The following is a 114,859-nucleotide window of genomic DNA, read 5'->3' as shown; positions in this document are numbered from 1 at the left end:
GCACGGTCGACCAGACCCTTGGGCAGTTGCGGGAGGGGCGCGGCAGTTTGCGTCATGTGAAGGCTCCGATTGCTGTTGTCGTGCCGGTATGACAACGGCAAACGGGATTTGCTGCTTGCACGGCCCAGGGAATTTATTCGGCCCTCATGCGTACTAACAACTGTTACAGGAAATTTCAGAGCGGTCTGCGGAGGCTCTAGCGCAGGCTGTCCAATAACATCGGGCCAACGGGATGACCCATGACGACCTATAACAACGTCGCAACTGAAGTAAAACGCCGCCCAGGGCTGGTGATCGGCATTGCCGTCATCGCCGCCCTGGGCGGTCTGCTGTTCGGCTATGACACCGGCATCATCGGTGTCGCCCTGCTGGGCCTGGGTCGAGAGTTCGCGCTCGATGACACGCTCAAGCAGCTGGTCACGGGCGGGATCATTTTCGGCGCCTTGTTCGGCTGCCTGGGCAGCGGGCCGATTTCCGACCACTTCGGACGGCGTCGCTCGATCATTCTGGTGGGCATCGTCTTCGCCGTCGGTTCGTTGCTGTCGGCGGTCTCGCCGAGTGTGCCGATCCTCATCCTGTCGCGCTTTCTGCTGGGCCTCAGCGCCGGCAGTGCGACGCAGATCATCCCCGTGTACATCGCCGAGGTCGCGCCCCCGGAGCACCGCGGCAAGCTGGTGGTGCTGTTCCAGTTCATGGTGGTGTTCGGCATCACCGTGGCCTACTTCACCGGTTTTGGCCTGGGCGATCACTGGCGCTGGATGTTCGGTCTGGGCGTGGTGCCGGCGATCATTCTGCTGCTGGGCATGACCGTGCTGCCGGAGAGTCCGCGCTGGTTGCTGGTCAAGGCTCGTGAATCCGAAGCGCTGGCGGTATTGCGCAGCGTGCGCAGCAGCGACCAGCAGGCCAGCGACGAGCTGGAAGAAATCAAGACCATCAGCCTCAAACAGCCCGAAGGCGAATGGCGCGATCTGGCCAAGCCGTGGATTCGCCCGGCCTTGCTGGTGGGGGCGTGCATCTCGATGTTCTCGCAGATCACCGGCAACAACGCGCTGATCTACTACGCGCCGACCATTCTTACCCAGGCCGGTTTTTCCGATCAGGTGGCGGTGTTGGCCACCGGCAGCAGCACTTTGCTGATCGTGCTGATGACGGTGGTGGGCAGCTGGCTGGTGGACAAATATGGCCGGCGTCGCTACCTGCTGTGGATGATCCCCGGCTCGATCGTTGCCCTGGCGCTGATGGGCTATCTGTTCATGGGCGCCGGCCCGACCACCGATACCCAACGCTGGGTGGTGGTGGCGTGTCTGGCCGCTTATCTGATGCTCAATTGCGGTGGCTTTGGCGTGTGTATCTGGCTGATCAACGCCGAGGTCTACCCGCTGTTCGTGCGCGGCAAGGGCGCGAGCGTAGGGGCGTTCAGTCACTGGTTCTTCGACCTGGTCGTGACCTTGACCACGCTCAGCCTGGTGACCTGGCTCGGCGTCGCGTACACCCTGTGGCTGTACACCGGCATCTCGCTGCTGTCGCTGATTTTCATCTATCGCTACGTGCCTGAAACCATGGGCAGGAGCCTGGAAGAGATCGAGCATGCACTGCGGGACGAGCGGTTTTACCCATATCAGCAGAAATCGGTGGGCTGAACGACTGCCAAACATGTGGCGAGGGGGCTTGCCCCCGATAGGGTGTGTCAGTCGCTGATAGGTGTCTGATCTGTCGTATCGGGGGCAAGCCCCCTCGCCACAGGGTTATCTGGGCTACCGCATCGAGTGTGCGCTGCGGGACAAGCGGGTCATCCGTATGAGCAGAAATCGGTGGGCTGAACGACTGCCGAACATGTGGCGAGGGGGCTTGCTCCCGATAGGGTGTGTCAGTCACTGATAGGTGTCTGATCTATCGTATCGGGGGCAAGCCCCCTCGCTACAGGGTTGCATCGAGCCTGCGGGAGAGCAGGTTCAGCCGTGGGTGGTCAGCTGATTGGCGAACTGGCCGATCGCATCCACCACTTTGCGTGCGCCATCTTGAATCTCGACGATGACGCCACCGGCCTGGTCGGCGAGTTCCTTGCCTTCGCCTGCCTGGCGCTTGCCGGTGTCGATCAGGCCCACAGCGGTCGCTGCCAGCGCCTGGTTCTGCTGGACCACTGCAGTGATCTCTTCGGTCGCCTTGCTGGTGCGCGATGCCAACTGGCGCACCTCATCGGCCACCACCGCAAAGCCCCGGCCTTGCTCACCGGCACGAGCGGCCTCGATGGCGGCGTTGAGGGCCAGCAGGTTGGTCTGCTCGGCAATGCTGCTGATGGTCTTGATGATGGTGCCGATCAGCTGGGACTGGTTATCCAGCGCGGCGATACCTTCCACCGCCTGATCCATGCACGCCGCCAGCTGACTCATGACCGCAACCGTCTGCTTGACCACGGCAGCGCCATCCTGCGCGGTGGCATCGGTGTGCTTGGAGGTACTGAAGGCGATATTGGCCGCTTCGGCGACGGCGATGTCGCGATTGACCTGGTCGGTGATCACCGTGGCGAACTTGACCACCTTGTAGAGCTTGTCATGGGCATCGAACACCGGGTTGTACGAGGCTTCAAGCCAGACCACTTGCCCATTGCGATCGATGCGCTTGAAGCGATTGGCGACGAATTCACCACGGCGCAGTTTGTCCCAGAACGCCTTGTAGCCTGGGGAGTTGTATTCCTCGGGCTCGCAGAACAGGCGGTGGTGCTTGCCCTTGATCTGATCGAGGGAATAACCCATGCCCTGCAGGAAGCGATCGTTGGCGGTGAGCACTTCGCCGTCGAGGTTGAACTCGATCACGGCGGTGGAGCGCAGCAGCGCCTTGATCAGGCTTTCGTCCTCGCGTGAGCGTTCGATGGTGCGGGTCAGATCGTTGCAATACATCGAGTAGTGACGGACCACGCCGTTGCTGGTCTTGATCGGCTGCACCACGGCCCGTAGCCAGGCTTCCTTGCCGTTGCCGCGCAACAGACGCACCGCGCCGCAGTGATGTTCGCCACGGCTCAGGGCGTTTTTCACCTTCTTGTAGGTGTCATCGTTCTTCAGGTAGGCGGGGACGAGTTCTTCGACATGCTTGCCCACCAGGCTGCCAGCGGGGTAGAGCATTTCCTTCTCGAAATTGGCGTTGGCGGACTCGATCCGGCCTTGCGGATCCAGATACAACGCCAGCATCTCGCTGTCGAGGCTGTCGCGAACCTGCTCGACGGAGGACAACTCCTCGCGCAGCGCCGCCAGTTCCTGTTTCAAATGCTTGTTGAACATCGCCCATGCCCAGCCTGTGATTTTTAGGATTATCACTGCATCGGCATGCATGGCCGGGACTTGAGCGGTTGGCGCAGTGGATACGCGCCACGCAAGCGAGTTCAGCGCGACCGCACCTGCGACAACGGCCTGGCCACCTGCTCCAGCGACTTGCCCTCGGCCGCCACGCCCCAGATGCCCTGCACGACCCCGGCGAAGATCATCAAGGCGGCGCCGATGAGGTAGCCGATGAACACGTTCATGCGCTCGTGACTCTCGATCAGTGCGCCGAACAAGGACGGACCGACGATGCCGCCCAGCCCGGTGCCGAAGGCATAGAACACGGCAATGGCCAGGGCGCGGATCTCCAGCGGGAAGGTTTCGGCCACGGTCAGGTACGCGGAGCTGGCGGCCGCCGAGGCGAAGAAGAAAATCACCATCCAGGCGATGGTCTGCTGGGTGACGTTGAGGATGTCCTGCTGAAACAGGTAGCCGCTGATCGCCAGCAGCACCCCGGACAGCGCATAGGTGCCGCTGATCATCACCCGTCGGCCGATCACATCGAACAGCCGGCCCAGCAGCAACGGCCCACAGAAATTGCCCAGCGCGAAGGGCAATACATACCAGCCGATATGCTCGGAGGGGACGTTATAGAAGTCGGTGAGCACCAAGGCGTAGGTAAAGAAGATCGCGTTGTAGAAGAACGCCTGGGCGGTCAACAGCGCCAGGCCTACCAGGGCGCGTTGGCGATGGACCACGAACAGGCTGGTGAACACCTCCTTGAGCGGCGTGTGGTCGCGGGCATGCAGGCGCAGGGGCTGTTCGGTCATGGGCGGGATGTCGATCCCGCGATCACGATAGTGTTGCTCGATGTTCTCGACGATACGCGTGGCTTCTTCAGGCTGGTTGTGGATGATCAGCCACCGCGGGCTTTCCGGCACCCACAGGCGCATCAGCATGATCACCAGGCCCAGCGCCGCGCCGATACCGAAACACAGACGCCAGCCCAGATCGCCGCCGACGTTGGCTGGATCGAGCAGGATGATCGAGCCAAAGGCGCCCAGCGCAGCGCCGACCCAGAAGGTGCCGTTGATGGTCAGGTCGACCCAGCCCCGGTAGCGTGCCGGCGTGAATTCCTGGATGGTCGAATTGATCGCCGTGTATTCACCGCCAATGCCGGCGCCGGTCAGAAAGCGGAACAGCAAAAAGCTCCACAGGCTCCACGAAAACGCCGTCAGCGCAGTGGCGCCGATGTACAGGAACAGGGTGATGAAGAACAGCTTGCGCCGCCCCAGACGGTCGGTGAGCCAGCCGAAGAACAATGCGCCAAGCACCGCGCCGGCGATGTAGATGGCGCCGGCCAGGCCAATATCGGCGTTGCTCATGTGCAGTGCGGGGCTGCTTTTCAGTGCGCCGGATACCGAGCCGGCAAGGGTCACCTCGAGGCCGTCGAGCAGCCAGGTGATGCCCAGGGCGAACACCAGAAGGGTATGAAAGCGCGTCCAGGGCAGACGATCCAGGCGCGCGGGCAGGTCTGTTTCGTAGATACGGTCTGCAGCGCTATCCGTAGTATCAGCGGCTGGCGACAGTGATTGGGTGCTCATGGCAACTCCTGTTGTTATGCGGCCAGTCGTCAAGACTGTGAGTGGCCGCATTTACGAGGAGTTCAATTGCCCAAAGGGGATCAAGTGGGCTCGTCAGCCGCTGCTTTACTTGCGCTGCAGGCCGCCGACGGGCGCCAGCCAGTTTTGCGCCTTGTCATCCAGCCACTGCTGCGCGGTGGCGGACTGTTTGACCCGCGCATCGAGGAACGCAATGCTCACCGCCGCCACACTGCCAGCCTGGCGGGCATCGAAGCCGGGATTGGCCGCACGCCCCGGACGGCGGCCGGAGCCGGAGGCCTCGTCTTCACCGGCGCGCGGCTTTTTCGCGCTCTTGTCGGCCTTGGCAATGGTCCCCGACAGAACCGTATGGGTCGCATCGTTGAGCATAAGCTGGTATCCGTCACGGCTCAGGCCGCGGAACAGGCCGGCGCGCTGTTGGGCGCTGGCGATCCAGCTGAACGGGTCCTCATCCATGGGACCGGTGATCGCCAGCAACGGAGTGTCGATCTGGCTATAACGACGAACGTCGACGCCCCCAGGCACGTAGGGGCTGAGCAACAGGGTGGCGAGAGGTTTCCAGTCCACTGGCCGTGGCTGGCCGGGCTGACGCTCACCGGACAGCGCGGCGGCGGTCTGCGCGCCTAGGTCAAAGCCGGCGACGGCGACTTTGCTGGTGTCCAGCGCGGCAAATCCGGCTTCCCCTGCCTGGCCGCGGCGCCGCGCTTCGCCGAGGATGCGATCGACTTCCATGACCCGGTTGGCGGCCGGCCCATCGGCGAAGGCGTTGGCGGCGATAGTGCGGAAGGCGCCGTCCCGGGCATTGCTGGTGTTGTAGATCGAGGCGTTGTCCCGGGTGGCCTGGATCGACAGCACGGCGTAGCCGGCATCGGCCCAGGTCTGGCGCCACAGTTCGCCGCCATTGGCGCTTTCGCCCAGGCCGGGCAGATAGAGGATTACCGGCACGTTGCTGGCGCCTTCCGGCACCAGCAGGGAGATATCGACTTCGTGCTTGCCCGTTGCCTCGTTACCCCAGGCCCAGCGGGTCTGGTAACTGGTGAACTTGAAGTGCTGCGGCGCCGTGTAGGCCGATTTGAGGTAAGTCTGGGTGGAAATGAACGGCGGCTCATCCTTGTCGGGCTGGCTGGAGCAGGCACCGAGTGCCAGGGTGAGGCCAAGAAGGACGGGCATAGCGAAGCGGGCAGTGGGAGCGGGCATGGGGAGCTGGACCGGGCCTGGGAGAGTGATGCCGCACAGGGCGGCGGTGGCGCATTATGACCGCAGCGGCGCGTTGGTGCCGTACGAACGAGTATCAATCAGGTAAAAAGTTGGTAAATGTTTTCTTTGGCGTACAGGGGTATGGCGAAAGGCTTACACACCGTAGTGGCGTTTGGCTCTATGCCGATAGGCGCCGGCGCAGTAATCTACACCCATCCACAGCGGCGCAGGCAGCGCCACTGGATCAAGGACGATCGACCATGGCCCGGAGGGCCGCCGACAGGAGTTGGAATGGTCTTGGGAAACCCGCTTCGGCGGGTTTTTTTTGGTCTGCGAGGCCTGCATGGCAAAACATCCTCTGCTCTACGCCCTTTGCTTGCTAGGTCTGATCGGCACCGCTTCGGCCGCTGAAGAATGGACCCGCGTCGGCCCTCTGGGCGACACCCCGGCCCATGTTCGCGCCGACCTGCCGTTGTCGGATCAGCAAGATCGCGGCAACTGGAAGCTCGACCCGCAGTTTTCCGACGAATTCGTCGGCAGCACGCTGGACGCCAGCCGCTGGCATCTGGTCGCGCCGGGCAAACCGGAAGAGGGGATAGGTCCGGCGCCTTCGGTGTTCGTGCACGAAAACGCCAGCGTCAGCGATGGCCTGTTGAAGATCGTGTTTCGCAAGCAGCAAGTGCCCTTCATGCAGGGCAATCCGGATTTCGCCTACACCACCGCCCTGGTGCGCAGTCAGCAGCGTACGCGCTATGGCTATTACGAGACGCGGGCCAAGGCCATGGATTCCGGCGCCTCTAGCGGCTTCTTCCTGCATTGGACAGGGTTGCCGGACAACGCCACCGAGATCGATATCTTCGAGATCGGCGGCCGCACCACCCACCCCGACTTCGACCGTGCCTACCACATGCACGCCCACGTCTGGCGCACACCCACCAGTGATCAGCATCAGGACATCGGCACGGCCTGGATGGCGCCCTGGCGACTGGCCGAGGACTACCACGTCTACGGCTTCGACTGGAGCGCGGAAAAGCTGATCTGGTACGTGGACGGCGTCAAGGTGCGCGAAGCCGCCAACACCCATTGGTTCTTCCCCATGCAACTGGTGTTCGACAGCGAAGCGATGTGGGCCTGGTTCGGTCCGGTGGACGATGCGTATCTGCCGTCCACCTTCGATATCGATTACGTGCGGGTGTGGCGGCAGGCCGACTAGTCGATGTGCAAGCGCTCGATCTTGCCCAGGATCACGGTGTAGGAGAACACCCCGATCATCGCGACGATCGCGCAAAAGCCTAATGCCCACTGGAACGAGCCGGTGCTCTGGACGATATAACCGATGGTGATCGGGGTAATGATCCCGGCCAGGTTGCTGGCGAAACTGATGACGCTGCCGGTCATGCCCACCAAGTTGCGCGGGGCGATTTCCGAGACCACCACCCAGTTGGTCGACGACATGCCCTGGGCGAAGAAGGCGAACGACAGGATGCCCACCACCAGGGTGTTGGAGCTGGTGAAGTTGGCCAGCACTATGGTGCCGGTCAGCAGCAGGCCGATGACCATGGGTGCCTTGCGGGCAAAGTTCACGCTCATGCCGCGCTTGATCATCCAGTCGCCCCAGGCGCCACCGAACATCACGCCCATGGCCGCCGCCAGGTACGGACCGATGGAGGCGAAGCCGGCGTGGAGCATGGTCATGCCGCGCTCCTGGATCAGATAGGTCGGAAACCAGGTCAGGAAGAAGTACAGCGTGCAGGTTGCCGCCAGCTTGCCAATGCACACGCCCCAGATCTGCCGGTAGGTCAGCAGCTTGCGCAGATGGTCCCAGCGAAACTGCTGGCCCTTGCCGGTATCGGTGGTGATGGCGCCGCCGTCGCGGATATAGGTCAGTTCCGCCGCGTTGGCCTTGGTCGCTTCATCAGGGTCGCGATAGACCTTGAACCACACCAGCGTCCACACCAGCCCCAGCCCCCCGGAGACGAAAAACACTTCGCGCCAGCCGTAAGTCTGCGCCACCCAGAACACTGGTGGCGTCAGCAGTGCGGTGCCGACGTAGACGCCCATGGAGCAGACGCTGCCGGCCACGCCGCGCTCCTTTTGCGGAAACCAGTTGGTCACCAGCTTGTTGTTGGCCGGAAACGCCGGGGCCTCGGCCGCGCCGACGCCCAGGCGCATGCCGAACAGTGACAGGAAGCTGCCGGAAAAACCCTGCAGCACGGTCAGCAGCGACCAGCCACCCAGGCAGGCGCCATAGGTCTTGCGGGTACCGAAGCGGTCGAGGAAGTAGCCGCCGGGCAGGGTCGCCGCAGCATAGGCCCAGGAAAACGCCGAAAACATGAAGCCCATGGCCACCGGGCTGACGCTGAACTCCTTGGAGATCAGCGGCGCGACGATGGACATGTTCGAGCGATCGAGGTAGTTGATGATGGTGCCGATAAACACCATGCTCAGCATCAACCAGCGCGTGCGGGTGCGATAGGGCGTATCGGTGGCGGTATACGACTTGGCGCGTTGGGTAGTTTCCAACATGACGGACTCCGTAGTTATTGTTATCGAGAGCGTTGTACGTATCGCGGCTGCAGCGAGTGTGCGGGCTGCTGGTCAATCCAGCAGGCTGACATCCACCCCCAGTCTGGCCGCCCATTCGCGCAGGCTTGCCTGTACCACGGGGTTGACCTTGACCCCCTCGCGGCGCGCGCGGGCGATGTTGGCGGTGGCCTGTTCGCCCGGCAGGCGCACCGGCCGTTGCGGATCGATCGGCGCGCAGGCGTGGCAGGCATCCACCAGGTAATCCATCTGTTCGAGCGATTCGTCGGCGCCGGCGAAGGCCTGCGGGTCGATCAGTTGCAGGTAGACGTTGGCGCCCCAGCGCTTGGGCGCGTCGCGGCGGCCGAAGCCGGCCAGGCCCTGAGTCAGAGCCTCGACCATCAAGGCCAGGCCAAAACCCTTGTGGCCCGATTCACTGCCGCCCAGCAGCATCAGGCTGCCGCGCGGATCCGAGGCTTCTACTACACGCGGGTCGCGGGTGGGCTGGCCGTTGCTATCGAGTAGCCAGGCCTGCTCGAACTGCGTGCCCGCCGCGACTTTTTCGCGGGTCATGGAGATAGTCGTCAGCGACGCGCAGGTATCCACCAGCACCGGCGCCGTCGAGGTCGGGAAGGCGAAGGCGAACGGGTTCGGGCTGAACAGCGCCTGCTTGCTGCCGAACGGCGCCACCGCCTTGGTGTGCGGGCCGGAGGAGGCGATCATGGCGTAGAAACCGCGGTCAGTGGCCTGTTTGGCCAGGGCCGCGAGGCAGCCGATATGGTGGCTGCGACGCATGGCGAAGGTGAACACGCCATGTTCCGCCACGCGCTCGAAACCCAGGGTGAGGGCGCGCTGCATCAACCACAGGCCGGGCAGGTAATCACCATCCCAGACCACTGTGGCACCGGTGTCGCGCACGGCCTCCGGCACGCCGGTGGCGGTCATGCCCCCGCTTTGCAACTCCTTCAGATAAGCGCCGCATTGTGCCAGGCCATGGGTTTCGCGGCCGAGCATGTCAGTCAGCAACAGCAGTTCGGCGACGCATTGGGCTTTTTCGGTGTCCATGCCGGCGGCGCTGAACAGCGCAGCGGCCAGACTCGCAAGGGCTTGAGGGGGACGGTAGAGCGCAACTGCGGACATGCACACCTCTTCTTTTTATGGGTAAGGCTGACGCGCAACATCCAGGCGTCGTTTAGCTGCTCACGCTAAATGAGCAGTTAGATACCGTCTACGCTTGTGTTTGTATCAGATGATACCTATTGTGCATCGATGATCACTCTGGCTCAGCTGCGTTGCTTTCTCGCCGTCGTCGATGAAATGAATTTTCGTCGCGCTGCGGCGCGCCTGAACATGACTCAACCACCGCTGACGCGGCAGATCCAGGCGCTGGAGCATCAGGTCGGCGCGCCATTGTTCGAGCGCAGTTCGCGCAACATCCGCCTGACCGCCGCTGGCGAGCATTTCGTGCGCTCCGCGCGGCGTATCATGGCCCAGTCCCTGGAGGCGGTGCGTGATGCTCGGCGTATCGCCGGCGGCGACAGCGGCGCCCTGACCATCGCTTTCACGGCGGCGTCCAGTTATGTCTTTCTGCCACGGATGGTGGCGTTGTTGAGAGCGCAGATGCCCGACGTGTCCCTGACCCTGCGGGAAATGACCTCGCCCCAGCAGTTGGCGGCGTTGCGTGACGAGCAGATTGACATCGGCCTGTCGCGCCCGCCGATGGTCCAGGCCGGCATCGATTCCCAGCGGGTCTACCGCGAGCGGCTGTGCGCGGTGCTTCCCGCAGGCCATCGCTTGGCCGAGGTCGAGTCGATCGCGCTGGAGGCCCTGGCCGGCGAAACGCTGATCACCTATCCGCCCGTCGAGGCGCTGTATCTGCATGACCTGATCAATGGCTGGTTGCACGTGCGCGGGGTGACCTTTGCCGATGTCCAGCATGTCACCCAGACCCACTCCATCCTGGCGCTGGTGGCCGCCGGGCTGGGCGTCGGTATCGTGCCGCAGTCGGTGGAGCGCTTCATGCCGGCCGACGTAGTGCTCAAGCCAATCGTGGGGGCCGAGGAGGTAAGCGTGGACCTGATCCTGGCGTGGCGGCGCAATACCGACAACGCTGCGTGCCTGCCTGCTGCGCGATTGATCATCGATACCCTGCTGTAGCAATGGGGCAGCGCAGCCCACCATATCACTCGGCATGCGAACCCCATCCTCGGCAGCGATGTTCACTATCGTCAGCAGTGATTTCTGCCCGCGCGGGCGGCTCCCTAGAATGGCCACACAGACCAGGGAGCAACTACCATGCCAGCCACTCAATCCTTTCTTCGCCGTTTTACCTTTGTTTTCGCCGCCGTTGCCATCGTCGTCCTCAGCGGTTGCGCCACTTCCCAGCAAGCCTACCTGGCCGACTCCAGCCCGGCGCAGAGCATCCAGTGTGCTGGCGTGTTCGGCAGTTGGGATGCTTGCCGCACGCAAGCGGCGGTGGCCTGTGGTGATACCGGTTATCAGGTAATCGCTCGCAACCATGTCGATGGCTTGTCGGAAACCGAGGCCGAGCAACAGGTCGCCAGTCAGGCTTTCCACGAACGCAACATGCTGATTCAGTGCGGTGTTGGCGCAACGCGCCTGGCCGGTCTGAGCACTCATTCGGATGCCAGCGCCGAACTCTGATGCACACCTTGGCGCCGAGGCGGGTCTGTATCGGCGCTCTGATGCAAGTTGCTACTAGCTGTTACCACCGTTGAACGACTATTCTGAACCCTGCGCAGTGGTTTCCGTCCACATGCTATAGAAGCGTCTGGGCCGGTATTGCTCCATCCTCTAAAGCATCCTTTGAAGCCTTCTTCAAAGTGATATCCGGGCAGACCAGGGAGGACAGTCGGTGATACCCATCCGTGAATTGCGACAGATCATAGAATCGAGCTTCGGGCCAATGACCTGCACCTGCGCAGTCAATCCCGGCGGCACGCTGACCATCGAAGTGACCGATCCGCACACGGGCCAGGTCGACCTGCTGGTCGTCGGGGTGCCCACGCAAAAGCTGGTCTCGGTGCGCGCCATCAACGACCTGATCGCTGAGCTGCGGGCCGAACTTCGGGCCAACCAGGAATGGTTCAGCCGTAATGGCCAGCCATCGGGGGGCAGCAAGACGCACAATAACTAGTCCAGGACCGATCCCGATGGCGAGCGCAAGCTACCAGCGGCAGTTGCCTGAACGGGGCATATGCCCTATGTTCAGCGTTTCGCTCCCTCGGACACATCCTGCATCATGCCCAACGATCAAGCCGGCCTGTGCTGTGCAACAGCCATGCGCAAGGCCTCCCGACGCATCACCCAGTTCTACGACGACGCGTTGGCGCCCTCGGGCCTGCGCTCGACGCAGTACGCCATCCTCGCCGAACTGGCCGCGCGGGCGCAGTGCCCGCCGACCCTGCAGGAGCTCGCCGATGCGCTGGTGCTGGACCGTTCGGCGCTAGGCCACAACCTCAAACCGCTGGAGCGCGATGGCTTGATCGGGCAACAGCAAAGCATCGAGGACCGCCGTCGCCGGCTCATCACCCTGAGCACCGAAGGGCGTACGACCTTCGAGTACGCCAGGGGCCTGTGGAAACACGCCCAGGACCACTTTCTCGACGTGTTCGGCGAAGACAAGGCCTGCGCCTTGCGCCAGACCCTGCTGGCAATCGCCTACGACGATCGTTTGGTGTCGGCCAGGGGTTGAGGCGTGACTGAGGTAATGGCAACAGGGCAAGGATTCATCCTGACCCGGCATTGGCACGACAGCCCCCAAGGCACCTGGGTCGAGTTCTGGCTGGCCACCGATCAGGGCCCACGCCATCTGCGCCTGGCGCCGCAGCCCTCGGTGGCGTTTTTTCCTACGGCCCAGCGCGAGCAGGTACAGGCGTTGCTCACGGACGAGGCGGGGGTCGATATCCGCCCCCTGCAGCTGCGTGACTTTCAGCATCGCCCGGTGTCGGGTCTGTATTGCCAGCAGCATCGCCAGTTGATGGCGTTGGAAACCCTGCTGCGGCGCCACTCGATCGACGTCTATGAAGCCGATATTCGTCCGCCCGAGCGCTTCCTGATGGAGCGCTTCATTACGGCACCGGTGAGCTTCAGTGGCCAGCCGGACGCCCAAGGTGTGTTGACCAACGCCCAGCTCAAACCCAGCGCCGCCTACCGACCCCAGCTGCGCCTGGTATCGCTGGATATCGAGACCACCGAGCGGGGCGAGCTGTACTGCATCGGCCTCGAAGGCTGCGGGCAGCGCCAGGTGTACATGCTCGGGCCAGCCAATGGCGACGCCTCGCGGATCGATTTCGATCTGCAATACTGCGCCACCCGCGTGCAGCTGCTCGAAGCCTTGAACGCCTGGATGGCACGCCATGATCCGGATGCGATCATCGGCTGGAACCTGGTGCAGTTCGACCTGCGCGTCCTGCATCAGCATGCCCGGCAGCTGGCGGTGCCGCTGCGCTTGGGGCGTGGTGGCGAGGAGATGCAGTGGCGCGAGCACGGCAGCCAGCAGCATTACTTCGCCTCGGCGGCGGGGCGCTTGATCGTCGATGGCATAGAAGGCCTGCGCTCGGCCTTCTGGAGTTTCAGCTCGTTCAGCCTCGAGAACGTCGCCCAGACCCTGCTCGGTGAGGGCAAGGACATCGACAATCCCTACCAGCGCATGGCCTCGATCAACCGCATGTTCGCCGAGGACAAGCCCGCGCTGGCACGCTACAACCTCAAGGACTGCGAACTGGTCACGCGGATATTCGCCAAGACCGAGCTGCTGACCTTCCTGCTGGAGCGAGCCACGGTCACCGGCCTGCCGGCGGACCGCAGCGGCGGCTCGGTGGCGGCCTTCGGGCACCTGTACATTCCGCTGATGCATCGCCAGGGTTTCGTGGCGCCCAACCTGGGGGACATCCCCGCTCAGGCAAGCCCTGGCGGCTTCGTCATGGAATCCTCGCCGGGCTTGTACGAATCGGTGCTGGTGCTGGATTACAAAAGCCTTTACCCCTCGATCATCCGCACCTTTCTGATCGACCCGGTCGGGCTGATCGAAGGCTTGCGGCAATCCCCCGAGGATGACCCGGTACCGGGCTTTCGCGGGGCCAGATTCTCCCGCGAGCGGCACTGCCTGCCGGCGATCATCGAAAGCGTCTGGCAAGGCCGCGAAGCCGCCAAGCGCGACGGTAACGCGCCGTTGTCGCAGGCGTTGAAGATCATCATGAACTCGTTCTATGGCGTGCTGGGCTCCAGTGGCTGCCGGTTTTTCGATACGCGCCTGGCGTCGTCGATCACCTTGCGCGGCCACGAGATCATGCAACGCACCCGGCAGTTGATCGAGGCGCAGGGCTACAGCGTGATCTACGGCGATACCGATTCCACCTTCGTGTGGCTCAAGGGCAGCCACGACGAAGCCCAAGCGACGGCGATCGGCCAGGGGCTGGTCGCTGGAGTCAATCAGTGGTGGCGCGAGCATCTGCAGGCGCAGTACGGCTTGGACAGTGCGCTGGAGCTGCAGTACGAGACGCATTACCAGCGCTTCCTGATGCCGACCATCCGTGGTGCCGAGGAGGGCAGCAAGAAGCGCTACGCCGGCCTGATCGCCGAGGCCGACGGCAGCACGCGGATGGTCTACAAAGGCCTTGAAACGGTGCGCAGCGACTGGTCGCCTTTGGCGCGGGAATTCCAGCAGGCGCTGTACCGGCGGATCTTTCTACGCCAGGAGTATCGCCAGTTCGTGCGCGATTACGTGGCGCGCACCCAGGCCGGCGAGTTCGATGAACTGCTGATCTACCGCAAGCGCGTGCGCCGCCCGCTCGACCAGTACCAGGTCAACGTGCCGCCGCCGGTACGGGCCGCGCGCATCGCCGACCAATACAACGCCCGGCACGGCCGGCCACTGCAGTACCAGCGCGGCGGCTGGATCAGCTACGTGATCACCGTCGCCGGGCCGGAACCCCTGGAAACCCGGGCTTCGGCAATCGATTACGATCATTACCTGAGCAAGCAGCTGCAGCCGGTGGCCGATGCCATCCTGCCGTTTGTGGGCGACGATTTCGCCACCTTGATTGGCGGGCAGATGGGCTTGTTTTAAAGTGCACGCCACTTGACCCTATGGATGATGCCGCTTGAACAAAAAATTCGTTTCCGGGCTGTTGCTGGCGTTGCTGATCGCCACCGCGCCCTTGGCCGAAGCCCGCAATGACCGGCGCAACAATGATTCAGTGGCGGGGGTATTCGACTACTACTTGCTGGCCCTGAGCTGGTCGCCGACTTTTTGCCTGACCCATGCCGATAACGAGCAATGCACCGGCAAGGGCTATGGCTTCGTCTTGCACGGGTTGTGGCCGCAGTACGATCGCGGCGGCTGGCCGCAGTTCTGCAAGGGCGGGGCAGCGTTGACGGCAGCAGAGCGGAACCAGGGGCGCAGCTTGTTCGTGAGCGGCCAATTGATGGACCATGAATGGAAAAAGCACGGTACTTGCACGGGTTTGGGCGGCGCTGGCTATTTCACCCAGGCGGACAAGGCACTGGCGGTGGTGAAGATCCCCGCGCAGCTGGAGCCCTCTACCACCTCCCAGAGCCTGGCCCCCAAGGCCATCGTCGATCTGTTCCAGCGCGCCAACCCCGGGTTGCCGAGCAATGCCATTGCGGTGCGTTGCAACGGCCCGGAGCTGTCCGAGGTGTGGGTATGCATGACCAAGGACCTGACGTTCAGGGCTTGTGACGCCGGGGTTCGCAATCAATGCCGCAGCGGTGAGGTGCGGATCCCCGCCGTACGCTAGCCCGGCGCGGCCACGTGGCCTGTGCAATCTTCAGGGCTGAGGCGGGGCAGGCAACGCCATCCCCTTGGGCCACAGCAGCCAGATCTGCCCCTGTTGCTTCATGTTGCCCGCCAGTTCGCCAGCCTGGTCGCCGGTCCCCCAGAACAGGTCGGCACGCACCTCGCCGGCAATCGCACCACCGGTATCCTGTGCCGCTACCGGGCGCACCACCGGGCTACCGTCCGGGCGGGTAGTGTTGAGCCACAACAGGCTGCCCAGGGGAATCACCTTGCGGTCGATGGCCACGCTGTAACCCGTGGTCAGCGGCACGTTCAGCGAGCCGCGTGGCCCCTCGTTGCTGTCCGGGCGGGTGGTGAAGAACACATAGCTGGGGTTGCTGGCGAGCATTTCCGGCAGGCGCTGCGGGTTGGCCAGCGCCCAGTCACGGATCTTGCCCATGCTCACTTCTTCTTTTTTCAACTGCCCTTGCTCCACCAGCCAGCGGCCCACCGGCTTGTACGGGTAGCCGTTCTGATCGGCATAGGCGATGCGCAGCTGCCGGCCGTTGTCCAGGCGGATCCGGCCCGAACCCTGGATCTGCAGAAATTGCAGGTCGATCGAGTTGTTCAGCCAGGCCAGCACGGGTGCGTTGGCGCCCTTGCCTTGAATGGTGGCGGCGTCGTCATAGGGCTTGAGCACACGGCCTTCAAGGCGGCCGCGCAGGCGCTTGCCCTTGAGCTCGGGGTAGATGCTGTCCAGATTGACGATGATCAGGTCGTCGGGCACGCCATATACCGGCACCGTATCGCGATCGGTGCGCTGCAGGCTGCCGGGATAGACCGGCTCGTAGTAACCGGTGATCAAGCCCTTGTCATCGCCGCCCGAACGCAGACTGTAGACCTGCAAATTCTGTTGCAGAAAGGCGCGTACCGCCGGGGCGTTGTTCTGTACCTGACTGGCGGCGCTGCAGGTGGCGCCCCAGTTCGGATCCTTGGCCAGCCGCGTGCAGGCCGACGACCAGGCCGCAAAGCCGGCCAGCAGATCGGCGTCGCTGACCGCGGGCAGCGCGGACCAGTCGACGCTGACATAGGTTGGTGACTTGGGCACGGGTGCGGGGGGCGGAGCACTTTTGTTGCAACTGGCCAGCAACACGAGCAAGGGCAGGGTGCACAGACGCAAAGCGCGCCACGAAAAGCGGAGATCAAGCACGCGAAGCAACCTTAGCTGATGAATTCGAGGCCGCTAGCTTGGGCAAAGCCGGGCGGTGAGTCAAATGACTACGTCGGTCTATATTCCTCCAAGGAATCCACAGCATAAAAAACATGAATTTTATTTATGCGTACCTAACCGGTAGCGTAGCGCCATTCCCGTCAAGGAGCAGTCCATGAGCACCGCAGCCGCCAACCCTGCCGAGCGTCACTGGCAACGCAACCTCAGCGTCTGCGTGTTCGGCGCCTTCACTACCATTGTCGCCATGACGCTGCTGTTGCCGTTCTTGCCGCTGTACGTCGAACATCTGGGCGTCAGCGATCCGGCGGCCGTAGTGCAGTGGTCGGGTATCGCCTTTGGCGCTACCTTCCTCTCGGCGGCACTGACCGCGCCGCTCTGGGGCCGCCTGGGTGATCGCTACGGGCGCAAGCTGATGCTCATTCGTGCCAGCCTCGGCATGGCTGTGGCCATGTCGCTGATCGGCCTGGCAGAGAATATCTGGCAACTAGTGCTGTTGCGCCTGCTCGCGGGGCTGCTCGGCGGCTATGCCTCGGGCGCCACCATCCTGGTTGCCACGCAGACGCCCAAGGCGCGCTCCGGCTGGGCGCTGGGGGTGTTGTCCTCGGGCATCATGGCGGGCAGCCTGGCCGGGCCGCTGATCGGCGGGCTGTTGCCACCCTTGATGGGCATTCGCAACACCTTCTTCCTCGCCGGCGGGGTGATTTTCATCACTTTTCTGGCCACCTTGTTCTTGCTCAAGGAAGTGCCCCGGCCACCCCGTACTCAAGGCCAGCAGCAGGCGGACAAGGCCTCGGTGTGGGGGCAGCTGGGCGACCCCCGGCCGGTGGTCACCATGTTCGTGATCGCCGGGGTGTTGATGTTCTCGACCATGTCGATCGAGCCGATCATCACCGTGTACCTGATGCAGCTGCATGCCGATCATCTGACGCTCATGGCCGGGCTGGTGATGTCGGCCACGGCGCTGGGCAGCATCCTCTCGGCGTCGCGTCTGGGCAAGGTGGCCGATCGCGTCGGTCATTGGCGGATCGTGACCCTCTGCCTGGCGGCCGCGGCGGTACTGCTGATTCCCCAGGCACTGGTGAGCAATCCCTGGCAACTGGTGGTGCTGCGGTTTTTGATGGGGCTGGCGCTGGGTGGCCTGCTGCCGTGCATCGCCAGCATCATTCGTCATAACGTGCCGGAGGGTATCGCCGGGCGCATGCTGGGCTACTCCACCTCCAGCCAGTACATCGGCCAGGTCCTCGGTCCGGTGGCCGGCGGCTTCGTCGGCGGGCATCTGGGGATGCGCTGGGTGTTCCTCGCAACCTTCGTGCTGATGGGCGGATGCGCGGTGGTGACCTGGGTGCAGCGTCCGCGGCCCGCCCTGTAGCGCAGTCGATGACGGGTGACCGGGCGCCGGCGATGACGGCTGCCCAGTCATTGGGCATAATGCGGGTATTTCCCCCGTGATCTTTCCCCTATGGCGTTTTCCCCGATGAAGCAGATTACCCGCCTCGAGCTGGTCGAGCTCGCAGCCCAGGCCAGCGAGGCCCCGCGCCTGCGCGCCAACCGCAATCTGCATCCCGAGCTGCAGGACCCGGTCCAGCGCCTGGCGATTGCCATGGAGCCCGGCACCTATGTGCGCGTGCACCGTCACCCGCACACGTTCGAACTGCTCACGCCCTTGAACGGGCGCTTTATCGTGCTGAACTTCGATGATCAGGGGCAGGTGACCGCGCGCACTGTCCTGGGCGAAGACAGCGCCGTGCTGGAAACCCCGGCCAATACCTGGCATGCGGTGCTGTCGCTGGATGTCAGCGGCGTTATTTTCGAGGTCAAGCAGGGCGCCTATCAGCCGGTGGCGCCCGAGGATTTCTGGCCTGGGTCGCCGGCTGAAGGCGAAGCCGGCACTGAGCAGGTGATGGCCTGGTACGAGGTCGCGCAGGTGGGCGACAGCCTGGCATTCCTGAACTGAAAAAAAGCCGTCGCCGGCGTGCTTTGATGTGCAAACGCCCGGCGCCAAGCTACTGTTGCACATACACTTGCGGCAATTGACCGGGGCGCGTGCCTGAACCTTCTGCCGTTCGGTCCGGTCGATAGCTGCGGCGCCGCTGATTCGGCGCCATGCAAGGCCCGTTTATTTTTGGAGAGCCCTTCGTGATAACACTCAGATCCACAGCCAGGCTCAAGGCCTGGGGTGCCCACGGTTTTACCGCCACCGGCGTGGTCCTGGCCTTCATGGCCACCATCGCGTTGTTCGAGGGTCACCCCAAGACCTGCCTGCTCTGGCTCGGCGTGGCGCTGGTGGTCGACGGCCTGGACGGCGCGCTGGCCCGCAAGGTCAACGTGCAGACGGTACTGGCGCATTTCGACGGGTCGATACTGGACCTGGTCATCGACTATCTGACGTACGTGTTCATCCCCGCGCTGTTCATCTACTTCTATATCCCGTTGCCGCATTTCACCCTGCTGCTGTGCGTGTCGATCATCCTGGTGTCGTCACTGTTCTGCTTCTGCAACGTCAACATGAAGAGCAAGGACAACTACTTCGTCGGCTTCCCGGCGGCCTGGAACGTCGTGGCGCTGTGCATGTACATCCTCGACTCGTCGGCCTGGGTCAATCTGGTGACCATCATCGGTCTGGGCCTGCTGACCCTGACCCGGATGAAGTTCCTGCACCCATTCCGCGTGCGCAAGTTCATGCCGATCAACATTGCGGTCACCGCCATATGGCTGCTGTGCAGCCTGTCGATGGTGGTCAATCAGCCCAACAATGGCACGGCGATCCTGGTGGTCTGGTCGTTGATGTCGGCGTACTTTTTGCTGGTGTGTTTCTGGCGCACGGCGTTGGAGTGGGTGGGCCGGGTTCGTAACTGAGCCGGCCCCCAGGCCGAGGCTTCAGAGGTTGCGCGGATCGCGCAGCCAGTCCTGCAGCTCGGCCTCGGCCTGTTCCATGGCGGTGCGGTTGAGCACCTTGCGCAGCATCGCCACATTTACCGCCCGCGAGCGCAGATTGAACGCAGCGCTGCGCTCGCCAGTGACGTCCGGCTGATACACCCCGAGCTTTTCGTACAGCTGCTGCAGGCGATTCTGCACACTGCGCAACGACAGGTTGCGGCGGCCGGCGATGGCTCGATCGGTCAAGCCCAGGGCGATGTCCTGCAGCACTTCGTATTCCGAATCGTTAAGGCCCTGGAGGTGATCCTGGGCCTTTTGCTGTACGCCACGGATCTCCCGGTCGATCACGCATTGCTGCTCGATGAACAGGCTGCGCAGCGCCAGACGCAGGCGCTCCTCGGAGGCGGTCTTGAGGATGTAGCCGTACGCAGCGCCCTGCGGCACGATGCGCGAGATGCCTCGTACGTAAGCCTCGTCGGCATAGTTGGACCAGAACAGAATCGAGGTGTCCGGGCGCTCGCGCCAGATGGTCTTGGCCGCCTCGACCCCGGTATGTCGCGGCATCTGCAAATCCATGACCACGGCGCCGACCTGGTGCTCGTGGGCCAGGCGCTCGCCGGCGCGGCCGTCCTCGGCCTCCCACAGGCGCGAGCATTCCGGCATGGCGCCTTCGATGATTTCCTTGAGGAACGCCCGGTGCACGGGGTCATCCTCCACCAGCAAGATATCCATCACGCGTTCTCCACCGATTGGATCACAGGCAGCGGCAGGCTCACGCACACCTGGGTGCCCTTGTTCGCCGGGCCCTTGTCGATCTGTACCTGCGCGCCCAGCAATTGCGCGCGGGTCTGCATGTTCTTGATGCCGCCGGTGTCCATGCGGTTGTTGCCCGCCAGGCCTTGGCCGTCATCGACGATGGTCAGCAGCAGGCGGTTGGCGATGCGGCTGATCTGCACGGTGATGGACGCCGGCGAGGCGTGCTTGATGGCGTTGTTGACGGCTTCCTGGACGATCCGGAACAGGGCGATCTGCTGCGCTTCACTGAGCTGTGCGGCCACCCCGTCGCTGTGATCGAACAGATGGGTGTCGATGCTCAGGCCGCTGTTGCGCACACTGCGCAGCAGCAAGTCTTCGAGCCCTTCGGCAAAGCCGAACAGGTGCAGCACCGTGGGCTTTACCGCGTCGATGATGCGCCGCAGCTCTTGCATGCTCTCTTGCAGCGCGGTGCTGACCGGCTGCAGCGCCTCGGCCGGGATGGGCGCCTGCAATTGCAGGCGGGCGATGCGTCGGTGCAGGCGGGTCATGTCGGCGAGCGTCTGATCGTGCAGGTCCATGCCGATCCGCTGGCGTTCGCTTTCCAGCTCCTCGGTCAACCGCAGGGCGCCCAGGCGCAGACCTTCTTCGCGGGCACGGGTCTGCGCCTGGGCGATCTCCAGGTGCTTGGCCTGGTCGGCCTGGCGCAGGGCGTACAGGTAGGAGGCCAGCAGGTCGGCGACATGCTGGGTATGATCGACATCCGCCTGGGTATAGAAGTTGGAGCTGTGCTTGGAGCAGCTCAAGGCGCCGATGACTTCGCCACGGGCGCGCAACGGTACATGAAGGCGGCTGCGCAACTGCGCGTCGAAGATCGGGCGGTCGAAGGCGCCGAGAAAATGAAAGCGCGGATCGAGCATGGCGTCGTCGCTTAGGATGAACGGCACCTGGCCGCGCAGCAGGGTGCGCAGCGGGCTGTCGGCGATCGGCAAGGGATGATCGACGAAATCGCTCCAGGCGGTCTTTACCCCGGTTTCATAGGCGTGCAGATGGTTTTCCCCGTCGATGAGCAGGCTCACGTCGATATGGTCGTGGGGCAGAATGAAGCGAATCTCCTCGGACACCGCGTTGACCATCGACTGCAGGTCAAGTTGCCCGGCCAGGGCGCGGGAAATGCCGAGAAAATGCTGGAGGACGTGTTGCGCCGAAATCAAAGGTCTTTGCACAGTGCTTCCCAGGGTTGTTTTTGTAGTGGGAATAAGGTTGCCGCCATCATAGCGCCTGCCTGCCTCTGTAGTGAGGGGGCTTGCCCCCGAGAGGCCAAGCCTGCGATGCGCGGAGTGTCAGTGCCGACTTATCGGGGGCAAGCCCCCTCGCTACAGAGTATTGCGCTGATTGTTATTGAAAAACTGCACATTTGCGCCTTTGAGCTGCGGGTTCCCGCAAGCGATCTGCGCCAATGCCCACTGACGCGGCGATGTCGGCGGTGCAGACTGGCCCTGAATCTGCACCAAGGCCCAGCCTGCTGCCTGCGGCCATTCACGATGCCCCACAACAATAACAAGGGTCACGACATGAAATTCGACACGCTTCGTTGCGCGCTGCTGTCCAGCGCCCTGGTAATGGCCCCACTCACGCTGGCCCAGGCCGCCACGGCCGACAAGACCATCGCCCTTTCCAACAACTATGCCGGCAACGCCTGGCGCCAGAACATGCTCAACAGCTGGCAACAGACCACTGACCAGGCCGTCAAGACCGGCATCATCGCCTCGGCCGACTCCTTCACCACCGGTGAAAACCAGGCCACGGAACAAGCCGCGCAAATCCAGAACCTGATCCTGCAGGGTTACAACGCTATCGTCATCGATGCGGCATCGCCCACGGCGCTCAACGGCGCAGTCAAGCAAGCCTGCGACGCCGGTATTGTCGTCGTGTCGTTCGATGGCGTGGTCACCGAGCCGTGCGCTTATCGCATCTCGATGGACTTCAAGCAAAGCGGCATCGACCAGATGGACTACCTGGCCAGCCGCTACCCCAACGGTGCCAATGTCCTGGAAGTACGCGGCCTGGCCGGAGTCTCGGTGGACGAGTTGATTCATTCCGGCATCGCCGCCGGCGCCGCCAAGCATCCGAACCTGAAGATCGTCGGCGCGGTCAACGGCAACTGGTCGCAGACCGCCGCGCAAAAAGCCGTGGCTGGCGTACTGCCGAGCCTGCCGAAGATCGATGCGGTGGTGACCCAGGGCGATGACGGCTACGGCACGGCTCAGGCCTTTACCGCAGCCGGTCGGCCGACGCCGACCATCGTCTTCGGCAACCGCGAAGAGGAGCTGTCGTGGTGGAAGAAGCAAAAGGACCTCAACGGCTATCAGAGCTTCTCCATTTCCAGCGCCCCGAGTATCTCCAGCCTGGCCTTCTGGGTGGCGCAACAACTGCTCGATGGCAAGCAGTTGCCCCATGACCTGGTGTCGCCCGCAGTGAGCGTGACCCAGGACACCCTCGAGCAACAACTCAAGGGCCTGGCCAAGGGCGACCTGGTCAGCCAGGTGTACAGCGTGGACGACGTCGCCAAGCTGCAAGCACCTGCCACTCACTGAGCCTGGAGGCTGTCATGTCTAGTGCGCAACGAGTGACCTTCACGGGTATCGGCAAGTCGTTTGGCGCCGTGCGCGCATTGGACGGCGTCGACCTCAGCGTCCAGGCCGGCGAGTGCCTGGGCCTGATCGGCCACAATGGCGCCGGCAAGTCGACCCTGATGCAGGTGCTCGCCGGCACCCTGGCCGCCGATTGCGGCAGCCTGCTGATCGAGGGCCGGGATCGGCGCAGCGACTACAGCGTGCAGATCGCCCGGCAGTGCGCGATCCGCTGCGTGTTCCAGGAGCTGTCGCTGTGCCCCAATCTGAGCGTGGCCGAGAACACCCGCTTGATGTGCCCGGCCATCCGTGGCTTCGGCTGGCGGCGGCAGGCCCGGGCGCTGATCGAGGCGAGCCTGAGCGAGATCTTCCCCGAGCATGGCATCGGTGCCGACGACATCGTCGCCGACCTGCCGATCGGCAAGCGCCAGATGGTCGAGATCGCCCGTGCTTTCGTCTGCGTCGATGAGCGCCTGGAGGTGGTGATTCTCGATGAGCCGACGTCGTCGCTGGATTCGCGGGTGTCGGCGCAACTGCTGGCGTTCGTGCGCCGTTTTGTGGGGCAGGGCGGCAGTATCGTGTTGATCAGCCACATCCTCGGCGAGATGCTCGGCACCTGCGACCGCATTGCGGTGATGCGCGACGGCAAGGTGGTAGACACCCGCGCCGCCAGTGCCTTCACTCATGCCACCTTGGTCGAGGCCATGGGCAGTGCCGCCAGCCACGCCAAGGCGGCTCAGGTCTATGGCAGCAAACGCCTGCAAGGCGCGGCCATGGTCGAGCAACGCCCGGCGGCGCAGGCCGATGCGCGTTGCGTAAGTGCCTGGCGTGGCGAAATCATCGGCCTGGCGGGGTTGGCCGGACATGGCCAGAGCCAGTTGCTGACGCAGATTCTGCGCCAGCGCATCGCCAGTGGTGAGGGCGCTGCCCTGGTCGCCGGCGATCGGCAGAGCGATGGCGTCTTCCCGCTGTGGTCGATCGCGCAGAACCTCGACCTCAGCGCCCTCAAGCAACTCAAGCGCGGCGGCCTGATCGATCCCCGGGCTTGTGCATCGCTCGCCGCGCAATGGCAACAGCGCATGGCGATACGCACGCCGGACATGAATGCGCCGATTCTGTCGCTGTCCGGCGGCAATCAGCAAAAAGCCCTGTTCGCCAGGGCGCTGGCGACCACTGCGCAGGTGATTCTGATGGACGACCCCATGCGCGGCGTCGATGTCGGCACCAAGCGCGAGGTGTACTCGATCATCCTCGAGGAAGCGGCCCGCGGCCGGACCTTCATCTGGTACACCACCGAGCTGGAAGAGCTCGACTACTGCGACCATATCTATGTCTTTCGCGATGGCCAGGCGGTGCTCGACCTGCCCCGTGACGAACTGAGCGAGGAGCGCATTCTGCGCGGCTCGTTCGCCGAGGAGGTGGCATGAACATGCCGACGCGTTTGCGGGTCAGTGACAGCTTATCGGGGGCAAGCCCCCTCGCTACAGGGGCGGTGGATACGGCGGCGCGCGCGGTCAATCGAGCGCGCTGGCTGCGCAGTGCCTTGCCGGCGTTGTCGCTGGTGGTGCTGCTGGGCACCATCTTCATCCTGCAGCCGCGGGCCATGAGCTACATGGGCATGAACCTGATGCTCAATCTGGCGGTGCCGATCGCCTTGGCGACCATCGCTCAGATGCTGATCATCACCGTCAACGACCTTGACCTGTCTTTGGGCAGCTATATCAGCTTCGTCGCCTGCGTCGCGGCCACCTTGCTCAACGACCACCCGCTGCTCGGGGTGCTGGCGCTGCTGGGCTGCGTGCTGGTGTATGCGCTGCTCGGCGCCTTGATTCACGCGCGACGGCTGCCATCGATCGTGGTGACCCTGGGTATGTCGTTCATCTGGACCGGCGGCGCGGTGCTGTTGCTGCCGGCGCCAGGGGGCACGGCCCCGCAATGGCTGCAGGCACTGGTACGGATCAAGCCGCCGCTGCTGCCGTTCGCCATCATCGTCTGCATCGCCCTGGCGCTGCTGGTGCATCTGTTTTTGATGCGTTCGACCCTGGGCGTGGTGTTGCGCGGCGCGGGCGGCAACCCACTGGCGATCGCCAAGGCCGGCTGGTCGCTGTTGCGCATCAAGGTGACGCTGTATGCCCTGGCCGGTGGCTTTGGCGTGTTGTCCGGGCTGTTCCTGGTGGGGCTGACGACCTCGGCCGATGCCAGTGTGGCGCTGCGCTACACGCTGTTGTCGATCGCCGGGGTGATTCTGGGTGGGGGCGAGTTCGTCGGTGGCCGGGTGTCGCCGATCGGCGCGGTGCTGGGAGCCTTGACCCTGGTGCTGGCGGGTTCGCTGCTGTCGTTTATCCGCATCTCCCCGGACTGGCAGATCGGCGCCCAGGGCGCGATCCTGATTCTGGTGCTGGCCCTGCGGGCCGCCGTCAACCGTATGGAGGCGCGTCAGCCATGAACCCCCAGACTGCTTTGCTCAAACGGGTGCTCGACAAACCTTGGCTGTGGTCGTTTCTGGCGGCGCTGCTGATCTGGCTGGCCACCCTGGTGTTCAACCGCGGCGTCGGCAGCGGTGCGTTGCTGTCCGGGGCGCTGGGGTTCTCGGCGTTCTTCGTGATCGTCGGCATTGGCCAAATGTTCGTGATCAGTACCGGGCCCGGCAACATCGACCTGTCGATCCCGGCCAACGTGGCGCTCAGCGGCGCGGTGGCGATGAAGCTCATGGACAGCCACAACGAGCTGATCTGGCTGGGCGTGCTTGGCGTGCTGGCCACCGGCGTACTGGTAGGCTGCGCCAACTATGCGCTGATTCGTCTGCTGCGCATTCCGCCGATCATCGCCACCTTGTCGGCCAGTTTCCTCCTGCAATCGCTGGCCATCGCCTACGGGCGCAGCGTGCGCATTCAGCCGCCGGACGATTTCTACGCCTTCGCCACCGGCAAGCTGCTGGGGGTGCCTTATGTCGCCCTGGCGGTAATGCTGCTGGCGGCACTGATGGGCGTGGTGCTGACCCGCACCCTGTATGGTCGTTGGGTCTTGGCCATCGGCCAGAACCCGCGGGCGGCGGAGCTGGCGGGGATACGGGTGGCCAGGGTGCGTTTTGCCACCTACGTACTGAGCGCCTTGTTCGCCAGCCTCTGCGGCTTGCTGCTGGCCGGTTTCTCCGGAGGCGCCTCGTTGAGCATGGGCGACGAGTACTTGCTGGCGTCAATCGCCGTGGTGGTGATCGGCGGTACTTCGGTGGCCGGCGGCTTCGCCAATGTGCCGGGCATCTGGGGCGCCGCGCTGTTTCTCTATCTGCTGGTGAGCATGCTCAACAGTTTCGGGGCCAGCGCCGGGGTGCGGCTGATCCTCACCGGGGTGATCATCATCGCCGTGATCACCGCCATGAGCGGCCGGCAAACGGCCCGTGGCTGAGTCTTTCCATTCCGAGCATGCCTATTTGAAAAGGATCGCCGTTGTGTCCGACGAACTGTATGAACACCTCGACCCGCGCTTTCGCGCCCTGACCATTCCCAACACCCAGCTCGAGCGGCTGTACGACAAATGCCGTTGGGCCGAGGGCCCGGTGTGGTTCAACGATGGCGGTTACCTGTTGTGGAGCGACATCCCCAACGAACGCATCCTGCGCTGGATCCCGGATCATGGCGTATCGGTGTTCAGGGCCAACTCCAATTTCGCCAACGGCAATACCCGTGATCTGCAAGGGCGCTTGGTGACCTGTGAGCACGGCACCCGGCGGGTGACCCGCACCGAGGCGGACGGCAGCATCACCGTGCTGGCCGATCAGTTTCAGGGCAAGCGCCTCAATTCGCCCAACGATGTGGTGGTGCACCGCGACGGCGCCGTGTGGTTCACCGATCCCACCTACGGCATCCTCAGTGACTATGAGGGCTTCAAGGCGGAGCCGGAACAGGAGGGCAGTTACGTCTACCGGATCGACCCGCGCAGTGGGGCCATCGCCTGCGTGGCCAGGGATTTCGTACAGCCCAACGGCCTGGCTTTCAGCCCGGATGGCAAGACCCTCTACGTAGCCGATTCGGCTCGTAGTCACGACCCGGATGCCCCTCATCATATTCGCGCTCTGCAAGTGATCGACGGCGAGCGCCTGGGCGCATCGCGGGTGTTTGCCGAGATCGAGCCGGGGATTCCGGACGGGTTGCGTATCGACGCGCTGGGCAATCTGTGGACCAGCGCCGGGGACGGAATTCAGTGCTTCGCGCCAGACGGCACCTTGCTCGGCAAGATTCGCCTGCCCGAGAAGGTGGCCAACCTCACGTTCGGCGGCCCACGGCGTAACAGGTTGTTCATTGCGGCCAATACTTCGCTGTACATGATTCATGTGGCGGTGGCGGGGGCGCAGTTGCCCTGAGCCCGCCAGTCCATCGATCAGGCAATGCGCCGGAATGCAGGCGGGCGCTCAGCGTCGCTGCCATCTCGTGCCGTGGGCATGGGGCGATAGCTGCATGGGGGATAACCGGAAGTTATCGCGCCATCAGCGGTTGTCATTAGCCAGCCTCGACTGGGGAAAATACAGTGGCGGCAAGCGTCGCGGGGGCCAGCCCCGCTGCGACTCGATAATCACAAGAAGGGATAACCTCATGCGTCTCGTACAGTTTGAAAATACCCAGGGTCAGCGCCAAGTGGGCGTGGTCGAAGGCGAACAGATCCACCTCGTCGTCGAAACCACCTCGACCCGCGATCTGGCGCTCGCCGCCATCCGCAACAAACGCTTGCTGCAAGACGAAGTCATCGCCCGCGGCACCCGGCCCAGCGATGAAAACTATGCGCTGGCTTTGCAGCAAGGGCGGGTGCTGCCGCCGCTGGATCACCCGGACCCGGCCCATTGCCTGGTGACCGGTACCGGCCTGACCCACCTGGGCAGCGCCTCCACTCGGGACAAGATGCACCAGCAAAAAGCCGCTGCCGACCCCAGCACCCTGACCGACACCGCAAAGATGTTCCAATGGGGCATCGAGGGTGGCAAGCCGCAGCCAGGTACCCCGGGCGCGCAGCCGGAATGGTTCTACAAGGGCGACGGCTCCTGCGTGGTGCGCCCTGGCTCTGCCTTGCAGCAGCCGCCTTTCGCCGAGGACGGCGGCGAGGAGCCTGAGCTCACCGGGCTTTACGTGATCGCCGATGACGGCCGTCCGTACCGCGTCGGATTCGCCCTCGGCAACGAGTTTTCCGATCACGTGCTGGAGCGTCGCAGCTACCTGTATCTCGCGCATTCCAAGCTGCGTAACTGCTCCTACGGCCCGGAGTTGCGCGTCGGTGCCTTGCCTCGGCACCTGGCCGGTATCAGCCGTATTCGTCGCGGCGGCGAAGTGATCTGGGAGAAGGAATTCCTGAGCGGCGAAGACAACATGTGCCACAGCCTCGAAAACCTTGAATACCACCACTTCAAGTACCAGCAGTTTCTGCGTCCGGGGGACGTGCATGTGCATTTCTTCGGCACCGCGACGCTGTCGGTAGCCGACAATATCCGTACCCAGGCAGGCGATGAATTCGAGATCAGCATCAGCGAGTTCGGCGCGCCGCTGCGCAATACCGTGCAGGTCAGCCGGGAGGTGTTCCGGCCGGGGGATGTGGGCAGTCTTTGATCGAGGCGCTGCTCGACCATAACCCTGCATGGAGCAAGGAAAAGCCGCCGCGTTTGCGCTACGCTGGCGGCTTTTGTGCGAGGTTTACTTTGTGAAGCGCTACTTCCCACGCCGTGTCACTTTGCTTGCGTTGACGCTTTTGGCGGTTTCGGCTCAAGTCCGCGCCGGTGGCGATCCCCAGGCGGGCGAAGCCCTGTTCAACAAGACCTGCGGCGGTTGTCACAAGATCGGCCGCTACGCGCGGGCGGCGTTTGGCCCCGAACTCAATGGCATCTTCGGACGGCCTGCAGGCAGCACCAGCGACTACGTGTATTCCAGCGCCATGAAAGCTTCCGGGATTACCTGGCAGCGCGACACGCTGATGGCGTTCATCAAAGACCTCAGCGATGTAGTGCCTGGCACCAACATGCATTTCTGGGGCATCAGTGATGCACAGAAGCTCGACGACTTGTTGGCGTGGCTGCGTGCTAATCAGGATGCCGAGTGATGAAAGGATTACCAGCCCAAGCGGCCACTAAATTGATATATGGAATAACAATAGATCATATCGATATATAGCCGTTATAAGAAAAATCGCTATGCTGCGCGAGTTTTTTCATAAGGCCGTGCGCGGCACACAGGGCAGTTGATGGATTTCGGTAACGTCGGTTTCGTGGTGGCAGGCTTGGTGGTCGGGTTTATCGTCGGCATGACCGGAGTAGGGGGCGGATCGTTCATGACCCCGATCCTGCTGTGGTTCGGGATCAATCCCGCCACGGCAGTGGGCACTGATCTGCTGTATGCCGCCATCACCAAATCCGGCGGCGTGCTGGTGCACCGCAAGAACGACAATATCGACTGGACCGTCACCGGCTGGCTGACCCTGGGCAGTGTCCCGGCTGTTGCTCTGACGTTGTGGTACCTGAGCTCGCTGCACACCGCCCCGGAGGCGATGAATGCCATCATCAAGCAAGGTCTCGGTGTGGTGCTGCTGTTGACGGCCTTGGCCGTACTGTTCAAACAGCAGCTGCTCGACTTCGCCCACCGCCGTGCCGGCGGGCGCTACCAGCCAAACGGCGCGCGGCTCAACGCGATGACCGTGGTGACCGGCCTGGTACTGGGGACCATGGTAGCGCTGACCTCCATCGGCGCTGGCGCCCTGGGGACCGTGGCGCTGTTCATTCTCTATCCGTTCCTGCCGACCCGGCGCCTGGTGGGCACCGAGATAGCCCACGCCGTGCCGCTGACACTGGTCGCAGGCCTGGGGCATGCAAGCATGGGCAACATGGACTGGGGCATTCTCGGCTTCCTGCTGCTGGGCTCGCTGCCCGGCATCTATATCGGCAGTCAATTGACCGGGCGCGTGCCGGACAAAGTGCTGCGGCCCTGCCTCGCGGTCATGCTACTGTTGGTCGGCTACAAACTGGCCTTCTGATACGCCCCTCCTGCGTCAGCGCTCTGACGCTCATCGGCGCCGCAACCATCCTGACGGAACCTTGCGCCAATAAAACGGTCTTTGTGCTGGCAGCCATGTTGCTGCCCGGCGCTGGCCGTCAGCCAGGTTTCAGGCGTTTTCCCTCGCAGTTAGCCACCGAGCGTGGCAGTCGTAGCGATAGGCCGTCCGTGCCGACGGCGCCTCGTCGATATTCAATCCTTATTGTCACCGGCCCGTTCATCGGGGCTTTTTCATCTATTTTTCAAGTGAATACCATCATGTCGCTGATCCCTCGTTCCGTTTTTCGCCGCTCGCCTATCACTTGCCTGCTGGGCGGCCTGTTGATCACCTTTGCCGCCACCGAGGCCCATGGCGCCGGCAATGATCGCTGGGTCAGCGATAACCTCAGCACCTATGTGCGCAGTGGGCCTACCGACGGTTATCGAATCGTCGGGACGGTCAAGTCCGGACAAAAGCTCGAACTGATCAACACCCAGGGCGACTACAGCCAGGTCAAAGGCGAATCCGGGGACACCGTCTGGCTGCCCAGCAGCAACCTGCAGGATGTACCGGGCCCGGTCGAGCGCGTGCCGCAACTGACCCAGCAAGTAACCGAGCTGAGTACCCAACTCAAGACCATCGATGACAGCTGGAAGCAACGCGTGCAGGGGATGCAGGAGACGCTGGATACGCGCAAATCCTTGATCGACGAGCTGCAGGGCCGCAGCAAGACGCTCAGCGACCAGCTCGCCGAAGCGCAGTCGGACCTGCGCACCGCCCAGGCCAAGCTCGGTGACGAAAACAAACAGGTGATGATGACCTACATGGTCTATGGCGGCAGCATCGCCGGCGCCGGCCTGCTGGCCGGGCTGATTCTGCCGGCCCTGAGCCGTGGCCGCAAACGCAAGGATCGCTGGTTCTGATTTGACCTGTAGCGAGGGGGCTTGCCCCGGAAAATGCCAGCCGTCATCGCGATAGCGTCTGACAGATGTCGGCGGCAAGCCGCCTCGCTACAGGGGCACGACTGCGTCAGTCGGCGAACGGATAATCGACATAGCCTTCTGGCCCCTGGCTGTACCAGGTGGCCATGACATCCTCGTTCAGCGCCAGGCCCTTGGACAGCCGATAGGGCAGGTCCGGATTGGCGAGGAACGGTCGGCCGAAGGTGATCGCATCCGCTTCGCCCGCCGCCAGCGCCGCTTGTGCGCGCTCCAGGGTGTAATCGGAGTTGAGGATCAGCGGGCGGCTGAAGGCCTTGCGGATCACCGGATGCACGGGCGGGCGGTCAGCCTTGCCGAAGGTACCGTCGAACCCCGGCTCGCGCAGCTCCAGATAGGCGATGCCGACCTTGTCGAGCCCTGCTGCCGCGGCGCTGAACAGGGTATTCGGGTCGCTGTCGTTGACGCCCTGGGAATCGCCGTTGGGTGACAGCCGTACTCCGGTGCGCTCGGCGCCAACGCTGTGTACCACCCGTTCAGCCACCTCCAGCAGCAAGCGAATGCGATTGTCCACCGAGCCGCCATATTCATCCTGGCGAAAGTTGCTGTTGTCACGCAGGAACTGGTCGATCAGATAGCCGTTGGCGGCATGGATCTGCACCCCGTCAAAGCCGGCGGCCAGTGCGTTTTTCGCAGCTTTTTCATAGTCGTCGAGCAGGCGCTTGATCTCGTCGAGGGTCAAGGGCCGCGCCTGCACGTACGGCTGCTTGCCGTCATAGGTGTGGGCGCTGCCGGGTGCGGTGGTGGCCGAGGCCGAGACCGGCGTCGCGCCGCCGATGAAGCTTGGGTGCACGATCCGGCCCATGTGCCACAGCTGCAGATCGATGCGACCACCCGCCTGATGCACCGAGTCGGTCACCGGCTTCCAGGCTTCGACTTGCTCATCGCTCCAGATCCCCGGCGCATAGGGCCAGCCCATGCCTTGTCGCGAGATACCGGTGGCCTCGGTGATGATCAGCCCGGCGCTGGCACGTTGGGTGTAGTACTCGATCATCAGGTCGCTGGGCACATGGCTGCGGCTCGAGCGCCCCCGAGTCAATGGCGCCATGAACACACGATGAGGCGCGGTCAGGGCGCCGATATTGAGCGGTTCGAAAAGGCTGGGCATAGAGGATTCCTGTCACGGAGGAGGAGACGGCCAGAAAGTGCTGGCACTGGTTGTGCGACAAGCGCCCCGGTGGGTGGTTCCTGGCGCGGTGCGGATCCTTCGCTGCCAAATTGCTCGGCAAACCTGTCATTGATCGCCAAAGCTACAGAAACCGGGGCTTTGGCCGATACCCAAGCAAGCCTGACGATAGCGTTCGCCGTCAGGATGTTCACTGCCCAGACGCTGTTGGAAAACGAGATGCCATCACCTATGAAGACGGAACTGGCCGCCAAGTGGCGGACGCTGATGTCCGTGCCCCGCGACAATCCGAAATTGCTGCAGGCGCAGTACCGTGTGCTGTCGCGGCAAATTCCGTTGATGTACTTCATTCTGCTGGTCAACAGTTGGGCCTTGGCCTGGACGCATTACAGCTATGCTCCCGGCTGGCTGACCTTGACCGTGCCGGTGGTGCTGACGCTGGTGTGCACGGTGCGCAGCTGGGTCTGGCACCTTCGCCAGAGCCGAGCGATGCCCGAGCCAGAAGTCATCTACCAGGCCTTGACCCGTACCAGCCGGCTGACCGGATTCATCGCCGCGGGATTCGCCCTCTGGGCGCTGGCGTTGTTTCCCCACGGTGGGGCATACGAGCAGGCCCACGTCGCCTTCTATATGGGTATCACCGTCATCGGCTGTATCTTTTGCCTGATGCAGTTGCGCTCGGCGGCGTTGATCACGGCGGCGGTGGTCAATGTGGTATTCGTCGGTTTCTTCGCCTCGACCCACATCACCACCTTCGTTGCCACCGCGGTCAATGTGATGCTGGTGACCGCGGCCATGTTGGTGATTCTGCAGAACCACTACGGCGACTTTACCCGGCTGGTCAACGCCCAGGCCGAAACCGAGAAACTCAGCGACGAGAACCTGCGCCTGGCCAACCAGGACAGCCTCACCGGCCTGCCCAATCGCCGGCAGTTCTTTACCACGCTGGATGATGCCCTGGCGCAGGCGTATGGGACCGGCCAGCGGCTGGCGGTAGGCATCCTGGATCTGGACGGCTTCAAGCCGGTCAACGACCTGTACGGGCACAGTGTGGGCGATCGTTTGCTGGTGCAGGTCGGTCAGCGCCTGGAAGCCTCGCTGGATGCGAGCATGCGCGTGGCGCGTCTGGGCGGTGACGAATTCGCTCTGATCTTTACCGATGTACGTGATGATCAGCAGCTGCAGGCATTCGGCGACCGCATCTGCGCCGAGCTGAAAAAACCCTTCACCTTGATCGATGTGCCGGTACAGATCAGCGCATCGCTGGGCATCGCCACCTATCCCGACCTAGCCTCCAGCGCCGCCAGCGTCTACGAATACGCCGATTACGCGCTGTATCAGAGCAAGCGCAATCACCCAGGCGTCATGAGCCTGTTTTCCGCTGCGCACCACCAGCAACTGCAGCGCGACACACTGACCGAGCAGGCGCTGCGCCGGGCCAGGCTGGATTGGGAGTTCAGCGTGCTGTTCCAGCCCATCGTCGACTTGCACAGCGGCCAGACGGTGGCGTTCGAGGCCCTTGCGCGTTGGGCCAGCCCGGACCTGGGCAACGTGCCGCCCAGCCAGTTCATTCCCATCGCCGAGCGCATCGGCTTCATCAATCGCCTGACCCTGCCGCTGCTGCGCAAGGCCCTGCGTGCGGCGCAGCAGTGGCCGACGCGGGTGAGGCTGTCGTTCAATCTGTCGGCCCATGATTGCGGCTCCCAGGAAAACGTCCAGCAGATCGTCGACACCATCCTCGCCAGTCGCTTCGATCCGGCGCAGTTGGATCTGGAAATCACCGAAACCGCGGTGATGCAGGATATCGTTCAGGTGCAGCGGGCCATCGGGCTGTTCCGCCAGATGGGCTGCGGCGTATCGCTGGACGACTTCGGCACGGGCTATTCGAGCCTCAGCCAGCTGCACGCCCTGGCGCTGACCAAGCTCAAAGTCGACCGCAGCTTCGTCACCGGCATCCACGAAAACCCTGCCAGCTACAAGATCGTCAAGTCGCTGGTGGCCTTGAGTCAGGACATGGGTCTGGATTGCATCATTGAAGGGGTGGAGACCACCGAAGAGATGAACGCCTTGCTCAGCCTCGGCTGTCGGACAGTGCAGGGCTATCTGTTCTCGCGCCCGATGCCGTTCGCGCAAACTCTGGAGTGGCTGGAAAAAAGCCAAGACGCGCTGCCGCGCTAGCCATACTCAAGATGCCTGACGCCCGGCCGTGCGCAGGCGCCCGGGGGCGATAGCGAAGAACTCGCGAAAGCGCCGTTGAAAATGCGACAGGCTGACGAAGCCGGTGGCCACGGCGATATCGGCGATCGGCCGATTGGACTGCTGGATCAACTGGCGCGCCCGGGTCAGGCGCAGCTCCAGGTAATAGCGGGTCGGCGTGGCCTTCATGAAGTTGCAGAACTGCCGCTCCAGGTGGCGTTTGGAGAGCTTCACGCAGCGCGCAATCTCGTCGACGCTCAAGGGCTCGTCGATATTGCTGTGCATCAACTCCAGGGCGGATTTGAGCGGCTGCGGCAGGGTCGGGTCGGAGTCGATGGCCATGACCGAAATGTCGCGCACATCACTGCTTTGATCACAGGCCAGAATCTCCTCCACCGCGCTGATCAGGTGCTCGGCGCCTTGGCGCCGCATGACCTCCAGCATCATGCGCAACGAGCTGTTGGCGCCCGCGCAACTGATCCGCTGGCGATCGATCACGAAGCTGCGCGAGCTCAACCGGACGTTGGGATAATCCTCCGCCATCATCGCCCGGCCTTCGGGGTGGAAGGCGCATTCGTAGCCGTCCAGCAACTGCGCCTGAGCCAGAAACCAGGCGCCGTTCCACAAGCCGCCAAGCATCGCCCCCTTGGCCGCCGCAGCGCGCAGTTTGCTGCGCAGCACGGTGTGTTCGCGCAGCGCCACGCGAAAGCCGCCGCACAGGATGATCAAGTCCCAGGATTTTTCTTCAAGGGCGCTCAAGGCTTGATCGGCGGAAATGACGATGCCCAGATCACTGGTGACCTGGGTGGCGGTCAGCCCGAAAGAGCAGACCTCGTAAAGCGGTTCGGGATTGAGCAGGTTGGCAGTCACCAGCGCGTCGACGGCGCCAGTGAAAGCCATCATGGAGAAGTGTTCGAACAGCACCAGGGCGACACGCTGGCGGCTGCCGCCGGCTTGCGCCAGGCCGCGTTTGGCCTGGTGCGCCATGTTCTTGTTGGCCAGTACGCTTTCGAAAGCGGATTGCATGGGGGTCCTTGGTCGATGGCCGAGTGTGCCGGCTATCTTGACCTAAACCAGGGACCCTGGCGAGGTCGTGCCTCAGGTCCGGAAGCGCGCCACCAGGCCGCTGAGCTCGGCGGCAAGGCGCGACAATTCGTGGCTGGCGGCGCTGGTCTGCAATGCCCCGGCTGCGGACTGCGCCGACAGATCGCGGATCGCCACCAGGTTGCTGTCCACTTCACGCGCCACCTGGGCCTGTTCCTCCGCTGCGCTGGCGATGACCAGATTGCGCTCGTTGATCTGGCCGATGGCGGCGAAGATGTCCTCCAGCACCGCGCCGGATGCCTGGGTAATTTCCAATGTGCCCTGGGCGCGGCTGGTGCTGCTGCGCATCGAGTCCACGGCCTGTTCGGCGGTGCTCTGCACGCTGGCGATCATCTGCTCGATCTCGCGGGTCGATTCCTGAGTACGGTAGGCGAGGGTGCGGACCTCGTCGGCCACCACGGCAAACCCGCGACCGGCCTCACCGGCACGCGCCGCCTCGATGGCGGCGTTGAGCGCCAGCAGGTTGGTCTGTTCCGAGACCGCGCGGATCACGTCGAGGACCTTGCCGATACTGCGCACTTCGTCGGCCAGGTGCTGGATGCGCTCGGCGCTGCCCTGGATCTCGGAGGTCATCGACTGGGTGCCGGCGATGTTCTCGCGCACCTGCTGGCGGCTTTTCTCCGAGAGGGTGTTGGAGGCGGTGGCGGCCTGCGAGGTAGACACCGCGTTGCGGGCCACCTCTTCGACGGCGCTGGTCATCTGATTGACCGCAGTAGCGGCTTGCTCGAGCTGCATGTCCTGCTGCTGCAGGCCGCGATTGCTCTCTTCGGTCACGGCGTTGAGTTCTTCGGCGGCCGAGGCGAGTTGGGTGGCCGAGCCGGCGATCTGGATCAGGGTTTCGCGCTGGCTGGCCTGCATGCGCTGAAGCTCGACGAACAACTCGCCGATCTCGTTGCGGCTCGGGGAGATGACCTCGCGGGTCAAGTCGCCATTGGCGATGCGCTTGAAATGCTCGCCGGCGTCACGCAATGGCCGCAGTACCCGGCCAGAGATGAAGCTCCAGCACAGTACCGCCAGCGCCAGGGTGATCAGGCCCAGGGCGATGGACAGCAGCTTGGCGGTGGCCAGGCGCGCAGTGGACTCTTGATTGATCTCGGCTGCGCGGGCATCCAGCGCGCCTACCAGCTTGACGCGGATTTCCTGAAGCTTGGTCATGCCGTTGCCGGCCGCGATGTTGACCACGAAATACTGATCGGCCGAGCGCGCGCGGGTAGCGGCGCGCTGACCGACGATGGCGGTACCGTATTCGGCGAAGGCACCCTTGAGGTCTTCGGCCAGCGCCTTGAGCTGCGGATCACGCAGGTCGGTGGTCGATGCGTTGACCTTGGCGATCGCGTCGTTCCAGATGCCCTCGCTGCGCACCAGCCGCGCCTCGGCGTCATCAAAGCGGCCACCCACGGTTTCGATGAACGCCGACGACACGTTGGCGCTGGTACGAATCGCCAGCAGCAAAGCGTTGTTGATGCCGTCGATCTGATGCGAAGTGCGGCTCAGTTCATCGATCTGATCGTGACTGCGCACCGCTGACCACCAACTGTTGAGGGTGGAAAAAAGCAGGGCCACGACGAACAACAGCAAGACGCCGATCATGCCGGTGCGGACTTTGAGGTGGGCGAACATGGGGGGCACTCCGGATTACGGATGAAATAATTGTCATCACGTTATCCTCGCGGCCCTCCGAAACTTGAGCGCTATGGCGGTGCAATCCGGGCGATAAACGCACAGATCGGCGCGCGCCGCTCTAGGTCGGTGCTTGTACGAAGGCTGAAACTACGGGCGGCGAAACACCAGCAACTTGCTGATTGCCCGTTGCACGGATTCGCCGCGCTGGTTGAGGGTATCGCACTGCACCACGACGATGCCGCGATCGGGTTTGGATAGCGATGGATTGACCTCCAGCACTTCGCTGCGCACATGCAGTTCATCGCCAGGGCGGGTCGGGGTCGGCCAGCGCAGATCGCTGCCGGCGCCGATCAGGCCATTGCCCAGCGGCAGGCTGTCGACCAGCAAGCGCATGCTCAGGGCGGCGGTGTGCCAGCCGCTGGCGGCGACGCCGCCGAAGAGCGTGTCGAGGGCTGCCTCTTCATCGAGATGGAAGGGTTGCGGATCGAATTCCTGGGCGAAGGCCTTGATCTGTTCGAGGGTGATCACTTTGCTGGCGCTGGTGAAGGTGTCACCGACGTGGAAGGATTCCAGGTAGAGCGGGGCAGGTGGGGTCATGGCGGTCTCCGGGCAGTGCGGGTCGATGCAAGTAAAGCTTGTTAGCTGCGCCGAGCGTTGTCGCGGGTACCGGCCTGCAGGTATCGCTCGATGCGCGCGTTCATGTCGGTCACCAATACCTGTATAAGGGCAGTGAATTCAAAGTATCGCACATCAGGAAAATCGATGATCGACTACAAACTGCTGGCCGCCCTCAGTGCGGTTGTCGAGCAGGGTGGTTTCGAGCGTGCTGCGCAGGCGCTCAACCTTTCGCAATCGGCGGTCTCTCAGCGCATCAAACTGCTCGAAGCGCGCGTCGGTCAACCCGTGCTGGTGCGCAGCAGTCCCCCCACCGCAACGCCGGTAGGCGCAAGCCTGCTCAACCACGTGCAGCAAGTGCGCTTGCTGGAACGCGATCTGCTCAGTCAGGTGCCGACCCTGAACGAAGATGGCTTGCCCGATCGCCTGCGTATCGCCCTCAATGCCGACAGCCTCGCCACTTGGTGGGCGGCAGCGGTGGGAGATTTCTGTCGCGAGCAGCGGCTGCTGCTGGATCTGGTGGTGGAGGACCAAGAGGTCGCGCTCAAGCGCATGCGTGCAGGCGAGGTGGCGGCCTGCCTGTGTGCCAGCGAGCGGCCGGTGGCAGGCGCGCGCAGCGTTCTGCTGGGCGTGATGCGTTATCGCGCGGTCGCCAGCCCGGCATTCATGGCCAATCATTTTCCCCTTGGCGTCACGGTCGAGTTGCTGGAGCGCTCGCCCGCCGTGGTATTCGGCCCGGACGACAGCCTGCAGCATCGCTACATGGCAGCGCTGCAGGCGGCGGGCGGTTTTCAATACCATCTGTGCCCGTCTTCTGAGGGCTTTATCCGTATGACCGAGGCGGGGATGGGGTGGGGCTTGATTCCGCAATTGCAGATTGCTGAGCAACTGCGGGCGGGCCGGTTGGTCGAATTGCTGCCGGACAGGCCCTTGGAAGTGCCGCTGTACTGGCACCACTGGCGCAATGGCGGTGAGCTGCTGGCGGCGTTGACCCAGCACCTGTTGCAAATGGCACCTCGTTGGCTGGCTTGACGCTGATTCATCCGCTGGCTGGCTCGCGCACGCGAAACACCAGCGCGTGAAAGCATCAGCGTGCGCGGCGAGCGCCCGAGCATCGATGTCATACGTATCGAATTGGCCAACACCGGCTCCAGCACCACCATTCATCGCTATGTGCGCGAGCGAGACCGCATCGACGCCGGCAGCGTCGAAGCCCCGGCTGGTGCGTCGCCAAGCGACGAGGGCAAGATCCGGGCAAAAAAAAGGCCGCCATCTGCGGGGAAGGCGGCCAGAGGAGTTTCACCAAAGGACTGAAGTGGAACCGCTCGGCAGGCACTGGAGGTCGGGGGAAAACCAGGCTGCGTGAGTGAATTCGTGCTTCGGGGTAAAAAGTAACACCACCGGTGCGAATGAACTCATCACCTGTATCGATAGCGTTTATCAATTAAATACATGCGGTTACGTGTTTCAGACTTTTCCTATAGGGCTGTACGACCCTCGCCGTTAAGATCCGCTCCGTGGAAACGCCTGCACTCCTCGGCGCAGAGCCGTTGCCACGACCATCATCTCAGCCAGAACCTCGCTTCATCGCGCCGGCGGGTGTTACCCATTTCTTACGCAGGGCGCCACTACATCATGTGCGACACCAGTAACCCCATCCGCTTGATGCTGCTCGATGACCACGAGTTCGTCCTGTGCGGCATGCAGCATGTGCTCGGCGGCTCCGCTGAATTCGAAATCGCCGGGTGCTTCACCCGTAGCCGCGATCTGCTGCTGGCACTCAAACAGTCCCCCGTCGATGTCGTGGTCATGGACTTCGCCCTCGGCCCTGAAGAAACCGACGGTTTGAACCTTATTCGCGCCCTGCGGATAAAGTTTCCCGCGGTGCGTTTATTGGTGATCTCGGCCACTCATACTCCGGCCACCGTCAGCCTGGCCCTTCGCTGTGGCGCGATGGGCTTTATCGGCAAGGACAGCGACCCGGTTCACCTGCTGGAAGGCGTGCGCACTCTGGCGAGCGGGGCGACCTACCTGGAGCCGCAGATGTCCACGCTGCTGGAGGATCGTGGTATCGCCACCCAGGCAGCGGCCGAATCGGTGACCAGGGGCAACAGGTCCGCGATCGATGCGCTGGTCAAGACCAACAACCTGACGCTGCGCGAACGCGAGGTGCTGCGTTGCTGCCTGGCAGGTATGTCGGTGACCCAGGTAGCCGAAAAGTTTTCGCGTAGCATCAAGACCATCAGCACACAAAAGCAATCGGCCTACCGCAAGCTGGGATTGAGCAGCGATAACGAGCTGTTCAAGATTCGCTCGCAACTGGAGCGCCGATGAACATCCCGCGGATGCCTGCCCGTGAGCGTCTTGCCGAGGATCGCTCGGTAGCGTTCGAGCTGTCGGCCGAAGACAAGCTCACCCTGACGCGCATGTTCCTCGAAACCAGCCATGAAGATTTGCGCCTGTTGGAGCGCGCGTTGTTGGATGGCGCGCCCGGCGAGATGCTCCATCGCGTGCACCGCTTGCACGGCGCGGCGCTGACGGTCGGGGCAACAGCGCTGGCGGCCGAACTGGAGAGTTTCGAGAAGATTCTGCGTGAAACCCTGCGCATACCGGACGATAGCCAGGTGCGCTTGAGCCGTCTGCGTCTTCGCCTACAGGACTATCAGCAGCTAGCTGCGCAGTGACCAGGCAGGGTGCTGGCTCAGTGGCCCAGCATGGCGCGCACCTTGTCGCGCAACTGGTCAATGGAAAAGGGCTTGCCCAGCACCTCGGTCCCGGGCGGATTCTGCACCGATTCGGCGTAGCCGCTGGCGATCAGCACGGGCAGGCCGGCACGCAATTCCAGCGCCTCGCGCGCTAGCTGGATACCATCACCGTCGGGCAAGCCGACATCGGTCATCATCAGTTGCAGCGGCTGAGCGGTATCGTTCAGCGCTTTCAGGGCACCGGCCTTGTCTTCAGCTTCCAGCACTTGGTACTCGAGGTCTTCGAGTACATCGACGATCAACATGCGCACGATGGCGTCATCTTCGACGACGAGGATAGTGACGGGTTTAGCTTCGGACATTGAAAGGCTTTCCTGAAAACGGATGATCGGCGATGAGGGCAGGTTGCCACCCTCGCTCACTATGAGTACGTGGCGGAGCCCGACAAGTTCCCTTACCCACGTAAAAACTCCATGCCGTAGCGCCGCTTCTGGGCTGGCGCTTGGCCATTCCACTGCGTTGGGAAGGGGAAAGCCTATCCGAAAACGTGATTTTCGTAAGAATTTTCTTATGTTGGCGTAGGAAACTTAGAACTTTTGGATGGTTTTACGGCAGAATCCCAGCCTTGAATCTTTCCCCGCCCAGGCCAAGGACATGACCAAAAACTCCTCTATCGACGAACAAGGCTTCCGCAAGGTTCTGCAACGCAACATCAGCCTGCCGCTGGGTGTCGGCGTGCTGAGCGTGGTGGTGTTCATTGTCATCCTGATGTATCTGATCTCGGTCATGCGTTGGGTCGATCACACCGATCGGGTCATCAACAACGCCAACGAAGTGGCACGCCTGTCGGTCGACATGGAGACCGGCATGCGCGGCTACCTGCTGACCGGGGATACCCAGTATCTGGAACCCTATGAAGTGGCGCGGCCGCGGATCACTGCGCAGCTCAAAGCCTTGCAGGAGCTGGTGTCCGACAACCCGTCCCAGGTCGATCGGCTCACCCGCGTGCTGGCGCTGCAGGAGGAATGGAACGAGCTTTCCAGGACCCTCATCGAAGTGCGCAAGGCCGATGGCGACTTCCGCAACGCCGTCACCAAGGGGCAGGGCAAGCGCCTGGCCGATGAAGTGCGGCGCGAATACGACGCCTTCATTGCCGCCGAACAGCAACTGCGCGTCGCGCGATCCGAAGCGGTGAGCGACACGGTGACCTTGTCGATCTCCGGCTACCTGATCTTCGTCGTGGTCCTCAGCGCGCTGCTGGCCTGGTTCGGGCGCCGTGATCTGCTTGGCCTGTCGACCCAATACGGCGACAACCTCGAAGCCGTCAGCACCAGCGCCGAACGCCTGCAAGGTCAGGCCTGGCTGCGTACCGGGCAGACGCAACTGGCCGAACAGGTCATCGGTCAGCTCAGCGTGCACCTGTTGGGGCGCAACATCCTGCAGTTTTTCGCCGGATACCTCGGCGCAGTGGTCGGCGCCGTCTATATGCGCGACGAACAAGGTGCATTGCACCGCGTGGCCAGCTACGGGTTCAGCGCCGAGCAGGAAAACGCCGAGCAGACCTTGCTGCCGGGCGAGGGCGTGACCGGGCAAGTGGCCCAGCAGGCTCGCGTGCAACGCCTGGATAACTTGCCCGGTGATTACTTCAAGGTCGCCTCCGGGCTGGGCGATGGCGCGCCGCGCAGCGTGCTGGTGATGCCGGCGCGCAACGACGATGGCGTCAACGGCGTGGTCGAGCTGGGTTTCCTGCGTGAACTCAGCGACCGCGATGTCGAGTTCCTCGAGCTGGTGGGCAACAACGTCGGTACATCTATTGAAGCGGCCCGTTATCGCCAGCGCCTGCAGGAAGTCCTGGCCGAAACCCAACAACTCAACGAAGAGTTGCAGGTCCAGCAGGAAGAGCTGAAAACCGCCAACGAAGAACTCGAAGAGCAGTCCCGCGTACTCAAGGAGTCCCAGGCCCATCTGGAGACCCAGCAGGCTGAACTCGAGCAGACCAACGAGCAACTGGCCGAGCGTACCGACGCCCTGGCGGATCAGCGCGATGCCCTGGACCTCAAGAATGCCGAGCTCAATCAGGCGCAGATCCAGCTCGAAGAACGCGCCGAAGAGTTGCAGCGCTCCAGCAAGTACAAGTCCGAATTCCTTGCCAATATGTCCCACGAGCTACGTACGCCGCTCAACAGCACGCTGATCCTCGCCAAACTGCTGGCCGAGAACGCCGAACAGACCCTCACCGCCGAGCAGGTCAAGTTCGCCGAATCCATCTATTCGGCCGGCAACGATCTGCTGCACCTGATCAACGACATTCTGGACATCTCCAAGGTCGAAGCCGGCAAGCTTGAAGTCCGTCCGGAAAACACCCGGGTCAGCGGGCTGGCCGACAGCCTGCGCACCCTGTTCACGCCGCTGGCCGCCGACAAGGGCCTGGGGTTCAGCATCAGCATCAGCGACGATGCCCCGACTACCCTGTACACCGACCGCCAACGGGTCGAGCAGATCCTCAAGAATCTGCTGTCCAACGCCTTCAAGTTCACCGAGCTGGGCAGCGTCAGCGTGAACGTCAACCGACAGCCTGGCGAAGGCATCGCCTTCCATGTGCGCGATTCCGGTATCGGCATTGCCGCCGACCAGCAGCAAGGCATCTTCGAGGCTTTCCGTCAGGCCGACGGCACCACCAACCGTCGTTATGGCGGTACTGGCCTGGGGTTGTCGATTTCCCGCGACCTGGCAGCGTTGCTGGGCGGATACATCAGTGTCACCAGCGCCTTGGGGCAGGGCAGTACCTTTACCTTGGTGCTGCCGGAGCAGTTCGATGCCTCGCCGCGCCCGGAAAGCGCAGCCACCACCCTGCAGGCGACCACCTTCTCCACCAGCGCGCTGATCGAAACGCCACCGGTGGCGCCGCTCGAACCGCCAGTGGTGCGCGCGCCGCCGTTCGCCGACGACCGCGAATTGGGTCCGTTCAGCAAGCGTTGCATCCTGGTGGTGGAGGACGAGCCGAACTTCGCGCGCATCCTCTTCGATCTGGCCCACGAGCTGGACTACCACTGCCTGGTGGCTCATGCCGCCGATGAAGGCTTCGACCTCGCGGCGCAGTTCATTCCCGACGCCGTGCTCCTGGACATGCGCCTGCCCGATCATTCCGGGCTCACCGTGCTGCAGCGCCTCAAGGAACTGCCGGCCACGCGGCATATCCCCGTGCACGTCATCTCGGTGGAAGATCGCGTCGAAGCCGCCATGCACATGGGCGCCGTCGGTTACGCGGTCAAGCCTACCAGCCGCGAGGCGCTCAAGGAGGTCTTCGGCAAGCTGGAGGCCAAGCTCACGCAAAAGCTCAAGCGCATTCTGCTGGTCGAGGACGACGACCTGCAGCGCGACAGCATTGCCCGCTTGATCGGTGACGACGACATCGAGATCACGGCGGTCGGTTACGCCCAGGAGGCGCTGGACCTGCTGCACGCCAATGTCTACGACTGCATGATCATCGACCTCAAGCTGCCCGACATGCTCGGCAACGACCTGCTCAAACGCATGTCTACCGAAGAAATCAAGGCCTTCCCGCCGGTGATCGTCTACACCGGGCGCAATCTGACCCGTGAAGAAGAGGCCGAGCTGCTCAAGTATTCGCGCTCGATCATCATCAAGGGGGCGCGCTCCCCCGAGCGTCTGCTCGATGAAGTCACACTCTTTCTGCACAAAGTCGAATCCCAGCTGTCCACTGAACGGCAGAAGATGTTGAAGACCGCTCGCAGCCGCGACAAGGTATTCGAGGGACGCAAGATCCTCGTGGTCGACGACGATGTGCGCAACATCTTTGCCCTGACCAGCGCCCTGGAACACAAGGGCGCGCTGGTGGAGATCGGTCGCAATGGCCTGGAGGCCATCGAACGGCTCAACGCAGTGGGTGATATCGACCTGGTACTGATGGACGTGATGATGCCGGAAATGGACGGCTTCGAAGCTACCCGGGAAATTCGCAAGGATCCGCGCTGGCGCAAGCTGCCGATCATCGCCGTGACCGCCAAGGCCATGAAGGATGATCAGGAGCGCTGCCTGCAGGCGGGTGCGAACGACTACCTGGCCAAGCCAATCGAGCTGGACCGGTTGTTCTCGTTGATTCGTGTGTGGCTGCCGCAACTGGAGCGTATTTGAGAGTGCAACAGAACACCGACATCGAGATTCGGCTGTTGATCGAGGCGATCTACCTCAAATACAGCTACGATTTTCGCGATTACGCTGGGGCATCGATCAAACGTCGAGTCCAGCATGCCTTGACGCAACTGGAGTGCAAGACGGTTTCGGCGTTGCAGGAGCGCGTCATTCACGATCCGACCGCGTTCATGCAATTGCTGCAGTACCTGACGATTCCGGTCAGCGAGATGTTCCGTGACCCCGACCACTTCCTGGCGATCCGCCGTGAAGTGGTGCCGCTGCTGCGTACCTATCCGTCGATCAAGGTGTGGATCGCCGGCTGCAGCACGGGCGAGGAGGTGTACTCCATGGCCATCCTGCTGCGTGAAGAAGGGTTGCTGGAACGTACGATCATCTACGCCACCGACATCAATCCGACGTCGCTGGAGAAGGCCAAGAAGGGCGTTTATTCGATGGAAGCGATGCGCATCTATGGTGAAAGCTACCAGCGCGCCGGCGGCAAGCGCGATTTCAGCGACTATTACACCGCCGCCTATGGCCACGCGATCATGGATGGCAGCCTGCGCGAGAATGTGACCTTCGCCGATCACAGCCTGGCCACCGACAGCGTGTTCTCGGAGACGCAACTGGTGTCGTGCCGCAACGTATTGATCTACTTCAACAAGGGCCTGCAAGAGCGGGCTTTCGGACTGTTCCATGAGTCGTTGTGCCATCGCGGCTTCATGGTGCTGGGCAGCAAGGAAACGGTGGATTTTTCCGCGTACAGCGGCAAATTCGAAGCCTTGGTCAAACAAGAACGGATCTACCGCAAGAAATGAACCGCTACGCAGCGATCGTCGTGGGGGCTTCCGCCGGTGGCGTAGAGGCGCTGTTGCAAGTGTTTTCCCTATTGCCCAAGGCGTTCGATATTCCCATCCTGGCGGTGCTGCATCTGCCCGACGAGCGCCGCAGCCAGTTGTCCGAGGTATTTGCCATGCGGCTGGGCCGTGATGTACGTGAAGCCATTGACAAGTCAGCGATCGAGCCCGGGGTGATCTATTTCGCCGGGCCAAGCTATCACCTGTCAGTGGAGCGAGATTTCACCCTGTCACTGAGCCAGGAGGAACGGGTGCATTTTTCCCGTCCGGCCATCGATATCCTGTTCGACTCCGCCGCCGATGCCTATGGGCCCGGCCTGGTGGGGGTATTGATGACCGGTGCCAACGAGGATGGCGCACAAGGGTTGGCAGCGATCAAGCGCCATGGCGGCCTGACCATCGTTCAGGACCCAGCCGAGGCGCGGATGGCGATCATGCCGCTGGCGGCGCTGAAGTTGCAGCAGCCCGACCATATTCTTTCATTGAACGGCATAGGCTCTTTGCTCGCCAAGCTGGAACGAAGTACATGCTAAGTCACCTCCAGGCAAAATTGCTGATCGTCGATGATCTGCCGGAAAACCTGCTGGCCCTCGAGGCCCTGATCCAGCGCGAAGATCGCGCGGTGTACAAGGCGCTGTCGGCCGATGCCGCGCTGTCCTTGCTGTTGCAACACGAATTCGCCTTGGCCATCCTCGATGTGCAGATGCCCGGCATGAACGGTTTCGAGCTCGCCGAGCTGATGCGCAGTACCGAAAAGACCAAGCACATTCCGATCGTGTTCGTCAGCGCCGCCGGGCGCGAAATGAACTACGCCTTCAAGGGCTACGAAAGCGGCGCGGTGGATTTCCTCCACAAGCCGCTGGACATGCAGGCGGTCAAGAGCAAGGTCAGCGTCTTCGTCGATCTGTATCGCCAGCGCAAGGCGCTCAAGGAGCAACTCGACGCCCTGGAACGCGCACGGCAGGAGCAGGAAGTGCTGCTGCGGCGTCTGCAGGTCACCCAGAGCGAGCTGGAGCACGCGGTGCGCATGCGCGATGACTTCATGTCGATCGTGTCTCACGAAGTGCGTACGCCGTTGAACGGCCTCATTCTCGAGACGCAATTGCGCAAGCTGCATTTGGCCAAGGACAACTTCGAGGCCTTTGCGCCGGACAAGCTGCGGGCCATGGTCGACCGTGACGAGCGGCAGATCCTCAGCCTGATCCGACTGATCGAGGACATGCTCGATGTCTCGCGCATCCGCACTGGCAAGCTGTCGATCCGGCCGACGCGTTTCAATCTGACGCAGATGGTCGCCAATGTGGTGGAGCGCTTCGAGCCCCAGGCGGCCGCCATCGGCACCCACATCAGCTTCGCAGGCGACAAGGCGGTGGTGGGGATCTGGGATGAATTTCGCATTGAACAAGTGGTGGTCAACCTGTTGTCCAACGCCCTGCGGTATGGCGGCAAGACCCCGATCGAGGTGCGCGTCCTCGCTTCGGGCAACAACGCCCGTATCGAAGTGCAGGACCACGGCATCGGCATCAGCGCGGAAAACCAGGCGCGGATCTTCCAGCAGTTCGAGCGCGTGTCGGCCAAGCATGCGGTCGCGGGATTGGGCCTGGGGCTGTTCATTTCCGAGCAGATCGTCACTGCTCACAGCGGTACCATCAGCGTCCACAGTGCGGTGGGCGAGGGCGCGATGTTCCGCGTCACGCTGCCGCTCGGCGAATCTTGCAACCCGGACGCAACCTCTGCCACGACCCATGGTCGTATTGGCAGCTAGACCGACCTGAATAGGCTTTCCATGAGTGAAGATGCGCAAGACGTTGTCCTGATCGTCGAGGACGAACCGAATATTCTGATGATCCTCGCCACCTACCTGGCGGGCGAGGGTTACCGGGTGCTGCAGGCCGAAAACGCCGAACAGGCCTTCGAGATTCTGGCCACCAAGCCCCACCTGGATCTGATGATCACCGATTATCGGCTGCCCGGCGGGGTTTCCGGGGTAATGATCGCTGAGCCGGCGGTGAAGCTGCGCCCGGAGTTGAAAGTGATCTTCATCAGTGGTTACCCGCAAGAGATTGCCGAGTCGGGCAGCCCTATCGCCAAGAAGGCGCCGATTCTGGCCAAGCCGTTCGATCTCGATACGCTCAAGCGACTGGTGGACAAGCAGCTCGCCTGACCACCGCCCTGCGCGCAGCCCCCCTCAGCCGATCATCTCGTGAACCTTGGCGGTCAGCAGGTCGAACGGGAAGGGCTTGGTGATCATCTGCATGTCGGTGCCGAGAAATCCATCGCGCACCGCCGCATGCTCGGCATAGCCGGTAATGAACAGAACCTTCAGGCCCGGACGGTGATGGCGGCCGACCTCGGCCAGTTGACGGCCGTTCATGCCCGGCAGGCCGACATCGCTGATCAACAGATCGATGCGCGCATCGGAGCTGAAGATCGGCTGGGCACTGTCGGCATCAATGGCCACCAGGCAGTGATAGCCTTGCTCCTCAAGCACTGAACACACCAGTTGGCGCACCGCCGGATCATCCTCGACGATCAACACCGATTCGCCACTGCGCGCTTTCGGCGCTCGCTCGCGTGGCACTGGGGTGCTGGCCACTGGACCCTGCTGACCACGGGGCAGGAACAGGCTGACCGTGGTGCCTTTACCCAAGGCGCTGTCGATGCTGACGTGCCCCATGGACTGCTTGCAGAAACCGTAGATCATCGACAGCCCCAGCCCGGAGCCCTGGCCGATCGGCTTGGTGGTGAAGAACGGATCGAAAGCGCGGTCGACCACGCTTTGCGGCATGCCGCCGCCATTGTCGGTGACGCTGAGCACCACATAGTCGCCCGCGCGCAGGTTGCCGGGCGTCGCGCAGGGCGTCGGCTCGATGCGCTGATTGCGCGTCTGGATGCGCAGCTTGCCACCGCAGGGCATGGCGTCGCGGGCATTGAGGACCAGATTGAGCAGGGCGCTTTCGACCTGATGGGCATCGGCCAGAGCGGTCCACAAGTGTTGCTCGCCGTCGATCGACAGCTCGATCGCCGGGGTCAGGCTGCGCGCCAGCAGATCGCTCATCTGCCCGACCAGCGCGTTGAGCGCCACGGGCTGCGCATCCAGCGATTGGCGCCGCGAAAACGCCAGCAGGCGATGGGTGAGATTGGCGGCGCGATGGGCCGAGCTGACGCCTTGTTCGATCAACTCGTCGAGGTCGTGGATGCGGCCTTTGGCGATGCGCCGGCGCATCATTTCCAGGCTGCCGATGATACCGGTGAGGATATTGTTGAAGTCGTGGGCGATGCCGCCAGTCAGCTGCCCGACCGCTTCCATCTTCTGCGCCTGACGCAACGCCTCTTCGCTGTCCCGCGCCTGTGCCGAACGCTGCTCGATCTGCAGTTCAAGCGCGGCGATGTGGCCCTGTAGCTGCTCGATCTGACGCCGAGCGCTATGCAGTTGCTGCTCTGAACTGGACAAAGGACAAGTCTCCGGAAAACTGCATTCTTATTGAATACGGACCTGCCGCGCAGAAGGGGGTTCAGTTGCTGTTGAGGCGCAACTGCGGGGTGGACGGACGGCGCTGCTTGCGACCTAGAGGCCTTGTTGCACCAGTGGATCGTCGGGGTTCTGTTGTTCGAGCTGGGCCAGTAGCACCTGGACGTTCTGCAGCTGGCCGGTTTCCTTCCAATAGTTGATCAGCAGCACGCGGGCGCGGCGATCCTGGGGGTGACGCTGAACGATTTCCTGCAGTTGCCGCTGCGCGGCGTCCACCTGTTCCATGGCGTGCAGGGTCAGGGCCAGGCTGTAGCGCAAGCTGCTGTTGTCCGGCGCCAGCTCGACCGCTCGGGTCAGGGCCAGCAGGGCGTATTCATCCTGCTTGTGATCCACCAGCCACAGCCCGAGCTCATGCTGCAACGCCGCAGACCGGGGGTACTGGCGCAGTTGCTCGGCGAGCCACTGGCGGGCGCCATCGGCGTTGCCTTGCTGATCGAGCGAGCGCACCTGCAGGGCGATGGCCTGGGCGTTGTCCGGCTGTTGCGCCAGCACCTGCTGCAGGCGTTTGCCGGCATTGGCGCGATCACCCTGGTGAATAAGGATTCGCACCAGCAACAGTTGCCGGGAAACATCGGCGAGTTGTTCGGCGCTGTCGCTGGACGACGGATGAGCGCTGTCCGCGGCGCCCGCTACCGCGCTGTCCGCCGCCAGCACCTGGCGGTATTGATCGAGAACCTTGTCCAGCGGGCCGAAATACAGGCCGACGTCATCCGGCGACAAGTCCAGCATGGCGGTGGCAGCGGCATAGCGCAGGCTGGCTTGCGGATCGTCGAGCAGCGGCCCGAGAATCAGACTGCGCTGGACCGCGGGTACCAGCCCGACGACGGCGTTGATGGCCGCCTGGCGCACCTCGGGATCGTCGTTGTGCAGATCGGCACGGGCCAGTTTCAGTGCCCGTGGCGAAGGGTAGTCGGCCAGCAGGCCATACAGCATCGCGCGTTGGCTCGGCAGCAGATCGTCGCGGCCCAGTTGCTGATACAGCACCCGTGCGGCGCCGGCTTCGCCATTGCGGGCCTGGCGCAGTGCCTTGCCGAAGGCCTCTTGCTGCACGGCGGGCTCCTGCAACGGGCCGCTATGACGCCAGACCACCACAGCGGCGGCCAGCACCAGCAAGGCGAGGCAGACGATCACTAAGCGTTGCAGCTTGAGCATGCACTATCCATGGAGAGGCGCGAAGCGCGAGTCGGCAAGCTTCGGCCAGTCCGCCTCCCGAGTCAATTACCCCTGTAGCCAAGCGCCTTCAGGTGACACGCAGGCTCACGCCGGCAAAGGGCCATTGGGCAGCATCGTGGCGATCAAGGCACGGATAGTGCCGGGCAGCGCGTCCAGTTCACGCACCAGAATGCTGCGTTCGCGGATCGCCCAGGGCTCGTCGAGCTGCACGGCACACAGGCGCATGGTGCGGCTGTGACGCAGGGCCGCCGATTCGGGAATGATGCCGATGCCTACGCCGGCTTCGATCATCCGGCAGATCGCCTCGAAGCTCGACATCTGGATACGCAGGTGCAGATGCTTGCCGAGCCGCTCGACGTGGTCGCGCAGGAACGTCAGCAAGGTACTGCCTTCGTGCAGGCCGATGTGCTGATAATCGAGGGTCTGCCCGAGGGTTACCGGGCCGATATCGGCCAGTGGATGCCCGACCGGCACCATCAGCACCAGGCGGTCGGTGCTGAAATGCATGACTTGCAGGCCGCTGGCTTCCACCGGCCCGGCGATGATGCCCATGTCCGAGGTGCCATCGAGCACGCCGCGCACGATATCGCGGGACAGCCGCTCCTGCAGGTCCACGGTGACGCCGGGGCGCTGAGCGAGGAAGCCGGCGAGGATCTCCGGGAGGAATTCGGTCACCGCCGTGGTGTTGGCGAAGATGCGGATATGCCCAGTGGAATCGCCGCCATGCTGGGCGAATTCGCTCTTGAGGTAATCGACCTGACGCATGATCAAGCGCGCGTGCTGCAGCAGGCGTTCGCCGGCCGGGGTCATCTCTACGCCACGGCTGTCGCGGTACAGCAGGCGGGTGTCGAGTTGCGCTTCCAGGGCCTTGATCCGTGCGCTGGCGGCGGCCGGCGAGAGAAACGCACGACGGGCGCCCTGGGTGAGGCTGGGGGATTCGGCGATATGGATGAACAGGCGCAGATCGGCAAGATCGAAGTGCATGGACGGTGTCCTGAGTGGCTGGGCATGCGCGGGCGGTGTTCAGCATAGCCGAACGCCGCCTTATTCAAATGCAAATTCTCAGAACGGCGCCCGGCCGCCATCATCCTTGCACAACGATAAAAGCATTCAGTGCAAAGGAGCAGCCCGCCCATGAGCGACCCCGATCTCTCCAGCTGGATAGGCCGTCAGGAAACCAGCCACGACCATTTCAGCGTCAACCTGCTCAAGCGTATCGCCGCGACCTTCGGTGAACCGGTACCCAATATCGGGGAGCCGTTGCCGCCGTTGTGGCAGTGGTGTTTCTTCCAGGAACCGGTACCTGAAACCGGCCTGGGCGCCGACGGTCATCCGGCCCGCGGCGGTTTCCTGCCCCCGGCCGACAATCACAATCGCATGTGGGCCGGCGGCCGGCTGGAGTTTTTCACCGCGCTCAAGGCCGGGGCCGACGCTACCCGCGTCTCGACCATCACCCATATCGAAGAAAAACACGGTCGCACCGGCGCCTTGCTGTTCGTAACGGTGCGCCACGACTATTTTCAACAGGACGTGCTGGCGATCCGCGAAGAGCAGGACATCGTCTACCGCGAGCCGACCCCGCCCAAGCGCGGCGCTGGCGAGCCAGTGCCTGGCGGCGAGTGGAACGAACGCATCGAACCGACACCCGTATTGCTGTTTCGCTACAGCGCGGTGACCTTCAACGGCCACCGCATCCATTACGACTATCCCTATGTGACCGAGGCCGAAGGCTACAGCGGCCTGGTGGTGCATGGTCCGATGATCGCCACCTTGAATCTGCGCGCGTTTATCCGCGCCAACCCTCGGGCCACCGTGCTGCGCTTCAGCTACCGCGGTGTGCGGCCACTGATCGCGCCGCAGGCGTTCCGCGTCGGCGGCCGTATCGAGGCCCCTGGCGTCGCCGAGCTGTGGGCCGGCAATGCCGAGGGTCTGGCGCAGAGCGCCCAGGTGCACTTCGAATAAAGCCAGGCATTGAAGTGCCTGCGGGTCTGTGCCCTTGGCGCCCCACCGAACTCCATGGAGATGAACGATGAACGACAACGACAAGGTTCCCGCCGGCCGTGCCGACAGCGAAGAGATGCAGGCCATCCGCGAAGGCGTGCGTGGCCTGTGCGCGGAATTCGACGCCGCCTACTGGCGCGGCATCGATGAGCGCAAGGGCTTTCCCGAAGCCTTCGTCAAGGCCCTGACCGATGCCGGCTGGCTGGCGGCGATGATCCCCGAGCAGTACGGCGGATCGGGGCTGGGCCTGGCAGAGGCCTCGGTCATCCTCGAAGAGGTCAACCGCTGCGGCGGCAACTCCGGCACCGTGCACGGGCAGATGTACAACATGTTCACCTTGCTGCGTCACGGCAGCGAGGCGCAGAAGCAGTACTACCTGCCCAGGCTGGCCAGCGGCGAATTGCGCCTGCAGTCCATGGGCGTGACCGAACCCAGCACCGGTACCGACACCACCAAGATCAAGACCACCGCCGTGCGCCAGGGCGACAAATATGTCATCAACGGCCAGAAGGTGTGGATCTCGCGGGTGCAGCATTCGGACCTGATGATCCTGCTGGCGCGCACCACGCCGTTGGCTGAAGTGAAGAAAAAGTCCGAAGGCATGTCGATCTTTCTGGTCGATCTGCGCGAAGCCATCGGCAACGGACTGACCGTGCAGCCCATCGCCAACATGGTCAATCACGAAACCAACGAGTTGTTCTTCGACAACCTCGAACTGCCCGCCGACAGCCTGATCGGTGAAGAGGGCAAGGGCTTCAGGTACATTCTCGACGGCCTGAATGCCGAACGCACGCTGATCGCCGCCGAATGCATCGGCGACGGCCGCTGGTTTATCGAGAAGGCCAGTGCCTACGCCCGTGATCGGGTGGTGTTCGGTCGGCCCATCGGCCAGAACCAGGGGGTGCAGTTCCCGATCGCCGAGGCCCATATCGAGATCGAGGCCGCCGACCTGATGCGCTGGCGCGCCTGTGACGAATACGACAGCGGCAAGAACGCCGGCGCCAGCGCCAACATGGCCAAGTACCTGGCGGCTAAGGCGTCGTGGGAGGCCGCCAACGCCTGTCTGCAGACCCACGGCGGCTTCGGCTTCGCCTGTGAATACGATGTCGAGCGTAAATTCCGCGAGACGCGCCTGTATCAGGTCGCGCCGATTTCCACCAACCTGATCCTGTCGTACGTGGCCGAGCACCTGCTCGAGCTGCCGCGCAGCTTTTAAGGAGGCGCCATGAGCCATACCCAAGCCCTGGTGCAGTTTCTGGCGGGATTGCGCTATGAAGACATTCCCGAACCGGTGCTGAGCCGCGCCGAGGACCTGTTCCTCGACTGGCTGGGCTCGGCATTGGCCAGTCAGGGTGCGCGCCCCATCCCGTTGTTCGAGGCCTATGCGCGAAAGATGGGGCCCACCGACGGCCCGGCGCAGATCCTGGTGAGCGGGCGGCGCAGCTCGGCGTATTTCGCCGCACTGGTCAACGGCGCGTCGTCTCATCTGGTGGAACAGGACGACCTGCACAACAGCTCGGTGCTGCACCCGGCGACTGTGGTGTTCCCCGCCGTCCTGGCAGCGGCTCAGGATCTGCGCAAAGGCGGCCAGGAATTGCTGCTGGCGGCGGTGGCCGGGTACGAGGCGGGCATTCGCATTGGCGAGTTTCTCGGCCGCTCGCACTACCGCATCTTTCATACCACCGCCACGGTGGGCACCCTGGCCGCGGCAGTGGCGGTGGGCAAGCTGATGAACTTCGATCCGGCGCAGTTCACCAACCTGCTCGGCAGCGCCGGCACCCAGGCCGCCGGACTGTGGGAGTTCCTGCGCGATGCCGCCGACTCCAAGCAGCTGCACACGGCCAAGGCCGCCGCAGACGGCTTGCTGGCGGCCTACCTGACCGCCGAAGGGCTGACCGGCGCGCATAACATCCTCGAGGGCGATCAAGGGCTGGCCGCGGGGATGTCCAGCGATGCCGACCCAAGCAAGCTGTCCGAGGGCCTGGGCACTCGCTGGGCACTGCCCGAGACCTCGTTCAAATTCCATGCCTCGTGCCGTCACACCCATCCCGCTGCCGATGCGCTGCTGGAGGTCATGCAGCGCGAAGGGTTGCGCGCTGGCGACATCGAGCAGGTGGAAACCCGCGTGCATCAGGGCGCCATCGATGTGCTGGGCCGGGTCACGGTGCCCCAGACCGTGCACCAGGCCAAGTTCTCGATGGGGACGGTGCTGGGCCTGATCGCGGTGCATGGCAAGGCCGGGCTGAGCGAATTCCACGAGCTGGCCCTGAGCGATGCCCAGGTGTCTGCCTTTCGCGACAAGGTCAGCATGAGCCTCGATGCCCATGTCGATGCGGCCTATCCGCAGCGCTGGCTGGGAAGGGTGCTGGTGACCACCGTCGATGGCCGCCAGTTGCATGGCGCCATCGACGAGCCCAAGGGCGACCCGGGCAACAGCCTCAGCCGCCCTGAGCTGGAAGACAAGTTCCGGCGCCTGGTGGCGTTCTCCGGCGCGCGTCAGCCAGCGCAGGCCCAAGTGCTGATCGAACGCGTGTGGAGCTTGCGTGACAGCCTGGACCTGAGCGAGCTGGTGTGACCCTCGCTCTTTGCCCTTTGCCAGGCCCTGCCGCCAATACTGAAACAGTCTGCCCGCGCCAGCGCGGGTTGCCGAGGTGACCAAGATGACCGCTACCCCCCTGCAACGGCCGCTGGACGGCATTACCGTGATCAGCCTCGAACACGCCATCGCGGCGCCGTTCTGCACCCGCCAATTGGCGGATATGGGCGCACGGGTGATCAAGATCGAACGCCCCGGGGTCGGTGACTTCGCTCGCGGCTATGACAGCCGCACCCGGGGCCTGGCCTCGCATTTCGTCTGGACCAACCGTTCCAAGGAGTCGTTGACTCTGGACCTCAAGCAGGACGAGGCCGGGGACATCCTCGAACAACTCTTGGCCGAAGCCGATGTGCTGGTGCAGAACCTCGCGCCCGGCGCCGCGGCGCGCATGGGCTTGTCATTCGAAGCCCTGCACGAGCGTTTCGAGCGTTTGATCGTCTGCGATATCTCCGGTTACGGCGAGGGCGGCCCCTATGAGCAGAAGAAGGCCTACGACCTGTTGATCCAGAGCGAAGGAGGTTTTCTCTCGGTGACCGGTGGCCCGGGTGAGGAGCAAATGGCCAAGGCCGGGTGCTCGATTGCCGATATTTCCGCGGGCATGTACGCCTACAGCGGGGTGCTGTCGGCGCTGTTGCTGCGCGGCAAGACCGGCAAGGGCAGCCGCATCGACGTGAGCATGCTTGAAGGCCTGGTGGAGTGGATGGGGTACCCCATGTACTACGCCTTCGAGGGCGCCGAGCCGCCGCCGCGCGCTGGCGCCGCCCATTCCACCATCTACCCGTACGGGCCGTTCCCGGTAGGCGATGGCGGCACGGTGATGCTGGGGCTGCAGAACGAACGCGAGTGGGCGTCGTTTTGCGCCAAGGTGCTGTTGAACGCGGAACTGGCCAGTGACGAGCGCTTCGACGCCAACGCCAAGCGCTCGGCCAACCGTGCCGAGTTGCGGCAGATCATCGTCGAGCGTTTCGCCGCATTGACCCTCGATGAAGTGGTGGAGCGCCTGCAGCAGGCGCAGATCGCCAACGCGCGGGTCAACGACATGCAAGGCGTGTGGGATCACCCGCAGCTCAAGGCCCGGGATAGCTGGCGCGAGATCGACAGCCCGGTGGGCAAGTTGCCGGCGCTGTTGCCGCCGGGGCGCAACGGCGCGTTCGAGCCGCGCATGGACGCGGTGCCGGGGCTGGGAGAGCACACGGCGAGCATCCTCGGCAAGCTGGGTTACGGTGCGCAGGATCTTGAGCGTCTGCGCGGTCAGGGCACTATCTAGACCGGCCCCGCCGATACCAGGGCTTGCGCCCTATCGCCCGCAGATCCGTTGGAGCAGCACCATGAACCAGCTTTACCGCAGTGCCCTGTTCGTTCCCGGCAGCCGCCCCGAGCGTTTCGCCAAGGCGCTGGCCAGCGGCGCGGACGCTGTGATCGTCGATTTCGAGGACGCCGTGGAGGAGGGGCTCAAAGCCCAGGCGCGCGCCCAGCTTGGGGTGTTTTGCGATCAACACCCCGAAGCCCGTGTGTGGGTGCGGGTGAACGCTGCCGGGCATGCCGAGCACTGCGCCGATCTGGCGTTCTGCAGCGATCGCCTGCAGGTGTCCCATGTGGTTTTGCCCAAAGCCGAAAGCCACCACCAGATCAGCCGCGCGGCGGCCACCGGCAAGGCGGTCATTGCCATCATCGAAAGCGCTGCCGGGGTGCTGCATCTCGGCGAGATCGCCCGCAGCCCGGGGATCGCTACCCTGGCCTTTGGTGGTATCGATTACGCGCTGGACCTTAACCTCAACGATGGCACACCGGCGGCGGACTTTGCCCTCGATCAGGCGCGGCTGGCCGTGGTGCTTCACGCCCGCGCCGCAGGCCTGATGGCACCTTTGGACGGTGTATTCCCGGCCATCGCCGATGAAGAGGGGCTGCGTGCAGCCGTCGGCCATGCCCGGGATATGGGCTTTGCCGGGACCTTGTGCATTCATCCGCGGCAGGTGGCGCCGATTCATGCCGCATTGGCGGCCGATGCCCGGCAACTGGCCTGGGCGCAGCGTGTGGTGGCCCAGGCGGCGCAGAACGCCGGAGCCTTTCAGCTGGACGGTCAGATGATCGACGCGCCGGTACTGGCCCGGGCCCGACGCTTGCTCGCGCAGTCAACGGCCGTCGCCTCTGCGCGGTAATGGTCCACGGATGCGGCAGCATCGCCCTGGATGGTTTAACCTCTCTGTCACTTGTTTCACGCAGTATCCGACGCAGTGACGGAGACTCCCCATGCTCGATAATGACGTCCAGACCGCGCTCGGCGGGTTATGCGAGCGCATGGCGCAGCGCTCGGTGCTGGTGCTGACCGGCGCAGGTATCAGTACCGCCTCCGGCATCCCCGACTACCGCGACACCGAAGGCGTGCGCCGTGGCAACGCGCCGATGATGCATCAGGAGTTCATCGGTTCGGCCAGCGCGCGCAAGCGCTATTGGGCGCGGGCCATGTTCGGCTGGCATGGCGTCGGTCAGGCACGCCCCAATGCGGCGCACCAGGCATTGGCCACCTTGCAGCAGCAGGGGCCGTACAGAATCATGCCGAGCACCGCCAGGCCAGGCTCGGCCATGATCATGATCAAACCGATGGCAACCAGGGCGGTCGAACCGAGCATGCTCCAGATCGGATGCGCCTTGCGCGCGAACAGCACTTCCACCACCCGCGCCCCGACCTGACTGGGCCCGATCAATGCGGCGATAGCCAATGCCGCTACCAGCGTTGCGCCGCGCGCCTGCAACAAGGCGATCAATTGCACCGAGATCGCCGTCATGATCACTGCGGCGAGAATGAAGCTCGCGGTCATCAGCCAATAGATTCGGCCTTGGGGCGCCGGCAGGTGCTGGTCTTCGGTTGGCACGCCAGCGGCCTCTGCGCCGGGCGCCTTGACGGCCTGGGGCGGCAACGTGAACAGATAGATCGGCAGCACCAGCAATACTAGCATCGCGCTGTAGGCCAGGCAGGCACCTCGCCAGCCCAGATGCTCCACCAGGAGCGCCACCAGCGGCCAGGTAATGCTGGTGCAGAAGCCGGAAACCAGCGTGACCTGAGTGATGGCTCCCCGGGCATTCTTGCCATAGCGCTGGCCCAGCGTCGCGAACAACGGATCGTAAAGACCCGCTGCCATGCCGGTGCCGATGATCAACCAGGCGCCGACAAAAAACGGCAGGGTGGGCGCGATGGCGAGCAGTAGCAGGCCGATGGCAATGATCGGGCTGCTGGCCAGCAGCATTGGCCGGCCGCCGAACCGGGTGATCAGCTTGCCCACCGCTGGCGCCAGCAGGCCAGAGACCAGGATGCCGACGGATAACGACCCATAGACCCAGGACTGCGCCCAGCCGGTATCGCGCACGACTGCAGCGGCCAGCACGGCGGTCAGGTAGAAGGAGCCGCCCCAGGCGATGATCTGGGCGATGCCGAGCAGACTTGAGTTGAGGATGGAGGGGCGAGCAGGCAGATCGGTCACTGAGGTCTCGACGTGGAAGGCGCTGGGGGAGGCGCCATTGTGCCATGCCGACGAGCTGTAGCAAGGCGCGGCGCGCCTCGCTACAGGGTGCGCGGGTTACAGGTCGAGCTGTTGCTTGGCCAGCTTGACCACATTGTCGACATTGAAGCCGAACTTGGCCTGCAGCTTGGCCAGCGGCGCCGAGCCGCCGAAGCTGTTCATCACCACCTTGGCGCCGCTTTGCCCGACGTAACGATCCCAGCCCAGCGGGCCGGCTTGCTCGATGGCCACCCTGGCCTTGATGGCGGCGGGCAGCACCTGCTCGCGGTAGGCGGCGTCCTGTTCTTCGAACAACTCCCAGCATGGCAGCGACACCACTCGTGCGCCGATACCCTGGCTCTGCAGTTGCTCATAAGCCTCCACCGCTAGGCTCAACTCGCTGCCGGTGGCCAGCAGTATCACCTGCGGCTTGCCGTTGTCGGCATCGGCCAGCACATAGCCGCCCTTGGCCACGCCGGACGCCGGAGCATAACGGGTACGGTCCAGGGTCGGCAGATTCTGCCGCGACAGGATCAGGCACGACGGCTTGTGCGTCTGGCTCAGGGCGACCTTCCAGGCTTGCGCCGCCTCATTGGCATCGCCAGGACGCAAGGTCAGCAAGCCCGGCGTTGCGCGCAGCTGGGTGAGGTGCTCGATCGGCTGGTGGGTCGGGCCGTCCTCGCCGACGCCGATGGAGTCATGGGTGAACACGAACACCACCGGGATCTCCATGATCGCCGCCAGACGGATGGGCGGCTTCATGTAGTCGCTGAACACCAGAAAGGTCGAGGTGTACGAGCGCAGGTAGGACAGCGCCAGGCCGTTGGCAATGGCGCCCATGGCATGTTCACGCACACCGAAGTGCAGGTTGCGACCGCTGTAGTTGCTAGCGCTGAAGCTGCCGGCGCCGTCGAACGTCAGGTTGGTCTTGGTCGAAGGCGAAAGGTCGGCAGAACCGCCGATCACCCACGGGATCTGTTCGGCGAAGGCATTGAGCACCTTGCCGCCCGAAGCGCGGGTCGCGACGCCTTTTTCGTCGGCGTCGAACACCGGCAGCTTCGCCGCCCAGCCTTCAGGCATTTCGCCGGCTCGCATGCGCTGGAGTTCATCGGCCAGCGCGGGCTCTGTGGTCTTGAGGCTTTCCAGTGCCTTGTTCCAGGCACTGAATTGGCTGTCGGCACGCGTCAGCAAGGCATCCCGCAGCACGGTGCGGATCTGCTCCGGCACATCGAAACTGGCATCCGGGTTGACCCCATAGGCAGTTTTGGCCAGGCGGATCTCATCCTCGCCCAATGGCTCACCGTGGGCAGCGGCGGTGTTCTGTTTGTGCGGGGCGCCATAACCGATCAGGCTGTCGACCACGATCAGGGTCGGCGCATCGGTGGTGTTGCGGAAAGTCTCCAGCGCCTGCGCCAGCGCCTCGGTGTCGTTGGCATCCGTCACGTGCAGGGTACGCCAGCCGTAGGCGCGGAAACGTGCAGCGACGTCGTCGCTGAAGGCCAGCTCGGTGTGGCCCTCGATGCTGATGGTGTTGTTGTCGTAGATCCAGCACAGGTTGGCCAGCTTCAGATGGCCGGCCACCGAGGCGGCTTCGGAGCTGATCCCTTCCATCATGTCGCCGTCGCCGCACAGGGTGTAGACCTTATAGTCGAACAGGGTGGCGCCCGGGCGGTTGAAGCGCTCGCCCAACCAGCGCTCGGCCATGGCCATGCCGACGCTGTTGGCGCAGCCCTGACCCAATGGCCCGGTGGTGGTCTCGACCCCAGTGGTCATGCGGTATTCCGGATGGCCGGGGGTCTTGGAGTCGAGCTGACGGAATTGCTTGATATCGTCCAGGCTGACGGCCGGCTTGCCGGTCAAGGTGCCATTGGCATCGATCTCATCGACGCCGGCCAGGTGCAGCAGCGAATACAGCAGCATCGAGGCATGGCCGACCGAGAGCACAAAGCGGTCGCGGTTGGGCCAGTCGGGATGCTGCGGGTGGTAGCGCAAGAAGCGACTCCACAAGGTATAGCCAACCGGCGCCAGCGCCATAGGCGTGCCCGGGTGTCCGGAATTCGCCTTTTGCACGGCGTCCATGGACAGGGTACGGATGGTGTTGATGGACAGGAGTTCTTGAGCGTTGCTGTGCTCGGTGTTCGATGGGGCAGAAGAGGGCATGACAATGATCCTTTAGCCTTGGAACGGGGAGAAAAAATGATTCAGCTCGTAAAGCTGACCGCTCCTGGCGCCCTGAGTTGCCTTCGGATTATGAAAAGTTGGGTGAACAGCTAATAATCAGGCAATAAAAAACCGCTGTTAATTACCAAGGGTAATCGCCAGCGGTTTTTATTTGTAGCCTACTAATAACGGTCGGGTCTGAGCAGAGGTTGTCGCGTATCGAGTCCGGTCATATGAAACCCGCACCGAACACTCAACCATTCTGGCAACCATTGCCCAGGCGGGTGTATTCAAGGTTGTGGGTTACACCCTTGCTGTCAACGTAGACCATATTGGCATTGGTGGTACCGCAGGTGTCCGGATCATCGGCTTTGATGCTGACGACTTTGGCGATATCCAAGTGTTGCGAATAATTGTATTGCACGGGAGCAGGTTGCGACGGGTTGACGGTGACCCGGTCCAGTGAGGCAGGTTCGGCAGCAGCGGCAAACACGCTGAATAAAGACATGGCGGCAAACAGTGCATATTTCATGAGCGTACTCCATAGAATTTGGCAGTGTGATACGGGTGCGGAGCGAAGCGCTTGTTTCGTTCCAGTAATCGAAGTCTAGGCCCGATTGTGATAAGCCTGAAATACCGGTTATCAATACACTACATCATCGAAAATGATTGTCAGGCCACAGGCGAGTTCCGTGGACGCTGCCTCGGGGCCCCGGCAGGGGCGAACTCAGCTGCAACAGGGCATGAATGCCTGGCGCGTAGATGGCGCGAGAGGTAACAACGGGTGTGAAACCGATAAAAAAACCGCCGCCAGTTACTGAATAGCAACTGACGGCGGTTTTTGCCTGGAACGATAAAATGACAACTCGGTCTGATATTGCGCTGGCAAATAACCCGCCAGCTTGGACATCCCAATGACTGCAGAATCAACCATTCTGGCAACCATTGCCCAAGCGAGTGTATTCGAGATTATGGGTCACGCCCTTGCTGTCGACATACACCATGTTGGCGTTGGTCAGGCCGCAGGCATCAGGATTGTCGGCCTTGGTGCTTATTACCTTGGCGATGTCCAGATGTTGCGAGTAGTTGTATTCAACGGTCGGTACTTTCGCTCCGTTGACAGTAACAGGCGCCAAGTTCACAGGCTCGGCTGCAGCGGCAAACAAGCTGAACATCGACAGGGCGGCAAAGAGTGCATATTTCATGAGGGTAACTCCAGTTGGTTTAGGTCTGGAGCGAATCACTTGTTTCGCTCCGGTAACTGAAGTTTATGCGTGTGGGTAAAAACCCAGAAATACTGCTGATCAATACAGCGCATCATTGAAAATGATTGCTGCATTCAACCTTGGCTCGACGTGGATGCAGCGAGGGGCGGCCCCCTCGCCGAGAGGGGTCAGGCGAGCAGTTCGGAGAACGCCTTGTCGGCTTCCAGTACCGCCGGCAGTGCCTCGAACACCGCCGCCAGCTTCACGCCTTCGAACAGCGGCCCGTTGACGGCCTCCTGCGCCTCGGCCGTTGCACCACCGTGCTCATCCAGGGCGTCCGCGATCAAAATCGCCTGGGCGACGATTCGCGGCTGTATCGCGTCGGCTGGCGCTTTCAGTGGCTGGGCCTGATAGGCAATGGCGTCTTGAATCACCTTCGGCAGTTGCCAGCGTTTGGCCAGTTCGGCACCGACTTCCGGATAGCCGAAACCCAGTTGCAGGGTCTCATTGGCGACCCGCCCGGCGCCGCTGTGGCCGCTGTTAATGCGTGCAGCGATCTCCGGCGCGCCAGTCTGGATCAGCAATTCGCCGATGTTGTGCATCACTCCGCAGGTAAAGGCGATTTCAGCGTCGGCCCCGGAATGCTTGGCCAGCAGCTTGCAGATGCCGGCCACCTGGAAGCTTTTGTGCCAGAACCCTTTGAGATCGAAGTTTGGGCCGGCCTTGAACGCTCCGGTCACCGCCGAGGACAGCACCAGAGTCCGCAAGGTGTCGAAGCCCAGGCGCATGGCGGCGTCTTCGATGCTCGAGGACTCTCGCGACCCCCTGAAACGTGCCGAGTTGGCCAGGCGCAGGATCTTGGCGGCGATGACCGGATCTTTCTCGATGTTCTTGGCCACACTGTCGAGGCTGGTCCTGGGGCTGTCGAACTGCAGGATCAGGTCCTGTGCGACCTTGGGAATGCTGGGCAGGGCATGCAGCGACTTGAAGAGGCTTTCGAGTTCCATGGGGGCTACCTTTCACGACAGATTAACCAACGATAGGCAATTTCCAGCGGAAGGCAAAAAAGCCGTCCTGGTGAGTGTATCTGCCCCCAGGACGATTAATTGACCCCGATTTTCGACGTCAGCCCGGCACGGGTCAGCAAGCGCTCGCAGCGCGGCGACAGATGACTGAGTTCAAAGCCCTTGCCGAACTTCTCGTAGCGCGCGGCAAGCCCTTCGAGAGCGGCGATGGCCGAGTGGTCGACGACGTGCAGGTAACGACAATCGACGATCACCGAATCGGGATCACGCTGCGGATCGAACAGCGCCTGAAAGTGCGTGGTCGAGGCGAAGAACAGCGTGCCGTGGGGTGTGTAGACCTTGCGCCCGGGAACGCTGTCGTCCGCCTCGGCACGCATGTCCCGTGAATGCTGCCAGGCGAATGCCAGCGCGGCGATCAAGATACCGCACAGCACTGCGGTGGCCAGATCGGTCAGCACGGTGATGACTGTTACCGCGACCACCACCACGGCGTCGTTGAGCGGTACCTTGCCCAGCACCCTGAGCGAACCCCAGGCGAAGGTCTGCTGGGCGACCACGAACATCACTCCCGCCAACGCGGCGAGGGGGATGCGCTCGATCCACGGCGAGAGAAACAGGATGAATAACAGGATCATGACGCCGCTGACCACGCCGGACAGACGGCCGCGTCCGCCCGAGCTGAGGTTGATGACAGTCTGGCCGATCATCGCGCAGCCGCCCATGCCGCCGAACAGGCCGGACACCACATTGGCAGCGCCCAGGGCTACGCACTCGCGGTTGGGTTGGCCACGGGTTTCAGTCAGCTCGTCGGTGAGGTTGAAGGTCAGCAGGGTTTCCAGCAGGCCGACCATCGCCATCAGCGTTGCATAAGGCGCGATGATTTTCAGGGTCGCCAGGTTCAGCGGCACGCTGGGCCAGTGGAAGGTCGGCAGGCCGCCGGCGATGGTGGCCATGTCCGCCAGGGTGCGAGTCGGCAGACCCGCCAGGGCGACCAGCAGGCTGACGCCGACGATCGCCACCAGCGCACCCGGCACGGCTTTGGTAAAGCGCGGCAGCACATAGACGACCGCCATGGTCACCGCCACCAGCGCCAGCATCACCAGCAATGGCTGACCGCTGAGCCAGTGCCCGTCCGGCAGCTTGAAATGATCCAGCTGGGCCATGGCAATGATGATCGCCAGACCGTTGACGAAGCCGAGCATGACCGGATGCGGCACCATACGCACCAGCTTGCCGAGCCTGAGCAGGCCGAACAGCACCATGATCAGGCCGCCGAGCACCACCGTCGCCAGCAGGTACTCGACGCCGTGCTGCACTACCAACGCGACAATCACCACCGCCATGGAGCCGGCTGCCCCGGAGATCATCGCCGGGCGGCCGCCGAACAGCGCGGTCAAGGTGCAGATGATGAAGGCGCCATACAGACCCATCAGCGGGTTGACCTGGGCCACCAGGGCAAAGGCGATGCACTCGGGGACGAGGGCGAAGGATGAGGTCAGGCCGGCGAGGAGGTTACTGCGCAAAGCGGTCAGGGACATGGGTTACCTGGATCAGCACACCGACCTCACGGGCACGCGGGCTCGCAAGGCAGTTGTTATAAGAAGGGAAGGGCAATCCTAACAGAATTGCAAGTGGATGTGTCCGCACCGCCCATGCCAACGGGCCTGGCATCTGATCCGCAAAATTCCCAAGACCCTGCCTCTGTTCTTTTTCTTCCCCGCCCGCCATGCTTGCCGCTGTTTGCCTGCCCGCGGGTCGCCCATGAAACGCTACGAAAAATTCGCCGACCAGATTGCCGAAATGATCCGCTCCGGGGTGCTGGCCGCCAACAGCCGAGTGCCTTCGGTGCGCCATGCCAGTCGTACTTATGGAGTCAGCCCGTCGACAGTGTTTCAGGCCTATTACCTGCTGGAGGATCGGGGGCTGATCCAGGCGCGCGCGCGTTCCGGCTATTTTGTCCGTGAACACGCCATGCAACCGCTGCCCGAGGCCAACCCCGGTGGCGGGCACGCGCAAACCACCGAGGTGGATGTCAGCGAGTTGGTGTTCTCGGTGCTGGGTTCGCTGAAAAACCCCGCGACCGTGCCCTTCGGCTCGGCCTTCCCCAGCCCGGAGCTGTTTCCCCTGGCACGGCTGGCGCGCTCCATGGCCCAGAGCCTGAAGATGCTGTCGCCCCATGCCATCGTCGCCGACATGACCGCCGGCAATGCCGACCTGCGGCGGCAGATCGCCTTGCGCTACGGCGTCAGCGGCGTGCATTCGCCGGTCGACGAACTGGTCATCACCAATGGCGCCATGGAAGCCTTGAACCTCTGCCTGCAGGCGGTGACCCAGCCCGGCGATCTGGTGGCGATCGAGGCCCCGGCGTTCTATGCGACCTTGCAGGTCCTGGAGCGCCTGAAACTCAAGGCTGTGGAAATTCCTGTGCACCCGCGTGAAGGCATCGATTTGCAGGTGCTCGCCCAGAGCTTGCAACAATGGCCGATCAAGGCCTGCTGGTTCATGAGCAGCCTGCAGAACCCGCTGGGGGCGAGCATGAGCGACGAGACCCGGCAAGGGCTGTATGACTTGCTGTGCGAGCATCAGGTGCCGCTGGTAGAAGATGACGTGTATGCCGAACTGTATTACGGCGTGCAGCCGCGCAAGCCGGTGAAGGGCTTCGACCGTGAAGGCCTGGTGATGCACTGTGGTTCGTTTTCCAAGTGCCTGGCGCCGGGCTATCGAGTCGGCTGGGTGGCCGGCGGGCGCTATGCCGAGCGCATCAGGCGGCAACAGTTGATGACCACGATTTCGCCTTCTGTGCCAGCCCAGGCCGCGATCGCCGATTACCTGCAGCACGGCGGCTACGATCGGCACCTACGCAAGTTGCGCGACCATCTGGAAATGCAGCAAAGCGCCATGCTGGCATCGGCGGCGCGGCATTTTCCGGCGCAGACGCGGGTAACCCGGCCGGCCGGCGGGTATTTTCTGTGGTTCGAGTTTCCTCGCGAGGTGGATTCGCTGCAGCTGTTTCATCAGGCACTGGAACGCAACGTCAGCCTTGCGCCGGGTCCGATCTTTTCCGCCACCGGGCGCTTTGGCAATTGCGCGCGCCTCAACCACGGCTATCCGTGGGATGAGCACAGCGAGGCGGCGATGCAGACGTTAGGGGAGTTGTTGCAGCGCTTTTAACCCTGTAGCGGGGGGGCTCGCCGCCGAAAAGTCTGTCAGCCACTTCAATGCGACTGACAGACTTTTCGGGGGCAAGCCCCCTCGCTACAGTCAGAGTCAGAGTCAGGGTCAGGGTCAGGGTCAGGGTCAGCGTCAGGCGGGGACTTCGTCTTCGCCCAGATGCTTTTCCAGATGCCGCTCGATCTGCTCCAGGGATTTGCCCTTGGTCTCAGGCACCCAGATCATCACGAACAGCAGCGACAGCACGTTGATCCCGGCGAACACCAGAAAGGTGGCGCTGCCGAACAGGCTCAGCGACAGCGGGAACAGGAACGCTACGGTGGCGTTGCAGATCCACTGCACGCACACCGCCATGCCGGTCATCGAGCCGCGCAGGTGGGACGGGAACAGCTCCGACATCAACAGCCAGTACACCGGGGCGATGAACGTCTGCATGAACAGCAGGAACATCAAAATGCAACCCAGCGCCAGATAGCTCTGCATCGGCCCTGATGGCAGCAGGCTCAGCACCAGGCCCAGCAGCACCTGCGCGAGAATCACGAAACTCAAGCCGCTGATCAGCATGGGCCGACGACCGATACGCCCCACCAGCCAGATCCCCAATACCGTCGCCAGCACCGACACCACACCGTTGCCGATGGTCGCGGTCAGCGCTGCGTTGGTGCCCAGGCCCGTGGACTTGAGAATGATCGGGGTGAAATACATGAAGGCATTGACGCCGGTGAACTGCGCGACGAAGCCCAGGCCGATACCGATGTAGAGCAGCTTGCGCGTCCAGGGCTCGGCAAAGGCGGCGAACCAGCCGGACTGTTCGTGATCGATCTCGTTCTGGCGGATGATCTCTTTCATTTCTCGCTCGGCCTGCTCCGGGTCGGCGCGAATTTCCAGCAGCACCTCCCGCGCTTCGTCGTAGCGGTCCTTGGAGGCCAGCCAGCGCGGCGACTTGGGAACGAAGTGCATGCCGACATAGAGCAACGCTGCCGGCAGCATGGCGATCGCCAGCATGTAGCGCCACACGTGGGGCGTGTGGGCGAAATAGGCGAGCAGGGCGTTGGACGAATAGGCCAGGAATTGCCCGAGCACGATCATCAGTTCGTTCTGGCTGACCAGGCGGCCGCGGCGTTTGGGCCCGGCCATTTCAGCGAGGAACATCGGCACCGTGGCAGACGCGCCGCCCACCGCCATGCCGAGAATGAAGCGGGTGATCACCATGACGGTCACGTCCGGTGCCAGGGTGCTGCCCAAGGCGCCGATCATGAACAGAATGGCCAGGCCCTTGAGCGCCGTGAGGCGGCCGAAGCGATCCGCCAGGTGCCCGGCGAACAGCGAGCCCAGGGCGGCGCCGAGAATCAATGAGGACGCCACCAGACCCTCGGTGACCGGGGTCAAGCCCAGGCCGCCTTGGTCGGCAGGCAAGGTCATGAACGGCAAGGCACCGGAAATCACCCCGGTGTCATAACCAAAGGCGAGAGCGCCCATGGTGGCGATCACGGCGACGCGGATGATCAGGCGGTTGGCGCGCTTGGTGGCAGCGTCGTCAGGTTCGGCGCCCGCGGCAAGCGGGGAAGGGGTGGAGGCAAGCATGGCAAACACGATCCTTTATCAGAAGACAGGTGCAGTAGGGGTGCCCCTGTAACCAATGGATCGCGGCGCGAAGCAGACGTTCAACGCTAAATGGCATTGCGCCAGTTATTGGCACGGTACGGATTGTCGCACCCGCGTGAAATGCATCGAGGGGGCAGGCCCCCTCGATGCACGGGTGTCGCCTGATCATGCGGCGTCGGCTTCAGCCTTGAGCGTCGCCATGTCGATCACGAAACGGTACTTCACATCACCCTTGAGCATGCGCTCGTAGGCCTCGTTGATGTCTTTCATGGCGATGATCTCGATATCCGAGACGATGCCGTGCTTGGCGCAGAAATCCAGCATTTCCTGGGTTTCACGAATCCCGCCGATCAGCGAGCCGGCCAGGCTGCGGCGCTTGAAGATCAGGTTGAACACCGTAGGCGACGGGTGCGGATGATCCGGAGCGCCGACCAGGGTCATGGTGCCGTCGCGCTTGAGCAGATTGAGGAAAGCATCCAGATCATGGGGGGCGGCCACGGTGTTGAGGATGAAATCCAGGCTGTTGGCCTGGGTGGCCATTTCGTCAGCGTTGCGCGACACGATGACTTCATCGGCGCCCAGGCGCAGGCCGTCTGCGCGCTTGCTCTCGGAGGTGGTGAACAGCACCACGTGAGCGCCCATGGCGTGGGCGATCTTCACCGCCATATGGCCAAGGCCACCCAGGCCGACGACGCCGACCTTCTTGCCAGGGCCGACTTTCCAGTGGTTGAGGGGCGAAAAGGTGGTGATGCCCGCGCACAACAGCGGCGCGACGGCCGCGAGATTATCGGTAGGGGCGATATGCAGGACGAATTTCTCCTTCACCACCACGCTGTCGCTGTAGCCACCGAAGGTGTTCTCGCCACCGAACACCGGGCCGTTATAGGTACCGGTGAAGCCGTTTTCGCAATACTGCTCCTCGCCCTCGGCGCAGGAGGCGCAGTGCTGGCAGCTGTCGACCATGCAGCCGACGCCAGCCAGGTCGCCGACCTTGAAGCGCGTCACGGCGGAGCCGACAGCGGTTACCTTGCCGACGATTTCGTGGCCGGGGACCGACGGATACAGGGTGTTCTGCCATTCGTTGCGCGCGGTGTGCAGATCGGAGTGGCATACCCCGCAAAACAGAATGTCGATCTGGACGTCATCGGCACCCGGCGTGCGGCGCTCGATCTTGAACGGCTTGAGGCGATCACTGGCGGTTTGCGCTGCGTAGGTTAGAACCTGGGTCATTCAATGGCTCCTTGAAAGGAAGTCTCATGGGGGGACGGCAAAGGACAAGCCTACGCCAACCATCCTCGTTTTGTATGAAAACGCCGCGAAGCAAATGTGCAGAAAATTTGAAGTTTGCGCCAAGGCCTTGTAAATCCGGGGCTCGACGGCGTTAATGGGTCGATTGTGCACCCCGCCGGCCGCTTTGATGATCAGAACCAGCCTTTCGACCAAGCTCTTTATCGCCGTATTGGCCACCATGATTTCCGTGGTGCTGGGCATGGCGGTGGCCAATGGCTTGAGCTTTTCCCGTGGCTTTCTCGGTTACCTCAACGAGCTCAGCGTACAGCGCATGGAGTCGGTGCAACCGCGCTTCGTCGCCGCCTGGCGGCTGCATCAGGATTGGGACTTCGTGCGCGACAAGCCGCCTGCGTGGTTCGAGTTGATCCGCCCCGATCGCCCCGTCAACGACCCTGACGGCGTGCGCTTTGGCCGTCAGACCCCGGTGTCCGACCTTACCGGCGCGGTGTTTCGCATCACCCTGCTGGATGCCGACGGCGAGCGGGTCATGGGCTATTACCAGATCAGCAAGGACGCCATTCGCCTGCCGATCGATGTCGACGGCCGTACCGTCGGCTGGCTGGCGATGACGCCGTTCCAGAGCGTCACCGAAGCCGGCGGCCAGCGCTTCTTCCATAATCAGATGCTCTGGAGCCTGGCGATCGGCAGCCTGTGCGTGCTGCTGGCCGGGCTGATCGCCTGGTGGGTGGCGCGGCGGTTGCTGGCACCGGTGCGCCAGGTGGCCGCGGCGACCCATCGCCTGGCCGCGGGCGACTATGCCGAACGCGTGCATGTCATCACTGATGACGAAGCCGGGCAGCTGGCGCGGGATTTCAACCTGCTGGCCCATACGCTGGAGCGCAACGAGCGTCTGCGGCGCGAATTCATGGCTGACGTTTCCCACGAGCTGCGTACGCCACTGTCAGTGCTGCGCGGCGAGCTCGAAGCGCTGGAAGACGGCGTACGCAAGCCTGACCGCGCGGCGCTGCAGTCGCTGCAAGGCGAAGTGGCGCGGCTCGGCAAGCTGGTGGATGACCTCTACGAGCTGTCGTTGACCGACGTCGGCGCCCTGAGCTACCGCAAGGAAATCATCGACGTGCAGGAGGAAGTCCGGCGCGCGGTGGCGTCCCAGGTCGAGCGTTTTCGTCAGCGCCAATTGCGCCTGAGCATCGAAGCGCCGCCCCTGGCGCAGTGGCTCGCGGCCGACGCCGATCGGTTGCAGCAACTGTTCACCAATCTGCTGGAAAACAGCCTGCGCTATACCGACCCCGGCGGTGAGCTGAGGGTGATCCTCAGCGACGATCCTGCCCTGATCCGTATCGATTTCATCGACTCGTCGCCGGGTGTGGACGACCAGCAGCTGCCGCGGTTGTTCGAGCGGTTCTACCGTACCGAAGGCTCGCGCAACCGCGAGAGCGGCGGGGCGGGGCTGGGGCTGGCCATCTGCGAGAGCATCGTCACCGCCCATGGCGGCACCTTGACTGCCCAACGCTCGCCGCTGGGCGGGTTATGGCTAAGTATTCGTTTGCCCAAAGGAGCCGCGTAATGGACGCCGCGCATATTTTAGTGGTCGAGGATGAACCCAAGCTCGCGGCGCTGTTGCGCGACTATCTGCTGGCCGCCGGCCACAGCGTCGAGTGCCTGGGCGACGGCTTGCAGGTGATCCCGAGCGTGCAGGCCCGCGAGCCGGATTTGATCCTGCTCGACCTCATGTTGCCGGGCCGCGACGGTCTCTCGCTGTGCCGCGAACTGCGCGCGTTCAGTGACGTGCCGATCATGATGATCACTGCACGGGTCGAGGAAATCGATCGCCTGCTGGGGCTCGACAGCGGCGCCGATGACTACATCTGCAAGCCTTTCAGCCCCAGGGAGGTGGTAGCGCGGGTGCGTGCGATCCTGCGTCGCCGCGAGCCTCGCGGGGCCGGCCCGGGTACCGTGCTGGTGCTCGACGAAGGCAGCTGGAAGGCCAGTTATCGCGGGGTCGAGATGGACCTCACCCCGGTGGAGTTTCGCTTGCTCAATTGCCTGGCCAGCGCGCCGGGCCAGGTGTTTTCCCGCGACCAATTGCTCGATCGACTGTACCCGGACCACCGCGTGGTCACCGACCGCACGGTCGACAGCCACGTCAAGAATGTCCGCCGCAAGCTGGAGCAGATCGACCCGAGCTGCACGCCGATCCAGTCGATATACGGCGTGGGCTATCGCTTCGAGCTGTAATCGCGGCTAAGTGGATTTACGCGTGCGCTGTTCCAGCACCAGATAGATCACACAGGAAATCGCCAACGGCAGCAGGAAGTACAGCGCCCGATAGCCGATCAGCGCGGCCAGCAGGGCGCCCTTGGAATACTCACCCTGCAACAGGGTGATGAAGATCGTTTCCAGCACCCCCAAGCCTGCAGGAATATGAGTGATGACCCCGGCGATGCTGCTGATCAACAGGATCGCCAGCACCTCGAAAAAGCTCACCTTGGCGGGCAGCAGCAGGTAGATCAGCGCGCCCATCAATGCCCAGTTCAAGGCCCCCGTGGCCCCTTGCAGCAGCGCAAAGCGAAAGGTCGGCAAGGTGATTTCCTGGCCACGCACACGCCAGGTGCGTTTGCGTGCAAAGGCGCAGGCCAGCAGATAGGCGACCCCGACCAGCACCATGGCCACGCCGATCAGGCGCAGCCCGGTAGCGCCGATCTTCACCCCGGCGGGCAGGTCAGGAAACCCGAGCGCGAAGACTGTGCCGCCGATCAGCAGATAGCCCAACCAGTTGGTGACCAGGCCAAGGCTGAGGATCTGGGTGATGGTCGCCGCCTTCAACCCCAGCTTGCCGTAGAGCCGGTAGCGCAGGGCGATACCGCCGACCCAGCTGCTGAGGTTGAGGTTGAAGGCATAGCAGACGAACGCCAACGGCAGCACCCGAGTGGCAGGCACCTGGTGCCCGGTGTAGCGCTTGGACAACAGATCATAGCTGGCGAACACCAGGTAGCTGGCCAGGGTGATCGCCACGCCCACCAGCAGGGTAGTCAGTTTGTAGGAGCGCAAGGCGTGACTGACTTCTTGCCAGTCCATGTTGCGCACCAGCAGGAACAACAGCACCGGTACCATGACGAAACACAACACCGCCACGCCGCGTTTGAGCCAACGCCACAGGCTGCGTTTTTGCGGGGTAGAGGCCTGGCCGGGATGTTCGGCGACGGTGGCTTTCATGAGGCCTTCTCCTGATCGAATGCCGGGGTCACCGGCGTCTCGCCGGGCGTCGGCAGCATCGGCTTGAGTTTTGGTGAGTGGGCAGGCAGCAAACCGACAATGGCCGGGAAATGACGCAAGAAGTGGAAACACACGAAAATGATCGGCGCTCGCCACCAGTAGCCGCGCAATACGCGCTCCAGAGCGATGGATTTGCAGTGCGTCTGGGACAGTTCGTGCAAGTGCTCATGCAGGCGTTGGTTGAAGGCGCGATCGTCGATGATCAGGTTGCCTTCCAGATTGAGCGACAGGCTGAGCGGGTCGAGATTGCTCGAGCCCACCGTCGACCACTGCTCATCCACCAAGGCGACCTTGCCGTGCAGCGGTCGCTCGATGTACTCGCGGATCACCACGCCATCACGCAGCAGATAGTTGTACAGCAGGCGTGAGCACAGGCGCACCAGGGGCATGTCCGGCATGCCTTGCAGGATCAGGGTGACATTGACCCCCCGACGCGCCGCGTTGCGAAGCTCGCGCAACAGCCGGTAGCCAGGGAAGAAATAGGCATTGGCGATGATGATGCGCTGGCGCGCCTGGCTGACCGCATTCAGGTAGTGCTGCTCGATGTCATTGGTGTGGGCGGTGTTGTCGCGCACACTCAGCAGCATCCGCGCCCGGGCGGTATCGGCTTCCGGCGCCGGACCACGAGATAACCATGGCTTGGCGGTACGGGTCAGGCGGCTGGTTTCGTCCATCAGCTTCAGCGTGGCGCGGTGCAGGTCGGCGACGATCGGGCCACGCACGCGCATGGCGTAATCCTGCTTGGCCATGGGCCCGTAGTCCGCCAGGTGGTCGGCGCAATAATTGATGCCGCCGATAAAGCCGATCTCACCGTCGACGATCACATGCTTGCGGTGCAAGCGGCGAAACAGATTGGTGCGTACGCCAAAGCGCCGCGGCTGTGGATCGAATGCCAGCAGATGCACGCCGGCATCGGTCAGGGCACGGATAAACGGCGCTTGCAGCTCATCGCTGCCGTAGCCGTCGACCAGCATCTCCACCCGCACGCCGCGCTGGGCCGCCTCGATCAACGCCTGCTGCAGTTCGCGACCGACCTTGTCGTCACGGAAGATAAAGGTCTCGATCAAGACTTCTTCACGGGCATTGCGAACAGCGGCAAACACGCTCGGGAAGAACTCCTCGCCGTTGATCAGCAATTGCGCTTCGTTGTCCGCGCGCCAGTGTTCGTCGGGGTTGGCGATGAAGTTCTGCATCGACTTGTCCATGCCAGTCGGGCTCATAGGTGTACCTCGACTGCCAGCGGCACATGGTCGGACAGATGCGACCAGGGCTTGCGCGCCAACACCTGGGGCATGAACGCCCTGGCATTGCGCAGGTAGATGCGATCCAGGCACAACAGCGGCCAGCGCGCCGGAAAGCTGCGGGCAGGGGCGCCGAAGGTGTCGACGAAGACCTCATGCATGCCGGCATCGGCCAGAATGCTGTCGGCGCGCTGGCGCCAGTCGTTGAAGTCGCCGGCGACGATCACCGGAGCGCCTTCGGGAATCCGCTGCAGCAGGTCGCAGAGCAAGCGCAGCTGCTGCTGGCGCTGGCCCTCGCGCAGGCCCAGGTGCACACATATGGTGTGCACTTCACCCTGGCCCGGGACCGCCAGCACCGAATGCAGCAAGCCGCGTTCTTCGGTGCCGTCGCTGATCGAGACGTCGAGGTTCTCGTGGCGCAGGATCGGAAATTTCGACAGCAGCGCATTGCCATGCTCGCCGTCCGGATACACCGCATTGCGCCCGTAAGCGAACACCGGCCACATGCTGTCGGCGAGGAACTCGTATTGCGGCACGTCGGACCAATTGTCGTAGCGCTGGCCGTGCTGGCGGTGAGTGCCGAGCACCTCCTGCAGGAACACCACGTCAGCGGACAGCGCCCGCACCGCCTCGCGCAACTCGGGCAGCACAAAACGCCGATTCAAAGGGCTGAAGCCTTTATGGGTGTTGACCGTCAATACGCGCAAGGTAGTGACCGCTGGGGCGTCCTTGGGCAATGCCGTGGCCGGCGTCGCCTGCGCGGCGTCGACGAGATCCTGATCGTGCATGGGTAAAGCTCCTGGCGGGTCATTCGCAGCCGCGCCATGACAGGCAGCGGACATCGGGCGGCTTACGCCAGAGCCGCCGCGCTTGGGCAGCGGGCTCAGACTTTCCGACTGGGCAGGGGGCCGGAAGTTTCAGTGAAGTGCCTGACGGCAGGGTTCGCAGGCCAGGCTGGGCCCGTTGAGGACAGGGCAGGGTAGTAACGGCGCAATTGTATGATAACGTACCACGCGGTAGCGAAAACGCTTCCTCCAACAACAATAAAAGGAACGCCTCCATGCACTCACTCAAGCGCAGTTTGATTGTTCTCTGCCTGTTCAGCGGTTTGGTCAATGCTTCGCCAGCGTCCGATGAGGCCGCGGTCACCGCGGCAGTGGATCGTCTGACTCAGGCAATGCTGCACAAGAACATCGCGGAACTTGAAGCCCTAACCGCGGACAACGTCAGCTACGGCCACTCCAGCGGCAAGGTGCAGGACAAACAAGCCTTCATCGACGATATCAAAACCGGTAGAAGCGGCTTCAACACCCTGAAGATGCTCAATCAGAAGATCATCATGAATGGTGATGTCGCGCTGGTGCGAAACCATTTTTCAGCTGAAGCGGTGAACAGCGGCCAGGTCGTGCCTACCGAGATCGAGAACTTTCAGGTGTGGCAGCAGCGCAAAGGCAAGTGGCTGTTGATTGGGCGCCAGGCTTTCAAGTTCTAGAGGTCGGGCATTTCAAGGCAGGATCTGGCTGAGCAATGGCCAGGTTCTGTTTTGCCAGTCGGGGTGGCGCATGATCAAAGGCTGTTCGGTCTGCCAGTGAGGCTAAGCACAGCGCCAATCGCCTTGCGTCGATGCAATGAGTGCATCCCAATCATCTGGTGGATTGCCTCGGCCCAGCATTTTTTCGAAAACGGCATAGGGATCGGATCTGCTACCTGCGGACCGCAAGGTCTGCTCATCGTTGACCCAGGCATAGACAATGACCCTGGATGTCGAGTCATAGCGGTAAAACAACCGGAATCGTCTGCCAATCTTGGCTCGTCGCCAATGGCGATAGGCTGCCCCCAGGGTATTGCCCTGGCGAAATTCATCCCGTGCCGGGTCACTCGGCACTCCATCCATGATCAGTTGGCTTAACGCACGCAGCAGTTTGACGTTGGCGTTGCCTTCGAACCCTTGCGGGTCGTTTTGCTCGGCGCGTGCAGCGGCCTCCTGCAACTTGCGTAATTGAGAAATCACCCCTTCATGGAACAGCAGCGTCCATCCATGAGACTTGATCAAATCGCAACCTCACCCTCGATATCATCGTCCAGGTTGACTGTGTGACCAGCGTTGGCCAGTAACACGTCGGCAAGGTCTGGCGGCAGTGCGCCGAGATTGCGACCGGCGCGAATGTCGGCTTCCAGCAGGTCGAGAAATGCACCGATCGCCGGATCTTCGTGGGCAGCTTCAACACGACTGACAACGACCTCACCGGCCCGAACGTCAAAGGCGATTTTGCCGCCCGTGTCCAGACCTAGCAATTGGCGGACGGATTTAGGAAGTGTGACTTGACCTTTGGAGGTCAGGGTGGCGATTTCGTGGAAGGCGCGCATGTGCAGGTGCTCCAGATGTTTGGAGTGATGGTAAGGAAAATTCCTTACTTGGTCAATGGAGGTGATCGACTAATTTGACGGTACTAAAGTTGGCGCGGTTAGCCGGGATGTCGTGGGACTAGATGTGATGGAGCATAAGAAAAGGCGGTTGCTAGATGTCAGTCTAGGTGGTCGTAGATTGGCAGCTTGGCTTTTTGCAGCTGGCAACGCAATTGGCCTAGGGACGTCTCTTTGTCTTTCTTAAGTCAGCAAATGATTCCACATTGGATATCTCCCTGAATACGAAGTCGGTCTATGGCACCTTGGATACCTCGTCGGCCACTATCAAGCCAAGATTTTAGTGAGCTGACTCGCTAGCATGGGGTTGCCATGGGTTTGCTCCGCGCCAGTGCTGTGAAATAACGAAGAAAAGTCTATATTCCAGTATAGATGTACCTTAAATGCGAAGTGCTTCCATAAAATTTTCAAGCCAGGCACCGGCCATCGAAGCATATGGGGCTTCCGGCGCGGTGGTCTCCTTCAGTTCGGAGAGCACGCGATCTTGGAGAAGGCGAAGGCGAAGGCGCATGGGCACACCAGCTGCAGGTGTGCCCATCAATAGGCGCTGTGTTGCGGGCTCTTTCAGCGCAGTAATCGACTCAGCCAATTCCGTGATCAAATCACCGAGGAATCGCAGTTTCCTTAGCAAACGGTTGCGATCCTGGAACAGTTTCAGACGGTTCAGACCATAGATGTGAATCGAAACATTGGCGCGTGCTAGCTGTTGCGCATCTGCCGTGGCGCGCACGGCGTTGTCTTCCAGTGGTAGTGGGAAGCTATTTTTCTTACCTGTCTGGTTAGACACATCACTTAGAGAGATAGCGGTGCGCTATCATCTGGGATCCTGAAAGCAGGCCAGCCGTTATCGGCTGTGTATTCCAGATCAGGGCTTTTGGCGGGGGTGTCCTCGGCAGATTTATCGTCAGATAGGAGACACGGATGCGCAGGCCTGTAGTGGCATTTTTCCATTCAGTTCATAAACGTGGCACTGCAATGATTTGCCAGGGCATTGGACAGTACCGGCGATACACCACTGCGTTGCGTAAGGCGCTGCAGGCCGCGCAGGATTTTTTGAGGGTTCCGAATGGCACCACGGTCTTCGAGCCGCTGACGCCTGTTCTGTTAGACCTGCCTTCGTCGCAACGCTATGAGCGTGAGCTGTTGAGTGCGCTGGCCAATGACCAAGTGCGTAATATCGCGATCACCGGTGAGTATGGCGCTGGCAAAAGCAGCGTGATCCGTACGTTTGTGGATAGGCATCCGGAATTCAACTTTGCGTTTATTTCATTAGCCGCCTTTGGCAAGGAGCGCGACCAGGCTGGGGGCAACCAAGACCCCTCGGTGCCCGCGGCTAATGGCCAGACCACTGCTCGGCCGCCAGAAAAACTAACCTCAGAACCTGCAAGCGACACCGATCTTTCAACGCGAATCGAGGAAGCCATCGTTCAGCAGTTGCTTTATGCCGTGCCGTCAAAGCAACTGCCCAAAACCCGCCTGAAACGCATCGTTCAAGCCTCATTGTCTGCGCTCTGGGGCTACACCGCGTTCTTCGTTTTACTGATGGTGTGCGCCCTAAGGCTATATGCACCCGTGGCAGAGAAACCACTGATTATCATCCCTGAGTGGTTACGCGGCTGGCTGTTGCTACTTCCGGATTGGATTGCGGTCGCCGCGCTCGGTGTGGGCGGCGTGTACCTGGTATTCTTTGGGCTAAGGTTGCTGTCCTCGTTCAGCATTGACGGCCTCACCATCAAGGGCGGTAAGTTGGAAACGACGCACCAAGGCTCGGTGCTGCACAAAAATGTCGACGAGATTATTTACTGTTTTGAACGCAGCAATATCAATGTGGTGGTGATCGAAGACCTGGATCGCTTCGGCATTCAAGATGTGTTCACGCGTTTGCGTGAGATCAATTTCATCATCAAGCAGTCACCACAGATTCGGCGGCGCGTGTACTTTGTATACGCGCTACGCGATGAACTGTTCGCAGTGGGTGAGAAAACCAAGTTTTTTGACCTGATTATTCCGATCATCCCGGTTGTCAACTCGGAAAATTCACGCGAGAAGATGATTGAGCTGCTGGGGTTGAGAAAGCTCAACGGGGTGCCGTTAGACACTGGGCTAGATCCTCATCTGCTTGAAACCGTGTCATATTTTATTGATGATATGCGCTTGATCAAAAATATCGTCAACGAATTTGACATGTTCTCCAGCATCCTGAGAGCGGGGTCGGGCTTGAAGCTGGCCCCCAATAAGCTATTTGCGATTATCGCGATTCGCAACTTGCACCCGAATGAGTATGCCGAGCTGGTAAAGCGCCGAGGGCCTATTTATGAGACGCTTCATGGCTTTCGCGAATGGCGGAGTCAACTGCACAAACACGCTGAGAGTGTTTATCAGGCGCTGCGCGAGGAGCGCGAGCGGAAGGTGCAGGAAGTCGCTAGCAGCGCAGCCGAACTACGGACGCACGTTTGGTTGGCGCTATTAGAAAAATCTGGTGCTGAATTCGCTTCGCATGTGCGCATTCGAGATGCGGGCCACTACTCATTGCGCGAGTTTGTTCGCGATGACGTCTTTGACACCATTTTTTCTCAAAACGCTAAGTTAGCGATGATAACGCTTGACCGATATGGCCAGATATCAAACTCGACGTCGGTGCCCGATGCACCATTGGAACTGCTTGCTTCGACAAACTACCAAAAGCGTTATGACCTGCTCCAGCAAACGATGGGCAGAATTGATACAAAGATATCCGAGCAGCGTTTACAGTCGAGTCTGATCAATCGCCTGACCTTTCGTGGCGCCGCCAAACACGGCTATGGCGAAGTGATCCTGCAAAATCTAGCGGGTCTGGAACTTGCCATCTACCTGATGCGCCACGGCTACCTTGATACCGATTACCCAGATTACTTTGGCTACTTTTACCCTGGCTCGCTCACCGCGGAAGATAAAAACCTGCTGCTGGGGCTCAGAGGCGGCGCCATTCCGGACGTGACGACCGTCATCAGCGCGGCCAAGACAGTGGTGGAAAAACTCGATGTCGACGACCTTGGCGATGGGAGGGGTATCATCGCATCGCTGATCGATTACCTGGTGAGTGACGCCTACTCCGCGCCCGATTGGAGCCACGCGCGCGAGTTGCTCATGACCATTTTCAGGAGCGGATTGAAAGATCATCTGGGCAGGATGGCGGAGGCGGCCGAGTTACTGATTTTGGGGCCGAATTCACATCGTTTTGTTCGCGCCGTCTTTGAATTTGAACCTGGTTTGTTCCGTGCACTGCTGACGGAGGCACCTCGCTTCGAGACGGTGATCCTGAAGCAGTTGCTTATTGGCGCCATCCTGGATGGGTTGGCCGCCGACCAGTTGCAGGCACTCGATGTTCATCCGAACACCGAAATTCGCAGCGCCATTGAGGCGCTTGAAGATAACTCGCGCTTGATGCCACAACTCAAAGTGGGCGAGGGCGGGTGGAGTTGGTTGAAGACTTTACCCGTTCAGTTCAATCACTTGGGCGAAACCACGCCTCTGGATGATCTTGCGCAACTGATCGAATGGCGCTGTATCGATTTTAACCTGCACATGCTTACCCTAGTTTGTCAGAAGGGTGACCCCAAAACTGCCGATGACCTACAAAGCAAATCCGCTCACGGCAGCGCGAACGTCACTTACCGTCGCCTCAAGGCGCTAAATATTACGGGCCTTGATGAGCAGTTGCTTGAGTCGCCTGACGCGCTGGCAAATGTGCTTTTGAGTCAAACGGGTGAATTGGAGGAGTCAGCCGCGTCACTTTCAACGTTGCTGAAAGTGCTCGACGTTGCAGCGGAAACCACAAGCATGCACCTGCTGTTTGCGCGCACGATTTGTGAGGTTGAGCGCTTGGAGGACTTACCTCAAAAACTGTGGGCGATTGTGCTATCAACTGATCGCGTCTCGATGCGAGTTGACGCCGTCTGGTCGTTCTTCAACAACGTTTTGCTGCCAGCCCTTACTGATAAAGGTTGCGAACCGGTAGACATGGAGGCCTTCGCGGATTTCATCAAGCACCACACAAAATTCCTGAACCAACATTTATGGGTAAGCAATCAGGCCCGACATATAGATTTGCAGAGCTATCTACTGAGCACACCAGCAGTCGACAACGAAACCGTTGTAGAGCTATTCGCTGGGCTGAACCTGAATAATCCGGTGATCCTAAGTGGTTCTTTAGGCAGATTGCCTGCAGAACGCTGGAAGATGCTGGCGAGCGCGGATTTCTTGGCATTCACTCCTGAGATCCGAGAGTGTATCCGCACATACGACCTCAACTTGGAGGTTCCTTACCTCCTTGCGCACTGGAGTCAGGCACGAGAGCATATCGACTTTACCCAACTGCCCACCGAAATGGTGATCACGCTCAGCCAAAGCAGCGTGCCAACACTAGATGACAAAATCAACCTGTGGACTGCTGTACCGCACGAAACGTTTGATACCTCCGGCGTAGCCACTATGGAAATTGCCCGGCTCTGCAGTTGGCTCAACGCTGGTACGTCGCGTTTCCCCGCCTCGTTTGCCCCCATACTTAGAAAGCTCATGGCTGAGGATGGACTGTCGTCAGAACAGCGACAGGAAATGCTCGTCCAATGTTTAGCGTCCAGCACGTGGGTAGAGGTGACAGCCCTGCTTGGGCTGCTAGCGGAAGGTTTCGACCGGTTAGCGCCCAATGTGAGAAAGATTGAGGTGGCGTCCAGTGCAGCCAATCTACGATTGCTGGAGGCATTGCAAGCACGAGGTTTTGTTGGCAGCGTGACCGCGAAGGACGACGTTCTCACAGCGAACACCCGACCGAGTGAAATGAAGGACACGGCAAGCGCCGAATAGACAGCTTTGTTAGCTCGCTTACATCAGCGTGCTTCTTGAATGGCGCTGAGAGGGTTGCCTATACAGGCATCAATCACGGCGTCGGAGTGGGCGCGCCGCGCCGCGTGAGGCTTTAAGGGAGTCTAGAAAACTCGGGGCGATTCAAATTGAGGTGATCGGATAGCGCTCGACGGCGGTTGGGGAGCAGCAGCGGATGACTTTTTCGAAAAGTGGCTGTTGGACTTCAGCCTGGGGGCATCCTTTTCAAACTATCCAAAGAATGCCCCTAGATGTGCCCCCAATGTAGCAATCGTCTGGAAGTGAATGGATCTCCGTGGTTTGTGGAAAGCCAGAAATGATCAGCCGAACAGCCTGCCAGACGATGCCTAAAGACTCTCCGGATCGCCAAAAAACATCTGCAACCGCGACCGCAACCAACGCTCCCCCGGATCGTTGTCCTGCGAGCCACGCCAGGCCATGTGCATTTCGAAGCTCTGAATCTCCAGCGGCAGCTCCTCGGCGCGCAGGCCACCCGCGGCGGTCAATGCGTCAGCGGTGTAGTCGGGGACGATGGCGATGATGTCGGTACCAGCGAGCAGCGTGCCCAGACCATTGAACTGCGGCACGGCCAGCACCACATGGCGCTTGCGGTCGATCTTTTCCAGAGCCGTGTCGATGAAGCCGCTGAGGTCGCCCGCGTAGGAGACCAGCGCGTGGGGCCGGCTGCAGAAGTCATCCAGGCTCATGCTCCCCGGCATGCTGTCGGCGCGCAGCAGCATCGGCCGCGCGCGGCGCAGCACCTTGCGCTTGGCGTTGGCGGGCAGGTCGTTGGTATAGGCGACGCCGATGGAAATCTCGCCGGAGGCAAGCAGCGCCGGCATCAGGATGTAATTGGTGCGGCGCACCACCAGCACGATCCCGGGGGCCTCGCCGCGCAGACGCTTGAGCAGTTGCGGCAGCAGCGAGAACTCGACGTCGTCCGACAACCCGATGCGAAACACCGCAGTGCTGGTGGCGGGGTCGAATTCGGACGCGCGGCTCACCGCCGTGGAGATCGAGTCCAGCGCCGGGGACAGCAGCGCGAAGATTTCCGTGGCGCGCGCCGACGGCTCCATGCTGCGCCCGGTGCGCACGAACAGCGGATCGTCGAACAGGCTGCGCAGACGCGACAGCGCCGCGCTGATGGCCGGTTGACCGAGAAACAGTTTTTCCGCCGCGCGGGTCACGCTGCGTTCGTGCATCAGGGTTTCAAAAACGATGAGCAGGTTGAGATCGACGCGACGCAGGTCGTTACGGTTCATCTTCAGTGCTTCTGTTCAGTGACGACGAGGGGGCGGGGTGAATCTTAAGGGCAAAGGCTGGTAACCTGCACCGAGAAAATGAAAATTGTGCCGGTTGATTGAATCGCCGATCAATCACAGGCATGTTGACTATTAATAGGCCGCCATAGCCTTAGCGGGAAAGCCCCGATAAAGTTCATGGCATTAGAGGTTACTTTGACGAGGTTTGCGATGTCCCGCACGATCCGTTTTCACAAGTTCGGTCCGGCAGATGTGCTCAAGTGCGAAGAGCACGCAGCCGCTTTGCCTGCGCCTGGTGAAGTGCAGGTTCGTGTCGAAGCTATCGGCATCAGCTGGTACGACATTCTCTGGCGTCAGAACCTGGCGTCCTCCCATGCTCGCCTGCCCGCCGGCCTGGGCCACGAGATGGCCGGTGTGGTGGTCGCTGTGGGCGAGGGCGTCGAAGCGTTGGCCGTGGGCGACAAGGTTGCCAGCTTTCCGGCCGAGAGCCCCAATCAATATCCGGTCTACGGTGAAGTCATCGTACTCCCGGTGACCGCGCTGACCCGCTATCCCGAACTGCTCACTGCGGTTCAGGCCAGCGTTCATTACACGCCGTTGCTGATCGCGTACTTCGCGTATCGCGACCTGGCCCGTACCAAGCCCGGTCAGATTGCGTTGGTCACCGATGCCAGCCATTGTGCCGGTCCTGCCTTCGTGCAATTGGGCAAGGCGTTGGGTGTGCGGGTCGTCGCAGCGACCAAATCGGCGGAGCAGCGTGACTATCTGCTGGCCCTCGGCGCCGAAAAGGTCATCGTCACCGAGGAACAGGATCTGGTCATGCAGATCAGCAAGTTCACCGATGGCCGTGGCGTCGATATGGTCTTCGACGGCCTGGGTGGCCCGCAGATGTCGTTGATGGGCGATGTGCTTGCACCGCGTGGCAGCCTGATTCTGTATGGCCTGCAAGGCGGCAACCAGACGCCGTTCCCGGCCTGCGCGGCGTTCCAGAAGAACATCCAGTTCTACGTACACTGCATCGGAAACTTCACGGGCAAGCCGGAGCTGGGCATCGAGCAGGATCATGAGGCGCTGCAGCGGGCTTTGGCGGACATCAATCAGATGACCGCGGACCGCATCCTGTTGCCCCAGGAGATTCGTGTCTACCCCTTCGGCGAGTTCGTCCAAGCGCATCGCTACATGGACGAGTGCCCTTGCGGCGCCCGCGTGGCGCTGGAAATCGAACCCGCCTAACGCGAGCAGGCGAGGGAGTCGGACTCTCTCGCCCAAGGTCGCAATGGCCTTTGGCCCGCTACATCCCCGCTTACGCTTCCCTGATCGCCGTGTAGGAAAATTCCGGTAATCTGCACTGGTTTTCCAGTCCTATCTGTATCTTCCAATACCTCCCAGCGCCCCGATAATACTTCCTGCCAATTGCCACCCCGCGGGTGCGGAGCACATTGCCCGACGGTTATGACAGGGATCGATCTTGAGCGAGTTGCATCAACAAGCCATCAATTACGTCTATCTGCAGGTGCTACAGAAGCTGCAGTGCCATTACTCCCATCGCCAGCGCCTGGCGCTGGAGCAGTTGATCGGGCGCATTATCCTGGCGGCAGGTGGCCCGGAGCATCTAGGTGGCTACCGGGTGATGGTCGCCCATAATGGCGGCCGCGAAAGTGCCCAGGCGGTGGCCTTCCTGCGGGCGGCGCAGCTGAGCCTGGCGTTACGCTGCGGTCAGACCTTCGTGCTGCGAATCGTGACTTGCCGCCACGAAACCCTGAGCGAGCCCACTGCCGGCAACCTGCGACGCCTGTATTCAGCGCTGTTCGTGGAGGACGATCCCCGGGTAGAGACGCTCCTGGCCGATGATCGGCAGGTAGCGCCATTCAGCCTGCCGGACAATGGCATAGAGCCAATGCCGGCGGCGCAGCACCAGAATCTGTTGATGGCGGGCCAACTCACTGGCGGCGATGCCCGCGCGACCTTCTGCCATCTCGACCATCAACGCTATATCCATGGCTTGCAGCGCTGCCTGAGCTGGGGCGCCGGTGTCGATGCGCTGGTGCGGCTCGAGTCGCCACGCCAACGCCATCAATATCGGCTCTGGGCGCGCCAGGTCGCGCGCCGTGCTCAGTCGCTGGAGCAGCAACGGGAACTCACCGATCCGTTACTGCAGTCGTTCGCCGAGTTGCGCGCCGGACTGGGGCGAAGCGCTTGCCTGCCGCGGACCATCAAGTCGCTGGCACTGGACGATCTGATGGATGAAGTCCTCGATACACCCTGTATTGCGTTGCTCGAGTTCCTCGGCTTTCGCCTGACGGACCTGAGCGGAGCAGTCGGCCAGGCTGATTGCGCCCATCCGCTGCTGCTGGCGCATCTCGCCGGGCTGCGCTCCGAAACCCTGACGCTGCTGGACTACCGCGACGGCATCGAGCATTACCTGAACCTGTGCGTCCCCCTGCTGCGTCAGCGCAAGCTGCCCCAGACGTGGATTCGTATCCTGCTCAACGGCTATGCCACCAAGGCGGCACTGGTTGCCCACCGCAAGCGGGCCAATGCAATGCTCATGGCGCGTTATGGACTGGGCGAAAAACAGTTGGTGTGCATGCTGTTCGCCCCCTTCGTCGACCGGGGCGCCGGGCTCGCGCGCTATCTTCGCCATTGCCATCACAGCATGCCTCGGGCACTGCCCTACATGCACGATGCCCTGAGGGGCGAAAGCGTGCCCCAACCTGTAGAGCGATGGCTGAGCGAGAGCAGCGGCTTGCCGCTGTCACGATTGCGCCAGCTGTATGGCATGGCGCGAGTGCATGTCGACGATGACCAGGCGCTGCTGGCGAACACCCAGCATTGGCCGCTCAGCAACCGTGGTGTGCGTGGCCTGCATCCAGTGACTGGATTGCCAGCCTGGTCTGCCGTGCAAGCCGTGGACGCCTGAGACATGGCTGAAGCAATGGCACGCGGCTATGCCTATCAAGCCGTCTATGACTATCTTTCGACCTTGATCGCCGAAGCCACCGGTGAGCGCAAGATCCGCCTGCCGTCATTGCGCGACCTGGCCAACCGCCTGGCGGTGTCGGTCTCGACGGTGCAGCACGCTTACCAGCTACTGGAGAGCGAGGGCCGGATCGTTTCCGTTCCCAAGTCCGGTTATTACGCCGTCGTCGCTGCAGCGCCGCCCATTCCGGCAGCCGACCCAGCCGTGCCTGCCGCTGAACCCGATCTGCTGCAGAGTCTCTATCATCATGCCTGCACCCCCGGCATGCTGGTTCTGCATCGCAGTGACCCCTGGCCAGGCGATGCCTTCGGCCAGGCGCTGACCGCCCGTGAACGGGAAATCCAACGCCAGCACCGCAGCCTCGGTAGCCATCCGCTGGGCGAGCCCTCATTGCGCCGTGAGCTGGCAGCGCGATATACCCGGGGCACCCATCACCGCTGGTGCGCCGATGATGTCTATCTGGCGGCCGATCTGCGCGCCATGCTCGACATCATTCTCTGCGCACTGGATATCCGCGGCCGCACGGTAATGATCACGACACCGGCATCCCCGGTGTGGCTGATGGCGCTCAAAGCGGCAGACATGGACGTCTGCGAGTTGCCGCTGGATGCCGCGGGCGCCCCGGACCTGGCGCAAGCCGCGCACTGTTTGCGCGCACGCTCGGTGGCGCTGGTGATTCTCGGCTCCACCTTCAATGGCCCCCAAGGCGCGCTCATGCCGAGCAGCAGACGACAGGCCCTGGCTGAATTGTTCGACCAGCACGGCAGTCTGGTGCTCGAGGATGACGATCACGGTGAACTGTGTTTCTCCAGTGAGACACCGATGCGCGAGTGGGTGGCGCCGGAGCGCTTGCTGGTCTGTGGCTCGTTCGCGCGGACCATCGGCGCAGAGGCGCGCTACGCCTACTTGCTGGTCCCACCTCAGGCACGCTCGCCGATTGCGCTGCCGGTACGCCAATGCCTGTTGCAGCGGGACTTCCAATTGCCCCCGGTGCGTCAGAAAGCCGTGGCGCGTCTTTATCAGCGCGGGGCCATCGATGGCAATCTGCGCTCGCTGCGCAATGGCCTCAAGCTCAATGTCGGTCGGCTGGTGCAGCAACTGGACGACAATCTGGGCGATCTGCTGAACGTACCCATGCCGGCGGGTGGCAATGGGGTGTGGGTGAGCGGCCGCCACCCCACAGATGCGCAGCGGGTGTACGAGCATCTGCTCAAGCGGCGCATTTTGATCGCCCCGGGTCCGTTGTTCAGCAGTCAGGGTCATCACCGGCAATGCCTGCGCATCGCTTGCCCGGTCAACGGAATGGGGTTGCCCGGACGAGTAATCGCCGAGTTGCGCAAGGCGTTGCAGGCGAGCCGCGTCTGATCCGGGCGATCCATTGGTCGCCAGACATTGTCATTGCGCGGGACTGTATGTATAAACAGCCCAATGTTTTTTCGCTGAATTCTGTCTCGTGACCACTCCCGCCAACTCCCTCGAAGACCCGTTCTACTACCTCAGCAATTTTCGCCAGGTACTGGCCTGGTTGCGCGAGCGTTACAGCGATGTGCTCTGCAACGAGGAGCTGGCGTTCGTCGAGGATTTCGCCACATTGGACCAGGCGGCCCAGGCCCTGCTCGTACGGATGATCATGCGCAAAGGCCCCCTGTACCGGGCCAGCAAGCTGGTCTATGGCGAAATCGGCGCCACCGAAGTTGCCGTGGCACCCTTGCTGCAGCGCGGTTGGGTGGACGACCAGCATCCCATCAGCCTGACGCAATTGTTCGAGGTGCTGGCCAAGGCCGAGCTTTACCAGCGCTTTCGCCATCACGGCCTGCTCTCGGGGGCGCGCAAGGCGCAATGGCTCGAGCAACTAAGCGAGCACTACCTCGACGAGCTGCCGTTCGCCCAGTGGTGGCCGGAGCCGGGCGATGCGCTCTACGCCTTGCAGATCCGCAGTCTGTGCGAGCGCATGCGCCTATTGTTTTTCGGCAATCTGTACCAGGACTGGTCCGAGTTCGTGTTGGCCGACCTGGGTATCTACCGCTACGAACAGGTGCCCCTGAGCCCCGAGTCGCGCAGCCTGCACCACGCGAGCCATATCGATCAGTACATGGTCCTGCACGACGCCCGCCAGGCATTGGAGGCGGGTCACGAGCGCGATGCTCTGGTGGCCGAGGTGCTGAGCCTGCAGCTCGACAACCCGTGGCTGCGTGGCCGACGCGACAAACTGCTGTTTCAAATGGGCTATCTGTACGAACGTGAAGGGCAGCTGGATCAGGCGCTGGCGATCTATCAGGCCAGCGCCTTCGCCGAAAGCCGCGCACGGCAGGTCCGCGTGCTGGAACGCATGGGCTGTTTCGGGCAAGCCGTCGAGCTCGCCCAAAGCGCTTTGCTGGCGCCCTGCAATGGCGCCGAGCGCCAGCAGCTGCAGCGCATGCTGCCACGCCTGCAGCGTGCTCTGGGCGTATCCGCGCAGGCCAGGCGCAAGGCGCAACCGCCACAACGCCTGGACCTGCACCTGCAGCGCGACGGAGCGGCTCGCAGCGTCGAAGCCTGGGTCCAGGCGCATCTGCAGGAGGAGGGCGGGCCAGTGTTCTATGTCGAGAACACCCTGTTCACCTCGCTGTTCGGGCTGCTGTGCTGGCCGGCGATCTTCGCGCCCTTGCCGGGGGCCTTCTTTCACCCCTTCCAGAGTGGCCCCGCCGACCTGCATCAGGCCGACTTCCACGCGCGTCGAGCCGGATTGTTCGAGGCGTGCCTGATGGAGCTCGAGGACGGTCGCTATCAAGCGACCATACGCCAGCGTTATCGCGACAAATTCGGCCTGCAGTCGCCCTTCGTGTACTGGAGCGTGCTGGACGAAGCCTTGCTCGACATGGCCCTGGACTGCCTGCCCGCCGCGCATCTGCTGCAGTGCTTCCGACGCATGCTTGAAGACCTCAAGGCCAACTGCACCGGCATGCCGGACCTGATTCAGTTCTGGCCGCAGCGCGGCAGCTACCGGATGATCGAGGTCAAAGGCCCGGGCGATCGCCTGCAGGACAACCAGGTTCGCTGGCTGGCCTTCTGCGCCGAACAGCAGATGCCCGTGCAGGTCTGCTATGTCACCTGGCAGACCGCCATCGATGACACACCCCTCGATGCCGTCCCGCAGCAGGCCGAGGCTTGAGTTACCGCGTTTCGGTTCGGGCGCTGTGCGAGTTCACCGCCAAGGTCGGCGATCTTGACCTGCGTTTCACCCCGTCACCCACCGCGCTGGAGGGGATACAAGGGCACCTGCGGGTCACTTCCGGGCGGGCAGCCGGTTATGAGCGCGAAGTCACCCTTAGCCTGGATTTCGAAGAGCTGCAGGTACGCGGCCGCGCCGACGGCTACGATGCCTGTGCCAATTGCCTTGAAGAGATCAAGACCCACCGCGGCGACCTGAGCCGCCAGCCCGACAACCACCGACAATTGCACTGGGCCCAGGCGCGCCTGTATGGCTGGATGCTGTGCGAGCAACGCCAATTGCCGCAGATCGAGCTGGCGCTGGTCTACCTGGACATCGACAGCGACCGCCAGACGCGATTCCAGCAGACCTGGCAGGCGGCTGACCTGCGTGACTATTTCGAGCGCCTGTGCCGCCAATTCCTCGGCTGGGCGCGGCAAGAGATGCAGCGCACCGAAGTGCGCAATACCGGGCTGCAGGCGCTGACGTTCCCCCACGGCAGCTTTCGCAGTGGCCAGCGGCAGTTGGCCGAGACCGTGTACAAGGCGGTGAGCACCGGGCGCTGCCTGATGGCGCAGGCCACCACCGGCATCGGCAAGACCCTGGGCACGCTGTTCCCGATGCTCAAGGCCATGGTCCCGCAGCAACTGGACAAGATCTTTTTCCTCACCGCCAAGACCCCAGGCCGACAACTGGCGCTCGATGCCTTGCGCCAGGTGCATGCCGCGCAGCCGGACTTGCCCTTGCGGGTACTGGAGCTGGTGGCCCGCGACAAGGCCTGTGAACATCCCGACAAAGCCTGCCATGGCGATGCCTGCCCCTTGGCCAAAGGTTTCTATGACCGGCTGCCGGCGGCGCGGGCGATGGCGGCCCGAGCCACCTTGCTGGACCGTGCCAATCTGCGCGATATCGCATTGGCCCATGACGTCTGCCCTTATTACCTGTCCCAGGAAATGGCCCGCTGGGTGGATGTGGTGGTGGGTGACTACAACTACTACTTCGACATGAGCGCCTTGCTGTTCGGCCTGGCTCAGGAGCACCAGTGGCGCCTCGCGGTGTTGGTGGACGAAGCCCACAACCTGGTCGAGCGCGGTCGCCAGATGTACAGCGCCAGCCTCGACCAGCGCAACCTGCAGATGCTGCGCAAGCAGGCTCCAGCGGTACTGAAAAGCGTCCTGCAACGGCTCAACCGCGAATGGAACGCGCTGCACAAGGAGCAGATCGCGGTGTATCAGGCCTACGCCACGCCGCCGACCCTGCTGCTGTTGGCGTTGCAGCGCTGCGTCGCCAGGATCGGTGATCTGCTCAACGAGCAACCGCAAGGCCTGGCCCCCGAGCTGATGGACTTCTATTTCACCGCGTTGCAGTTCACCAAGGTGGCCGAGCTGTTCGACGACGGCTATGTATTCGATATCAGCCTGCAACAGGGGCCGAGGCAGCGCAGCCATTCGCGCTTGTGCCTGCGCAACGCGGTGCCGGCGCGTCTGCTTGGCCCGCGGCTGGCGGCGGCGCGCAGCTGCGTGCTGTTTTCGGCCACGCTCAGCCCGCGCCACTACTTTGCCGACCTGCTGGGCATGCCGGCCGATTACGCCTGGATCGATGTGCAATCGCCGTTTGCCGCCGAGCAGTTGGAGGTCCAGCTGGCCGGGCATATTTCCACCCGCTACAGCCATCGCCAGGCGTCACTCGTCCCGATCGCCGAGCTGATCGCCAGGCAGTTCGCCCAGCGGCCCGGCAACTACCTGGCGTTTTTCAGCAGCTTCGACTATCTGCAACAGGTCGCCGCGCTGGTTGCCGAACGCTATCCACAGCTGACGCTATGGCTGCAGGAACGGCAGATGGACGAATCGCGCCGCGAGGCCTTTATCGAACGTTTTCAGGCCGCAGGGCAGGGCATCGGCTTCGCCGTGCTCGGTGGTGCCTTCGGCGAGGGCATCGATCTGCCCGGCAGCCGCCTGATCGGCGCCTTTGTCGCGACCTTGGGGCTGGCCCAGGTCAATCCGGTCAATGAGCAACTCAAACAGCGCCTGCAGTCGCGTTTTGGCGCGGGTTACGACTACACCTATCTGTACCCAGGCCTGCAGAAGGTGGTGCAGGCGGCTGGACGGGTGATCCGCGGCGTGCAGGATCAAGGCGTGGTAGTGCTGATCGACGACCGATTTGCCGAGGCCAAGGTGCAGGCATTGCTGCCCAGTTGGTGGCCCGCGCCCATCGGCTGTGCATGACCCCTGCGCAATGCCAACGCGCGATGCAACTGTTAGCGTCCACGGCAATCATAAAAGGGGACAGCAGCCACCCAGATGGACGAACCTGCCCCATGAGCAAACCGACACCGGAACACGTGCAATGGCTGGTCGACCAGTCGATGCTGCATGCCGCGCAACAGCGCGCCACCTTGTATTCAGGCCAGGCCCGACTGTGGCAGCGGCCTTTCGCGCAAGCCCGCCCCAGAGACGCCTCGGCGATCGCCTCGGTCTGGTTTACTGCCTATCCCGCCTCGATCATCACCCGCGAAGGTGGTTCGGTGCTGCAAGCGCTAGGGGATGAAGCGCTGTGGCACGCGCTATCGGAAATCGGCATCCAGGGCATTCACAACGGCCCGCTGAAACGCTCCGGCGGCTTGCAGGGCACCAGCTTCACCCCGACCATCGATGGCAACTTCGATCGCATCAGCTTCGAGATCGATCCAAGCCTGGGCACCGAGGCCGAACTCACCGCGCTCAGCCGCATCGCCGCCGCCCACAACGCCGTGGTCATCGAAGATGCGATCCCGTCGCACACCGGCAAGGGTGCGGACTTTCGCCTGGCGGAAATGGCCTACGGGCAATACCCGGGGCTGTACCACATGGTCGAAATCAAGGAGGAGGACTGGCCGCTGCTCCCCGAGGTGCCGGCCGGGCGCGATGCCTGCAACCTGGCGCCCGATGTGGTCGATCTGCTGCGCGACAAGCACTACATCGTCGGCCAGTTGCAACGGGTGATCTTCTTCGAGCCCGGGGTCAAGGAAACCGACTGGAGTACCACCCCGGTGGTGGTCGGTGTCGACGGCAAGCCGCGGCGCTGGGTGTACCTGCACTATTTCAAGGAAGGCCAGCCCTCGCTCAACTGGCTCGACCCCAGCTTCGCCGCCCAGCAGATGATCATCGGCGATGCCCTGCATGCCATTGACGTGGTGGGTGCGCGCATCCTGCGCCTGGACGCCAACGGCTTCCTGGGCGTCGAGCGGCGTCCGGAAGGTAACGCCTGGTCCGAGAGCCACCCGCTGTCGGTGGTCGGCAACCAGCTGCTCGGCGGCGCCATTCGCAAGGCCGGCGGTTTCAGCTTTCAGGAGCTGAACCTGACCATCGATGACATCGCCAGCATGTCCCACGGTGGCGCGGACCTGTCCTATGACTTCATCACTCGCCCGGCCTATCAACACGCGCTGCTCACTGGCAATACCGAGTTCCTGCGCTTGATGCTGCGCCAGACGCACCACTTCGGCATCGATCCGGCCTCGCTGATCCACGCCCTGCAAAACCACGACGAACTGACCCTGGAACTGGTGCACTTCTGGACGCTGCACGCCCACGACACCTACCTGTACCAAGGCCAGACGTTCCCGGGCAACATTCTGCGCGAGCATATCCGCGAGGAGATGTACGAGCGCCTGGCCGGTGAACATGCTCCCTACAACCTCAAGTTCGTCACCAATGGCGTGTCCTGCACCACCGCCAGCATCATTACTGCGGCGCTGGGCATCCGCGAGCTCGACAGCCTGACGCCGGAGGACATCGCCCGCATCCAGCATATTCACCTGCTGCTGGCCATGTATAACGCCATGCAACCTGGGGTATTTGCGCTGTCCGGCTGGGACCTGGTGGGCGCCTTGCCACTGCCTGCCGAGCAGGTCGCGCACTTGATGGCCGACGGTGATACGCGCTGGATCCACCGTGGCGCGTACGACCTGGTCGACCTTGACGCGGACGCCGAGATTTCCACCGGGCAGATGCCCAAGGCTCGCGCGCTGTATGGCAGCTTGCCCGAGCAGTTGCAGCGCCCCGACTCCTTCGCCTCGCAGTTGAAGAAGATCCTCGCGGTGCGCCGCGCTTACGATATCGCCGCCAGCAAGCAGATCCTTATCCCCGACGTGCAGCATCCTGGCCTGCTGGTAATGGTGCATGAGTTGCCGGCGGGCAAGGGCACCCAGATCACCGCGCTCAACTTCTCGGCCGAGCCTTTGGTCGAAACGTTGCATTTGCCGGGTGTAGCGCCAGGGCCGGTGGTCGATATCATCAATGAGCGCGTCGAAGGCGATCTCACCGAGCAGGGTGAATTCACCATCACGCTGGACCCTTATGAAGGCCTCGCGCTGCGTGTGGTGAGTACTTCTTTGCCGTGATCCGCCCGGGGAGTGACCGAAACTTACTGACTGGTTCATGTTTCGAGTCACGCCCCGGCCACCGGTCGAGCCACGCGAGCTTTTACCGATAAATTCGCATAATTTCGTTATTGAGGCAGCGTTGAATAGTGGCAAGATGCAATCGTGCGCGAGTGGCGTGTCGGGGCGGCTGAATGATCAAGAAAATCGTTACATCAGAACTGCTTGTCGGCATGTATATCCATGAACTCTGTGGTAATTGGATTGATCACCCGTTCTGGAAGGAACGCTTTGTGCTGAGCGATCCCCAGGACATTCTGCGGATTCAGCGTTCGGCGATTTCTGCGGTGATGATCGACACTGACAAGGGTCGTGATGTCCTGGTTCAGACCGTCTGCGAGGTACCCGCGCCGGTCGGCGAACCCGACCCCGCACCCGCCAAGCGGGTCGCCATGGATGCGGAAATGTCCCGCGCCTACATCATCTGCACCCGTGCCAAGGCCGCTGTCACCAGCATGTTCAACAACGCGCGCATGGGCCTTGCGATCAATACCGAGGAATCCGAGGCGCTGGTCGAAGAGATCGCCAATTCGGTGATTCGCAATCCTCACGCCTTGATCAGCCTGTCACGCCTCAAGAGCAGCGACGAATACACCTACATGCATTCGGTGGCGGTCTGCGCGCTGATGATGGCCCTGGCGCGCCAGCTCGATCTGCCGGATAGCTGGGTACGTGAAGCCGGTATCGCGGGGCTGATGCACGACATCGGCAAGATGACCATCGGTTCGGACATCCTCAACAAGCCCGGGCGCCTCACCGATCCCGAATACGCCGCCATGCGCCTGCACCCTGAAGGCGGGGTGAAGATTCTGCAGCAAAGCGGGGTGCTGCATGCCGCCGCCTTCGATGTGTGCCTGCATCATCATGAAAAATTCGACGGCAGTGGCTATCCGTTCGGATTGCAAGGCGAGCAGATCAGCCTATTGTCGCGAATGGCGGCAATCTGTGATGTCTACGATGCGATCACCTCCGAGCGCCCTTACAAGAAGGCCTGGGGGCCGGCTCATTCGATCCGCGAGATGGCCAGCTGGGCTGGGCATTTCGACGAGCAAGTGTTTCAGGCATTCGTGCGCACTGTGGGCATTTACCCCATTGGAGCGCTGGTACGCCTGCAGAGTCAGCGAATCGGGGTAGTGGTCGATCAGGACGAGAAATCCTTGCTCAAACCCAAGGTAATGATGCTATTGTCCGCGCGGACGAAAATGCAGCTGGAGCGCAAGGTGGTTGACCTGTCGCGTTTCGGTGAAGAAGACAAGATCATCCGCATCGAATCGGCCAAGGACTGGAACCTGGGCGACATCGATGACCTCTGGGCGGGTCGACCAGGAAGTTGAATTGACTGCAATGAACTCTCTACCGTCGCCGACCGTGACCCGGACGCGGCGCTCGCGCCTCGGATTCATGCTCGCCCTGGGCGCGGTACTGGTACTGGCGACCGTCGTGCGCCTGCACGGTTTGACGGCGGTAGCGATCTGGTGCGACGAAGCCTCCAGCATCATCACCAGCCAATACCCGCTGCCGGACCTGTGGTTTCACGCGGCCCACGATGTCCATCCGCCGTTCTATTACCTGCTGCTGCACCTGTGGATGGCGATGTTCGGCCAAGGGCTGTTTGCCATTCGTCTGCTCAGCGCGATCCCCGGCATTGCCACCGTGCTGGTCGGTGCGCTGCTGGTGCGGCAATTGGCATCGCCGAAAACCGCGCTGCTGGCCGCCTTGTTGATGGCGCTGTTCCCCTTTGCCGTGCGCTACAGCCAGGAAGTGCGCATGTACTCGTGGCTCACCTTGCTGCTGCTCGGTGCCACCCTGGCGCTGATGCACTGGCTGCGCACGCCGGAGCGCAAGGGCTGGCTGGGCCTTTACGTGCTGTTGATGACAGCGAGTTTCTATACCCACTACTTCACGATCTTTTGCGTGCTGGTGCATTGGCTGCACGTGGGCGGGCGCAGCCTGCGCCGCGATCCATGCCATGGCGCGGTGTACAAGCCGTTGTGGCGCGCGCCCTGGTGGCTGGCCAATATCGCCATCGCGCTGCTGTTCATGCCTTGGGTGCCTAAGCTGTACGACCAGCTGACCCATCTGCCGCAGTTGGAGGCCGGAGGCGATGTCGGCTGGATAGCGCCGGTCACGCTCTGGTCGCTGGCCACCTCGACCTGGGAGTTCTGGACCATGAGCGACGGCCAGTCCATGCCCCGAGTGGTGTATTTCCTGCTGCCGCTCAGCGTTATCGCCCTGGCCGGCGTGGTGGTGCGCAGCGACCGCAGTGCGCAGGGTTTTGCGCGTTTTCTGGTGCTGTACACCTTCGCCCCGATGGTGGCGGTGTTTGTGCTGTCATGGCTCTCGCCGCTGCTGGTCGAGCGCTACCTGATGTTCGCCGCCATCGGCCTGCCGATGCTGGTGGCGCTGTCGATCGCGCAACTGTGGCGCAAGTCGCGGCTGCTGGCGACGGCGGTGCTGGTGGCTACGCTGCTGGTGGATGGGGTAGGGCTCAAGGAGGTCTATCGGGTCGACGAGCCGCAATTCGATGAATTGGTCGACTACGTCAACCAGCATTACCAGCCGGGCGATACCGTGGTGATCAGCGATCTGTTCTGGTACTTCACCTACGTCTACTACAGCACCACGCCGGTAGTGCCACAGCTGCTGACCCTGCCGAAGTCCGAAGGCGGTGCCGGGCGCCCGAACGCCTACGGCTTCGGCACACTGGTGGATGCGCAAGGCCCGAACATCTATGTCGATGACCTGAGCCAACTGCCGCCCCAGGACAACCGAGTATGGCTGGTCGGCAGCGCCCAGCCGCCGGATGACTTCCATGCCATCCCAGGGCAGTGGCAGTTGCTTGAGGACCACAAGATCGGCGATACCGAATTGCGCTTGTATCAGGCGCACAGGGCTCTGTAGATCGGTGTACCTGGCCAGTCATCAGGGGCGCACCAGCAACTCGTTGGGTACAGGGGCGAGATTTGGTGCATAATATGTCCATTCGATTGACCCGGAGGCACTGCACATGTCCCAGACATCCGAGCTGCAACTGAACGATGAAGAAGGGCAAATTCCTTACTTGGCTGCTGTGGCTTTTGGTCATGCCCGAGAGGATGCGCTCAAGCGAGGTTATCGGGTGCTCTATATTCAGGATGGCCAACTGCTGGAGGTTGAAGCAGGTCATCAGGAACGTGTCTTGCGCGCCAGCAAACGCACCATTCACGCGCGCAAAGGCATGTGCATTCAGCTCAAGGATCTGCGCGAGAACCATGCTTGAGCACTACGCCACGGATTCGTATTTTCGCCGGGCCCAACGGCTCAGGTAAAAGCTGTTTCAATACGATGATCGCGCCCCGACTGCTCGGGGTGTATGTCAACGCTGATGAGATCGAGAAAAAGATAAAAGCCGGTAGCGAGCTGGATTTTCGCGATTTCAACGTCGAAGCCGACGCGCACGGCTTTATCGAATTCCTCTCGCTACATCCCGTCTTGAAAAAATCCGATATTGCAGACGACGTTATCGCACGGCTCTCCCTGCGTGGCAGCGTGCTACATCTGAATGGCGTGGTGTTTGACTCCTACCTGGCTTCCGCAATCAGCGACTACATCCGTCAGCAACTGCTGGAGGCACGTGCCAGCTTTACGTTTGAAACGGTGATGTCCGATCGGAGCAAGATCGCGCTTCTGGCCCAGGCGCGGCAGAAGGGTTATCGCGTCTATGTTTATTACATCGCTACCGATGATGCGGAAATCAACGTCTCTCGCGTCGAAGCGCGTTATCTGAGCGGTGGCCACGGCGTAGCACCGGACAAGATCCGTGAGCGCTACAAGCGCTCGCTGGATCTCCTTGTCGATGCCATTCGCCTGTCCCACAGGGCCTTTATCTTCGATAACTCAGGGATACCCGGCGGGCAGGTCTGGCTAGCAGAAATTACCGATAGCCAAGAATTGGAAATCAAGTCCAGCGAATTGCCAAATTGGTTCAGCGATGCGGTGCTCGAGAAATTCGGCATCGACGCCAACACCTTGAACCAAAGCCGTCAGGACTGATCCTGACGGCAATTGGCAATTGCGCAACCTCAGGCCACCCGATGCTGGGTATGGCGGTTGACTGGCACTGCCAGGCCAAAGTTGTCGCGCAAGGTGTTTCCGGAATATTCCCGGCGCCACAGGCCGCGTTCCTGCAGCACCGGCACTACCAGTTCGGTGAAGCGCGCCAAGCCGTCCGGCAGCAGCGAGCGGATGATGAAACCATCCGCTGCGCCATTCTCGAACCAATACTGAATCGCATCGGCGACTTGCTCGGCAGTACCGGTGAAATCGCGGTTCGGCTGTGAGAACCGCAGCGCAACCTCGCGCAGCGTGAGCTGCTCTTCCCTTGCCAGACGCTTGATCGCGTCGCTGGTGCCTTTATGGCTGTTGCTGCCCAGATCCCCTAGGTCGGGGAAGGGCGCATCGAGGTCGTGGGGGCTGAAATCATAATCGTTGAACGGCCGGCCAAGGGCGACGATGGCATCCTCGATGCTGACCAGCGCAACCGCCTGCTGATAACGGTCCTCGGCATCAGCGGCGTCGCGGCCGACGATGGGGCGGATGCCGGGCAGCAGGAACAAGGTTTGCGGATCGCGACCGAAACCTTCGGCGCGGGCCTTGATATCGCTGTAGTAGGCGCGGGCTTCGTCGAACGTCTCAGGGCTGGCGAAGATCGCATCGGCATTCTGCGCGGCAAAGTTGCGCCCGTCCTCGGACACCCCGGCCTGGAAGATCAGCGGCTGACCCTGACGCGAGCGAGCGATGTTCAGCGGCCCCTTGACCTTGAAGAACTCGCCTTGGTGATTGAGGGTGTGGAGCTTGTCGGGGCTGAAGAATTCGCCGCTGTCCTTGTTGCGTACAAAAGCGTCGTCTTCCCACGAATCCCACAGGCCCTTGACCACCTGCACGTGCTCGCGGGCGATGCGATAACGTTGTGCATGGGGTGGATGCTCGGCTTTGCCGAAGTTGTCGGCGGTGCCGGAGAGCCATGAGGTGACCACGTTCCAGCCTGCGCGACCGCCGCTGATGTGATCCAGTGAAGCCAGTTGTCGCGCCACCTGGAAGGGTTCGGTGTAGCTCACGGTGATGGTCGCCACCAGGCCGATGTGCTCGGTGACGGCGGCCAGGGCGGAAAGTATGGTCAGCGGCTCGAAGCGGTTGAGGTAGTGCGGACTGGACTTGGCGTGGATGTGCAGGCTGTCGGCAATGAAAGCGAAGTCGAACAACGCCGCCTCTGCGGTTCGTGCCTCCTGCTTGTAGAACGCGAAATTGGTGCTGGCATCGGCCAGCGCATCGGGGTGGCGCCATTCGCCCCAGCCATGGCCGACGCCATGAATCATCGCGCCCAGGTGCAGTTGTCGTTTGCTCATGCGGGTAGTCCTTGTTTGAGTGGATCGGCGACCTGGGTTGGGCGGCGTCCGGGGATCGCGTCCAGCAGTTCGCGGGTATAGGGGTGTTGCGGCGAGTCGAGCACGTCACCGGCGGCGCCGCGCTCGACCACCTGGCCCTGGCGCAGCACCACCACTTGATGGGCGAGGCTGGCGACCACAGCCAGGTCGTGGGACACCAGTACGTAGGCGATGCCCAGATCGGCTTGCAGGCTGCGCAGCAGGTCGAGAATCTGCGCTTGCACCGAAACGTCCAGCGCCGACACCGGCTCGTCGAGCAGCAGCAGTTGCGGTTCCAGCGCCAGGGCCCGCGCGATCGCCACCCGTTGGCGCTGCCCACCGGACAGCTCGCGGGGCAGGCGGTCGAGATAACTGACGGGCAACTGCACCTGATCCATCAATTTGCGCGCCGCCTGGTACAGGGCCTCGCCCTTGAGCAGCCCGAACGATTGCAGCGGCTCGACCACGCTCTGGAAAATCGTGAACCGCGGGTCGAGGGCGGCGAAGGGATTCTGCTGCACCAACTGCATGCGCTGGCGTACCGGCCGGAACTGCTTCCAGCTCAAGTCGGTGAGGTCCTGGCCGGCAAAGTGCACCCGCCCGGCGCTTGGCGCCTCCAGGCCGAGGGCGATGCGCAGGCTGGTGCTCTTGCCCGAGCCGGATTCACCGACGATGGCGAGGGTTTGCCCGGGGAATACTTCCAGGCTGAGGTCCTGCACGGCTTGAAAGCTCTGCGCCTGGCCTTTACGCGCAGGCAGTCGGTAATGCTTGCTGATGTTTTCCAGCCGCAACAGCGGCTGGCGGCTGGTGTTGCCGATCGGTACCGGGCTGGGCCGATTACCGAAGGCCGGCGCGGCAGCCAGCAACTCCCGGGTATAGGGCTGCCGCGGATTGGACAGCACCTGGCCGGCAGGCCCTTGTTCGACCAGTTCACCGCTCTTCATGACCAACACGCGGTCGGCACGATCGGCCGCCACGCCCAGGTCATGAGTGATGATCAACAACGAGATACCACGGGCTTTGACCAGTTGCTCAAGGTGATCGAGGATGCGCCGTTGCACGGTCACGTCCAGGGCACTGGTGGGTTCGTCGGCGATGATCACCTGCGGGTTGCCGGCCAACGCGATGGCGATCAGCACACGCTGGCGCATGCCGCCGGAGAGTTCATGAGGATATTGCCGGGCGCGCAACTCGGGGTTGTCCAGCCCCACTTGTTCGAGCAGTTGCAGCACATCGGCATCCAGCGCCGGATAGCGCCGGCCGTGGAGCTGGATCAGGCTCTCGGCAATCTGCCGGCCGATGTTCAAGGTCGGGTTGAGGCTGACCATCGGGTCTTGTGGCACCAGGCCGATCACCCGGCCGCGCAACTGGCGTTTGAGCTTGTCATTGGCATGGCTGATGTCGTGCCCGGTGACCCGCAAGCTGCCGCCATCGACGCGAGCACTCACCGGCAGCAGGCCCATCAAGGCGCTGGCCAGAGTGGTCTTGCCCGAGCCGGATTCGCCGACGATGGCCAGGGTCTCCCCGGCCACCAGAGTGAAGGACAGATTGCGCACGGCCGCGGTGACGCGGCCGCCGCTGTGGTAACTGACGCTGAGGTTGTCGACCTCGATCAAGTCGCTCATCGCTCCAGCTCCTCGAAGGTGCGCGCCATGTGGTTGAGGCTGAACACCACCAGCACCACATACAGCCCCGGCAGCAAGGACACCCACGGCGCGGTGATCAGAAACTGCCGGCCATTGGCGATCAAGGTGCCCCATTCCGCCGCGGGCGGTTCCGCGCCGAAGCCGAGGAAGCTCAAGCCGGCGGTGGCGAGGATCGCCGCACCGAAATCCAGGGTGGCGAGCACTGCCACCGGGCCCCAGGCATTGGGCAATACATGGCGCAGCAGCGTGCGCCCCCAGCTGGCACCCCCCAGGCGCGCGGCCTCGACGTAGGGCAGGGTCTTGACCCGCAGCACCTCAGCGCGGGTAGTGCGGGCGAAGCCGGGGATGATGCCGACACCCACCGCAATGGCCACCGGCAGTGTGCCGAAACCGATGGCGGTGACTATCGCCAACGCCAGCAGCAGGCCGGGCAGCGCTAGCATCACGTCGATGAAGCGCATGATCACCGCGTCCACGCGCCCACCGATAAAGCCCGAAACGATGCCCAGGCCCAGGCCACTGACCAGCGCCAGACCGACCGCCAACAGCGCGGCCTCGACCGACAGCCGCGAGCCGTACAGCACGCGCGTGAACAAGTCGCGGCCCAGTTCATCGGTGCCGAACCAGTGCGCACTGCTGGGTGCCAGCAGCTTGGCGGCGGGCGCGGTGGCGTAGGGGTCGAGGCCGCTGAACAACCACGGCATCAGGCCCGCCAGCAGCGTGAAGGCGATAAGCGCGGTGGCCAGCACGAAGCCTGGCCGACGCCGCAAGGGCGCCGCCACATCGAGCAGGCGTAGCCAGCGGCGCCGTGGCTGCCACAGCGGCAGTTCAACAGGTTCGCTACGGGCGCGAGTGGACAGTTGATCGAAGGCGGTCATGGTTCAAGTCACCTTGGGGGCATGAGTGATACGTGGGTCGAGTACCGGATAGAGCAGATCGACCAGCAGATTGACCAGTACGAAGGCCGCGGCGGATACCGTCACGATCCCCAGCACCACCGGAATGTCCTGACGCATGACCGCCTCCTGAACCAGGCGACCGACACCGTTGCGGGCGAAGATGGTTTCCACCAGCACCGCCCCGGACACCGTGTTGCCGACCTGCAGGCCGATCAGCGTCAGCAGCGGCAAGGCCGCGTTGCGCAAGCCATGGCGGGCCTGCACCTGAGCGCGACTCAGGCCCTTGGCGTAGGCGGTGACGATGTAAGGTTCGCGCCAGACATCGGCGAAGCCGCGCTGCAGCACCTGCGCATACACCGCAGCGCTGGGGATCGCCAAAGTCACGGCAGGCAACACCAGGCTGGAAAAGCCGATGCTGCCAGTGGACGGGAACCAGCCCAGGCCGAAGGCGAAGACCTGGATCAACAGCAAGCCCATCCAGAACACCGGCACCGAAAAGCCCAGCGCCGGCAGGCGCGCAAGCGCGGTTTTCAGCGGCTGCCAGCGCACATAAGCCGCCAGATAGGCCAGGCCGATGCCGCCGAGCAGTGATAAAAGGATCGCGAACCCGGCCAGCGACATCGTCTGCGGCAGGCGCTCGGCGAGGATCGAGGTCACCGGCCGGTTCAGCGTCAGCGATTGCCCGAGGTCACCGTGCAACACGCCCCAGAGCAAGTGCACGTAACGCTGGATCAAACCTTGCTCGAGACCGTAATAGGCGCGGGCCTTGGCCAACTGCTCGGGCGACAGCGAATCGACCTCCATTCCGGAAGCGCTGAGCATGATCGACAACGGATCACCGGGCAGCAGGTACAGGATGAAATAGGTCACCGTGTAGGCACCCCAGAGCACCAGCCCGGCCTGAGCGATCCGCCCGAGCAGATAGCGCTTCATGGCTTGACCTCGATGTCGTTGAGGAACGCGAAGCCTTCGGCGCTCCAGTGGAAGTTCTTCACCCGCGCGGCGGTCGCGGCCTGCCACACGCGCTCGTAGACCGGGATCGCCGAGCCTTGATCGATCAACAAGTCTTGCAAGCCGTCATAGGCCTTGGCGCGCTGCTCGGAAGTAGTGGCGGTGAGGCCCGCGTCGAACAACGACTGCGCCTGGTCGAGAATGGCGGGCGGGTAGATGTTGGTGGCCACTGTGGCGCTGTAGGCACTGCGCGGATCGAGGATGGTCTGCAGGATGATCGGGTCGGCGCGGGTCATGTAGGTGGAGGTCAGGTCATAGTTGCCCGAGGAGTTCGCCGCAGCCCATTCGGCTTTGGTCTGGACCCGCAGTTTGAGGTCGACGCCGACCTTGCGCAGCTGGTCCTGGATCAGCACATCGCCCGGGGTCTCCTTGATCGCCAGGTTGTCGACCAGCGTGAGGCGCTTGCCATCCTTGGCGCGGTAGCCGTCGGCACCTTTGCGCCAACCGGCTTTATCCAGCAATTGCTCGGCGCCCTGCGGGTCATAGCCGAGCTTGGCGCCTTGGCTGCGGAAATACGGCGTGCTGACGTCGAACACGCCATCGACCACCGGGAAGTCCTGGCTGTACACGGTGCTGGCGTAGGTCTTGCGGTCGATTGCCTTGAGCAGTGCCAGGCGTACGTTGATGTCGGACAGGATGCGCGTGCCGCTGGTGTTGGGATACAGGTTCAAGGCCGGGCCGGGCAACGAGCGACTCTGGATGCTGGCACCCTTGCTCTGGAACAGCTTGAGGTCGACTTCGGAAAACGGATCGCGGGGCCAGAGAATATCCACCTGACCTTGCAGGAATTGACCGTTGCGCACGCTTTCTTCCGGGATGTAGGAAACGTCTATCGTGCTCAGATGGGCCTCGCCCTTGTTCTGCACGTTGTCCGAGGCCCAGGCGTAGCCTTTGCGCTTGACCAGACGCAGGCCGGATTCCGGGGTGTAGTGATCCAGCACGAACGGGCCAGTGCCGATGATCGCACCCAGCGAGCGCTCCTTGGCCGTCTTGCGATAGGACTCAGGCGCCAGGATGCCCAGATTGGTGGTGGACGTTGCCTGGAGAAAACCGGCGTTAGGCCGCGCCAGCACCAGCTTGACGGTCAGCGGATCGATCACTTCGGCGTGGTCATAACCGGCCAGATAGGTCGAGCCGAATGCACTCGGCACGGCAGCGGCGAAGGCCTTGTCGGTGTCGAAGGCGGTTTTGACCGCTTGTGCATCGAAGGCTTCGCCGTTGCTGAAGGTCACTCCTTTGCGCAGATGGAAGGTGTATTCACGGGCATCGGCGCTGATGTCCCAGCGCTCGGCCAGCCAGGGAATGATCTTGCCGGTTTGCGGGTCCTGATCGGTCAGGGACTCGGCGATATTGCGCAGCACTACACGGTGTTCCAGCCAATAGACCTGAAACGGATCGAGGCTCACCAACTGGGTGTTGTCCGAAAAGAAGGCGATCTTCAAGGTGCTGGCGGCCTGGGCATCTGCCTGCGAGGGTGAGCAGCCTGGCAAGCTCGCGGCGGCAGCCAGCAGCACTGCCAGGGCCAGTGCGGTGCGAGGCGCGGGGATGCGGGCCAGGGAGCGGAGCAGGGAGGGGGTAGGCATAGCGAGCGTCGTCCATTGCGTCTGGCGCTGGCCCGGGGTGGGGGTGCAGGTTCGATAGCGTCAAAGTAGGTTCATGGGCGTGACGAGGTCGTCTGCGCTCGATGGTATTTGCATAAGCATAAGCGTGGAAATGCCTTTTTCGAATATGCATATTATTCAATTCGCGCATCTAGACATCTGAGAAAGATGCAATTCCATGATATCAACCTTGTGCGAGTGGCAGGCGAGGGTGGTGCCCTCGCCGTTTTTCCTCAGCCCAGCGCGCTGCGTCCCGCCGCTGCCAGCACTACATCGTCCTGAGGGGTATGGACGCGGCTGCACAGCACATTGCGAAAGTGCCGTTCCAGCGGGTTTTTGCGCGACAGCCCCGGGTTGCCGGCGGCCTCGATCGCCAGTTCTACCGCCTGAATCGCGTTGGCACTGACCAACTGCTTGAGCTGACCCGCGTGCGCCGAGTCCATTTGCCCGGCGCAGGCACTGTCGAGCAGGTGGCGGTTGGTAAACAGCAGGGTATCGATACGCCCGACCACTTCGTGGAAGCGCGGCAGCGTCGACAAGGGCTTGCCGAGGTTGGTCGGCACTCGCTCCTGGAGAAACGACACCAGCCAGTCTCGCGCAGCATGGGCCACGGCGTCGTACAGGCTGCCCAGCAGCACCGACATCCACAGCAAACCCTCACCATCCAGCACTGCCTGGGGCGCACTGGCAGGGTTGACCGACACGGCATGATCAAGGGGCAGCAAGACATCGTCGAACTCCACCCGATGGCTGCAGGTGGCGCGCATCCCCAGGTGGTCCCACTCGTCGACGATGCGCACGCCGGGACTGTCCTTGTGCACCAGAAAGCCACCCACCAGCGGATCGGCGTCATCACTGCGAGCCCAGACCAGATACCAGGTCAGGCCATGGCTGCCGGTGCAGAATTGCTTGCTGCCGCTCAGGCGCCAGCCCTCGGTGGTACGGCGGGCAATGGTGGCTGGCAAGCCGCCACGCGCCGGGCTGCCGAGATCGGGTTCGACGCGAAAGGCATTGATCAGCGCGCCATGCTCCACAGCGTCGCGGCCCAGGCGCTGACGCAATGCCGCGGGCCAGCGCTGGTCGTCCTGCAGACGCAGGTGCTGCAGGTACTGCATCACCAGGATCAACGCCGTCGAGGGTTCCCCCTTGGCGACGGCGGCAATCACCTTGCGCGCGGTAGCCAGATCGCTGCCGCTGCCACCCAATGCTCTGGGCACGGTGAGGCTCAACAGACCATGGCTGTGCAACAGCGCGAAGTTGGCGGTCGGGAAGGTCCCGAGCCGATCCTGTTCGGCAGCGGTAGCAGCCAGTGTTTCGGTGATCGATGCCAGCACGGCATCCAGATCCAGAGGTTGTGGCGCGGGGCTGAACTGCGCAGCGGAAAAGGTCATCGGGCGCGTCTCCATGGGGCCGATCGGTAACAAGCGTTCACAGGGCTCGTCCGTAAGGGTAGGGGTCATGACCCTATGCCGGTCGATGGGTCCGTGTGAAATGCTTTATAGATCTAAGCTAATGATCATATTTCGCATATTAGGATATGCATAAAATGCATTTCACTGATTCTGTAATTCCATTTACAGTATAAAAAAATCAGATTAAGACGATTCAGTTCTATTTTTTCTCTTGAAAGGACCCGCACATGCCTCACTTCGTACGATCAATAGCGTTCGGCGCCGCCTTGCTGCTGGCCGGCAACGCCCTTGCAGCCGATCGCGTGGAACTGCGTATCGGCGACCAGAAGGGCAACATGCGCGCGCAACTGGAAGCTGCCGATGCACTGCGTGACCTGCCTTATGACATTCGCTGGTCCGAGTTTCCCGCGGCCGCCCCATTGGCCGAGGCGCTGAACGCCGGCGCCGTCGACGCGGGCATCATCGGTGACGCGCCGCTGCTGTTCGCGCTGGCCGCGGGAGCGCAGGTCAAGGCCATCGCCGTGGACAAGTCCGATGGCTACGGCACCGCGGTGCTGGTGGCGCCGGATTCGCCGCTCAAGACCGCTGCCGACCTCAAAGGCAAACGCATTGCCACCGGGCGCGGCTCGATCGGCCACTTCGTCGCCCTCAAGGCCTTGGCCAGCGTCGGCTTGAGCGAGAAGGACGTGGACCTGCGCTTCCTCGGCCCAGTGGACGCGAAGATGGCCCTGGCCAATGGCTCGGTGGATGCCTGGGCGACCTGGGAACCCTATACGGCGCTTTCCGAGCTGAGCAAACAGGGCAGGGTGCTGGTCAATGGTAGCCAGTTGACGACCGGCAACAGCTTCCTGGCAGCCACCGACACGACATTGGCCGATCAAGCCAAACGTGCCGCGTTGCAGGATTATCTGGCCCGAGTGGCGAAGGCGCAGGTGTGGGCGTACAACAACCTCGACAGTTATTCGCGCAGCCTGGCGAAGATCATCGGCTTCCCGGAAGACGCGGCGCGCCTGCAGTTCGAGCGGCGTAAATTGCACTGGGAAACCCTGGATGCCCACACCATCGACCAGCAGCAGGAGACGGCCGACTTCTATCAGGCCCACGGCCTGATCAGCAAACCACTCGATGCCAAAACGACCTTCGCTCAGGGTTTCAGTATTCCGGCGCATGACGGCGTGGCGAAGCAGCCCTGACTGACGAAACGCCCAAGGGATGGGCGATTAGCTTATTTTGCGCAACAGTGTTTTGCGAAGATGTAACAAGATTTTTCTTGATAGTGGCATTGTTTCATACGACCCTACGCGGCAATTCGCCACAGTGCGCGGCTGCACGGAAGCCAAGGCAGCGCAGGGCGGACATCAACCTGTCGGGATCCTCACCCGACAGGTTTTTTTCAGACTCAGTATGAAACCGGTTTCAGTGCTTGCGACCCTGCCCTTAGAGCATGGCGGCGTACTGTTCAGAGCCCTTGAAGAGATCAACATGAAGCACACCCCCCCTCTGACTTGCGAACAGACGACCGCCGCGCCGCCCGGCCCTTGGGCCGCGCCGATGCATCGCCGCACCGTGTTGTTGGGCATGACGGCCAGCGCGCTGAGCCTGGGGCTTGCCAGCCTCGCCATGCCCGGGCTGACATTCGCCGCGCAAGCGCCCGGCCTCAACGCCGCGCGTTTTCTGCAGGCTTCGCAGGTGTTGACCGGTTACGACAACCTTGATCCCCTGACCGCCCAGCGCATCAGCGCAGCGATGATCGCCCAGCAACCGGCAGTCGCCGCACAGCTCGGCACCCTGGCAGATCTGGTGCTGGAGCCCACTAACCTGTTCAACGCCGAGGCCTTGCTGGCCGCCGCCAAACAGGCCGGCGTCGGTGATGCTGCCCTGGCCGTGGTCGCCGCCTGGTTCAAAGGTACCGTGGGGCACGGCCAGAGCGCCCAACTGGTGGCCTACAAGGAAGCACTGATGTATCGCCCGGTCAGTGACGGGCTGATCGTGCCGACCTACTGCGGTAACGGCCCACTGTGGTGGACCGCGCCGATTCCAGATGCCAGTGCACCCGCCGCCGGACCGAGGACAGCCGTATGAAAGCCCCCGTATTTGCAGAGAACGGCGATGTCAGCGCCGACGTTATCGTGGTCGGCTCCGGGGTTGCCGGTGCGCTGATCGCCAATCAGTTGATCAGCGAAGGCTACTCGGTGGTCATCCTCGAAGCCGGCCTGCGCATCCAGCGCGCCCAGGCCGTCGAGAACTGGCGCAACATGCCGTTCGACAACCGCATCGGCTCGGACTTCCAAGGGTTGTACCCGCAGGCGGAACACGCGCCAGCACCGCTGTACTTCCCGAAAAACAACTACGTCGGCCTTGATGGCCCGAGTGGCAGCAGCTTCCAGCAGGGTTACCTGCGCACGCTGGGCGGCACCACCTGGCACTGGGCGGCCTCTTGCTGGCGCCACTTGCCGGTGGACATGCGCATGCGGTCCGAATATGGCGTGGGCCGCGACTGGCCGATCAGCTATGACGAGCTCGAACCCTATTACTGCCGCGCCGAAGAAGCCATGGGCGTGGCCGGCCCCAGCGACCCGGAGATGCAATCGCCGCGCGAGCGCAGCAAACCGTACCCGATGGACATGGTGCCCTGGGCCTACGGCGACAAACGCTTCGCCGAAGTGGTCAATGCCCACGGCTACAAGCACATCCCGATTCCCCAGGGCCGCAGCACGCGTCCATGGAAGGGCCGACCGACCTGCTGCGGCAACAACAACTGCCAGCCAATCTGCCCGATCGGTGCGATGTACAACGCCATTCACACCATCGAAGAAGCCGAGCGCCATGGCGCGGTGTGCATCACCGAAGCGGTGGTCTACAAGGTCGATACCGACGCGAGCAACCGCGTCAGCGCCGTGCACTGGCTGCGCCCCGATGGCTCTTCGCGCAAAGCCACCGGCAAGGTCTTCGCCTTGGCCTGCAATGCGCTGGAAACCCCGCGCCTGTTGTTGATCGCCGCCAACGAGCAAAACCCCAATGGCATTGCCAACTCGTCCGACCAGGTCGGGCGCAACATGATGGATCACTCGGGTTTCCACTGCTCGTTCCTCGCCAACGAGCCGCTGTGGATCGGCCGCGGTCCGGCCCAGAGCAGCTGCATCGTCGGCCCGCGTGACGGTGACTTCCGTGGCCAGTACTCGGCCAACAAGATGATCCTCAACAACATCACGCAAGTCACCAAGGCCACCGACCAGGCCTTGGCCATGGGCCTGGTGGGTCAGGCCCTGGAAGCGGAAATCCGTCGCCGCGCCAGCCACGGTGTCGACCTGTCGATCAGCCTCGAGCCATTGCCGGACCCGAACAATCGCCTGACCCTCAGCAAGACCCGCAAGGACCCGCACGGCCTGCCGTGCCCGGACATCTACTACGACGTCGGCGACTACGTGCGCAAAGGCGCCGAAGCCGCGCACAAACAGTTGGAGCACATCGGCCAGCTGTTCGGCGCTACCGAGTTCGTGATCACCACCAGCCTCAACGCCAACAACCACATCATGGGCGGCACCATCATGGGCAACGACCCCAAGGATTCGGTGGTCGATGGCAATTGCCGCGCCCATGACCACGCCAATCTGTGGTTGCCCGGTGGCGGCGCGATGGCGTCGGCCAGCGTGGTCAACACCACACTGACCATGGCCGCCTTGGCGATCAAGGCAGCCGACTCCATGAGTCAGGCCCTGGCGCGAGGATAAGCCGATGATCACTCAACGTTTACGTGCTGCATCCCTTCAGGCAGCGCTAGGCCTGACCCTGCTTGGCGCGGGTCTCAGCCTTCCAGCCTATGCCCTGGACTCCGTGCCAGCCGCCGCTACCACGCCGGTGGCTGCGCCGCCGACCCTGGAAGAGCAGGGCAGACGTCTGGCCGTCGCCGGTGACTGCATGGCGTGCCATACCGTCCCCGACAGCGACAAACCCTTCGCCGGTGGCTATGCGATCAACTCGCCCTTCGGCGCGATCTACTCCACCAACATCACACCGTCGAAGACCGCGGGCATTGGCAACTACACTGCGGCGCAATTTGCCGCCGCGGTGCGTGACGGTATCCGCGCCGACGGCAGCCATCTGTACCCGGCCATGCCGTACACCTCGTACGTGCACTTGACCGATCAGGATGTCGCCGCGCTGTATGCCTACTTCATGCATGGGGTCAAACCGGTGGACCAGCCCGCACCGGTCACCGCGCTGAACTTCCCGTTCAACCTGCGCTTCTCGATGATCGGCTGGAACCTGCTGTTCCTCGACAGCCGCGATGCCACGCCGGCTGTGGCCAGCACCGCGCAGTTGCAGCGCGGCGAGTACCTGACCAACACTCTGGAACACTGCGGCGCCTGCCACACGCCGCGTAACCCTTTGATGGCGGAGATCAAGAGCAAGGCGCTCTCAGGCGGCATGGTCGGGCCCTGGTACGCGCCCAACATCACCTCGGATCCGGTCAGCGGCATCGGTGGCTGGAGCGATGACGAGCTGATCGAATACCTGGGCACCGGCCACGCCAAGGGCAAGAACCAGGCAGCTGGCGGCATGGCCGAAGCGGTGCAGAACAGCTTGCAGTTCCTGCCTCGCGAGGACCTGGCCGCCATCGTCGCTTACCTCAAGAGCACCAAGCCGGTCAGGGAGCCGGGTGCCACGGTTGCCGCGTTCGACTACAACGGCAATGGCAACGGCCTGGCGGAAAGCACCCTGCGCGGTGTCGGCAAGTTCAACGAGCATGACAGCCTGCACAGTGGCGAAGCGCTCTACAGCGGTCTGTGCGCCAGCTGCCACCAGCCGTCAGGGAAGGGCAGTGCCAACCAGGCCTATCCATCGCTGATGAACAATACCGCTACTGGTCTGAGCACACCGGCCAACCTGATCTCGGCGATTCTGTACGGTGTCGATCGCCTGGACGGTGAGCATCACGTACTGATGCCGCGCTTCGACAGCCTGTCCTACGTCCAGCCGCTGAACGATCAGCAGGTGGCTGACATCGCCAACTACGTGTTGCAGCACTACGGCAACAGCGCGGTGAGGGTTTCGGCCAAGGATGTGACCGTTGCTCGTGGCGGCGGCGAGGCGCCGTTGCTGGCGGTGGTGCAGCCGTACATCCTGCCGGCCATGGTCGTCGGTGCGGTGGTGGTGATCGGGCTGGTGGCGCTGTGGTTGCGCCGGCGTCGTACGCTGCGCTGATCACTGCCGGGTGTTCTCGCGCGCTGACTTGTCCAGTGCGCCAGAACACCCACCGGCCCTGAGCCCGCCAACATATCGATAGAACATTTTCGTCGGTGTGCCTTGGGGCTTTTTCCGGTACTAATAGGGGCCACATCCGACCCCCACAGGAGTGGCTATGAGCAGCATCGAGTACCGCAACCTTGGCCGCAACGGCATCAAGGTTTCGCCTATTACCCTCGGCACCATGATGTTCGGTGGCCAGACCCCTGAAGACGTCGCCAAGCGCATTACCGACAAGGCTTTCGCCCAAGGCATCAATTTCATCGACACTGCCAACGGCTACAACGGCGGTGCCAGCGAAGAAGTGGTCGGCCGGTTGATCGCCGATCGACGCGCCCAGTGGGTGCTGGCGACCAAGTTCGTCAACCCCAACCCCGGCGGCGATGGCCCGAACAACAAGGGCGCGTCACGCAACAACGTCATCCAATCGGTCGACGCCAGCCTCAAGCGCCTGAACACCGACTACATCGACCTGTTCTATCTGCACCGCGAAGACAACGACACCCCCGTGGAAGAAACCCTGCGCGCGCTGTCGGACCTGATTCGCGCCGGCAAGATCCGCACCTACGGACTGTCCAACCACCGCGCCTGGAAGCTCGCCGAGTTCAGTCGTACCGCTGACTTGCTCGGCATCGAGCGGCCATCGGCGTCGCAGCCGCTGTACAACCTCGCCAACCGTCAGATCGAGTCCGAGCATCTGCCGGCCGCCGAGTACTACGGCATCGGCGTAGTGCCTTACAGTCCACTGGCCCGCGGCGTACTGACGGCCAAATACGATCCGTCCCAGCCGCCGTCGCCAGAGTCCCGTGCCGGTCGCAGCGACCCGCGTCTGCAGCAGACCGAGTGGCGCCCGGAATCTCTGAATATCGCGCAACGGGTCAAGGAGCACGCCGAGGCCCGTGGCATTACCCCGGGTCAATTCGCCCTGGCGTGGGTACTGAACAACGCCCTGGTGACCTCGGCGATTGCCGGGCCTCGTACCGAGGCGCAGTGGGACGATTACGTGCCGACGCTGGATTACGTCTTCACCGCCGAAGACGAAGCCTTCATCGATGATCTGGTGGTGACCGGGCATTCGTCGACCCCGGGATACAACGACCCCAGCCATCTGTTCGTGGGGCGCAAACCGCGCCGTTGAATGGCAGGCTGATGTTCAAGGCCGCCTGAACCGGCCTTGAGCATCTACAGCGGTCTAATCCCCCTGGATTTCGATCACCCGCCCGGTCTTCGCCGCTTCGACGATGGCCTCGGTGACGATCAGATTGCGCAGACCATCGTCGACGCTGACCAGCGGATCGACTTCACCGCGCACCACCGCCCCGAAGTGCTCCATCTGGTGCACCAACGGGTCTTGCCGCACCATACCCACCACTCCCACCTCGAACGGCTTCCACCACGAACGATCCTGCGCGCGGCAGTAGGTCTTCAGGCGCATGGTTGGGATCGACAGGCTGCCGTTGGTGCCGGCGATCACATAGCAATCTTCATCGTCATAGCTTGCATAGGCCTTGTTCTCCTGGGACGTCTGTTCCCAGCTACGCGGCGAAGCGGCCGTATCGGAGAGCATGAAGGTACCCAGCGCGCCATTGGCGAAGCGCAGGTTGATGGCTACCGTGTCCTCGACCTGATGCTGACGCACCGCATTGGAGGCGAACGCCTGCACCGCCGTGACCTCACCGGCGAGCATGCGCAGGTTGTGCACCTCGTGGATCATGTTCAGCAGGATCGGGCCAGCGCCGGGCAGGGTACGCCACGGCGCATCGCTGAAATACTGATCGGGCTTGAAAAACACCGCGCTGCCCATCACCGACACCAGGCGGCCCAGCACACCGCTCTGCAGTACCTCGCACGCTTTGGCCATGATCGGACTATGGGCACGATGATGGCCGATCAGGATGCGCGCGCTGTGTTCCTTCGCCTGGCGGGAGAGGGCACGGCCTTCGGCAACCGTCGGCGCCACGGGCTTTTCCAGCAGCATCGGCAGCTGGGCCGCCATGCACAATTGTGCATGGGCCACATGAAACTGATTGGGCGTGGCGAGCACGACGCCGTCCGGACGATCCTTCTCGAGCAGTTCCTCCAGGGAGCGATAGAGCGGCACGCCGGCTTTGTCCGCCACGGCCTGAGCCACGGAGGAGGGGTCGACTACCGCAGACAACCCGCAGGATGGGCTGTGCAGCAAGACATCAATGTGCGCCTGGCCGATATAGCCAGCGCCGGCGACGGCGATACGGGTTCTGGTCATGGCTGCAGATACTCCGCGCAGGGTATCCGGGATGAGATCGTCATGGGGGAGCCTCTGTTTGTAGTTGTTTGAGGGCTGCACGAACAATGAAATAACGATAACTCAACTAAATAGACATTTAGTTGAGTTATATAATTATTGCATATCAGACGGGGTGAGGGCGGCCATACGCCGTTCGCCGATACGCTCGACGGTATTCATGTGCTCGGTGCCCCAGGCACATAAAGCGCCTAGCGCCGTGGCCAGCGATTGACCGAAGGGTGTCAGCGAATACTCCACCTTTGGAGGAATTTCCTGAAAATCGCGCCGAGCGATGATTTCGTCCCGTTCCAGCTCCTTGAGCTGCTGAATAAGTACCTTGTCGGTCACGCCACCGACCGCGCGCCTAAGCTCTCCATAGCGATGAACGTCCCGGGACAGATGATAAAGGACCAGCGGTTTCCATTTTCCGCCGATCACTGCCAAAGCGGCGTCGAGTCCGCAACTGTAGGTGTTGTTTGCCATGATGGTGCTCGCTGTCAGGGTACTTACCTAAAGGTGCATACTATTCAAACGGAATGCACGGATCTACAGTTGAGCCTCAACTTTCATAGGGAAACACTCATGAACAGTCTCAACGGTAAAATCGCGGTCATCACCGGCGGCAATAGCGGGATCGGCCTGGCCAGCGCCATACGCTTCGCTGCCGAGGGCGCGCAGGTGGTCATCATCGGCCGTCGCCAGGAGGAACTGGACAAGGCCCTGACGCTGATCGGCGCTGAAGCCATCGGGATCCAAGGGGATATCTCAAAGCTGGATGACCTGGATCGGATCTTCGCAGAAATCAAAGCCAGCAAGGGTCGGATCGACATCCTGTTCGCCAACGCCGGACTGGGCGATTTTCAGCCGATCGGATCGATCACCGAAGAATCCTTCGACCGCACCTTTGGTATCAACGTCAAAGGCACGCTTTTCACCGTGCAAAAAGCGCTGCCGTTGATGGGCACTGGCGGCTCGATCATCCTCACCGGTTCGACGACGGGATCCACCGGTACTCCGGCGTTCAGCGTGTACAGCGCCACAAAGGCGGCGCTGCGCAATTTCGCCAGGAGCTGGGCCCTTGACTTGAAAGGCACTGGCATTCGCGTCAACGTCCTTTCGCCAGGCCCGATCGCCACGCCGGGGCTGGACCTTGCGCTGGCAACTACTGGCCAGAAGGATGTGATCATTGACGGCATGACTGAACAGGTGCCACTGGGGCGCATTGGTGATGCTGAAGAAGTTGCGGCGGCTGCGGTGTTTCTTGCTTCGGGCGAGAGCAGCTTCATGACCGGGAGTGAGATGTTTGTGGATGGTGGGTTGGCGCAGGTTTGAGGCTTGTGTGATGGATTGGGGGGTTGTGCTGGGTGGAGTGTGGCTAAGTGACTGGCGCTGACTGGATGCTATAGTAGTTCGCATAATGTATATTATGTTAAATCTAGTATGGATGACGAGTTGCTGACCAGCAGCGCGCCCGACCTACATACGCTGGTCGTAACGGCAATCCTGCCTTCATGCCGGCGCTGCACGCCTGGCTGTTTGACGCGGCGTTCCAGCAGCAGATTGTGATCGCGCATGACGCGGTAAACCCGCTTCACATTGATCGGGGCCAGTGACTGGGCTTCACGCTCGCGGCGCAGCAACCCCCAAACACGACGGTAGCCATAGCTCGGCAACTCGCTGACTTGCCGCTTAACCTCAGCGACCAACTCCGTATCGTTCACGAGCCGACGTCGCCGTACTTTGGGCGATACCGATTGCTTGATCCGAACCGTTAATTGCGAGCGCGACACACCGAGACATTCGCTGACCAGTTTCACTGGTCGTCCCCCGGCAACAAGGGTGAGTGCGCAATCCATTTTCGCGACCGGGCGATCTCCACGGCCTCTTTGAGGACTTCGGCTTCCATCGTCTTCTTGCCCAGCATCCGTTGTAATTCGCGGATCTGCTTGAGCGCGTCGGTCAGTTCCGACGCAGGTACAACGGCCTCGCCAGCACTGACCGCCGACAAGCTTCCGTCCTGATACAGCTTGCGCCACAGGAACAGCTGGTTGGCGTTGATGCCGTTGCGTCGAGCCACCACGGACACACTTTGTCCGGGTTCAAGGCTCTCGCGAACCATGGCCAACTTCTGGTCGGTACTCCAGCGGCGCCGGCGTTCCTGGCCGAGCAGCTCGCCACCCTTATCGTTGCTGTTAGTCATAAACATACCCGTTTGCCTATCCCTTATCTTAAGGGGGGAACGGTGTCCTGTCTTTCATGGGGCTCGTTCACGGCGCCCCACTCGCCCAGGTTACCAAGGGCGGGATCGCCCGGTTCATGTCCTCGAACATCTCCCGCGAACCGACCATGATGCCTCGTACGATCACCCTTCCCGCCTCTGCAACTACGTAGATGCATCGCTCTTGGTGCTTGTGGCGATTGCGTCCGCTGATCGCCTCAGAGCATGACGGAACATACCGTCAGTCATCATCACCGCAAGGCAATAGTGAGCGCGTTTCAGGGAAGAGAAATCCCCGCTCTTTGGGGATGCAGGTACATTCATGGTCAACTCCTCCGTGTTTTTGGCTGTTTTGCGCCGGGGCGTTTAGAGGCTGAGGCATCGGCTGTCTCACCATTGCTCTCTTCAGGCCGAGCCTGCTCCGAAAGTTCACGCCGGAGCCGCTCGTTTTCAGACTCAGCAGAAGCAAGCCGCAGTTTCAACGCTAGCTCCCGCTCGCTGCTTCTGGCAGCAGTCTCATTAAAGGCCTTCGCGTCCAGTCGGAGCGTAGCGATCTGTTGCTGAAGCTGCTCCGTGACACCAGCCGACTTCGCCTCTGCCAGCTGCAAGCCCTGGATCTCACCTGTCAGGGTCTGAATCCGCGCTTCATGGGCATGAAGGACTTTAACTTGCTGCCGGGACTCTCCCAGCAACCGCTCGTTGTCACGGTTCAGGCGCGTCAGGTCATCCTGCTTCAGTACCAAGGTTTCCTGAAGTTTGCGCTGTTCCACCTGTGCCTCATGAAGTTGCGATTCATGCCGGCGCTGATCTTGATCGCGCTGTTCCTTGACGGACTCTCGGTAATGCTCCAGCGCGCCGCGGGCATGGACATGCTTCTCCTCGAGGGACTGGATCTGTTTGTCCCTGTCGCCCACCAGGGCTTCAAGGTCGGTGCAGCGCTGGCTGATCCCGGCGTTGCGCGTCAGCTCAGCCTGAAGCGAGGACTGCGTGGTTTGAAGATCAGCGGTCTGAGCTTCAATCGCTGCTTGCTGCGTGTCCAGCTGTCTGCGCGCAGCGG

The 114,859-nt window shown here is 62.5% G+C and carries 95 protein-coding genes and 6 pseudogenes (2 of these 101 only partly in view); 57 read left to right on the top strand and 44 right to left on the bottom strand.

Features of this window, described 5'->3' with window-relative positions:
* Positions 1–56, bottom strand: the start of a protein-coding gene (locus AC3WJP_RS02195) for a nucleoside/nucleotide kinase family protein (protein WP_493719582.1). The gene continues 592 nt to the left of window position 1, outside the view; only the first 56 of its 648 coding nucleotides appear in the window; the start codon lies at positions 54–56; its stop codon lies off the left edge, out of view.
* A gap of 183 nt (positions 57–239) precedes the next feature.
* Here AC3WJP_RS02195 and AC3WJP_RS02190 point away from each other — a divergent pair, with 183 nt between their 5' ends.
* The gene (locus tag AC3WJP_RS02190) at positions 240–1,640 is read left to right on the top strand and encodes a sugar porter family MFS transporter (RefSeq protein WP_493719581.1); all 1,401 of its coding nucleotides are present in this window, start codon (positions 240–242) and stop codon (positions 1,638–1,640) included.
* Between the two features lie 312 nt (positions 1,641–1,952).
* Here the strand turns inward: AC3WJP_RS02190 and AC3WJP_RS02185 are convergent.
* The 4 genes and pseudogenes from AC3WJP_RS02185 to AC3WJP_RS02170 all read right to left on the bottom strand — a co-directional run.
* Positions 1,953–2,390 (bottom strand): annotated as a pseudogene (locus tag AC3WJP_RS02185) (methyl-accepting chemotaxis protein); the annotation flags it as partial.
* 123 nt (positions 2,391–2,513) lie between these two features.
* Positions 2,514–3,185, bottom strand: a pseudogene (locus AC3WJP_RS02180) (PAS domain-containing protein); the annotation flags it as partial.
* Positions 3,186–3,376: 191 nt separating this feature from the next.
* Positions 3,377–4,858 (bottom strand): MFS transporter, encoded by a 1,482-nt coding sequence (locus AC3WJP_RS02175; protein WP_493719580.1) that lies wholly within the window; start codon positions 4,856–4,858, stop codon positions 3,377–3,379.
* A gap of 105 nt (positions 4,859–4,963) precedes the next feature.
* The gene (locus AC3WJP_RS02170) at positions 4,964–6,073 is read right to left on the bottom strand and encodes an alpha/beta hydrolase family protein (protein ID WP_493719579.1); all 1,110 of its coding nucleotides are present in this window, start codon (positions 6,071–6,073) and stop codon (positions 4,964–4,966) included.
* Between the two features lie 343 nt (positions 6,074–6,416).
* Between AC3WJP_RS02170 and AC3WJP_RS02165 the strand changes: the two genes are divergently transcribed.
* Positions 6,417–7,286 carry a family 16 glycosylhydrolase gene (locus AC3WJP_RS02165; protein ID WP_493719578.1) on the top strand — a complete coding sequence of 290 codons (870 nt, stop codon included), beginning with the start codon at positions 6,417–6,419 and terminating at the stop codon, positions 7,284–7,286.
* Here the strand turns inward: AC3WJP_RS02165 and AC3WJP_RS02160 are convergent.
* Positions 7,283–8,599: an MFS transporter gene (locus tag AC3WJP_RS02160; RefSeq protein WP_493719577.1), complete on the bottom strand. Its 1,317-nt coding sequence runs from the start codon at positions 8,597–8,599 to the stop codon at positions 7,283–7,285. The two genes, AC3WJP_RS02165 and AC3WJP_RS02160, sit on opposite strands and share 4 nt — an antisense overlap.
* Positions 8,600–8,671: 72 nt before the next feature.
* Positions 8,672–9,736 carry an Ldh family oxidoreductase gene (locus AC3WJP_RS02155; RefSeq protein WP_493719576.1) on the bottom strand — a complete coding sequence of 355 codons (1,065 nt, stop codon included), beginning with the start codon at positions 9,734–9,736 and terminating at the stop codon, positions 8,672–8,674.
* A 129-nt stretch (positions 9,737–9,865) separates the two neighbouring features.
* On the opposite strand from AC3WJP_RS02155, the gene AC3WJP_RS02150 reads away from it, so the two are divergent.
* The 6 genes from AC3WJP_RS02150 to AC3WJP_RS02125 all read left to right on the top strand — a co-directional run bounded on the left by AC3WJP_RS02150 (position 9,866) and on the right by AC3WJP_RS02125 (position 15,378).
* Positions 9,866–10,753 carry a LysR family transcriptional regulator gene (locus AC3WJP_RS02150; protein ID WP_493719575.1) on the top strand — a complete coding sequence of 296 codons (888 nt, stop codon included), beginning with the start codon at positions 9,866–9,868 and terminating at the stop codon, positions 10,751–10,753.
* Positions 10,754–10,891: 138 nt separating this feature from the next.
* Complete coding sequence (locus AC3WJP_RS02145) at positions 10,892–11,260, top strand: hypothetical protein (RefSeq protein WP_493719574.1); 369 nt, start codon at positions 10,892–10,894, stop codon at positions 11,258–11,260.
* Between the two features lie 211 nt (positions 11,261–11,471).
* A complete protein-coding gene (locus AC3WJP_RS02140; RefSeq protein ID WP_493719573.1) occupies positions 11,472–11,753 on the top strand; it encodes a DUF1652 domain-containing protein in 282 nt (93 codons plus the stop codon).
* 105 nt (positions 11,754–11,858) lie between these two features.
* Complete coding sequence (locus tag AC3WJP_RS02135) at positions 11,859–12,311, top strand: MarR family winged helix-turn-helix transcriptional regulator (RefSeq protein ID WP_493719572.1); 453 nt, start codon at positions 11,859–11,861, stop codon at positions 12,309–12,311.
* A gap of 15 nt (positions 12,312–12,326) precedes the next feature.
* Entirely contained in the window at positions 12,327–14,687 is a 2,361-nt protein-coding gene (locus tag AC3WJP_RS02130; protein ID WP_493719609.1) for a DNA polymerase II, read from the top strand.
* A gap of 34 nt (positions 14,688–14,721) precedes the next feature.
* Positions 14,722–15,378 (top strand): ribonuclease T2 family protein, encoded by a 657-nt coding sequence (locus AC3WJP_RS02125; protein ID WP_493719571.1) that lies wholly within the window; start codon positions 14,722–14,724, stop codon positions 15,376–15,378.
* A gap of 30 nt (positions 15,379–15,408) precedes the next feature.
* Here the strand turns inward: AC3WJP_RS02125 and mltA are convergent, their stop codons facing one another.
* The gene (gene mltA / locus AC3WJP_RS02120) at positions 15,409–16,566 is read right to left on the bottom strand and encodes a murein transglycosylase A (protein WP_493719570.1); all 1,158 of its coding nucleotides are present in this window, start codon (positions 16,564–16,566) and stop codon (positions 15,409–15,411) included.
* Between the two features lie 175 nt (positions 16,567–16,741).
* Between mltA and AC3WJP_RS02115 the strand changes: the two genes are divergently transcribed.
* The 3 genes from AC3WJP_RS02115 (at position 16,742) to pcsA (ending at position 19,443) form a co-directional block, all read left to right on the top strand.
* Positions 16,742–17,956 carry an MFS transporter gene (locus AC3WJP_RS02115; RefSeq protein WP_493719569.1) on the top strand — a complete coding sequence of 405 codons (1,215 nt, stop codon included), beginning with the start codon at positions 16,742–16,744 and terminating at the stop codon, positions 17,954–17,956.
* Between the two features lie 105 nt (positions 17,957–18,061).
* Positions 18,062–18,541, top strand: coding sequence for a WbuC family cupin fold metalloprotein (locus AC3WJP_RS02110; RefSeq protein WP_493719568.1), 480 nt, complete (start codon positions 18,062–18,064; stop codon positions 18,539–18,541).
* A 149-nt stretch (positions 18,542–18,690) separates the two neighbouring features.
* Positions 18,691–19,443 carry a phosphatidylcholine synthase gene (gene pcsA / locus AC3WJP_RS02105; protein ID WP_493719567.1) on the top strand — a complete coding sequence of 251 codons (753 nt, stop codon included), beginning with the start codon at positions 18,691–18,693 and terminating at the stop codon, positions 19,441–19,443.
* Between the two features lie 21 nt (positions 19,444–19,464).
* On the opposite strand, the gene AC3WJP_RS02100 is transcribed toward pcsA, so the two are convergent.
* Positions 19,465–20,196 (bottom strand): response regulator, encoded by a 732-nt coding sequence (locus AC3WJP_RS02100; RefSeq protein ID WP_493719566.1) that lies wholly within the window; start codon positions 20,194–20,196, stop codon positions 19,465–19,467.
* Positions 20,196–21,443 (bottom strand): GAF domain-containing sensor histidine kinase, encoded by a 1,248-nt coding sequence (locus tag AC3WJP_RS02095; protein WP_493719565.1) that lies wholly within the window; start codon positions 21,441–21,443, stop codon positions 20,196–20,198. The genes AC3WJP_RS02100 and AC3WJP_RS02095 overlap by 1 nt, the downstream gene beginning before the upstream one ends.
* A 348-nt stretch (positions 21,444–21,791) precedes the next feature.
* On the opposite strand from AC3WJP_RS02095, the gene AC3WJP_RS02090 reads away from it, so the two are divergent.
* The 9 genes from AC3WJP_RS02090 to AC3WJP_RS02050 all read left to right on the top strand — a co-directional run bounded on the left by AC3WJP_RS02090 (position 21,792) and on the right by AC3WJP_RS02050 (position 30,778).
* Positions 21,792–22,814, top strand: coding sequence for a substrate-binding domain-containing protein (locus AC3WJP_RS02090; RefSeq protein WP_493719564.1), 1,023 nt, complete (start codon positions 21,792–21,794; stop codon positions 22,812–22,814).
* Positions 22,815–22,828: 14 nt separating this feature from the next.
* The gene (locus AC3WJP_RS02085) at positions 22,829–24,277 is read left to right on the top strand and encodes a sugar ABC transporter ATP-binding protein (protein WP_493719563.1); all 1,449 of its coding nucleotides are present in this window, start codon (positions 22,829–22,831) and stop codon (positions 24,275–24,277) included.
* Complete coding sequence (locus AC3WJP_RS02080) at positions 24,274–25,296, top strand: ABC transporter permease (protein WP_493719562.1); 1,023 nt, start codon at positions 24,274–24,276, stop codon at positions 25,294–25,296. Before AC3WJP_RS02085 ends, AC3WJP_RS02080 begins: the two co-directional genes overlap by 4 nt.
* Positions 25,293–26,255, top strand: a complete 963-nt coding sequence (locus tag AC3WJP_RS02075; RefSeq protein ID WP_493719561.1) for an ABC transporter permease — start codon at positions 25,293–25,295, stop codon at positions 26,253–26,255. The genes AC3WJP_RS02080 and AC3WJP_RS02075 overlap by 4 nt, the downstream gene beginning before the upstream one ends.
* Before the next feature lie 43 nt (positions 26,256–26,298).
* Positions 26,299–27,210: an SMP-30/gluconolactonase/LRE family protein gene (locus tag AC3WJP_RS02070; protein WP_493719560.1), complete on the top strand. Its 912-nt coding sequence runs from the start codon at positions 26,299–26,301 to the stop codon at positions 27,208–27,210.
* 229 nt (positions 27,211–27,439) lie between these two features.
* On the top strand, positions 27,440–28,441 hold the full coding sequence (araD1, locus tag AC3WJP_RS02065; protein ID WP_493719559.1) for an AraD1 family protein: 1,002 nt from the start codon (positions 27,440–27,442) through the stop codon (positions 28,439–28,441).
* A 28-nt stretch (positions 28,442–28,469) separates the two neighbouring features.
* The gene (locus AC3WJP_RS02060) at positions 28,470–28,928 is read left to right on the top strand and encodes a c-type cytochrome (RefSeq protein ID WP_493719558.1); all 459 of its coding nucleotides are present in this window, start codon (positions 28,470–28,472) and stop codon (positions 28,926–28,928) included.
* A gap of 141 nt (positions 28,929–29,069) precedes the next feature.
* A complete protein-coding gene (locus tag AC3WJP_RS02055; protein ID WP_493719557.1) occupies positions 29,070–29,855 on the top strand; it encodes a sulfite exporter TauE/SafE family protein in 786 nt (261 codons plus the stop codon).
* A 278-nt stretch (positions 29,856–30,133) separates the two neighbouring features.
* Entirely contained in the window at positions 30,134–30,778 is a 645-nt protein-coding gene (locus AC3WJP_RS02050) for a TIGR04211 family SH3 domain-containing protein (RefSeq protein WP_493719556.1), read from the top strand.
* Between the two features lie 106 nt (positions 30,779–30,884).
* Here the strand turns inward: AC3WJP_RS02050 and AC3WJP_RS02045 are convergent, their stop codons facing one another.
* Positions 30,885–31,961 carry an alkene reductase gene (locus AC3WJP_RS02045; RefSeq protein ID WP_493719555.1) on the bottom strand — a complete coding sequence of 359 codons (1,077 nt, stop codon included), beginning with the start codon at positions 31,959–31,961 and terminating at the stop codon, positions 30,885–30,887.
* A gap of 249 nt (positions 31,962–32,210) precedes the next feature.
* Here AC3WJP_RS02045 and AC3WJP_RS02040 point away from each other — a divergent pair, with 249 nt between their 5' ends.
* Complete coding sequence (locus AC3WJP_RS02040) at positions 32,211–34,157, top strand: putative bifunctional diguanylate cyclase/phosphodiesterase (protein WP_493719554.1); 1,947 nt, start codon at positions 32,211–32,213, stop codon at positions 34,155–34,157.
* Between the two features lie 6 nt (positions 34,158–34,163).
* On the opposite strand, the gene AC3WJP_RS02035 is transcribed toward AC3WJP_RS02040, so the two are convergent.
* The 3 genes from AC3WJP_RS02035 to AC3WJP_RS02025 all read right to left on the bottom strand — a co-directional run bounded on the left by AC3WJP_RS02035 (position 34,164) and on the right by AC3WJP_RS02025 (position 37,499).
* A complete protein-coding gene (locus AC3WJP_RS02035; RefSeq protein ID WP_493719553.1) occupies positions 34,164–35,201 on the bottom strand; it encodes a GlxA family transcriptional regulator in 1,038 nt (345 codons plus the stop codon).
* Between the two features lie 72 nt (positions 35,202–35,273).
* On the bottom strand, positions 35,274–36,899 hold the full coding sequence (locus AC3WJP_RS02030; protein WP_493719552.1) for a methyl-accepting chemotaxis protein: 1,626 nt from the start codon (positions 36,897–36,899) through the stop codon (positions 35,274–35,276).
* A 150-nt stretch (positions 36,900–37,049) separates the two neighbouring features.
* Positions 37,050–37,499 (bottom strand): MaoC family dehydratase, encoded by a 450-nt coding sequence (locus tag AC3WJP_RS02025; RefSeq protein ID WP_493719551.1) that lies wholly within the window; start codon positions 37,497–37,499, stop codon positions 37,050–37,052.
* 165 nt (positions 37,500–37,664) lie between these two features.
* On the opposite strand from AC3WJP_RS02025, the gene AC3WJP_RS02020 reads away from it, so the two are divergent.
* The 4 genes from AC3WJP_RS02020 to AC3WJP_RS02005 all read left to right on the top strand — a co-directional run bounded on the left by AC3WJP_RS02020 (position 37,665) and on the right by AC3WJP_RS02005 (position 40,201).
* Positions 37,665–38,549, top strand: coding sequence for a LysR family transcriptional regulator ArgP (locus tag AC3WJP_RS02020; RefSeq protein WP_493719550.1), 885 nt, complete (start codon positions 37,665–37,667; stop codon positions 38,547–38,549).
* A 9-nt stretch (positions 38,550–38,558) separates the two neighbouring features.
* Complete coding sequence (locus AC3WJP_RS02015; protein WP_493719608.1) at positions 38,559–38,831, top strand: DNA-binding protein; 273 nt, start codon at positions 38,559–38,561, stop codon at positions 38,829–38,831.
* Between the two features lie 321 nt (positions 38,832–39,152).
* On the top strand, positions 39,153–39,851 hold the full coding sequence (locus AC3WJP_RS02010; protein WP_493719549.1) for a response regulator: 699 nt from the start codon (positions 39,153–39,155) through the stop codon (positions 39,849–39,851).
* Positions 39,848–40,201 carry an Hpt domain-containing protein gene (locus tag AC3WJP_RS02005; RefSeq protein ID WP_493719548.1) on the top strand — a complete coding sequence of 118 codons (354 nt, stop codon included), beginning with the start codon at positions 39,848–39,850 and terminating at the stop codon, positions 40,199–40,201. Before AC3WJP_RS02010 ends, AC3WJP_RS02005 begins: the two co-directional genes overlap by 4 nt.
* A 17-nt stretch (positions 40,202–40,218) precedes the next feature.
* Here AC3WJP_RS02005 and AC3WJP_RS02000 read toward each other — a convergent pair whose 3' ends face one another.
* On the bottom strand, positions 40,219–40,584 hold the full coding sequence (locus AC3WJP_RS02000; RefSeq protein ID WP_493719547.1) for a response regulator: 366 nt from the start codon (positions 40,582–40,584) through the stop codon (positions 40,219–40,221).
* A 292-nt stretch (positions 40,585–40,876) separates the two neighbouring features.
* Between AC3WJP_RS02000 and AC3WJP_RS01995 the strand changes: the two genes are divergently transcribed.
* From AC3WJP_RS01995 to AC3WJP_RS01975, 5 genes are read left to right on the top strand one after another with little or no spacing between them, the layout of a single operon-like run.
* The gene (locus tag AC3WJP_RS01995; RefSeq protein ID WP_493719546.1) at positions 40,877–44,377 is read left to right on the top strand and encodes a response regulator; all 3,501 of its coding nucleotides are present in this window, start codon (positions 40,877–40,879) and stop codon (positions 44,375–44,377) included.
* A gap of 2 nt (positions 44,378–44,379) precedes the next feature.
* Positions 44,380–45,195 carry a CheR family methyltransferase gene (locus AC3WJP_RS01990; RefSeq protein ID WP_493719545.1) on the top strand — a complete coding sequence of 272 codons (816 nt, stop codon included), beginning with the start codon at positions 44,380–44,382 and terminating at the stop codon, positions 45,193–45,195.
* A complete protein-coding gene (locus AC3WJP_RS01985; protein WP_493719544.1) occupies positions 45,192–45,767 on the top strand; it encodes a chemotaxis protein CheB in 576 nt (191 codons plus the stop codon). Before AC3WJP_RS01990 ends, AC3WJP_RS01985 begins: the two co-directional genes overlap by 4 nt.
* Complete coding sequence (locus AC3WJP_RS01980) at positions 45,761–46,999, top strand: hybrid sensor histidine kinase/response regulator (RefSeq protein ID WP_493719543.1); 1,239 nt, start codon at positions 45,761–45,763, stop codon at positions 46,997–46,999. The genes AC3WJP_RS01985 and AC3WJP_RS01980 overlap by 7 nt, the downstream gene beginning before the upstream one ends.
* 21 nt (positions 47,000–47,020) lie before the next feature.
* The gene (locus AC3WJP_RS01975) at positions 47,021–47,398 is read left to right on the top strand and encodes a response regulator (RefSeq protein WP_493719542.1); all 378 of its coding nucleotides are present in this window, start codon (positions 47,021–47,023) and stop codon (positions 47,396–47,398) included.
* A gap of 24 nt (positions 47,399–47,422) precedes the next feature.
* On the opposite strand, the pseudogene AC3WJP_RS01970 reads toward AC3WJP_RS01975, so the two are convergent.
* The 3 genes and pseudogenes from AC3WJP_RS01970 to AC3WJP_RS01960 form a co-directional block, all read right to left on the bottom strand.
* Positions 47,423–48,640 (bottom strand): annotated as a pseudogene (locus AC3WJP_RS01970) (ATP-binding protein); the annotation flags it as partial.
* A 162-nt stretch (positions 48,641–48,802) separates the two neighbouring features.
* Positions 48,803–49,918: a HEAT repeat domain-containing protein gene (locus tag AC3WJP_RS01965; protein ID WP_493719541.1), complete on the bottom strand. Its 1,116-nt coding sequence runs from the start codon at positions 49,916–49,918 to the stop codon at positions 48,803–48,805.
* Positions 49,919–50,023: 105 nt separating this feature from the next.
* A complete protein-coding gene (locus tag AC3WJP_RS01960) occupies positions 50,024–50,923 on the bottom strand; it encodes a LysR family transcriptional regulator (protein WP_493719540.1) in 900 nt (299 codons plus the stop codon).
* A 150-nt stretch (positions 50,924–51,073) separates the two neighbouring features.
* Here AC3WJP_RS01960 and AC3WJP_RS01955 point away from each other — a divergent pair, with 150 nt between their 5' ends.
* From AC3WJP_RS01955 to AC3WJP_RS01930, 6 genes and pseudogenes are all read left to right on the top strand, one after another.
* Positions 51,074–51,901: an HTD2 family dehydratase gene (locus AC3WJP_RS01955; RefSeq protein ID WP_493719539.1), complete on the top strand. Its 828-nt coding sequence runs from the start codon at positions 51,074–51,076 to the stop codon at positions 51,899–51,901.
* Between the two features lie 67 nt (positions 51,902–51,968).
* Entirely contained in the window at positions 51,969–53,156 is a 1,188-nt protein-coding gene (locus tag AC3WJP_RS01950) for an acyl-CoA dehydrogenase family protein (protein WP_493719538.1), read from the top strand.
* A gap of 9 nt (positions 53,157–53,165) precedes the next feature.
* Positions 53,166–54,515, top strand: coding sequence for an MmgE/PrpD family protein (locus tag AC3WJP_RS01945; RefSeq protein WP_493719537.1), 1,350 nt, complete (start codon positions 53,166–53,168; stop codon positions 54,513–54,515).
* An 85-nt stretch (positions 54,516–54,600) separates the two neighbouring features.
* Positions 54,601–55,803 carry a CaiB/BaiF CoA transferase family protein gene (locus AC3WJP_RS01940; protein WP_493719536.1) on the top strand — a complete coding sequence of 401 codons (1,203 nt, stop codon included), beginning with the start codon at positions 54,601–54,603 and terminating at the stop codon, positions 55,801–55,803.
* A 61-nt stretch (positions 55,804–55,864) separates the two neighbouring features.
* Positions 55,865–56,695: an HpcH/HpaI aldolase/citrate lyase family protein gene (locus tag AC3WJP_RS01935; protein WP_493719535.1), complete on the top strand. Its 831-nt coding sequence runs from the start codon at positions 55,865–55,867 to the stop codon at positions 56,693–56,695.
* A gap of 91 nt (positions 56,696–56,786) precedes the next feature.
* Positions 56,787–57,074: pseudogene (locus tag AC3WJP_RS01930) on the top strand (Sir2 family NAD-dependent protein deacetylase); the annotation flags it as partial.
* Here AC3WJP_RS01930 and AC3WJP_RS01925 read toward each other — a convergent pair.
* The 6 genes from AC3WJP_RS01925 to AC3WJP_RS01900 all read right to left on the bottom strand — a co-directional run bounded on the left by AC3WJP_RS01925 (position 57,023) and on the right by AC3WJP_RS01900 (position 63,961).
* Positions 57,023–58,015 carry an MFS transporter gene (locus tag AC3WJP_RS01925; protein ID WP_493719534.1) on the bottom strand — a complete coding sequence of 331 codons (993 nt, stop codon included), beginning with the start codon at positions 58,013–58,015 and terminating at the stop codon, positions 57,023–57,025. The pseudogene AC3WJP_RS01930 and the gene AC3WJP_RS01925 sit on opposite strands and share 52 nt — an antisense overlap.
* 96 nt (positions 58,016–58,111) lie before the next feature.
* Entirely contained in the window at positions 58,112–60,193 is a 2,082-nt protein-coding gene (gene tkt, locus AC3WJP_RS01920; protein ID WP_493719533.1) for a transketolase, read from the bottom strand.
* Between the two features lie 253 nt (positions 60,194–60,446).
* Positions 60,447–60,725, bottom strand: coding sequence for a DUF2790 domain-containing protein (locus AC3WJP_RS01915; protein WP_493719532.1), 279 nt, complete (start codon positions 60,723–60,725; stop codon positions 60,447–60,449).
* A gap of 394 nt (positions 60,726–61,119) precedes the next feature.
* The gene (locus AC3WJP_RS01910; RefSeq protein ID WP_493719531.1) at positions 61,120–61,398 is read right to left on the bottom strand and encodes a DUF2790 domain-containing protein; all 279 of its coding nucleotides are present in this window, start codon (positions 61,396–61,398) and stop codon (positions 61,120–61,122) included.
* A gap of 188 nt (positions 61,399–61,586) precedes the next feature.
* On the bottom strand, positions 61,587–62,405 hold the full coding sequence (locus tag AC3WJP_RS01905; protein WP_493719530.1) for an HDOD domain-containing protein: 819 nt from the start codon (positions 62,403–62,405) through the stop codon (positions 61,587–61,589).
* Positions 62,406–62,500: 95 nt separating this feature from the next.
* Entirely contained in the window at positions 62,501–63,961 is a 1,461-nt protein-coding gene (locus tag AC3WJP_RS01900) for a SulP family inorganic anion transporter (RefSeq protein WP_493719529.1), read from the bottom strand.
* A gap of 223 nt (positions 63,962–64,184) precedes the next feature.
* Here AC3WJP_RS01900 and mapR point away from each other — a divergent pair, with 223 nt between their 5' ends.
* A complete protein-coding gene (mapR, locus tag AC3WJP_RS01895; protein WP_493719528.1) occupies positions 64,185–65,594 on the top strand; it encodes a GntR family transcriptional regulator MpaR in 1,410 nt (469 codons plus the stop codon).
* A gap of 132 nt (positions 65,595–65,726) precedes the next feature.
* On the opposite strand, the gene AC3WJP_RS01890 is transcribed toward mapR, so the two are convergent.
* Both AC3WJP_RS01890 and AC3WJP_RS01885 read right to left on the bottom strand, forming a co-directional pair.
* Entirely contained in the window at positions 65,727–67,178 is a 1,452-nt protein-coding gene (locus AC3WJP_RS01890) for a sugar porter family MFS transporter (RefSeq protein ID WP_493719527.1), read from the bottom strand.
* A gap of 186 nt (positions 67,179–67,364) precedes the next feature.
* Positions 67,365–68,429: an NAD(P)-dependent alcohol dehydrogenase gene (locus AC3WJP_RS01885; protein ID WP_493719526.1), complete on the bottom strand. Its 1,065-nt coding sequence runs from the start codon at positions 68,427–68,429 to the stop codon at positions 67,365–67,367.
* 187 nt (positions 68,430–68,616) lie between these two features.
* On the opposite strand from AC3WJP_RS01885, the gene AC3WJP_RS01880 reads away from it, so the two are divergent.
* Together AC3WJP_RS01880 and AC3WJP_RS01875 are read left to right on the top strand one after the other, a co-directional pair.
* A complete protein-coding gene (locus tag AC3WJP_RS01880; protein ID WP_493719525.1) occupies positions 68,617–70,014 on the top strand; it encodes an ATP-binding protein in 1,398 nt (465 codons plus the stop codon).
* Complete coding sequence (locus tag AC3WJP_RS01875) at positions 70,014–70,685, top strand: response regulator (protein ID WP_493719524.1); 672 nt, start codon at positions 70,014–70,016, stop codon at positions 70,683–70,685. The genes AC3WJP_RS01880 and AC3WJP_RS01875 overlap by 1 nt, the downstream gene beginning before the upstream one ends.
* A 6-nt stretch (positions 70,686–70,691) precedes the next feature.
* On the opposite strand, the gene AC3WJP_RS01870 is transcribed toward AC3WJP_RS01875, so the two are convergent.
* The 3 genes from AC3WJP_RS01870 to AC3WJP_RS01860 are packed head-to-tail and all read right to left on the bottom strand — an operon-like array spanning position 70,692 to position 73,752.
* Positions 70,692–71,663 (bottom strand): lysylphosphatidylglycerol synthase domain-containing protein, encoded by a 972-nt coding sequence (locus AC3WJP_RS01870; protein ID WP_493719523.1) that lies wholly within the window; start codon positions 71,661–71,663, stop codon positions 70,692–70,694.
* Positions 71,660–72,943, bottom strand: coding sequence for a cardiolipin synthase ClsB (clsB, locus tag AC3WJP_RS01865; protein ID WP_493719522.1), 1,284 nt, complete (start codon positions 72,941–72,943; stop codon positions 71,660–71,662). Before clsB ends, AC3WJP_RS01870 begins: the two co-directional genes overlap by 4 nt.
* Complete coding sequence (locus tag AC3WJP_RS01860) at positions 72,940–73,752, bottom strand: endonuclease/exonuclease/phosphatase family protein (RefSeq protein WP_493719521.1); 813 nt, start codon at positions 73,750–73,752, stop codon at positions 72,940–72,942. Before AC3WJP_RS01860 ends, clsB begins: the two co-directional genes overlap by 4 nt.
* 272 nt (positions 73,753–74,024) lie before the next feature.
* Here AC3WJP_RS01860 and AC3WJP_RS01855 point away from each other — a divergent pair, with 272 nt between their 5' ends.
* On the top strand, positions 74,025–74,456 hold the full coding sequence (locus tag AC3WJP_RS01855; RefSeq protein WP_493719520.1) for a nuclear transport factor 2 family protein: 432 nt from the start codon (positions 74,025–74,027) through the stop codon (positions 74,454–74,456).
* 102 nt (positions 74,457–74,558) lie between these two features.
* Here the strand turns inward: AC3WJP_RS01855 and AC3WJP_RS01850 are convergent, their stop codons facing one another.
* The 3 genes from AC3WJP_RS01850 to AC3WJP_RS01840 form a co-directional block, all read right to left on the bottom strand.
* On the bottom strand, positions 74,559–75,014 hold the full coding sequence (locus tag AC3WJP_RS01850; protein ID WP_493719607.1) for a type II toxin-antitoxin system YhaV family toxin: 456 nt from the start codon (positions 75,012–75,014) through the stop codon (positions 74,559–74,561).
* A complete protein-coding gene (locus AC3WJP_RS01845; protein ID WP_493719519.1) occupies positions 75,014–75,331 on the bottom strand; it encodes a type II toxin-antitoxin system PrlF family antitoxin in 318 nt (105 codons plus the stop codon). Before AC3WJP_RS01845 ends, AC3WJP_RS01850 begins: the two co-directional genes overlap by 1 nt.
* Before the next feature lie 436 nt (positions 75,332–75,767).
* Entirely contained in the window at positions 75,768–76,118 is a 351-nt protein-coding gene (locus tag AC3WJP_RS01840; RefSeq protein WP_493719518.1) for a hypothetical protein, read from the bottom strand.
* Positions 76,119–76,309: 191 nt separating this feature from the next.
* On the opposite strand from AC3WJP_RS01840, the gene AC3WJP_RS01835 reads away from it, so the two are divergent.
* Positions 76,310–80,230, top strand: a complete 3,921-nt coding sequence (locus AC3WJP_RS01835; protein ID WP_493719517.1) for a YobI family P-loop NTPase — start codon at positions 76,310–76,312, stop codon at positions 80,228–80,230.
* A 365-nt stretch (positions 80,231–80,595) separates the two neighbouring features.
* Here AC3WJP_RS01835 and AC3WJP_RS01830 read toward each other — a convergent pair whose 3' ends face one another.
* On the bottom strand, positions 80,596–81,510 hold the full coding sequence (locus AC3WJP_RS01830; RefSeq protein WP_493719516.1) for a LysR family transcriptional regulator: 915 nt from the start codon (positions 81,508–81,510) through the stop codon (positions 80,596–80,598).
* A gap of 210 nt (positions 81,511–81,720) precedes the next feature.
* Here AC3WJP_RS01830 and AC3WJP_RS01825 point away from each other — a divergent pair, with 210 nt between their 5' ends.
* The 10 genes from AC3WJP_RS01825 (at position 81,721) to AC3WJP_RS01780 (ending at position 96,132) form a co-directional block, all read left to right on the top strand.
* Positions 81,721–82,743 (top strand): zinc-dependent alcohol dehydrogenase family protein, encoded by a 1,023-nt coding sequence (locus tag AC3WJP_RS01825; RefSeq protein ID WP_493719515.1) that lies wholly within the window; start codon positions 81,721–81,723, stop codon positions 82,741–82,743.
* A 235-nt stretch (positions 82,744–82,978) separates the two neighbouring features.
* Positions 82,979–84,430, top strand: coding sequence for a hypothetical protein (locus AC3WJP_RS01820; protein ID WP_493719514.1), 1,452 nt, complete (start codon positions 82,979–82,981; stop codon positions 84,428–84,430).
* A gap of 3 nt (positions 84,431–84,433) precedes the next feature.
* Positions 84,434–85,855, top strand: coding sequence for an aminotransferase-like domain-containing protein (locus AC3WJP_RS01815; protein WP_493719513.1), 1,422 nt, complete (start codon positions 84,434–84,436; stop codon positions 85,853–85,855).
* 88 nt (positions 85,856–85,943) lie between these two features.
* Positions 85,944–87,641: a VRR-NUC domain-containing protein gene (locus AC3WJP_RS01810; protein WP_493719512.1), complete on the top strand. Its 1,698-nt coding sequence runs from the start codon at positions 85,944–85,946 to the stop codon at positions 87,639–87,641.
* Positions 87,638–89,905 carry an ATP-dependent DNA helicase gene (locus AC3WJP_RS01805; protein ID WP_493719511.1) on the top strand — a complete coding sequence of 756 codons (2,268 nt, stop codon included), beginning with the start codon at positions 87,638–87,640 and terminating at the stop codon, positions 89,903–89,905. Before AC3WJP_RS01810 ends, AC3WJP_RS01805 begins: the two co-directional genes overlap by 4 nt.
* A 92-nt stretch (positions 89,906–89,997) precedes the next feature.
* Positions 89,998–92,061 (top strand): maltose alpha-D-glucosyltransferase, encoded by a 2,064-nt coding sequence (gene treS / locus AC3WJP_RS01800; protein WP_493719510.1) that lies wholly within the window; start codon positions 89,998–90,000, stop codon positions 92,059–92,061.
* Positions 92,062–92,234: 173 nt separating this feature from the next.
* On the top strand, positions 92,235–93,434 hold the full coding sequence (locus AC3WJP_RS01795; RefSeq protein ID WP_493719509.1) for an HD-GYP domain-containing protein: 1,200 nt from the start codon (positions 92,235–92,237) through the stop codon (positions 93,432–93,434).
* Between the two features lie 10 nt (positions 93,435–93,444).
* Positions 93,445–95,001 carry a glycosyltransferase family 39 protein gene (locus AC3WJP_RS01790; RefSeq protein WP_493719508.1) on the top strand — a complete coding sequence of 519 codons (1,557 nt, stop codon included), beginning with the start codon at positions 93,445–93,447 and terminating at the stop codon, positions 94,999–95,001.
* A 106-nt stretch (positions 95,002–95,107) separates the two neighbouring features.
* On the top strand, positions 95,108–95,359 hold the full coding sequence (locus tag AC3WJP_RS01785) for a hypothetical protein (protein WP_493719507.1): 252 nt from the start codon (positions 95,108–95,110) through the stop codon (positions 95,357–95,359).
* Positions 95,356–96,132, top strand: a complete 777-nt coding sequence (locus AC3WJP_RS01780; protein WP_493719506.1) for an ATPase — start codon at positions 95,356–95,358, stop codon at positions 96,130–96,132. The genes AC3WJP_RS01785 and AC3WJP_RS01780 overlap by 4 nt, the downstream gene beginning before the upstream one ends.
* Positions 96,133–96,161: 29 nt before the next feature.
* Here the strand turns inward: AC3WJP_RS01780 and AC3WJP_RS01775 are convergent, their stop codons facing one another.
* The 7 genes and pseudogenes from AC3WJP_RS01775 to AC3WJP_RS01745 form a co-directional block, all read right to left on the bottom strand.
* The gene (locus AC3WJP_RS01775) at positions 96,162–97,484 is read right to left on the bottom strand and encodes an LLM class flavin-dependent oxidoreductase (protein WP_493719505.1); all 1,323 of its coding nucleotides are present in this window, start codon (positions 97,482–97,484) and stop codon (positions 96,162–96,164) included.
* Entirely contained in the window at positions 97,481–98,293 is an 813-nt protein-coding gene (locus tag AC3WJP_RS01770) for an ABC transporter ATP-binding protein (protein ID WP_493719606.1), read from the bottom strand. Before AC3WJP_RS01770 ends, AC3WJP_RS01775 begins: the two co-directional genes overlap by 4 nt.
* Positions 98,294–98,347: 54 nt before the next feature.
* A pseudogene (locus AC3WJP_RS01765) lies at positions 98,348–99,127 on the bottom strand (ABC transporter ATP-binding protein); the annotation flags it as partial.
* Positions 99,124–100,026, bottom strand: coding sequence for an ABC transporter permease (locus AC3WJP_RS01760; protein ID WP_493719504.1), 903 nt, complete (start codon positions 100,024–100,026; stop codon positions 99,124–99,126). The pseudogene AC3WJP_RS01765 and the gene AC3WJP_RS01760, both read right to left, overlap by 4 nt.
* Before the next feature lie 3 nt (positions 100,027–100,029).
* On the bottom strand, positions 100,030–100,980 hold the full coding sequence (locus AC3WJP_RS01755; protein ID WP_493719503.1) for an ABC transporter permease: 951 nt from the start codon (positions 100,978–100,980) through the stop codon (positions 100,030–100,032).
* The gene (locus tag AC3WJP_RS01750) at positions 100,977–102,641 is read right to left on the bottom strand and encodes an ABC transporter substrate-binding protein (protein ID WP_493719502.1); all 1,665 of its coding nucleotides are present in this window, start codon (positions 102,639–102,641) and stop codon (positions 100,977–100,979) included. The genes AC3WJP_RS01755 and AC3WJP_RS01750 overlap by 4 nt, the downstream gene beginning before the upstream one ends.
* Before the next feature lie 251 nt (positions 102,642–102,892).
* Entirely contained in the window at positions 102,893–104,050 is a 1,158-nt protein-coding gene (locus AC3WJP_RS01745) for an acyl-CoA dehydrogenase family protein (RefSeq protein WP_493719501.1), read from the bottom strand.
* A 248-nt stretch (positions 104,051–104,298) separates the two neighbouring features.
* On the opposite strand from AC3WJP_RS01745, the gene AC3WJP_RS01740 reads away from it, so the two are divergent.
* The 5 genes from AC3WJP_RS01740 to AC3WJP_RS01720 all read left to right on the top strand — a co-directional run bounded on the left by AC3WJP_RS01740 (position 104,299) and on the right by AC3WJP_RS01720 (position 110,456).
* The gene (locus AC3WJP_RS01740) at positions 104,299–105,264 is read left to right on the top strand and encodes an ABC transporter substrate-binding protein (protein ID WP_493719500.1); all 966 of its coding nucleotides are present in this window, start codon (positions 104,299–104,301) and stop codon (positions 105,262–105,264) included.
* A gap of 289 nt (positions 105,265–105,553) precedes the next feature.
* On the top strand, positions 105,554–106,153 hold the full coding sequence (locus tag AC3WJP_RS01735; RefSeq protein WP_493719499.1) for a sugar dehydrogenase complex small subunit: 600 nt from the start codon (positions 105,554–105,556) through the stop codon (positions 106,151–106,153).
* Positions 106,150–107,802: a GMC family oxidoreductase gene (locus AC3WJP_RS01730; protein ID WP_493719498.1), complete on the top strand. Its 1,653-nt coding sequence runs from the start codon at positions 106,150–106,152 to the stop codon at positions 107,800–107,802. Before AC3WJP_RS01735 ends, AC3WJP_RS01730 begins: the two co-directional genes overlap by 4 nt.
* Before the next feature lie 4 nt (positions 107,803–107,806).
* The gene (locus AC3WJP_RS01725) at positions 107,807–109,276 is read left to right on the top strand and encodes a c-type cytochrome (protein ID WP_493719497.1); all 1,470 of its coding nucleotides are present in this window, start codon (positions 107,807–107,809) and stop codon (positions 109,274–109,276) included.
* Positions 109,277–109,433: 157 nt separating this feature from the next.
* Complete coding sequence (locus tag AC3WJP_RS01720; RefSeq protein ID WP_493719496.1) at positions 109,434–110,456, top strand: aldo/keto reductase; 1,023 nt, start codon at positions 109,434–109,436, stop codon at positions 110,454–110,456.
* 54 nt (positions 110,457–110,510) lie between these two features.
* On the opposite strand, the gene AC3WJP_RS01715 is transcribed toward AC3WJP_RS01720, so the two are convergent.
* Positions 110,511–111,563, bottom strand: a complete 1,053-nt coding sequence (locus AC3WJP_RS01715; RefSeq protein WP_493719495.1) for a Gfo/Idh/MocA family protein — start codon at positions 111,561–111,563, stop codon at positions 110,511–110,513.
* 135 nt (positions 111,564–111,698) lie between these two features.
* Positions 111,699–112,067: a winged helix-turn-helix transcriptional regulator gene (locus tag AC3WJP_RS01710; RefSeq protein WP_493719494.1), complete on the bottom strand. Its 369-nt coding sequence runs from the start codon at positions 112,065–112,067 to the stop codon at positions 111,699–111,701.
* Positions 112,068–112,166: 99 nt separating this feature from the next.
* Between AC3WJP_RS01710 and AC3WJP_RS01705 the strand changes: the two genes are divergently transcribed.
* Positions 112,167–112,916 (top strand): SDR family NAD(P)-dependent oxidoreductase, encoded by a 750-nt coding sequence (locus AC3WJP_RS01705; protein WP_493719605.1) that lies wholly within the window; start codon positions 112,167–112,169, stop codon positions 112,914–112,916.
* Between the two features lie 152 nt (positions 112,917–113,068).
* Here the strand turns inward: AC3WJP_RS01705 and AC3WJP_RS01700 are convergent.
* Positions 113,069–113,784: pseudogene (locus tag AC3WJP_RS01700) on the bottom strand (transposase); the annotation flags it as partial.
* A gap of 344 nt (positions 113,785–114,128) precedes the next feature.
* Positions 114,129–114,859 carry the 3' portion of a DNA-binding protein gene (locus AC3WJP_RS01695; protein ID WP_493719493.1) on the bottom strand. The gene runs 337 nt beyond the window's last position, so the window shows 731 of its 1,068 coding nt (coding positions 338–1,068); the start codon falls outside the window, past its right edge; the stop codon is at positions 114,129–114,131.

It is taken from the genome of Pseudomonas sp. GW821-FHT01A09, from assembly GCF_058986725.1.
The sequence above is the reverse complement of the archived record's forward strand: the minus strand, read 5'-3'. Positions and strand labels throughout refer to the sequence as shown.

What these genes read in the sequence shown, in the direction of transcription:
- AC3WJP_RS02190 (WP_493719581.1), top strand. Translation starts at nt 240, where the DNA reads ATGACGACCTATAACAACGTCGCAACTGAAGTAAAACGCCGCCCAGGG.
- AC3WJP_RS02175 (WP_493719580.1), bottom strand. Translation starts at nt 4,858, where the DNA reads ATGAGCACCCAATCACTGTCGCCAGCCGCTGATACTACGGATAGCGCT.
- AC3WJP_RS02170 (WP_493719579.1), bottom strand. Translation starts at nt 6,073, where the DNA reads ATGCCCGCTCCCACTGCCCGCTTCGCTATGCCCGTCCTTCTTGGCCTC.
- AC3WJP_RS02165 (WP_493719578.1), top strand. Translation starts at nt 6,417, where the DNA reads ATGGCAAAACATCCTCTGCTCTACGCCCTTTGCTTGCTAGGTCTGATC.
- AC3WJP_RS02160 (WP_493719577.1), bottom strand. Translation starts at nt 8,599, where the DNA reads ATGTTGGAAACTACCCAACGCGCCAAGTCGTATACCGCCACCGATACG.
- AC3WJP_RS02155 (WP_493719576.1), bottom strand. Translation starts at nt 9,736, where the DNA reads ATGTCCGCAGTTGCGCTCTACCGTCCCCCTCAAGCCCTTGCGAGTCTG.
- AC3WJP_RS02150 (WP_493719575.1), top strand. Translation starts at nt 9,866, where the DNA reads ATGATCACTCTGGCTCAGCTGCGTTGCTTTCTCGCCGTCGTCGATGAA.
- AC3WJP_RS02145 (WP_493719574.1), top strand. Translation starts at nt 10,892, where the DNA reads ATGCCAGCCACTCAATCCTTTCTTCGCCGTTTTACCTTTGTTTTCGCC.
- AC3WJP_RS02135 (WP_493719572.1), top strand. Translation starts at nt 11,859, where the DNA reads ATGCCCAACGATCAAGCCGGCCTGTGCTGTGCAACAGCCATGCGCAAG.
- AC3WJP_RS02130 (WP_493719609.1), top strand. Translation starts at nt 12,327, where the DNA reads ATGGCAACAGGGCAAGGATTCATCCTGACCCGGCATTGGCACGACAGC.
- AC3WJP_RS02115 (WP_493719569.1), top strand. Translation starts at nt 16,742, where the DNA reads ATGAGCACCGCAGCCGCCAACCCTGCCGAGCGTCACTGGCAACGCAAC.
- AC3WJP_RS02110 (WP_493719568.1), top strand. Translation starts at nt 18,062, where the DNA reads ATGAAGCAGATTACCCGCCTCGAGCTGGTCGAGCTCGCAGCCCAGGCC.
- pcsA (WP_493719567.1), top strand. Translation starts at nt 18,691, where the DNA reads ATGCAAGGCCCGTTTATTTTTGGAGAGCCCTTCGTGATAACACTCAGA.
- AC3WJP_RS02100 (WP_493719566.1), bottom strand. Translation starts at nt 20,196, where the DNA reads ATGGATATCTTGCTGGTGGAGGATGACCCCGTGCACCGGGCGTTCCTC.
- AC3WJP_RS02090 (WP_493719564.1), top strand. Translation starts at nt 21,792, where the DNA reads ATGAAATTCGACACGCTTCGTTGCGCGCTGCTGTCCAGCGCCCTGGTA.
- AC3WJP_RS02085 (WP_493719563.1), top strand. Translation starts at nt 22,829, where the DNA reads ATGTCTAGTGCGCAACGAGTGACCTTCACGGGTATCGGCAAGTCGTTT.
- AC3WJP_RS02080 (WP_493719562.1), top strand. Translation starts at nt 24,274, where the DNA reads ATGAACATGCCGACGCGTTTGCGGGTCAGTGACAGCTTATCGGGGGCA.
- AC3WJP_RS02075 (WP_493719561.1), top strand. Translation starts at nt 25,293, where the DNA reads ATGAACCCCCAGACTGCTTTGCTCAAACGGGTGCTCGACAAACCTTGG.
- araD1 (WP_493719559.1), top strand. Translation starts at nt 27,440, where the DNA reads ATGCGTCTCGTACAGTTTGAAAATACCCAGGGTCAGCGCCAAGTGGGC.
- AC3WJP_RS02060 (WP_493719558.1), top strand. Translation starts at nt 28,470, where the DNA reads ATGGAGCAAGGAAAAGCCGCCGCGTTTGCGCTACGCTGGCGGCTTTTG.
- AC3WJP_RS02055 (WP_493719557.1), top strand. Translation starts at nt 29,070, where the DNA reads ATGGATTTCGGTAACGTCGGTTTCGTGGTGGCAGGCTTGGTGGTCGGG.
- AC3WJP_RS02050 (WP_493719556.1), top strand. Translation starts at nt 30,134, where the DNA reads ATGTCGCTGATCCCTCGTTCCGTTTTTCGCCGCTCGCCTATCACTTGC.
- AC3WJP_RS02045 (WP_493719555.1), bottom strand. Translation starts at nt 31,961, where the DNA reads ATGCCCAGCCTTTTCGAACCGCTCAATATCGGCGCCCTGACCGCGCCT.
- AC3WJP_RS02040 (WP_493719554.1), top strand. Translation starts at nt 32,211, where the DNA reads ATGAAGACGGAACTGGCCGCCAAGTGGCGGACGCTGATGTCCGTGCCC.
- AC3WJP_RS02035 (WP_493719553.1), bottom strand. Translation starts at nt 35,201, where the DNA reads ATGCAATCCGCTTTCGAAAGCGTACTGGCCAACAAGAACATGGCGCAC.
- AC3WJP_RS02030 (WP_493719552.1), bottom strand. Translation starts at nt 36,899, where the DNA reads ATGTTCGCCCACCTCAAAGTCCGCACCGGCATGATCGGCGTCTTGCTG.
- AC3WJP_RS02025 (WP_493719551.1), bottom strand. Translation starts at nt 37,499, where the DNA reads ATGACCCCACCTGCCCCGCTCTACCTGGAATCCTTCCACGTCGGTGAC.
- AC3WJP_RS02020 (WP_493719550.1), top strand. Translation starts at nt 37,665, where the DNA reads ATGATCGACTACAAACTGCTGGCCGCCCTCAGTGCGGTTGTCGAGCAG.
- AC3WJP_RS02010 (WP_493719549.1), top strand. Translation starts at nt 39,153, where the DNA reads ATGTGCGACACCAGTAACCCCATCCGCTTGATGCTGCTCGATGACCAC.
- AC3WJP_RS02005 (WP_493719548.1), top strand. Translation starts at nt 39,848, where the DNA reads ATGAACATCCCGCGGATGCCTGCCCGTGAGCGTCTTGCCGAGGATCGC.
- AC3WJP_RS02000 (WP_493719547.1), bottom strand. Translation starts at nt 40,584, where the DNA reads ATGTCCGAAGCTAAACCCGTCACTATCCTCGTCGTCGAAGATGACGCC.
- AC3WJP_RS01995 (WP_493719546.1), top strand. Translation starts at nt 40,877, where the DNA reads ATGACCAAAAACTCCTCTATCGACGAACAAGGCTTCCGCAAGGTTCTG.
- AC3WJP_RS01985 (WP_493719544.1), top strand. Translation starts at nt 45,192, where the DNA reads ATGAACCGCTACGCAGCGATCGTCGTGGGGGCTTCCGCCGGTGGCGTA.
- AC3WJP_RS01980 (WP_493719543.1), top strand. Translation starts at nt 45,761, where the DNA reads ATGCTAAGTCACCTCCAGGCAAAATTGCTGATCGTCGATGATCTGCCG.
- AC3WJP_RS01975 (WP_493719542.1), top strand. Translation starts at nt 47,021, where the DNA reads ATGAGTGAAGATGCGCAAGACGTTGTCCTGATCGTCGAGGACGAACCG.
- AC3WJP_RS01965 (WP_493719541.1), bottom strand. Translation starts at nt 49,918, where the DNA reads ATGCTCAAGCTGCAACGCTTAGTGATCGTCTGCCTCGCCTTGCTGGTG.
- AC3WJP_RS01960 (WP_493719540.1), bottom strand. Translation starts at nt 50,923, where the DNA reads ATGCACTTCGATCTTGCCGATCTGCGCCTGTTCATCCATATCGCCGAA.
- AC3WJP_RS01955 (WP_493719539.1), top strand. Translation starts at nt 51,074, where the DNA reads ATGAGCGACCCCGATCTCTCCAGCTGGATAGGCCGTCAGGAAACCAGC.
- AC3WJP_RS01950 (WP_493719538.1), top strand. Translation starts at nt 51,969, where the DNA reads ATGAACGACAACGACAAGGTTCCCGCCGGCCGTGCCGACAGCGAAGAG.
- AC3WJP_RS01945 (WP_493719537.1), top strand. Translation starts at nt 53,166, where the DNA reads ATGAGCCATACCCAAGCCCTGGTGCAGTTTCTGGCGGGATTGCGCTAT.
- AC3WJP_RS01940 (WP_493719536.1), top strand. Translation starts at nt 54,601, where the DNA reads ATGACCGCTACCCCCCTGCAACGGCCGCTGGACGGCATTACCGTGATC.
- AC3WJP_RS01935 (WP_493719535.1), top strand. Translation starts at nt 55,865, where the DNA reads ATGAACCAGCTTTACCGCAGTGCCCTGTTCGTTCCCGGCAGCCGCCCC.
- tkt (WP_493719533.1), bottom strand. Translation starts at nt 60,193, where the DNA reads ATGCCCTCTTCTGCCCCATCGAACACCGAGCACAGCAACGCTCAAGAA.
- AC3WJP_RS01915 (WP_493719532.1), bottom strand. Translation starts at nt 60,725, where the DNA reads ATGAAATATGCACTGTTTGCCGCCATGTCTTTATTCAGCGTGTTTGCC.
- AC3WJP_RS01910 (WP_493719531.1), bottom strand. Translation starts at nt 61,398, where the DNA reads ATGAAATATGCACTCTTTGCCGCCCTGTCGATGTTCAGCTTGTTTGCC.
- AC3WJP_RS01905 (WP_493719530.1), bottom strand. Translation starts at nt 62,405, where the DNA reads ATGGAACTCGAAAGCCTCTTCAAGTCGCTGCATGCCCTGCCCAGCATT.
- AC3WJP_RS01900 (WP_493719529.1), bottom strand. Translation starts at nt 63,961, where the DNA reads ATGTCCCTGACCGCTTTGCGCAGTAACCTCCTCGCCGGCCTGACCTCA.
- mapR (WP_493719528.1), top strand. Translation starts at nt 64,185, where the DNA reads ATGAAACGCTACGAAAAATTCGCCGACCAGATTGCCGAAATGATCCGC.
- AC3WJP_RS01890 (WP_493719527.1), bottom strand. Translation starts at nt 67,178, where the DNA reads ATGCTTGCCTCCACCCCTTCCCCGCTTGCCGCGGGCGCCGAACCTGAC.
- AC3WJP_RS01885 (WP_493719526.1), bottom strand. Translation starts at nt 68,429, where the DNA reads ATGACCCAGGTTCTAACCTACGCAGCGCAAACCGCCAGTGATCGCCTC.
- AC3WJP_RS01880 (WP_493719525.1), top strand. Translation starts at nt 68,617, where the DNA reads ATGATCAGAACCAGCCTTTCGACCAAGCTCTTTATCGCCGTATTGGCC.
- AC3WJP_RS01875 (WP_493719524.1), top strand. Translation starts at nt 70,014, where the DNA reads ATGGACGCCGCGCATATTTTAGTGGTCGAGGATGAACCCAAGCTCGCG.
- AC3WJP_RS01870 (WP_493719523.1), bottom strand. Translation starts at nt 71,663, where the DNA reads ATGAAAGCCACCGTCGCCGAACATCCCGGCCAGGCCTCTACCCCGCAA.
- clsB (WP_493719522.1), bottom strand. Translation starts at nt 72,943, where the DNA reads ATGAGCCCGACTGGCATGGACAAGTCGATGCAGAACTTCATCGCCAAC.
- AC3WJP_RS01860 (WP_493719521.1), bottom strand. Translation starts at nt 73,752, where the DNA reads ATGCACGATCAGGATCTCGTCGACGCCGCGCAGGCGACGCCGGCCACG.
- AC3WJP_RS01855 (WP_493719520.1), top strand. Translation starts at nt 74,025, where the DNA reads ATGCACTCACTCAAGCGCAGTTTGATTGTTCTCTGCCTGTTCAGCGGT.
- AC3WJP_RS01845 (WP_493719519.1), bottom strand. Translation starts at nt 75,331, where the DNA reads ATGCGCGCCTTCCACGAAATCGCCACCCTGACCTCCAAAGGTCAAGTC.
- AC3WJP_RS01835 (WP_493719517.1), top strand. Translation starts at nt 76,310, where the DNA reads ATGCGCAGGCCTGTAGTGGCATTTTTCCATTCAGTTCATAAACGTGGC.
- AC3WJP_RS01830 (WP_493719516.1), bottom strand. Translation starts at nt 81,510, where the DNA reads ATGAACCGTAACGACCTGCGTCGCGTCGATCTCAACCTGCTCATCGTT.
- AC3WJP_RS01825 (WP_493719515.1), top strand. Translation starts at nt 81,721, where the DNA reads ATGTCCCGCACGATCCGTTTTCACAAGTTCGGTCCGGCAGATGTGCTC.
- AC3WJP_RS01815 (WP_493719513.1), top strand. Translation starts at nt 84,434, where the DNA reads ATGGCTGAAGCAATGGCACGCGGCTATGCCTATCAAGCCGTCTATGAC.
- treS (WP_493719510.1), top strand. Translation starts at nt 89,998, where the DNA reads ATGAGCAAACCGACACCGGAACACGTGCAATGGCTGGTCGACCAGTCG.
- AC3WJP_RS01795 (WP_493719509.1), top strand. Translation starts at nt 92,235, where the DNA reads ATGATCAAGAAAATCGTTACATCAGAACTGCTTGTCGGCATGTATATC.
- AC3WJP_RS01790 (WP_493719508.1), top strand. Translation starts at nt 93,445, where the DNA reads ATGAACTCTCTACCGTCGCCGACCGTGACCCGGACGCGGCGCTCGCGC.
- AC3WJP_RS01785 (WP_493719507.1), top strand. Translation starts at nt 95,108, where the DNA reads ATGTCCCAGACATCCGAGCTGCAACTGAACGATGAAGAAGGGCAAATT.
- AC3WJP_RS01775 (WP_493719505.1), bottom strand. Translation starts at nt 97,484, where the DNA reads ATGAGCAAACGACAACTGCACCTGGGCGCGATGATTCATGGCGTCGGC.
- AC3WJP_RS01760 (WP_493719504.1), bottom strand. Translation starts at nt 100,026, where the DNA reads ATGACCGCCTTCGATCAACTGTCCACTCGCGCCCGTAGCGAACCTGTT.
- AC3WJP_RS01755 (WP_493719503.1), bottom strand. Translation starts at nt 100,980, where the DNA reads ATGAAGCGCTATCTGCTCGGGCGGATCGCTCAGGCCGGGCTGGTGCTC.
- AC3WJP_RS01750 (WP_493719502.1), bottom strand. Translation starts at nt 102,641, where the DNA reads ATGCCTACCCCCTCCCTGCTCCGCTCCCTGGCCCGCATCCCCGCGCCT.
- AC3WJP_RS01745 (WP_493719501.1), bottom strand. Translation starts at nt 104,050, where the DNA reads ATGACCTTTTCCGCTGCGCAGTTCAGCCCCGCGCCACAACCTCTGGAT.
- AC3WJP_RS01740 (WP_493719500.1), top strand. Translation starts at nt 104,299, where the DNA reads ATGCCTCACTTCGTACGATCAATAGCGTTCGGCGCCGCCTTGCTGCTG.
- AC3WJP_RS01735 (WP_493719499.1), top strand. Translation starts at nt 105,554, where the DNA reads ATGAAGCACACCCCCCCTCTGACTTGCGAACAGACGACCGCCGCGCCG.
- AC3WJP_RS01730 (WP_493719498.1), top strand. Translation starts at nt 106,150, where the DNA reads ATGAAAGCCCCCGTATTTGCAGAGAACGGCGATGTCAGCGCCGACGTT.
- AC3WJP_RS01725 (WP_493719497.1), top strand. Translation starts at nt 107,807, where the DNA reads ATGATCACTCAACGTTTACGTGCTGCATCCCTTCAGGCAGCGCTAGGC.
- AC3WJP_RS01720 (WP_493719496.1), top strand. Translation starts at nt 109,434, where the DNA reads ATGAGCAGCATCGAGTACCGCAACCTTGGCCGCAACGGCATCAAGGTT.
- AC3WJP_RS01715 (WP_493719495.1), bottom strand. Translation starts at nt 111,563, where the DNA reads ATGACCAGAACCCGTATCGCCGTCGCCGGCGCTGGCTATATCGGCCAG.
- AC3WJP_RS01710 (WP_493719494.1), bottom strand. Translation starts at nt 112,067, where the DNA reads ATGGCAAACAACACCTACAGTTGCGGACTCGACGCCGCTTTGGCAGTG.
- AC3WJP_RS01705 (WP_493719605.1), top strand. Translation starts at nt 112,167, where the DNA reads ATGAACAGTCTCAACGGTAAAATCGCGGTCATCACCGGCGGCAATAGC.